This window comes from Enterococcus sp. XAF26B05_ASV22 (assembly GCF_056727285.1).
In genome coordinates this window covers 57,672-173,014 of sequence record NZ_CM161538.1, presented here as the reverse complement: position 1 = coordinate 173,014, position 115,343 = coordinate 57,672, and the positions used below count along the sequence as shown (strand labels likewise).

Genomic DNA, 115,343 nt, shown 5'->3' with positions numbered 1-115,343 from the left:
AGTCCGTAGCTTTTTTAAATACTCGACCTCGATTCGCAAACATTCATTCTCACGCTCTAATTCCTTTTCACGAGATAGTTTGCTTGTTTCTTGCTGTTTTTTTGTTGGTTTATTCATCCTTTTTTTGGGTCTCCCTTTTTGATTAGACAGAGCCGTTTGACCACCAGCGATGTATTTCTTTTGCCAACGAGAAATCATCGACCCATTAGGCAGCTTGAATTGTCTTGCTGCTTCACCGAAAGAAGCACCTGTCGTTTCTATAAAGTGTAATACATCTCGCTTAAATTCACTAGTATATTTTGTCAGTGAACGGTGTCTTTTGAGCCCTTCATTCCCAAATAATTGATAGGAGTGTTTCCAATTGTAAATTAAGGCATTTGATGGGAGTCCGTATTTTTTAGCCAAGGCTCGTCCTCCCAGAGGGCCTTCTAGGTACTCTTTCACTAGCTTTAATTTGAATTCTACCTCATAATAACTCATAAAAAATAACCTCCAAAAATTGTATTTTTCACGTACAACTTTTGGGGGTCACATCATTATGTTTCAGGCTCTTAGTAATCGAATAAACGGTGGTCGCAGAAGCAACTCCTTCGGAAATAAGCCGAAATTCACAAAAATTTGAAGAGCAATTTTCGTAAATTCCTTCTTATTTCTCGGAGTTAAATACTTCTGTCCCAACCTCTACATTATCGTCATCTTTCATTACAGTAGATTAACGTTTTTCAGCTGTTAATTCAATATCATAGTAATCTCTAGTATCTTCATAATTCCATGTAAATGATTTTACACGGTCATTAATTGGCATGATTTCATTACGGTACAATGTTGGAATAACTGGTGCTTGTTCAAACATATATTCTTGCCATGCATCATATGCTTCTTTACGTTTTGTATCGTCAAATGACGCTTTAGAGTCGATTGCTTTCAATAGTTTATCATTTTCTTCTGAAGCAAAACGAGAGTAGTTGAATGCTGCGTTACGCCCGTATAAGCCGGCTGGTGATGGTGCACTATTTACTCCCCAAGCCGCTTGGAAAACGTCGATTTCAGGATCATCATTTTTGATTTTATCGTAGAATGCTTGGAAATCGATTAAACGGCCCGTTGCTAATTTCACATCTAAACCAATTTCTTTCCATTGTTGTAGATAGTAATCTGCTAAAGGTTGAGCTGTTTCGCCACCTGCCATTGAGGCAAAGTTGATCGTTAATTTTTCCCCTTTAGGATTTTCTCTAAGTCCATCACCATCTGTATCTTTATAGCCAGCATCATCTAAAATTTTCTTCGCTTTATCCAGGTCATATTGATACCCTTTTATGTCTGTATCATGCAATGTTTTAAAAATAGGTGGAATCAAGGTTGTCGCACCAGTACGCAACCCATTATAGAATTTTTGCCCAATTGCGTCGTTATCCATTGCGTATCCCATTGCTTGACGTAATTTTACATCAGCCATTTTTGCATCTGGATTCATTACAACTTCGCCTTTGTCTTTATCATATGTTCCTAATTTAAAGCCAACATATGTGTATGCTAATTCTTCACGACCTAACATTTGATAGCCTTCTGAGTCTTTATATGTTGGATAATTGTCTGTTGGCATTGCGTAAACCATATCATATTTTTTCGCTTTTACCGCTTCAACGATTGACGCTGTTGGTACGTTTGTAAAGACGATTTTATCTAACTTAGGCTTCCCTTTATAATAATGTTCATTTGGTAAATATTCCACTGACTCTCCTGTTACGATTTTACTCATGTAATAAGGACCGAATGTTACAGGATTTTTGCGAACAGCATCACTTTTTTCTTGGTCTTTGATTGGAATATCTTTAAAGACGTGTTTTGGCATTGCACTCATGTATACACCGCCACTTAATTGAAGCATTCCCGGATTCATTTCTTTATATGTTACTTCGATTGTTTGATCGTCTACTTTTTTAATTCCAGAAATAGTATCTGCTTTGCCATCATGGTATTCATCCATCCCTACAACATTCGTAAAGTCGTCATCATAACGAATACCAGTATATTCTTTATTTCCAATTACTTCATATGGGTAAATCAAATCATCAGCAGTTACAGCTTCACCATCTGACCATTTAATATTGTCTTTCAATGTAATTGTAGCCTTCTTATTGTCAACATCTAAATCTAATTTAGCAGCTCCATCATCTGTGATGACGAAATCATCATCATATGAGAATAAGCCTTCATGGGAAGGACGCATATAATAATTGTCGTACGCATCTTGGTAATAGACTTCTGAAAATAAGCCTTTAAACTGAGTATCTGACGCAACTGCTACATCCAAAGTCCCGCCTTTGATTGCCTCTTTGTCATTTTTGACCGTCATTGTAAACTTACTGATATCCTCAGTTTCTACATTTTTGTTACCTGAATCTGATTTTTTACCTCCGCCACATGCAGCTAATGTCACTGTTGCCACTGCTGTCAATGTAATTAAACCCAAAAGTTTTTTGCTTTTCACACTACTTCCTCCTCTTCTTAACCTAAACGCTGTCTTGCATCTGCTGAACGCTTGAACGCTTGGCCAATATAATTTATACATAACATCATTACTAAAATCAGTACTGATGCAGGTACCCAGATCCATGTTTTATTCGCTAAAACATCACCATTGCTAGCATATCCGATCAATGTTCCCAAACTTGGTACATTGGTCGGCAATCCAAATCCTAAGAACGTCAGTGTTGTTTCAATCCCGATATTTGCCGCAAAATTGATGGTTAAGTTCGTGATGATCAATGAACTTAAATTAGGCATAATTTCTCGAAACATGATTTTAAAATCACTTGTCCCTAAAGTTTTTGAGGCACTCACATAGTCTCTGCGGACCTCAGATAACGTTTTACTTCTAAACAGTCGGGCTTTTGCAACCCAGTAAAAAGCACTCATAATTCCTACAAAAGACCAAACATTATAATTAGGAATGATTGTAACAAATACAATGATGATCATCATGATCGGCAAAATCATAATAAAATCAACGACACGCATCACTGCATTATCAAACATTCCACCATAATAACCTGAAACAATACCGATTCCTACCCCGATGATTGATGTCAATATCGTGATTGCAAAACCGATTACAACCGAATTACGAGCGCCAATAATCAATTGACCAAGTATATCACGTCCACCTTCGTCGGCTCCTAATATGAAGTTTCCACCAGGCTCGGCATATTTATCTAAAATACTTACTGTCATTACTTTGTCTTGATCAGTCAATAGAGCACCAATAAAAACAACCAACAAAATGGCTACTAACAGTACAAGTGAGAAAATTGCTAATTTGTCTTTTTTAAACTCTCTTGCGATCATTCGAAATCCCATCGGTGGGATCGTTTCTGGTACAGCAACTGCTGTATTTTCTTTATTTTTATCCATCTCGTCTCTTCCTCTCCTTAAAATTGATTTTCTATTGAACTCGAATCCGCGGATCTACAAGACTCATGACGATATCTGAAATCAGATTTCCGACGAGCGTTGCAACTCCTAAAATCAATACTAAGGCGGTGATCACTGCATAATCACGTTGTCCGATCGAGTCGATAAATAATTTCCCAATTCCTGGATAACCAAAGATTTTTTCGATAACCACAGAACCACTGATCAAAGCTGTGATTTCATAGCTAAGTTGAGAAACGATTGGTAAAGAAGCATTTCTGAAAATATGTCTTGTATAGACTTTATTTGTCGGTACCCCTTTAGAACGAGCTGTCCGAACATAATCTAATGATTGAGAGTCAATCACTTCATTCCGTAAATATTGAATCGTGATTGCTGTTCCTAAAAGTGCTTGAGATAATGCTGGTAAAATCAAATGATAGAAACGATCCCAAATATAGGCTCCAGTCCCTGGCTCAACACCACTGGAAACAGACCCTGTCGTTGGGAACCAATCTAAACGGTAACCAAAAATAAACAGCATAACAAGTGCAAAAATAAAGGGTGGTACTGCAAAACTGAAAAAGTTATAGACCACGACAAATTTGTCCAAAATCGAATTTTGATAACGACCTGATAAAACGCCTAATGGCAAAGCGATCGCATACATGATCACAACGGTTACTAAGGATAAAAGAATTGTATTCACTGCACGACTGCCAATCAATGTTGAAACTGGTAATTTAAAAATAAAACTCTCCCCAAAATCACCATGGAAAACATTGACGATCCAACGTACATATTGCGTTGTCCAAGGATCATTCAACCCTGCTGATTCACGCATTTTCTCAATAACTGCTGGATCCGTATTTGGATTGATCAGACCTGTAAAAGGATCTCCTGGCATCATTTTAGCTAACATGAAAATCAGTACACTTAAAATCAAGATTTGAGGAATCATAAAGAGTACACGTCGTAAAATCGTCTTCCACATTAGATTGCACCTCCATCTTTTAACGCTACTTGATGTGTATCACTGATTGTTCGTAAATCATACACACGGCCGTTTTGATCGTAATACTCTTTTTGATGTTTGATATATTCTTTTTCTACTTGACGACGCTGTGCTTTGTGCTCTTCACGATGTGCAACGTCAATTTTAGGGATTGCTGATAATAGCCGTTTCGTATAAATGTGCTGTGGATTTGTATAAATATCTTGACGAGTCCCAATCTCTACAAAGCGCCCTTTGTACATGATCGCAATATTATCACACATATGTTTTACAACACCTAAGTCATGTGAAATGAATAAATAACTCAAGCCATATTCTTCTTGGATATTTTTCATAAAATTCAATACTTGTGCTTGAACAGATAAATCCAATGCAGAAACCGGCTCATCTGCAATAATCAACTTAGGATTCGTCGCAACAGCTCTAGCTACGCCTAAACGTTGGCGTTGTCCACCTGAGAATTCATGTGGGTATTTATACAATGCATCTTCTGGCATCCCAACGATATCTAAAAGCCCTTTGACTTTTTTCTTTTCTTCTTGATCACTCAACCGTTCAAAATTGCGGATTGGTTCTGCTATGATATCCAACACTCTTTTCTTTGGGTTTAAACTAGACATTGAATCCTGAAAAATCATTTGAACATCTTTGTTATATTTCATCGCTTTACGATTATGAGCTTTCGTCACATCTTGATCTTGATATAAAATACTACCACTAGTCACTTTTTCTAACCCGATGATTGCTTTTCCTGTAGTAGATTTTCCAGAACCTGATTCACCAACTAAACCGTACGTTTTACCCTTTTCGATAATAAAGTCAACACCATCAACTGCCAACACATGATCGGTCACTCGATTAAAGAAACCACTGCGGATAGGATAATGAACTTTCAAGTCTTTGATTTGAATGATTTCTGCCATTATACTTCCTCCTGATCGTCTCTAAAATGGAAATGCTGATAACATGTACAGCGAACAAAGTGTCCTTCTGACACCTCATGCAATGTCGGTTCTGCTTCATGAGCGTCCTCTGGAATCCAAGGAATTCTCGGCGCAAAACGACATCCTTCTCTTGGTAACTTGCTTAATGATGGGACCACGCCTTCGATCACGTGCAACTGACTATCATCTGAATTTTCTTGCGGAATAGATTGTAATAATGAGCGTGTATAGGGATGTTTTGGATTATTAAACAATTCTTCAGCAGTTGCTACCTCAACAAATTGCCCTGCGTACATCACAGCTACCTTATCTGCCATTTCAGCTACGACACCTAAATCATGCGTGATCAAAATAATTCCGGAGCCAGTCTCCTCTTGCAAATCCTTCAGTAAATCTAAAATTTGCGCCTGGATCGTTACATCCAATGCTGTTGTCGGTTCATCTGCGATGATGATTGCCGGTTTACATGCAATAGCGATTGCAATGATTACACGTTGACGCATTCCACCAGATAATTCGTGCGGATACTGCTTGCCAACTCGTTCAGGATTAGGAATCCCCACCTGTGTCAACAATTCGATCACCCGTGCTTGTTTTTGCTCCGCATTCATATTCGTATGGTAGGTTAGGCTTTCTTTGATTTGATCTTCAATTTTCATTAGTGGATTCAGCGCTGACAAAGGATCTTGAAATATCATCCCAATATCGTTACCACGGATTTTATTATATAGTTGTTCGTTAAATGTAGTTAAATTTAAATCCTTGTATAGAATTTCTCCAGTTACACGAGTATTGTTTGCATCATGTAACCCAATTATTGTTGTAGCTAAAGTACTTTTCCCACAACCCGATTCACCAACGATTGCTAAAATTTCATTTTTTCCTAATTCAAATGACACATCATCAACAGCATCATAGTACTCATCTTTGATACGAAATCCTGTATGTAGATGCTGAACATCTAACAATTGATTGCTATCACTCACTTTAATACACTCCTCTATACTCAATTAAATAGCGTATTACAACAAGAAAACTTATTAAAAACACTTCTTTTTTTAATAATTACTTCTTTTCTACTCATTGTAATCGTTTTTAACAAACTCATATTCTCATTGTACTCATATTTAAGCAATTGTATATAAAAATTATAAAAATTGCAACATTTTGGTAATGTAAATTTTTTCTAAATAAGCAAAAAAAGTGTGGAACAAAAGTAAAAATCACTTTTGTTCCACACCCTAAATGTGAATAAACGGTGGGAGCAGAAGCAATCCCTTCGGAAATAAGCTGAAATTCACAAAAATTTGAAAAACAATTTTTGTGAATTCCTTCTTATTTCTCGGGATTAAGCGCTTCTATCCCAGCCTCTTTCTTCATTTCAACTTATAAGTTATTCATAATATAATCTACAGCGGCACCAACTGTTTCAATTTGCTCTGCGTCTTCATCAGAAATTTCTGTACCAAACTCATCTTCTAGCTCTAAAACAAATTCCATTACACTAATTGAATCTGCATTCAAGTCATCTTTAATGTTTAATTGATCTGTCACTTTCTCAGCTTCAATATCAAAGTGGTTTGAGATAATCTTCGCTACTTTTTCAAGTACTTCTTCACGAGTCAACTGTATTCACCTCCACTGCTTTTGAAAAGCGTTCCTCACGTTTGAGTTGAACGCTATGATACATTGTACTCACAAATGATCGATTTGTCCATCTTTTTTTGCAGAACTATTACAAAAGGGTTGCAAACAGGTTGCGAACAGTACTATTTTTTTGTTTCATAATAACTGACAAGCTGAGGGACAACCTCTGTCTTCAGCATTGTATGGATCTGACGAATCGTATAACGCACTGCTTCTGGCCCTGTCGAACCATGTGTTTTAATGACAGGTGCTTTTAAGCCAAAAAGAACGGCTCCACCATGTTTAGAGTAATCCATCTCATCTTTCATACCACGTAACACATTCTTTAAAAGCAACGCACCCATCTTTCCTTTGACTCCTTCTGCAAGGATCGATGATTTTAAAAGTCCCATCATGTTTAAGGCTGTTCCTTCAATTGATTTCAATACAGCATTTCCTGTAAAACCATCTGTCACAACAACATCTGCTGCCCCACTTAACAACTCACGCGCTTCCACATTACCGATAAAATGAATTCCCTCTTCTTCTGAAAGTAGTTCAAATGCTTTTTTAGTTAACTCACTGCCTTTGGTTTCTTCTGCGCCATTATTTAAAAGAGCCACACGAGGTTTTGAGATATTTCTAACTTTTTCAGCGTAAAAAGAACCTAGTACAGCATATTGAACAAGATGCTCTGGTTTATTATCAGCATTCGCTCCCAAATCTAACATATCAAACCCACCATCCGGTTGACCGATTACTGGTAAAGTCGACATCAAGCCCGGACGTTCAACATTTTTGATCCGTCCAACGATAAATAATCCAGCAGCTAATAACGCTCCTGTGTTACCCGCAGAAAAAATGGCATCCGCCTCTCCCTCTTTTACTGCTTGTGCAGCGAGTACCATTGAAGCATTTTTCTTACGACGAATGGCCTTGACTGGCTCATCATCACTGTTGATTTTTTCATCCGTATGAATAATCGTAATATTCGTTTCATCTGTTACATATTTTTTAATTTCATCTTCTTTTCCATAAAGCAAGAACTCAACCTCTGGAAAATCCTGTTTGGCTAACATTACGCCTTCAACAATAGCTTGCGGCGCATGATCGCCACCCATTGCATCAACTGCAATCTTCATAACATAGTCCCTCCTAGGTAAATTACAATAAATAGTATAACATATTGAAAAGCGGAACAAAGCGTTTAACTCTCATGAAAATTAGGAATCTGACTAAGAAACGCTTTTGGTTTCATAGACAGATTGTCTATTTTCCTTGAGAGTTGATTTGTGTAGCTGGATCAACGAAAAGCGGAATATGTCGTTTAGCTCTGGCAGAAAATAGGGAATTCTGTTTGTGATGTTCTTTATCACCAATAGCATTCATCTTTTTTCCGAAGAGCTGACTCATACAGCTAGATCAACGAGAATGCATTCATACTTGCCTTCAGTTCTTTGTAATGTCTTAATACGATTAGTCAAAAAACTGTTGCTCGTCATCATTTGGCTTAATCTTATCAGCAATACCACGATACTCTGGCAAGACCCACCATTGCTCTTTTGTCCAAATCGTACTCGCTTCTTGACGCGCAACCTCCAAAATATTGACGTCTGTCACAATATCGCCTACAGCAAATTGCGGCACACCTGATTGTCTAGCACCAAAGACTTCGCCTGGTCCTCGCAACTCTAAATCTTTTTCACTTAGTACAAACCCATTATTCGTTTCTGTCATAATTTTCATTCGCTCCACACCCATTTCGTTCTTTGGGTTAGCAACTAAAATACAATAAGAAGCTTCTGAACCTCGACCAACACGTCCACGAAGCTGGTGCAATTGCGCTAGTCCAAATCGATCAGCATCCATAATAAGCATAACTGTGGCGTTTGGAACATTGACTCCGACTTCGATCACTGTTGTAGAAACTAGCAACTGCAAGTTATTTTCTTTGAACTCTTGCATAATTTCTTCTTTTTCTTGGTTTTTCATTTTTCCATGAAGCAAACCAACTTGATATGTAGGATTAAAGAATGCCGACATATGTTCAAAAATCTCCGTAGCATTCTTTACATCTAGCGCTTCTGATTCTTCGATCAACGGGCAAATCACATAGGCTTGGTGCCCACGTGCCAATTCTTTTTCCATCCACTCTAAAACTGTATCTAGTTGAGGAGGTCTTATCCAGCGCGTCTCTATTGGAATCCGACCTGCTGGCATTTCATCAATGATCGAAACATCCATCTCACCAAAAGCCGTAATGGCCAATGTTCTTGGGATCGGTGTTGCGGTCATAAATAAAACATCTGGTTTTAACCCTTTTTCTCTTAAGATTCGGCGTTGATTCACACCAAATCGATGTTGTTCATCTGTAATGACTAAACCTAGTCGGCGGAAACGGACATCTTCTTGAATCAATGCGTGCGTTCCAATAATAATATCGATCTCACCTGTCGCAAGCTGTTCAAGAATCATTCGTCGCTCTTTAGTTTTAGTCGATCCAGTTAGTAGGGCTGTACGAACTTCTAAGGGATCGTACAATTGCTGAAGGCTTTCCATATGCTGTTGCGCCAAAATCTCTGTCGGCACCATTAAAGCACCCTGAAAGCCAGCTGTCATCGTCGCGTAAAGAGCAATTGCCGCAACAACCGTTTTCCCACTCCCTACATCGCCTTGTAATAAACGCTGCATATGATTCGGGCTCATTAAATCCCGACAAATTTCGTTTGTTACTTTCTTTTGAGCGTCCGTCAGTTCAAAAGGGAGTTTCTGCGTAAATGTCTTTAAGCGATCCACATCGTACTGAACACTCAACCCATTTTTTTCTGCTTTTTCTCTTCTCTTCAACCCTTGCATTTTCAATTGGAACAAGAAAAATTCTTCAAAAACAACACGCCGCTTCGCTTGATGGCTTTCTTCTGGATTATTTGGAAAATGCATTGCAAACATCGCTTCTTTTCTTGGCATTAAGCGATATTTCTCTACTAATGTTTCTGGCAAAAACTCTGGAATAAAATTCCCGTACTTTTCAAAGCCAGTGCGAATCAGCTGGATCAAACTACTTTGTCGAACTTTTTTGTTTACATGATAGATCGGAGCAAAATCTTCTCCGTCATTTTGAGCTGCTAAAATTTTCATGCCGTTTAATGATTTCCGTTTCGCATCCCATTTTCCATAAATTGCGATTTCTTCAGACATCACGATTTTGTCTTTTAAATACGGTTGATTAAAGAAGGACACGTTGATTACCGCATGGTCTTGCATCATCCGAAACATCATGCGACTTTTTTTATAGCCATAACGGCTCACGACTGGTTCAGATACAACTAAACCTTTTAGCGTGACTTTTTCTTGATCCTGAATTTCATTTAATTCCTTTTCTTGGATATCATCATATCGAAAAGGATAGTAGGACAATAACTCTTCTATTGTATAAATGCCTAATTCCTTTAAATTCTCAGCACGTTTTGGCCCAACGCCTGTCAAGACACTGATATTATCCGATAAATTCACCACTCTTCCTCCTCTCATTAAATAGATATGTGTATTACTTTTCATTTGTTTATTCTCTATAGAAAAAGAGGTTGGAACAGAAGTGTTTAACTCCGAGAAATAAGAAGGAATTTACGAAAATTGCTCTTCAAATTTTTGTGAATTCCGGCTTATTTCCGAAGGAGTTGCTTCTGCGCCCACCGTTTATTCGGGTACTAAGAGCCTGAAACATAACCTTTTTAGTTATGTCCCAGGCTCTTCAATAAGTCATTTATTATTCCGCTGAAAACAGGTATGGATAAACCGGTTGTCCGCCCTCATGAAGTTCTGTTTCTATCTCTTCATATTCAGCAGTCAACGCTTCTACAAATTTTTCAGCTTCTTTCATTGTACCACCTTCACCGACAATGATTGTTACGATTTCTGTGTCTTCATCGATCATGCGTTTCAATGTGTCCAATGATGCTTTAAACATATCTGGTTCAGATACTACGATTTTGCCGTCGATCATCCCTAGATAGTCATCTTTCTTAATTTCTACATTATCAATCGTTGTGTCACGTACAGCTGTTGTTACCTGCCCGCTAACAACACTTTCGATCATTTCTGTCATTGTTGCATTATTTTCTTCAAGTGTTTGTTGGTCATTGAATGCAAGCATCGCTGTCATTCCCTGAGAGATTGTTTTTGTTGGCACGACCGCTACTGGAATATCTGCTACTTCTGCCGCTTGATCAGCTGCCATGAATATGTTTTTGTTGTTAGGCAAGATAATCACTTGGTCAGCGTTTACTTCTTTAACAGCTTTCAAGATATCTTCAGTACTAGGATTCATTGTTTGACCGCCACTAATGATATAGCTTGCACCAAGACTACGGAATAAGTCTTGAACACCTTCTCCTGCTGCTATTGCAATCACTGCGTAAGGAACGCGTGCTTTTTGAACAACTGCCACTTGGGCGTCATGCTCAACTAACGTTTCATGCTGTAAACGCATGTTATCTACTTTGATTTTCACTAATGAACCGAATTTTTGACCATAATTCATCACTTCACCTGGATGTTCAGTATGCACATGAACCTTGATGATTTCATCGTCGTTTACGACAAGTAACGAATCACCCAATTCGTTTAAGTAGTTTCTAAATGTTTCATAATCGAAATCACTGTCCACAGTTGGACCTTCACCGATTTGAACCATGATTTCTGTACAGTAACCGAACTTGATGTCTTCAGTCGCAACATGTCCGCTAACGCCACGGTGATGTTCAGCATTGACCATCTCGTCCATTTCACCAGGACTTGGCTCATACACTTCTGTTGCTAAAAATTCACCTGACAATGCTTCTAAAAATCCTTCATAGATAAATAATAAGCCTTGGCCACCACTATCGACTACACCGACTTCTTTTAATACTGGTAAAAGATCAGGTGTTTTAGCCAACGCCCGTTTTGCACCTTTCACAACGGCCTGCATTACTTCGATACAGTCGTCGGTTTCTTTTGCTTTGCGTTCACCAGAACGGGCAGCTTCACGAGAAACAGTCAGAATTGTACCTTCTACAGGTTTCATCACTGCTTTATAAGCAGTCTCCACACCGTGCGTAAACGCTGCTGCTAAATCTTTTGCGTTCAACGTTTCAACATCCGGAATTTGTTTAGAAAAGCCACGGAATAATTGTGATAAGATAACACCAGAGTTCCCTCTAGCACCCATCAATAATCCTTTTGACAGAATTGTTGTTAGTTCTCCGACTTTTTCAGAGCGAGAATCGGCTACAGCCTTCGCTCCACTCGTCATAGATAAGTTCATATTTGTTCCTGTATCGCCATCTGGCACAGGGAAAACGTTCAATGAGTTGACATACTCTGCATTCACATGCAAACGACTCGCACCAGCCTGAACCATCTCTTGGAACTGACTTGCACTGATTTCTGTTACATTCACCTAAAAAATCCTCCTTTGAGATTCCTGTTGCATAGAAAAGCGAAACGAACCGCTTAGCCCTCGAACAAATTAGGAAAATGCAGGAAAGATGCTTTTTGTCTTTTCGGCATTTTATCTATTTGTTGAGAGGTCTGGTTCGTGGAGCTAGATCAATAAAAAGTGGAACAATCACGTCCAGCCAAACTTCAAAAAAGTAAATCGCTAAATCATTGCTAACAGCTGGCTACCTAGTCAGGCAACACACGAACACCTTGCACAAATACGTTGACTGAATTAGCAGTCACACCTAATAGTGTTTCAAGGTTGTATTTTACTTTTTCTTGTACATTACGAGATACTTCTGAAATTTTTGTTCCATAACTTACGATTGTATATACGTCGACCGCAACGCCATTTTCTTCTTGTCGCACGACCACGCCTTTAGAATAATTTTCTTTGCGCAAAATGCCATTTAAATTATCTTTGATTTGGTTTTTACTAGCCATACCGACGATTCCGTAGATATCTGTCGCAGCACCGCCAACTACAGTGGCAATAACCTCATTGGTAATCTCAATGGTGCCTGCTGGTGTTTTGATTTTTACAGCCATTGATGAAAGCCTCCTTAAAGAGCACAGTTGCCCTATTTTCTTCTATAATATTTTAACATAGCCGTACCTCAATGAAAAGGAACTTATCTAGATAATTATAGAGCGTCTCATCTAATTTGCCAATAATTGTATAATTTACATCGTTTCAGGGGAAATGTCAAACTGATTTGAAAACCCCCTTGCAAAAAAATGTTTTCTATGATAAATTAAGTTAGTATGAGCTGAAAATCATCGCTCCGAGATCAAAGCAAAGGAGGAAACTAAAAATGGCAAAAGTATGTTACTTTACTGGTCGTAAGACAAGCAGCGGCAATAACCGCTCACATGCAATGAACGCTACTAAACGTACTGTTAAACCTAACTTGCAAAAAGTTCGTGTATTAATAGACGGTAAACCTAAAAAAGTTTGGGTGTCAACTCGTGCTTTGAAATCTGGTAAAATCGAGCGTGTTTAATAGAACGTCATCAAAAAGCTGAACGGCATGCCGTTCAGCTTTTTTTATTTATCATCGCGACTTTGAATCACAGCAATCATTCCTGTATCAAATGAAAACCCAGCCGTTTCTCCTATAAATTCATTACTTGCGTAAGAAGTAGGAATCGCAACATTCACATGATCTAGTGTATATTTACTATCTGTTAACGTCAGGTTTTTGACCGGTGTTAAACAACAGTAAGCTAAATAATCCATCTTTGTTTCTTTTTTTATCACATATTCTCCTGGAAGATAATACGCGATACTATTTTGATGATCTTTTACTTTTATTTGATGGGCAAACGCTTGAAAACGTGGTTCAAATGGCAACCACAAGTTGGCTAAAAAGTGATCCAAACGACCACCTGTTGCGCCGATAATCATGATTTGTGCCTCTGGGAATTTTTTGATTGCAAGCGCCAAAGCTAGTTGTGTATCTGTATCATCTTTTTCTGCTTGTGCTTGAACTAGTTCTTTCGCTTGTTTTCGAACGCTCTGCTGTTCATCATTCGTTAAAGAGTCAAAATCTCCCACTGCCAAATCTAATGACCAGCCCTGTTCCAAAATGTATAAGCTGCCTCGATCGATTCCCACAAAATAATCAAAATCTACCGAGTCAAACTGCGGCCACTCCTTTGGCGAACCGCCTGCCACAAGAAGAATTTTCATTAATCCAACACAGCTCTCAGCGCATCGATCCGATCTTTAGGACTTTCTGAATCATAGATATATGAACCTGCTACAAACACATTTGCACCCGCTTCTTTACAACGTTTCGCAGTTTCTGGAACAATGCCACCGTCCACTTCAATATCATAAGTATAGCCTTTTGTTTCTTTCCACTCTTTTAACTGAGCGATTTTGTTCAAAGAACTTTCTATGAATGATTGTCCTCCAAATCCTGGGTTCACTGTCATAATCAAAACTTGATCAACTAAATCCAGTACATATTCGATCGCAGACAAAGGGGTCCCCGGATTGATCACAACACCCGACTTCACTCCTGATGCATTGATCATTTGGATAGCACGATGGATATGTGTCGTTGATTCTGCATGAACAGTAATAATATCTGCTCCAGCTTTCGCAAATGCTTCAATGTAATTTTCTGGCTGAACAATCATCAAGTGAACATCCAATGGTAACTTAGTCACTGGTCGAATCGCTGAAACCACGTTAGGTCCCAAAGTAATGTTAGGGACAAATTGACCATCCATCACGTCCACATGAATATAGTCTGCTCCTAATTTTTCTACTAGTTGAATATCTCTTTCTAAATTGGCAAAATCGGCACTTAAAATCGATGGTGCTAGTTTCATTAAAGCCACTCCTTTAATTTTTTTTAGGTCCGTTGTCCGCTATTTCTATGTCAGCTTTCGCTTCCTAGAATAGAGGCACTCCTTTAATTTTTTTAGGTCCGTTGTCCGCTATTTCTATGTCAGCTTTCGCTTCCTAGAATAGAGGCACTCCTTTAGTTTTATAGGTTCTTTCTTCGCTATTTTTTCTTATAAATTGGTCGGCGATCTTCTATTTCTAATAAAAATTGCAGATAATTATCATAACGTGTCTGAGCAATCGTTCCTGCTTCTACACGTTTTTTCACTTCACAAGCTGGTTCTTTTCGGTGCATACACTCCCGAAACTTGCATAACGATGAGGCTTCTACAAATTCGGGAAATTGTTTTGGTAACTCTGTTGTTTCCATTTCTAAAAAGTCAATGGAACTAAATCCTGGTGTATCTGCAACTAAGCCATCATATAGCGGTAAAAGTTCCACGTGTCGGGTCGTATGCTTTCCTCGACCTAATGATTCAGAAATTTCATCCGTCGCTAGTTGTAAGTCAGGAGAAATTTTATTTAATAAAGTGGATTTCCCTGCACCTGATTGCCCCATAAAAACAGTCAAGCGTTCAGGGAAAAACTGCTCCAAAGTCCGAACTGCTTCTTCATCATTGGCCTTTGTTGCAGCAATCACAGGATAACCGATTTCTTCATAAACTTTTTTGACCTCTGCTACACTCACTGATTCTGTTCCAGCTAGCAAATCGACTTTTGTTAAATAAATGATTGGGGCGATTTTTTTGTCTTCTAATGTGACTAAAAAGCGATCCATTAGATTGTACGAAAAATTAGGTTCGATCATGCTCATAACGATGACTCCTTGATCTACATTCGCCACAGGTGGGCGCACCAATTCGTTATGTCTTGGAAAAACTTCAAGCAAATAGCCATCGGTTGGGTTATCGCTCTCAAACATGACTTCGTCGCCAACCAACGGGGTGATTTTTCGATTGCGAAAATTCCCTCGGGCTCTCGTTTGAAATGTTGCACCATCTGCATAAATGTAGTAAAACCCACTTAATGCTTTTCTGATTTGACCTTTCAGAAATGCCACCTCCTCGTTTCTATTGGTTCCATTTTACCATAGGTTGAAGAAAAGCTAAACGCAGGGCTAGATAAATCGCTTTTTCACATAAAAAAAGTGATTAAGACGTTGTTTATCTTAATCACTTTATGGTACTTATTTAATTAGCCCCATCATTGGTTGGGTCATTTGTAGTTGAGAAATTGACAGTAACAGACGTCCCTTTTGCAACACTATCACCAACACTTGGTGAAATACTGGTTACTTTTCCTTTTGACGTATCCCCAGAGCCTTCTACATACTTCAAGCCAGCACCTTCAATTTGAGCCTTAGCCTCAGCTGAAGAAAGTCCTATTAAATTTGGAACACTCACATTACTTGGTCCTGTGCTAACTTTTAGCGTAATTTTACCATTTTTAAGATCAAATGTTGCACCTGCACCTGGATCTTGTGAAATAACAGTCCCTTTAGGCAAATCGCTAGCTTCGTCTACCCTTGAGATTTGGTTCTCTTTTATCCCTAAATTAATCAACGCATTTACTGCATTATCGTACGTATAATTTTCTGCATAACTACCTAAAACAACTGTACTTGATTCAGAACTAGACGTTGTTGTTTTATCTGGTCCAGAACTTACGGTTAAGGTAATTTTCCCCTTTTTAGGATTAAACGGATTCCCTGCAGCTGGATTTTGAGCCATCACTAAGTCTTTTGCTACTGTATCACTTGGTTTATCCACTCGAGTAATCTGATTTTCTTTGATTCCGTAACTCAACAACTCAGTCACCGCATTATTGTAGCTGTAGCCTAAACTTGCGTAATCAGCTAAATAGATATCTTCCGGTCCTTCACTAACAATTAATGTGATTTCATCTGTTTTCGGATCGACTTCTTCACCTTGTTCTGGTGTCTGACTGATGACTTTGTCTTCGTCTACTTTAGAATCTGTTTCCTTTGTAATTTTGATTTGACTCTCTTTGAAACCTAATTTACCTAATGCTTCGATAGCATCTTTATAGTCTTCTCCAACATAATCATCAAGCTTGATTTTCTTGTTCCCAGAGCTTATATAAAGTTCAATTTCACGATTTTTTTTCACTGTAGAATCTATAGCCGGGTCTGTTTTAACGACTTTTCCTTCAGCGATTGAGTCATCTGGAATTTCTTTCGTCGTCTCTTTAACTTTCAGTCCAGCATCTTCTAACATCTTACGTGCCTCAGACTCCGTCTTATCTTCTACATTAGGAATCTTGACTTCGCCACTACCTTGTCCAGCTAAAAAGACACCGCCACCGATAATCAAACCTAAAACTAATAAAATGATCAGAAAGATTAAAGGTTTCTTTGTCTTCTTTTTCACCTCTACTTGCGGGTCGGTTTCTTCTGGTTCATTTTGTTCTTCTGATGGTGTTTCCATCGAATTGAAGGAAGACGGCATCGCCATGTCATCAGTGATTGGCGTTAAAATTTTGGTCTCGCCCATCAAACCCGTTGGTTGCCACTTGGGCTCATTCCAACGGTTTGCAGCTAATACAGTATATAAATCACGCGACATTTCTTCGGCCGTTTTATAGCGGTCAGCTGGGTCTTTGGCTGTTGCATGTAAAACCACATTTTCCAATGATTGCGGAATATTAGGGTCAAACATTTTAACGGAAGGCATCTCTTCTTGAAAATGCTTCAACGCAATTGTAACAGCTGATTCACCATCAAATGGTACATTGCCTGTCAGCATTTCGTATAAAATAATCCCCACCGCATAAACATCAGACTGATTAGTCGCCATACTACCGCGAGCTTGTTCTGGAGATAAATAGTGAACAGATCCTAACATGGTATTGGTTTGCGTGATTGAGGTTTCCGTTAACGCAATGGCAATCCCAAAATCGGTGATTTTTACAACGCCGCTTTCATCCATCAAAATATTTTGTGGTTTTAAATCTCTATGAATGATTCTATGTTCGTGAGCGAGTGAAACAGCTGATAAAATTTGTTCCATGATATCAACGATTTTTGCATATGGAATGGGGTATTGGGTCTGGATAAACCGTTTTAGATCCATTCCTTTAACATACTCCATCACTAAGTACTGCAACCCATCTTCTTCACCTACATCATAAACACTAACGATATTGGGATGAACCAATTCAGTCGCAGCTAAGGCTTCTCTTTGAAACCGTCGAATAGCTGCTTGATCATTTTGGAAGTCAAAACGAAGGACTTTGACGGCTACGTCACGATCCAAAATCAAGTCATGCGCTAAAAAGACATTGGCCATTCCACCGCTACCGATATTGCCAATAATATGATATCGACCATTCAATTTTCTGCCGATCTCGATCATTGGTCTTCCTCCTTCTGTTCATCAAAATGGATCACGAGGACAGTTATATTATCTGCGCCCCCTGCTTCATTGGCTGTCGTAATCAATGTTTCAACTTTTTCATTTAATGGTTTTTCTGAAAGTAAAATAGTCAAAATATCTTCTTCTGACACCATATTTGTTAATCCGTCTGAGCATAGTAAAATATAGTCATCCGGCACCCAGAGATGATTCGCTACATCCACTTCTACCATTCTAGGCATCCCTAATGAACGTGTTAAAACATTTTTTCTTGGATGATTTGCAGCCATTTCACGTGTGATTTCTCCAGATTTAACTAACTCATTAACCAAGGAATGATCTTCTGTCAGTTGGCGTAATTGATTATTGCGAACCAAATAAGCTCGACTATCACCAATATTAGCCAATACAAATGACTGGTCCAACAACACTGCGCTAACAATAGTCGTCCCCATTCCTACATATTCAGGTCGAGATTGACCTTTTTCGTATATCATTGTATTTTCGTCTTGGATTTCTTTGATTAGCCATTGCGCTGCCTTTTCCGGTGTATCAATAAGACTTTCTTGCCAACGCTCCCCAAGATTATTGACCGCCATCTGGCTTGCAACATCCCCTGCCTGATGACCACCCATTCCATCCGCTAAGATAGCTAAAGAAACTCCTGTCTGGTTCTCAAATAGACCAGCATAATCCTGGTTGGTATTTCGTTTTCGTCCGACATCTGTTTGAAAATTGATTTCCACTATGCTTCACCTCGTTTAACAAACTTTCTGCATACAGCAGATAAAGAATCCATCCGTCCCTAATTGATGTGGGTATAATGTGAGCATTTGCTCCTGGATAGAAGGCTGAACTGCCTCGCTAACACTTACATCGATTCTTTTAAATTCTGGATGCTTCTCTAAAAATGCTGCAACTACTTCCTGATTCTCTTCTTCGGCAATCGTACATGTGCTATAGACCATTATACCGTATTGTTTCAATGTTTGGGCAACACTTTCTAGAATTTCTAATTGAATTTTAGGCAGTTGTTCGAAATCTTGTGCTGATTTATTGTATTTAATGTCTGGTTTACGACGCATCAACCCCAAACCTGAACAAGGTGCATCCACTAAGATTCGATCAAAGTATTCAGCAGGGAATTCTTCTCCTACTTTGCGTGCATCTAATTTTTCAGTATCCACAACATCCTTCACGTGTAGACGTTCTGCATTTTGTTTGATCAATTTGATTTTATGGTCATGAATATCCAAAGACTTCACACGGCCACCTTGTGAAGCATCAAGAAACGTTGCAATATGAGTTGTTTTCCCACCTGGTGCGGCGCAGGCATCTAAAACGACATGATTTTTTTCGATTTGCATTGCTGGCGCAACTAGCATAGAGCTCTCGTCTTGAATCGTCAGCTTACCCGCATCAAACAAATAATTTCCTGCAAGAAACCCTTTATCTGCAACCACACCATACGGTGAAACTTGACTGGCAGAGGCTTCAATGTGATCTTTTTGTACTTCTTCCAACGCATCAGAAATACTGATTTCACGAGTATCGACACGGCCACTGACATGACTTTTTTCAAAAAGTGATAAGCCTAATTTTCTCGTTTCATCCATGCCCATTTGTTTGATCAGCTTTTCCGTCAGCCATACTGGCATACTGATTTCAACTGACAAACGTTCGACTGGATCTTTGATAGTCTCTAAACTTGGAGCCCCTTCACGTTGAAAGGCACGAAGCACACCGTTAACAAATTTACCAATCCCAACATTTCCTCTATGTTTTCCAATTTCTACTGCTTCATTAATGATGGCATGATCAGGAATTTTATCTAAAAATACTAACTGATAAATCGACAAACTAAGTAAGTTTTTTACCCAGCTGTCTACTTTTTTAGGGTTGGTAATAAATGGTGTCAAATAATACTCAAGTAATAACTTACGACTGATCGTACCATAGACAAGCTCCGTGAATAAACGGCTGTCTTTTTCTCCTAAAGCAGATTTGTTGATCATTTCATTTAATAATAAATTTGAATAAGCACCACCGTTATCCACACGCTCAATCGTTCTTAGCGCTACATAGCGAACAGAACTCTTTACTCTTGCTGGTATTTTTTTCCCCATATTGATTAGCCCACCTTATCTGATTCTGCAACTGTTTTACCGACGCCATTTAAGAAATCTTGAATGAATAGCTTTCCTTTACCAGACGGCTGAATCGTATTGATAGAAAGAACCGTTCCTTCTCCGCAGGCAATCCATAATTCTTTTTTACTGCGCTTGATGATTGTGCCAGGTGCAGCCTCTGTTGTTTCTTCTAAAGGTGTGACTTCCCATAGCTTCCAGTTGATTTCGTTGTATATTGTAAACGCCGTTGGCCATGGGCGCATGCCACGGACTTGATTGTCGATTTGTTCTGCTGTTTTATTCCAATCAATACGCTCTTGTTCTCTTGTAATATTCGGAGAAAAGGTTACTTGACTCTCATCTTGCGGAATTGGCGTGATGTCATTTGCTAACAGTTTAGGTAAAGTCTCTAGCAGCAACTCTTTCCCAACGACACTTAGTCGATCAAACATCGTCCCTACATCATCTGCTTTAGTGATTGGGATTGCTTTTTGGGAAAGAATATCTCCCGCGTCCATTTTCTTCACCATTTCCATGATTGTGACACCTGTTTCTTTTTCTCCTTCAATGATCGAATAATGAACAGGGGCGCCTCCGCGGTATTTCGGTAATAGTGACGCATGAACATTGATAGCGCCAAATTTAGGTGCATTTAAAATCTTTTCTGGTAAAAATTGACCGAAAGCGGCTGTCACAATTAGATCTGGTGCAAGTTCGATGATTTTTTCCATTTCAGGTGAACCTGAGATTTTTTCTGGTTGTAATACAAGTAAGTTATGTTTTAGGGCCGCTTCTTTCACAGGTGTTGGTGTGATTACTTTTTTTCGTCCAACTGGGCGATCTGGCTGAGTGACAACGGCTTGGATGTCATAACCATTTTCGATCAGTCCTTCTAAAATCGGCACTGAAAATGCCGGCGTTCCCATAAAAATTAATTTAGTCATCTAAATGTTCCTCCATATATGCCTCTAACTCTTCCGGTTTGATTGGGTCAATGATTTTATCAATAAATAGTTCACCATTTAGATGATCGATTTCATGTTGAAACGCTCTGGCAAGATAGCCATACGCTGTTACTTCGATTTCGTCTCCTTCACGATCAAAATAGCGAACTGTTACTTCATCTGCTCGTTCGACTGTGCCATACGTTTCTGGGATGCTTAAACAACCTTCCACATCAATGTCACTGCCTTTGCGCTCAATGATTTCGGGATTGATCAATTCAAATAAACCTGTTTCTTCATCCACTTCTACAACTGCAAGCTGAAGATTTTTACCGATTTGAGGGGTCTGTGAGACCAATTCCATCGTGAGCAATCATCGTTTCGTACATGTCTTCTAAAAGAGTGATCGTTTCATCTGTGATCATCGTTACTGGTTTTGCTTTTTGTTTCAGACGTTCATTAGGGTGTATTACTATAGGATAGCGCATAAAGTTTCCTTTCTTTTATAAAGTTGAATCGCTCATATAAAATTCATCGGCTCAGCATCAATCGATAATTTCAACCCATGTGCTGTTGCTCTTTGAGTGTCGGTCAGTATTTTTTTCAAGATATTTTGTAAATTAGGTTCGTTTTTATATTTAATGATTACTTGATAAAAGTAACGATTATTGACCCGCATGATGGCGTTCGGTGTTGGCCCAAGTAAAATACTTTGATCAGATAATCCTTCTTTTAGCTCTTTGACGATTTCAAACATCTGCTTAGCCGCTTGATTTTCTTCTGGATGGCTCGCTGTGATTTGTACCGTAAAGAAAAATGGCGGGTAGTCTCCACGATGCCGGACGTACATTTCTTTTTGGTAAAAGTCTTCATAATCCTGTGCTTTGGCTAATTGGATCGCATAATGTTCTGGATTAAACGATTGAATGATGACTTCTCCAGGTTTTTCTGCTCTTCCTGCTCTTCCGCTGACCTGAGTTAATAACTGAAACGTTCGTTCACTTGAACGGAAATCTGGTAAATTAAGTGCCGTATCCGCATTTAAAACACCAACTAGCGTTACATTGGGAAAATCCAGCCCTTTCGCGATCATTTGTGTTCCTAGCAGAATATCTGCTTCATGATTACCGAAAGCTGTCAAAATTTTCTCATGAGCTCCCTTTCGCCTTGTTGTATCCACATCCATTCGCAAAACACGACTGTCAGGAAACAAAGCTTTTAGCTCTTCTTCCACCTTTTGTGTCCCAGTTCCATAATAACGGATTTTATCTCCGCTACAGTTCGGGCAATGATAAGGAATCCGTTCTTCATGGCCGCAATAATGGCATTTCATCGTTTTCGTATCCATATGAAGCGTCAATGAGATATCACAGTTTGGACAAGGTAAAACATACCCGCAATCTCGGCACATTACAAAAGAGGAATAACCTCTACGATTCAATAACAGAACACTTTGTTCCTTCTTAGCCAAACGATCTTGAATTTTTTCTTGAAGTGCTACCGAAAAAGAGGAGGTGTTTTTATTTTGAATTTCTTCACGCATGTCTACCACATCAATTGTTGGTAATGTTGCAGTTTGATTGGCTCTTTTCGATAATACTAGTCGTTCATACACCTTTTTTTGTGCCCGTGCTCTGGTCTCTAATGAAGGGGTCGCACTCCCTAAAACCACTGGACAATGATGGTAAGCCCCACGCCAGATTGCCAAATCCCGTGCATGATAACGCGGTGTTTCTTCCTGTTTGTAACTTGCTTCGTGCTCTTCATCGATAATTACAACACCAAGATTTTCTAAAGGAGCAAAAATAGCAGAACGGACGCCCACTACGACTTGTGCTTCACCCCGTTCGATTTTACGCCACTCATCGTATTTCTCCCCTTGTGACAAAGCGCTATGCATCACCGCTACTTGCTCTCCAAACCGGCTTTTAAAACGATGAACCATCTGCGGCGTCAACGAAATTTCCGGTACTAGCATCATGGCCGTTTTCCCTTGATTTAAAACTTCAGCGATTACTTGAAGGTATACTTCGGTTTTTCCACTACCAGTGATTCCTTCCAGTAAATATGTTTTGCTTATCCTTTGATTCATGGAGCTTAGAATTTTTTCTACCGCGTTTTGCTGCTCATTGTTTAAGGCTAGCGCTGTCGTTTTTTCAAAGGTATGATCCGCAAATGGATCACGATAGGCTTCCGCTTCCACGAACGTTAACCACTGTCTATTCGCCCCATCATTTAACACCGCGGTACTAAATCCTAGTTCTTTCATCTCTTTGACCGTGGTCATTTTTTCTAACCCTAATTGCTGCAAATAATTGATTAGCAGTTCTTTTTTTTGTGAACCTTTTCTAAGCTCCAGACGAGCCTCTTCCAATTGCTCAAAGTCTTTCAATGCTTGAATATAACGGATCATTTTCACTCGATTTCGGGTATTCACTTCGTAACGGATATCGACTTTTTGCTGTTTTCTCAGTTGCATTAATTGCGGTAAAATATTTCGAGTCAACGCATCTTCCCAAGCGATTTCGTTTAATCCATAAAACAATTCCTCTTGTAGTGCTTCCTCTAATTCATCTGTTAAATATATGTATTTGCTATAATCTGCACGCATTACGCTAGGCAACATAGTTTGTAGGCAAGTGATTTTAAACGCAAATGTTTTTTCTTTCATGTAATCTGCCAACTCCAACAATTCAGTATTGAGAACTGGTTTTAAATCTAAAACAGAAAGAATTTCCTTCCATTCAAACTTTTGAGCTGTTATCACTTCTTCAGAAACATCCTCTATCGCTAAAACAAAGCCTTGAAGATGCCGATTTCCATTCCCGAAAGGAACTTCCACCCGCATGCCGACTGTTAATTGTTCTTCTAAATTAAAAGGAATCAAATAAGTAAAGGGTTGGTCTGTCTGCATCGTTGGGACATCAACAATCACTTGCGCCGCTTTTCTCATAAACATTCCTCCATTCTGTATTTATTGAATTATGCCATTACTAGATGATCTGCTCAGCTTTTCTTTGCCTATTGTACTAAAGAATCAAGCATTTGTCTTGTTCCTCTGATTTCTGTTACCAAAAATTAAAGCAGATGTTCATTGTTTGGTTTCTAAACATATAAAAACTGAGATGAAACCTTAACATAGTTTCATCCCAGTTTTATATATGTTATAGACTTTTTTCTTCGCGAATACGATTTTCAAGTTCTTTTTGTTCTTGTTCGTGTCTCATTTTTTGTTCTTCTTTTGCCATACGCATTCTTTCGCGTTTTTCTTCTGGACGAGGATCATTGATCACTGTTGCAGCATCGATTTCTTCTAGTGCTTGGCCTACACTTTTTACAGATTCAAAACCTTCTAGTGTTGGTTGTGCACCTTCGTCTAATTCGTGAGCGCGTTTGCTTGCTAAGATAACAAGCGAATATTTTGATGGTACTTCTTTTAACAATGAGTCAATAGATGGTTTTAGCATCATAAGGCTACATCTCCTTCAACATTTTAATATAGTTACCAATTACTCGATCAACGCGAAAATGTTCACTCGCGATAATTTCTTTGATTCGTTTCACTGCCAATGGTACTTTATCATTCACAACAGCATAATCATATAATGCCATCATTTCGATTTCTTCGCGAGCCACACGCATTCTTTCTTCAATCACATCATGATCATCAGTACCCCGACCCACGATTCGTGATTTTAGTTCAGATAAATCCGGTGGTGTTAGAAAAATAAATACGCCGTCCGGCACTTTTTCTTTCACTTGCTCGGCTCCTTGGACTTCGATTTCTAAGAAGACATCTTTTCCTTCATCAAGCGTTTGGTTAACGTAAGAAAGCGGCGTTCCGTAGTAGTTCCCTACATATTGCGCATACTCTAACATTTCACCAGCTTCGATCATTGCTTCAAATTCTTCTTTTGTGCGGAAGTAGTAATCGACTCCTTCTACTTCGCCTTCCCGCATCTTACGGGTAGTCATAGAAATTGAGTACTGAAAATCATTCTCTTCACTATCAAAAATTGCTTTCCGTACTGTTCCTTTACCGACTCCGGAAGGACCTGATAGTACAATTAATAACCCACGCTCTGACATGATGACTTCCTTTCGTTAAAAGCTGAATGAAGCTGATTAGTTCTGACTGAAAAATAGGGAAAGTAGATCGTGCCGTTCTTTGGCACTAGCAACTTTCATCTTTTTTCCGAAGAATTGGCTCATAAAGCTAAATAATTTAAAAGCTGAATGAGTTCGTTCAGTCTCAACTGAAAAATAGGGAAACTGGACTAAGGCGCTTTCTGCCTCATTCAGGTTTTATCTTTTTTCCGAGAGACTAACTCATGAAGCTAGATAGTTTAAAAGCTGAACGACCCTAGTTCGTAAAGCTAGATAAATTAATAAAGTATTAGTTCTATAATGCACTTTTTTTCAGTAATTTTCAAGGCTTTACTGTAGAATATTTTCAAAAAATGAATATACTTTTCTATTTAGGTATCGAATAAAATCATTTTATATGGTGAAGTCTAATTTCCATTCTTGCATTCCATTCTATCCCCCTCATTTTATTTGATTTCCTAGCTGTCAAAATTGTTACCTCTGTTACAAAATTATTTGCAAAAAAAGTATATACTTTACCAATTTTTCAAGTAAAATAGAGTTAATATGTACTTTTATACTTTAACAACTGCATCACCCATAGAAATTAATGTATAAAAAACGAAGGGATTTAAATCTATGTTCATAAGAAACACACCTTTAAAAATAATTAGTTGTCTTCTGCTGGCTGCTTGTATTTCATTCGGGAGTTTTATTCAGACAAGTTATGCAGAAGAACATTTAATGGACTTTGCAGAAAAATCTGGTTTCCCCGTCAAAGAAGCCTATCGTCCCAAAGCCTCGATCGTAATTGATGCTGACTCTGGTCAAATTTTATGGGAGGAACAACCTGATTTATCGTGGAGTCCTGCAAGTATCGCTAAAGTCATGACGATGTATTTAGCCTTAGAAGCAATGGAACAAGGTAAATTCACTTTAGACACTACTGTTACTGCAACGGAAAAATATGTGAATATCTCTCAAATCTATGCCTTAAGCAACAATAAGATTGCTCTTGGCGTTGACTATCCTGTTCGTGACTTGTTTTCAATGGTAGCAGTCCCCTCCTCTAATGTTGCCACACTGATGCTGGCAAACCTAGTTACTGATAATGATGAAGCTGGTTTCATTCGCAAAATGAATGAAAAGGCAGCAGAATTAGGTATGACAAATACAACATATTTTAACTGTAGCGGCGCCCAAATCCGCGCCTTTGATGGATTATATGAAGCACCAGGTATCGATCCAGACGGCGATAATAAATCAACTGCTAGAGACTTGGCTATTTTGACTTATAATTTAATTAAAAAATACCCTAAGGTTTTACAGTTCACTAACAAGTCCGTTGTGACCACGATGGAAAATACACCCTATGCTGAGACGTTTGAAACTTACAATTACTCATTACCAGGTGCAAAATATGGCTTTGATGGAGTAGATGGATTAAAAACAGGATCAAGTCCAACTGGTGGCTTTAATTATATCGCTACAGCAAAAAAAGGCGATACTCGACTAATTGAAGTTGTTTTGGGCGTGGGTGATTGGTCTGATCAAGAGGGAGAATATGAACGGCATCTTGCTGGAAATGCAATTTTGGAGCATGCTTTCTCTACTTATGAGTACAAAAAGTTGCTTTCTAAAGGGGCAAATAAGATCAATGGAAAAAAACTTATTTTAGATCAAGATTTTTACGGATTTGCTAAAAAAGAGACTGAACCTAGTTTTACATTGACTGATGGGAAATTATCTTTAGCCAATGAATACGGTCAAGTATCTCCAAATATCCCTGCTAAAAGTGTTTCGTACAGAGAAGTTAGCGAAAAAGGATCCACAGACAAGCCCGTTAAGATAGAAAAAAAGAAGGCTGTCCAACTTTCATCTACAAAAAAAGAAGGTCATAACTATTTGGCCATCGGTATCCTAGCTGTTTTCGGTTTATTACTGCTAATTCTTTCAAGAGTATTTAAGAAACGAATCGCTGGTGTTAGACGAGGTAGCCGCAAAGCCTCGACTCCAATAACCCGTTTGCTATTTAGTTTAGGAATTTTGTCTATTCTTTCGGCAGTTGGCCTGTTTATCTTTTTCTAAAAACCAAGAGGTTGGGACAGAATGATGTGCGCCCTAAAAGTTGTACGTAGATTAACTTGTCATTCGACTGGTATGAATTCGGTATTGAACCGGACTCATACCAGTCAATTTTGCTTTTATCCGATGATGATTGTAATAATCAATATAATTTGTAACTGCTCGGTTTAATTCCTCAAAGCTAGAAAAACTACGACCATAATACATTTCTTGTTTCATTAGACCAAAGAAATTTTCCATCAATGCATTGTCCAAACAATTTCCTTTTCGTGCCATACTCTGGTATAACTTTGCTTGCTTCAATTGTCTAACATACTGTTGATTTTGGTAATGCCACCCTTGATCGGAATGGATTGTTGTTCGAAAGTTGGTTCTTTTTACTTTCTTTAATGGCTGTTTTTAAAGGAATCAATACACAATCCAACGTTGGTTTTTGCTGAAATTGATAGGCTATGATTTCTCCATTAAAACCATCAAGAAAAGGACTGAGATAGGCTTTTCTTTTTAGTTTAATTCCTTCGGAATTTCGTTCAGTATAGTGGAATTCTGAAATATCTGTAAAGATTTTTTGTTTTGGCATCGTGCTAAAAAAGCGACGATTCACCTTGTTCTTTGCCAAGGTTCCCACTAAACCTTTGTAAGATCGATACCTTCTTGAACGACGAGTAAAGCTTATACATACTAAGTTATATTTCTTCATAATTCGTCGGATTTTCTTATGATTGATTTGATAGCCCATATTCACTAAAGCCAGTTTGATTCGACGATAGCCATAATTGCGATCATTCTCTTCAAAAATTGTTTGAATCAATTTCTCTAGGTGAGTCATTTTTTCTTCGCTCATTATCTGTTTTTTCCAGTAATTGAAGGTAGAACGCGGTAGCTTAATCGCTTGTAATACGTGATCTTGACGATACTTTCCAATAAGTTCTATGGCTATTCTGGTTTGAACTCGTCTTTTCGCTTCGCCATAATAGTTTGTTGGAAAGTCCGTAGCTTTTTTAAATACTCGACCTCGATTCGCAAACATTCATTCTCACGCTCTAATTCCTTTTCACGAGATAGTTTGCTTGTTTCTTGCTGTTTTTTTGTTGGTTTATTCATCCTTTTTTTGGGTCTCCCTTTTTGATTAGACAGAGCCGTTTGACCACCAGCGATGTATTTCTTTTGCCAACGAGAAATCATCGACCCATTAGGCAGCTCTGAATTGTCTTGCTGCTTCACCGAAAGAAGCACCTGTCGTTTCTATAAAGTGTAATACATCTCGCTTAAATTCACTAGTATATTTTGTCAGTGAACGGTGTCTTTTGAGCCCTTCTTTCCCAAATAATTGATAGGAGTGTTTCCAATTGTAAATTAAGGCATTTGATGGGAGTCCGTATTTTTTAGCCAAGGCTCGTCCTCCCAGAGGGCCTTCTAGGTACTCTTTCACTAGCTTTAATTTGAATTCTACCTCATAATAACTCATAAAAAATAACCTCCAAAAATTGTATTTTTCACGTACAACTTTTGGGGGTCACATCATTATGTCCCAGGCTCATTAGATTATTACTTCTCTTAAAATCCCATATTCGATAAAGTATTCACAACGCCCATAATTTCATCATGGCGTTTGATTTTTTTATCCACAGGTCCATCCACTTCTTCAACGTCCACTCGGACTACGAAACGACGGTTTAATGTCACAAACGCCTCTTCATTCACACGAATGTTGAAAACATCATCTGTAAATGACATACAAGCATCTTCCCAAACATCAAACGGCTCTTTATCAGAAATGATTTCTCTTTTGACCACAGATTTCCCGCTTAATTCATGGAACGTTACATCGTAATACTTTGACATACTTATTCACCTCTTCGCTTTCTTCTCTCTAATTATAGCTTTAAAATCTAGAATCACAAACTATTTTCTATTATTCGACATTTTGAATCTGTTCACGAATTTTTTCGAGCATCGTTTTCATTTGAACTACGATGTTTTTGATCTCAATTGGACTGGATTTGGACCCGATCGTATTGACCTCTCGGTTCATCTCTTGAATCAGAAAATCTAATTCCCGCCCCACTGGTTCTGACTGCGTCAATAATTCTTGCAGCTTCTCAACATGAATCTCTAAACGATCTAATTCTTCATGGATATCTCCTTTTTCAAGTAAGATTGCTAACTCCGTCAACAAACGAGTTTCATCAACTTGGCTACCTAGCCAATCATTTAACTTTGCTTCAAATTTTTCGCGATAATCCTTTTCATAAATATCTACAAAACTTTTTAACTCCATCACCAACGCTATGAAATCTTGACAGTAAGTTGCTAGAACCTGTTGAATTTTTTGACCTTCCTGCAAACGACTCGCATCGATTCGCATAACCGCTGTTTTCACGCACTCTAGAACTAATAAACCAAATGTTTCGTCTGCTTCTTGTTTTTCTGTGACCTCAACATAGTCTGAATTATTAAGCAATTGATTGATATTTTGCGCAGCATCCAATTCAGCTTGGGGATAATTAGCTGTTAATTCTTGTTGAATCTCTCCCAACAATTGATGAATGAGATTCCAATGAACTAACACTTCTTTATTACTGCTACCAGTTTGTTTGATATTAATATAGGCCTCTATCCGACCGCGCTGTATTGTCTCTTTCATTAATTGGCGAATAGCCATCTCGTGAGGATTCACCTCTTTTGGCATCCGTAACTGAATATCTAAAAACCGTTGATTGACACTCTTGATTTCAACATCAATTTGATACGTGTCATTTAAAAATGTTTCTTTTCCAAAACCAGTCATACTTTTCATCGACAGGGTGTCCTCTCTACATTGATTTTATTGCTTTAGACAAGATCTCAAATTCTTCATTCGTCAGGGTGATTCCTTTGCCCATTTTTTCGTGATCAGCAGACCAATCTCTTAAATCAAATTTTGGTGGACGACCATTCCAACTAACTAAATTGAATTCTTTGCGCCAACCTTGCGTATTTTCTGATAATACGGCAATTTCTTCTACGATTTCATATGAAAATTCTTGTTTCATTCTTTATCCGCTCCTTGTAGTATAAATTCTTTCATTAAAATTTGTAGCGTTTGAGTTGGTAATTTATCTAATAAAAAAGCCAAACGCTGTGGTTTTTCCTTCTCATCTGCATTCAGTAAGTTATTCATTAATGATAACTGTTGTTTGTCAGAAAGTAAAAAGTAGTCTTCATAATATTTCTTTAGCCATTCTTGGAGAGAAATCATCCCGATCGTATCCACCAATTCAACCTTCATTTGTCCGCTTTGCTGAAGAGTTTCTACTAATTCTTGAAGCTTATATAGCTTAGAAGCAGAGATTTCCTGATTCTTTGCTAATAACTCAACCAAAACCAACCCAATATTTTCAGTATACACCCTGTCTTTATAAACTTTACGCAATTTTTTACAGATTTTATTTTTTTGTTCGGTAGAATTCCATAATTTTATTTGATACGTGTATTCAATGTAAGCAAAAAACTCACGTTGGAATGTCTCAACATTCTTCAGAGTTTCATCAAACGTATACCAGTGTCCTAAATAGTTGCGCCCGATAGCTTTCATTGTTTCTAAATAACCTAACTGGATGTTTTGGGTCGAACGAGCTCCGTCAAATAAAAGAACTGCTCCCATAGACCACGATGATTGGATATTCAGCACCGTTGCCGTTGTTGGGATTTTGATTGGCTTTGTGATTCCTGGGCCTTTGACATCGACTACGATGCATTCTGTCGCTCCTTTTTGTAGCGCAATATCAACTGGGATATTATTCCGATAACCGCCGTCTACATAATATTTCCCATCAATCTGAGTGGCTGCCATAGCTGGAAAAAAAGAAGCAGATGCCAATAACCAACTTTGCCAGCGCTCACTTTGACATGTATTGAAGTGAATATCTTTTTCTTGTAAATTTGGTAATTCAGTGGTTACCAAATAAAAATCTAACGTAACCTGTTGCATCTTTTCTTGCGAGAAAGTATCTTTGATCAAATTGCGTAATGGTAGTGTGGAGACACCCTTTGATTGGATAGCATTGATCGTAAATGAACCGATTTGACTGACCATTCCGCTTAGTGTATCAGCTGATGCCGTCGTCGTTGGAAAAGACAATATCTTTTGCGTCTCGATTTTTTCCCACATATTTTTAGCAGCTTCAAAATCGGCTTGTAAAATCAAAGCACCATTCAAGGCACCTACAGATGTGCCTGTTATGATATTCACTGAGATGCCCAATTCTTCCAATGCTTGCCAAACACCGATTTGATAAGCACCTCGAGCCCCTCCTCCACCTAATACTAGTGCCGTATTATAGCTTAACTCTTTTATACTTATTCGATCCTCATGAATCGCATATCCATATCTCAAGAAGACTTCTTGTAAATGAATCGTAAGTGATTGAGTAAAAATAAATGTGATAGTTGGTTGAAATGTTTGTTTAAAAAGGTGTTCAATCGTAAGGAAGATTGCTGACCAACTAAGCTTTACTGATTCTCTTATCAATAGGTTGGTGACGATGCCTTTTTCAACAGTCAAAAATATATATGGTTTTTTTCCTCTATAGATAACATACGCAATTTCCGAATTTTCCCGCGTTTTTTTACTAAATACTTGTCTAGCTAAAGTATGAGTACTATAAAAAGGCAATAGTAATCGGCTTTGAGAAATCTGTTCTGCTAGATCGTCCCATTGAGAAGCAACCATTTGTTCAATCTTCATTTCACATCCACCCCCCGTCTTTTTAAGTATACCAAAACTGCTCAAAAATTACTTTTTATTTAAAGTGTATGAAAAAGAAACAATTTTATTCGTTTTTCACGTAAAATAGAACTGTTACACTTTTGGTTTAGCATTGACTTTGCAAAAAAACGATAGTTTAATAGAAGATGGTGTTTTATTTTAGCACCCTATTTTTTTTATTTCCTAATTTAATCAACGAAACTCAGATTGCCGACCTTTTACGTTTACAATTAGCAACCGAAACTGAAACTTTCCGGCGTATCTATATAACAGAATAATTAATGACAAAGGATGTTTATATGAAGAAAAGAACTGTTTTACTGAAAATGTGCTTGCTAATATTGGTCGTAGGCTATTTTTCAGGCCTCTTTACAACTGCTAGTGCTTACGCTCAAGAAGATATTCTAACAATCACTCAAAATGCAGGGTATCAAACGAATGAATTATATAAACCAAAGGCCTCAATTGTAATCGAAGCAGAAACGGGACAGGTCCTTTGGGCAGATAATCCAGATTTAAAATGGAACCCCGCCAGTATTGCTAAGTTAATGTCTGTTTATCTTGTATTTGAAGCAATGGCAAAGGGACAATTTACGTTGGATACCACAGTGAAAGCGACAGACAACGACCAAGCGATTTCACAGATCTATGAATTAAGTAACAATTCAATCGTTTCTGGGGTCGATTACCCTGTTCGCGATTTATTGTATGCAACACTCGTACAATCATCAAATGTCGCAACGGTTATGCTAGCAAACCTTGTAACTGCCAATGATGAAGCTAAATTTATTCATATGATGAATGATAAAGCCAAAGAACTTGGTATGACAAATTCAACGTTTTACAATTGTAGCGGTGCTGAAACGGGCTCATTCAACGGTTACTACAAACCGGCAGGAATCGACCAAAATGCGGATAACGTTACTACAGCAAGAGATTTAGCTATTTTATCTTATCATTTACTGAAAAATTATCCAGATACGGTGACATACACCAGTCCAACTCAAATCACGATCATGGAAAATACACCTTATGCTGAAGTGTTAGAAAACCACAATTATTCACTACCCGGTCTTGCTTATGGTTATGACGGAGCAGACGGCTTAAAAACTGGTTCTAGTCCTACTGGCGGATTTAACTATGCAGCAACTGCCAAACGAGAAAATACACGTCTAATAGAAATTGTACTAGGTGTAGGAAATTGGGAAGATCAAGAAGGGGAATTACAGCGTCATGCTTTTGGTAATGCAATTTTTGACCGAGCTTTCGCGACGTATGAGTATAAACAATTGCTTTCTAAAGGAAATAATACGATAAATAACGAAGAAATAATTTTAGAGCAGGATTTTTACGGTCTTATTCAAAAAAATACCGAACCGGCTTTCACTTTATCCGCTAATAATTTAATGATGGACAATGGACTTGCAGAAGTATCCCCTACACTCCAAACGCCAAGTGTTTCATTCAAATATGCCAAAAAATTGAAAGCTCTACAAAACTCTGTCCTTACAAATACACGTAAGAAAAAAAATGCCTTATCGACTTTTTTCGTGAATGGTTTACTCATTATTTTAGGGCTCTTATTTACAGCCTTATCAAAATTATTTAAAAAAGGAACGAACCGTCCTAAAAAATTCAACCCTTTGTTTACTTTAGGTATCCTGTTTATTCTTACAGGGATTATTTTGAGTCTCTATACGGTCGTTATTGGTCCATGGATTTAACGAAAAAATGCAGCTCCTTCATCAGGTAGCTGCATTTTTTGATTTTACTAGAATTTTTAGTCGATTTTTACATTGATCCCTTAAAGACGCTTGCATTTTTCACAAAATAATCAACTCCAGAATAAATTGTGAATAATAGACAAACGTATAACATGATTTGATCTAATGGAAATCCAATTGCTGCGAATGGAATATTATTAATGAATAATAATATAATCGCAACCATTTGCGTTGCCGTTTTCACTTTACCTGGCCAAGCAGGCAGCCATTACTTCGCCACCTTCAACTAGTAGCAAACGCAATCCAGTAACAGCTAACTCACGACATACAATGATCGCCACTACCCAAGTTGGTGCTTTTTGTTGCCCCACCAATACGATAAACGCCGTCATCACAAGCATCTTATCTGCTAATGGATCGGCAAACTTACCAAAGTTGGTAACTAACCCTCGTGCACGCGCTATCTTTCCATCTAGCCAGTCGGTAATACTTGCTACTGCAAAAATGATTGCCCCCACTAATTGAGTGACTGCTAACGATGTCCCCGCAACAGTAATCGTCCCCCAATCCATTGGTATACTAACGATGGCAATAAAAATTGGAATCATAAATATTCTAATAACGGTTAATTTATTTGGTAAATTCAATGCTTGTTACCCCTCTCTTTTCTTCCTTATTTTACGTTATCTTCTAGCCAGTGTCACTAAAAAAGACATACTTTATTTTACTTAGCTCTATTTGGTCATAGTCCCAACAAATGAGCGAGAAAAACACTTACCACGGCTGATCGTCCATCGTAAATTTTTCTCGCTCATCTATTATGAACAAATAAAACTATTCTTTTTTTATTGTGGCTGTGATTGTTCTGTTTGTGCATAAGCTAACGTTAAGTTGATATTTCTCGGGCCAATCCCAGTGTTATTTGGGTTGAAATTCGCTTCTTGACCGTCTAATTTGAATTCCATATACTCAGAAGCACCTAAACTAATGACTACTTGCGCGGTCCCAGCTGGAATATCAACAGATTTTGGCTGGCCTGGTTGGATAGTCTCTTGATAATAGTACCCATTGTCATTGTTCGCTGCTGTAGCAATATAAACACCCACCCAACAAGGTCCAGTTACAGCACTAAACTCCAGTTTACCTGGATTTGCCACATTCACTGCACTCATGTTCACTGTTACACCAGATTCATTTTCAAACTTCACTTCCGTTGGTGCTTTCGGCTCCGAAGAAGAGCTAGAACTTGACGTCTCTGTGCTACTTGAGGCAGATGCTTGACTTGATTCAGAACTTGCTTCGGACGAAGATTCTCTGATTATTTCAGAGGCTGGCGGCTGAATGATAGGTGCCGCCTGACGATCTTGCCATGTAATGTAAAAGACAACGATTGCGATTGCTAATCCAATCAAAGAAAAAATAACCGCAGGTAAGCTACGCATAAAACGTTTAGTTTGACTATTTTCATCATACATTTGCGTCCGAGACTCATCCAATGTCTCATATTGGATTTCGGTCTCTACATCTTCTGGTTCATCTATTCCATCATAAATCTCAACTAATTCATTTCCATCTAATCCAACCGCACTTGCATACTGACGAATAAATGCACGTACGTAAAAAGTTCCTGGCATAGAATCAAAATCATTTTCTTCAATCGCTACTAAATAGCGTTTTTGTGTTTTAGTAATTTGCTGCAGTTCGTCTAACGACATATTTCGTTGCAGTCGTGCATCTCTTAATTTTTTTCCTATATTCACGCTGGCCACTCGTCCATCTTCTCCAGTCTTTCTAATTTATCAGTTTTTGCCTAAATCGATCAGGCGATTTTTAATTTGCAGCGTATTGATAAACAAGATAAATCACCTCTGAATAGTTCTTTATCTAACTGCTTTTTATAAGTTTAACGACTCTAATTGTCTTATGTAAAACATTTGAATAAAATAGTTGGAAGCGTCTATTCATCCAACTCTTCTAAGGATAACATAAAAAAATACTGATGAGGATAACATTTTTGAAAGTTTTTGACTAAATATTGGACTTTTTTTAGCGTACACATTCCAACTTTACTATCTGCTGACTTTTCTTATAAATGAGAAAATCAGCAGTCTAGAAAAATCAGATAATTACCACTCGATCCATTTCTACTAAATCCTCATTATTTTTTGGGATACATATAAAAACGACTCAATCCATCTTTGTTGATAAATACTTGGGCTACTCTCTTCACATCCGCTAATTGAACACTTTCAATCACTTCTGGCGTATCAAACAGTGTCGTCTCACCGTAAAGTGATTGTGAAAATTGGTTTGCGATGTACTCTAATGAATTTAACGATTGGAAATACTTACCAATCATTTTTTTCTTCAACAATGATAGATTTTCTTCTGTGACTTCAGGACTATTGTCAGCTGATAGCAGAATCTCTTCAATTCGTTGCGCTAATTGTTCAGGCTGATCACTATCTCCACCAAAATCTGCAAAGTGGAAACTACGGTCTAAGCTAAATTCATAGCCAAAACTATCATCTAGCAACCCTTCGTTATACATAGTCAAATAATTTTGTGACGTATTACCAAATAATAATTGGAAGAGCAAATTCGCTGTCGTTTTATATTTCAGCAATGCTTTGCCATCTGTTGGAACTTCATCTAACCCTTTTAAGCCAACGATAACTTTTGAACGACTGATAGCCATTGAAATAGAACTTTCTTTAATAATATCTGTCGCTGTTTCCTTGGGAAAATGACGTTTGATCCGTTCAGCTTCAGCGAATGTTTTCACCGACTGATTCTTGCGGATAAAGGCCATCATTTCTTCAGGATCCATTTTTCCAACAACAAATAATGTCATGTTGCTTGGGTGATAAAATGTATTGTAACAAGTATATAAATCTTCTGCTGTAATTTCATCAATGCTTTCCACGGTTCCTGCAATATCGATATGCAGAGGATGTTTTGGATAAAGATTGCCTAATGTCCCGAAAAATAAACGCCAGTTAGAATCATCCAGATACATTTGAATTTCTTGTCCGATGATCCCTTTTTCTTTATCGACTGTTTCTTTGGTAAAATATGGTTCTTGAACAAAATTTAATAATGTTTCTAAATTTTTCTCTACTTGATCTGTTGTTGAAAATAAGTAGCTTGTTTTCGTAAAACTTGTAAAAGCATTAGCCGAAGCACCTTGCCGACCAAATTGTTGGAACACATCTCCATCTTCTTTTTCAAACATCTTATGTTCTAGAAAATGAGCGATTCCATCTGGTACTTTTACAAAGTCTGATTCACCGATTGGAACAAATTCATTGTCGATCGAACCATAATTCGTTGTAAATAAGCCATAGGTTTTGTTGTATTCTTTTTTTGGTAATAAATAAACAGTTAAGCCATTTTCAAGGACTTCTGTATAGAGAACTTCGTTGATTTGAGGATATTCTTTTTTATTCATCGACTTTTTCTCCTTCCAAAAAGAAAACGGCTTGTAATTGTACTAATTTTGCAACACGTTGAACATCCGCTAATGTGACAGCTTCCATTCGACGAATCCACTCATCATCTTTTAAACGAAGGTGGGGAATCAAATCATTTAAGTACTCATTTTCTAACACCGCACCTGCGTTATCTAGCGAAAGTAAATATTGATTTTTTAACATCGCTTTTGTTTGTTCAATTTCAAGATCTGTCACTTTACCTTGACGTATATTTTCTAATTCTACTGAAATCAAACGCAGAACTTGGTTGCGATTTTTGCCATCGATTCCAGTCTGAACGCTTAAAAATCCTCGGAATGTATCAACACTACTAGACGCATAATAGGCTAAGTTTTCTTTTTCGCGGACATTCATAAATAATTTAGAATGTGGAAATCCACCAAATACACCGTTAAAAATTTGTAGCGCAAAATAGTTTTCGTCGCCGTAATAAACATCTGTATGATAACCTAAATTCAGTTTTGATTGCGCCAAAATTTCTTGTTCAGAACGTTCTTCGATTACATTTCTAGATGGTTGTGCATAAAAAATATCTGCACTGCCAGATGCGCGATCTTCAAATGGTAATGTACTAAATAGTGCTGTTACTTCGGCTACATCCACATCTCCGAGAACAAAAATATCCACTTGGTCTTCTCGGATCATTTGTTGATGATATGCCGCAATACTTTCAGCAGTCTCTTTTTCTAAATCAGCAATCGTCCCAAAACTTGGAATTCTTTGGTCTTCAGATTGACTGAAATATAAATTTTGTAATGCCAAAGAAGAATACACTTGTTTGTCTTCTGAAATACTTTCATAGTATGCTTTTAAATTTTCTTTTTCACGTTGGAAAGTCTCTGCTTCAAACTGGCCATCATTAATATTGGGGTAAAATAAAATTTCTTTTAAAAATTCTGCAGCATCTGCTAAGACATGACTATTGTCCAAATACTTATCATTAACTAAGTTCATTGAAAGGTTTAGCCAATGTAAATTCCCTTTTTTATTCACATTGATTCCAAAACTAGCGCCGTATAACTCTGCTAATTTTTCGCTTAATTTCACTTGATCGGGATAGTTCAAGCTGTTAGTTTCTAGCAAACTAGATAGAAGTGTCCGTTTCGTGATTGTTTCTTTATTCAAACGCGTATTAAAACGAACCAAAATACGCACAGTTTTATATTTTTCTGTTGGAACAACATGTAAGTTGACTCCTTGTGCTAATGTGATCGGCATCTTGTCAGCTCCTCTTTGTTTTTCATCATAATAAAGTCCAGTCTGAAATACAATCATCTGGCTGCTTTTAAATGTTTTTTTAAGATTTTCTATATCCATTTAATTATAGCACAGCTCAACTGTCTTTCCTTGATGTAAGAGTCTTTCATTTCAATTTTTTTCACTTTTTCTGTATACTGAATTTGAGAAAGGGAGGTTAAACTTATGATCAAAGAATTTAAAGAATTTATTATGCGTGGAAATGTCCTTGATTTAGCCGTTGGGGTTGTTATTGGTTCTGCTTTTACTGCCATTGTGACACAAATCGTTAATGGATTGATCACACCGCTCGTTAGCTTAGTTTTCGTGTTGACTACCGGAGAAAAAAGCGCAGATGATGCATTAGGTGCACTCGTTTTTAACGTTAAAGGTGTGGCTTTCAATATTGGTGATGTGATCAGTGCTCTTATTACATTTTTAATTACAGCCTTTGTTTTATTCCTAATCGTAAAAGCTGTCAACAAGATGAAAAAGAAACCACAACCTGAAGAAGAAGAAGAGGCTGCTGGTCCAACAACAGATGATTTATTAGAACAAATCCGTGATTTGTTAGCGGCACAAAATGCTGCAAAAACTACTGGCGTTTTGAAAGAGAATATGGAAGATATTAAAAAGTAACTCTTCACGATTAGATTCACTTAATTTTGTAACTGGACTTCCCAAAAAATGCAAGTACACTCGCATTTTTTGGGAAGTTTTTGTTTATATTGAAAAAAATAAGCACGCATTATTGTGCATGACCACTTTTTAGTTAGTTTTTCCTCATATGAATATGGGGAATATCATCTTCTAAATACACATCCGAAATTGCTTCAAATCCAAAAGCCCCATAAAAATCTGTCAAATGCGCTTGCGCACCGATAACAATTGGACGATTGGGGTACTTATCCTCCACTACTTTTAACGTTTCTGCTAAAAGTTTATTTCCTAATTTTTTCCCACGATACTTAGGATTCACTATTACTCTGCCAAACGTTACTATATCTCCTTTATCGATGATTCGGGTATAGCCAACAATATCAGCTCCTTCTTGTAACCAAGTATGCCAAGCTCCCTCATCAGCTTCATCGACTTCTTGATACGGACAGTGTTGTTCAACCACAAATACAGCGATTCTTAGTTTTACAATTTCTAAAAATTCTTTAGTCGTAAGTTCTGTAAATTCTTTTACATGATACTCCATTAATGTGGCCTCCTCAGTACATTGGATAGTATAAAAATGATCCGCTTAACGATCAAATGAATAATTGTACACCATTCCATAAATTTAATATTAATACTAAAAGAATAACAAATTGAAATACTTGTGTCACTCGTTCAGAACTAATTTTTCCACTGATTAATGCTCCTATAAAACCGCCTAAAACAGCAGCTGGAATCACGTATAATAATATAGAAAGATCAAATCGACCAAAACCAGTTGTTTGTGCAATCGTAACTAATTTTGCTGCCTGGGAAAAGAATATTGTAATAACCGAATAAACCGTTGCTTCTTTGATTGGAATTCCAAAACATACCATCAATATCGCCACATTGATCGGCCCGCCACCAATCCCAAGCAAAGTAGAAATAAATCCTAAGAATAAACCGACAACCACATACCAAATAGGATGAGACAAATCTAATGAACGCGCATTGCCCATTTTCGTATAAAAATAAGCAAAAAGAAGCGTTATGATTGTCAAAATAATTTGAATCAATTGAACATATTTTTCATCCGTAAATATTCGCAACAAGGATTCAAACACCGAATTCCCAGAAATACCACCTATTACAGAACCCAAAGACACTAATGCTGCAATGGGGATTTCCAATTTCAATCCATTTTTCATTTGTCTAAGTGTAGAGACGATTGACATAGTGAAAACTGCTACACTTGAATAAAATGAAATTGCTGCTAGTGGATGAAAGTGCAGTGTATCCAGCACAGGCTTAATAATAACGCCGCCGCCCATTCCTGAAATCGCACCAACTGTATTCGCTAAAATAATGACAACAAAATAAACGATCCCTATATACACTATTTTTCCTCCCCCAATTAAGAATTATTATTTCTTTACGCTTTTCTTCTTCTAGCAAAATCAACGAATTTGAATTTATCCAATCTATGTCTAGATTCTGTGTATTCAAAACAACGTGTATCTTCTAAACTGACTACACTTCGAACAACGACCACATGCGTATCTTCTTTAATATCCATTAATTTGTGATCCTCTTCTGTTACAGATTCCACTGTGATTTCTTTTTGAGCATAGCTAATAACTAGTCCTAAATCGTTCTCTAAATAATCATAGATAGAATCTGCCGCTCGAACTTCTGGCAACTCGTTGACGATTTCTTTTAGTAAATAATCGATATCGATAATCACTACTTCTCCGTCGATTTCCCTTTGTCTAACCAATCGCCAAACTGCAGCTTCTTTCTCCCAACCCGTCAAACGAGCCAAAGATTCAGTGACACTCTCTTCTTTGAGTTCCACAACTCTAGTAACACTATGTATTTGTTGCGCACTCTGTAGCTCTTTATAACTGATAACACCAGAAATCGGTAGATCGAATTTTCTTACATTTAAAACAATTGATCCTTTACCTTGCTGTTTTTGGATATACCCAGCATTGATCAACAAATTCAATGCTTTACGAATCGTTTCTCTTGAAACGGAATATTGTTCAACTAATTGATTTTCACTTGGTAACAATGTTCCAGGCTGATAATCTCCCTCTAAAATCCCTTTTTCAAGCTCTAAAAATATATCATGAAATTTATTCATGTCCACCCCTCCAACCTAGGATACTCACAGAAAATGATAGCACATTCTTCCTTAAAAAAATAGCATTCTCAGCAAGTAAGCTTTTAACTTGAAACAATTCTTTTAGATTATCCGACTTGTATTTACAAGAGATTCATACTATAATGAAAACGAAAACAACAACATGTCTATACAAGTTTAAATAAATCTTAGTTAGGAGTCCTTCATAATGAACTTTCTTTTCCTTACACTTACGCAAAACAGCTTACATATCCAAGAAAAAAAACAAGACAATCAACTCTCAGAGTATACAATTCCTTTTAGTGATTTTAAGTTCCCTAAAACAGCGGAAATATTAGCGACACAGATCAAAGAACAATTTCCGAGCGTTACAGGTGCTGTTTTCAATGACGTAGCGCCTGAATTTTATAGCCAACACACACAAATAGCAGCTTTGAATGTAGGGATAGAAAATATTATTAAACATTTTTCAGAATTACTGAATTTACCGATTCTTACCGTTTCTGAACTAGACACAGCCAAAGATTTAGCTGCAGCATTCAAGGAAAAATCAGAATACTTAACTTGGAATTTAGATTACTTCGGCTATACCCCTGGTAAAGAAGAGTATTCAGTTGAGTCATTATTGACGATTGGTAATGGGTTTATGGGCTTACGTGGCACAATTCCTGAAATGACCCTTTCAAAAGAACATTATCCTGCGACTTATATTGCAGGACTTTATAACGAGGAAAAATCAGAAGTTGCGGGGCAAATCGTTGAAAATGAAGACTTCGTCAATACACCCAACAATCAATTTATTCGCATAAAAGTAGACGGAACCGATGAATGGCTAACTCTTGAAAAAGCCTCGCTTCATTATTTGCACCGAAATTTAGACTTAAAAACGGGTTTATTCTCTTCTCATATGATTCTTGAAGATTCCCACCAACATCAAGTAAAAATAACAGCCCAAAAAATAGTCAACATGGCTAAAAAGAATAATTACAGCATTAAATATTCAATCAAACCACTAAACTTTTCTAAAAACATTACAGTCAAAACTACAACTGACGGTTCTGTCTACAATTTTAATGTTGAGCGCTATCGTAATCTAACCGCTAAGCATTTCCATATAACACAATTACTGGCAGAAAAAAACACCTCAATGATTGAAGTCCAAACGAATCAATCGAAAATAAATGTCCAACAAATGGCAACCATCACGGGTGATTTTTTTGATGCTGATGCAATCAAAAATTCTATCGGCGAAGAACGTATTGAACAAGAAATCACCTTCTATGCTGAGCAACATAAAACATATACTTTCGAAAAACAAGTCCAAGTCAAAGCTTCTATAGCAGAAGAAAATTGGCAAACTACCTTACTTCCAGCAGCTTCTTTTGACTCTGAATTCAATGAGAGCAAACAAGCATGGGAAACATTATGGAAAAAATCAGATGTTCAAATCACTGGCGACCTAATGTCTCAAAAATTATTGAGAATTCATACGTATCATTTATTAGTATCTGCTTCTCCATTTAATAATAATGATTTAGACGTTTCTGTAACTGCCCGTGGCTTACATGGTGAAGCCTATCGCGGTCATATTTTCTGGGACGAGATTTTTATCTTGCCATTTTACATTCTGCATTTCCCTGAAACAGCGAAACAACTGTTGATGTATCGCTACAATCGATTAGGAAAAGCGAAGGAAAATGCTTGCGAAAGCAACTACGCTGGTGCGATGTATCCTTGGCAATCAGGTCTTGATGGTAGCGAAGATACACAAAAACTGCACTTGAATCCATTGAACGGCGAATGGGGTGAAGACCATAGTATTCTTCAGCGTCATGTCTCATTAGCGATTGCGTACAATGTCTGGATGTACTGGAACAATTCAAGAGACGATCGATTCATCAAAGAATATGGGGCAGAAATGTTAGTAGAGATCGCCAATTTTTGGCGTAGTGCCACGACGTTTGATGACACGACTAATCGATATTATATCGATAAAGTCATGGGACCTGATGAATTTCATGAAGCATATCCCGATAGTCCCGAGAGCGGTTTAAAAAACAACGCTTACACCAATTTGATGGTGGTTTGGCTATTTGAAGAGTTAGAAACGATCCTTTCACTATTAGATACGCAAGAACAAGCAGAATTATTCAATAAAACTGGCGTAACATCAGAAAATCTGAAAGAAATGGAAGCTATTCGTAAACGTCTATCCATTGAAGTCAATGAAGATGGGATTATCGCCCAATATGAAGGCTATTTTGATTTAAAAGAAATCGATTGGGAAAAAGCAAAAGAGAAATACGGTAATATTTATCGAATGGATCGTATTTTAAAAGCAGAAGGTCAGTCACCTGATGACTATAAAGTGTCAAAACAAGCAGATACTTTAATGTTATTCTACAATTTAAATAAAGAAAAAATCGACGAAATTTTAGAGGAACTTGACTACGATTTACCTGCAGATTATCTTGAGAAAAATCTGTTGTACTATTTAAATCGCACATCACATGGTTCAACTTTATCACGAATCGTTCATGCACAATTAGCAGAACAAGTCGCCTTTCACGATTTATCTTGGAAACTGTATCAAGAAGCCTTGTACTCAGATTATCAAGATATTCAAGGTGGAACGACCGCTGAAGGCATCCATACAGGCGTGATGGCTGCAACAATTTATGTTACTTTGACGACTTATGCTGGAATCGATATCAAAAAGAACCGCCTGACGATTCAACCAAATCTACCGAAAAATTGGACTGAGATGGCCTTTAATATTGATCACAAAGGAATTCATTATAATCTGTTTATTACAAACAATACTGTCCACGTTTGTCCATCACAAGATACAACGGTAATTGTCCAAAATCAACCACATCAATTGAGGGCCGATAAAGTCACAATGATTAACTACTAATTATCAGATAGGAGAATACACATGAAAAAAGGCTTTGTTTTTGATTTAGATGGCGTGATTACCGATACAGCTAAATTCCATTATATTGCTTGGAAAAATTTAGCTGCAGAGTTAGGAATAACGATTAATGAAACCTTCAATGAGACATTAAAAGGTATCAGCCGCATGGATTCATTAGAGAAAATCTTAGCTTATGGCCACAAGGAAAATGATTTTACTACCGAAGAAAAGGAAGCTTTGGCCCAAAAGAAAAATGAAGAATATGTTAAACTATTAGCGGATCTTTCTGAAAAAGACTTATTACCTGGAGTCCACAACTTTTTAGTCCAAGCAAAAGAGCGTAACATTCCTTGCGCAATCGCTTCGGCTTCAAAAAATGCACCGATGATTTTAGAAAAATTGGGGGTTCTTGATTTCTTTGGGCATATCGTTGACCCAGAAACGCTGAAAAAAGGAAAACCTGACCCAGAAATCTTTGTAAAAGCAGCTGAAAGTATCAAGATCGAGTCGAAAGATGCAATAGGCTTCGAAGATGCTCAAGCAGGAATTGAAGGAATTAAAGCTGCAGGAATGTATGCTGTCGGAATTTCTGAGACAGAAAACTTAGCTGGAGCTGATTTGCAAGTAGCTTCTATGACTGAATTATCTGTTGAAAAGTTATTAACCGTTTAAAGGATTGAGAAAAAGAGTTGACCATTCATACTGGTTGGCTCTTTTTTCATTAACAAAACACTACTCTTAAAAATCTTTAATTATTACATTTACGTTTCTAAAAAAGTCTTTTGTGTTACAATAAGATTACAAAATGGATTGGGGTTATAAATGATGAAAAGAAAATTGTTTAGCGAACTATCACCACTAACTTACGAAATATCAGTTAAAAAAAATATTTTGCAGAGAAACATACAAGATTTTATTCAGCCAGAAAAGCTTGCCCAAACTAAATCAGATACGCTTTTGCCTGTATCCGTTTACAAGCATGCTTCTTTAATACACAGAAAATTAGGTAATACAGATCTCACCTTACAAGAAAATAAAGCTACTAATCTACGGTTAGCTGCACCTAAAGTATCAAACATTTTGATAAAACCTAATGAATCTTTTTCTTTTTGGCATTTAGTTGGTAAATGTTCCGTAAGTAAAGGGTATAAAAATGGGGTAACGATTTTTAACGATGCTGTTCGTCCTGGAATTGGTGGCGGTCTCTGCCAATTTACGAACTTGATTCATTGGATCATTCTTCATTCGCCGTTGGAAATCACTGAGCATCACCATCATGACGGCTTAGATCTTTTCCCAGACTATGGACGTAAAATCCCTTTTGGTACGGGAACATCGATTGTTTATAATTATTTGGATTATCGTTTTAAAAATAATACACAAAATACCTATCAATTGATCATCTCTGTAAGTGAAACACATCTTAATGGCGAACTTCGTTCAGATAATGAACAAAAAAACAGCTATCATATTCGTGCAGAAAATGAATACTTCTCAAGAGAAAACGGACAAGTATTCCGTAATGGACAAATTTTTAGAAAATGCATCGATAAAAGAACAGGTAATTTATTAGAAAAGACATTAATCAAAGAAAATCATGCCCGTGTGTTATATGACACAACTCATTTAGACATTAGAGAAACTTATTAAATACATGAACTATTTATAAAATTGACTAGGATAAAAGTGTCCTCCACTTCTATCCTAGTCAATTTTACTCGTTTAGCTTAGCTAATTTCTTCCATTTGCGTATCTTTGTGCGAAAATTTGTAAAGGGAGCCACTGTATTGATATGAACCCATTTATAGACAGGCCACATCGCTTTAGTTGTCGCCCAATTTCTTTGTCCTGATTCAAAGAGTTCCTCATCAGAGAGCGTTTGAAGCCATTGGCATAACTCCGTCATTGAATTGTTTAACCTCTCTCGTTGTTCAGCAATACTATATACACCATACTTTTCATAAAACGACTGATATAAATCGCCTAAATGATTCCATTTATATCCTGGCGCAGGAGTTTGAACTATTTTCCCTGCCTGCTCCTCACGTTCCCACTGAAGAATTAAATTCACCCAACCAAGCTGATAAGATAAGTTTTCAGAAGGTGTTTTATCTACTTGTTCAATTCGTTCATTTTTTAAGTCTTCGGGTACTTGGTCAAATTCCGCCTCGTACTTCTCGTACCTTGTCTTGATTTCATTGATCAATTCTTGTTTATTTTCATATGTTCTCATGGTATTACTCCTTTCCATTCATCATTTAACCTTAGTTTAAACCTTGTCATACTGTCAAAGTCAAGTATACTAATAACAATCGACTCTCCACTACCTAAGGAGCATAAAAATGTTTAAAATCAGCGAATTTTCGGAACTAACAAACATAAGTCCACGCATGTTGCGGTATTATGACAAATTAAATGTATTGAAACCAAAGACTATCCAAAAAGAGAACGGTTACCGTTATTACACTCCTGAACAGATCAATCAAGCCAATCAAATTCTTTCACTCAAAACTATTGGTATTCCACTAAAAGAAATCAAGTCGCTTTTAGAAAATGAAGACGACATGAGCGATTATTTAGCAAGACAGCGAACATTACTTGAAACCGAACTAGCAGAGAAAAAGCTACAATTAACCTACTTAGGCTTACTAGAAGAAAAAAGTGCAGGCAGCAAATAGCGAAATAATAAATTACCCTATCGAAGTACGAATGATGAAAGAGACCCTTGTTCTTCCTTATCGCCAAAAAGTCGAATCCTATTATCATGAGGAGCAGCTTTGGCAGACATTATTCGCTAAAATCAACCTACAGGATCGAGCAACCTTAGGCAACTCGATTGCGGTCTTCCAAAATGATCCATCGGATAGTATAGATATCGAAGTCATGATCGGTATTCCAAAGAAACTCAAATCCACTTATTCTAAGGCAACGTTATTCGCTCCTGGTTTAATTGCTTCTGTCGTCGTTAGCGGTACCTATGAACGCATGCCCAAAGTACATGAAGATATGAAAACATGGCTTCGTTTAAACGAGTATATTCTCTCTGGGAATGTGTTTAACATTTATCATTCTAGTCCTGCGACAGAGGAGCAGGAAGAATTATATATCACGGAAATTTGTTATCCGATAAAAAAAGCTAGCATATAATTTAAAGAGACCCGAACAAAACTAAATTCGTTTCGCTCAGGTCTCTATTTTTCATTATCTATTTTAACGACGTTTCGTTTCAAACAATGGACTAACAGGTTTGTTTTCGTGGATACGTTTGATCGCATCACCAATCAATTCACCCACACTGATCTCATCGATTTTATCAATTTTGCGATCATCAGATAGATAGATTGAATCTGTTACCACTAAACGTTTGATTGCAGAATCTTGAATACGCTGTAAAGCAGGTCCTGATAAAACGGGGTGTGTACATGAAGCATACACTTCTTTTGCACCAGCTTCTTGTAACGCATTAGCAGCTAATGAAATTGTCCCAGCTGTATCGATCATGTCATCGATCAAGACACATATTTTTCCTTCTACTTGTCCAATAATATTCATTACTTCAGCAACATTCGCTTTCGGACGGCGTTTGTCAATGATCGCAATCGGTGCTTTCAAATATTCCGCAAGTTTACGAGCACGTGTCACACCACCATGGTCAGGAGACACAACAACAACGTCATCGCCTTGAATGCCATGTTCCATAAAGTAATCTGCAATCAATGGAGCACCCATCAAATGATCTACTGGAATATCGAAGAATCCTTGGATTTGAACGGCATGTAAATCTAATGTCAACATTCTAGTTGCTCCTGCTTTTTCAAGCATATTTGCTACAAGTTTCGCTGTGATCGGTTCACGAGCACGCGCTTTACGATCTTGACGTGCGTAACCATAATAAGGCATTACAACGTTGATTGTTTTTGCACTAGCACGTTTTAAGGCATCGATCATGATCAACAATTCCATCAAATTATCATTAACTGGACTGCTTGTTGATTGGATGATATAAACGTGAGAACCACGAATACTTTCTTCAATATTTACTTGAATTTCACCATCACTGAATTGAGTGACAGAAGATTTTCCTAATTCTACACCGACAGCTGCAGCGATTTTTTCCGCTAATGGACGATTTGAATTAAGAGAAAAGATTTTCAATCTAGGATCAAAATAATGTTTTGACATGAGGACCTCCACTTTCTTTTACTGAACAATAGTTTCCTTATAAATAGTAGTCACTTTTTCAAAATAAATCAAGTGATTTTGAGGCATTCCTCTAAATTAATACGATTTTCTAATAAAAATCAGCTCGTCTTCATGGGAAAAAAATAAAAGCTGGCAAAATATGTGGATTTTGTCCTTTCCTTTTAAAAAAATGGGTGTATTTTCTAATGACAATACACAAGATATATATTACTATTTAAATAGATACAACAATGAAAGCGTATTATCATTTTTCAGCAAAGAAGGAGGAATTTTGTGAAAAAGTCTGTTTTGAAAAAAGTACAACTTGGGTTACAAGTATTGATGGTTTCAATTTTACTTGCAGGTACCACTGCAACTACTGCATTGGCGATCGAACAACAAGCGACAGAAACAACACAACCAGAAAATTCTACTGTTTCAAGCACAACTTCGGAAGAACAAGATACCACCACTCCAACTAATAAGATGGAAACACCACAGCGACTGACTATTTTAGGTACCTCAGATGTTCACGGTCAGCTATGGGATTGGTCATATGAAGATGACAAACAAACACCTGTGGGACTTTCTCAAGTTAGTTCCGTTGTACAAAATATTCGGTCAGAAAATCCTTATGGTACAATTCTGATTGATAACGGCGATATAAACCAAGGAACAATTTTAACAGATGATTTGTACAATAAAACACCATTGATCGATCAGCCAAATCCAATGATCAAAGCCATGAATTACATGAAATATGATGCCATGATTTTGGGAAACCATGAATTTAACTTTGGATTGGACTTGATCAAAAAGCTCGATACCGAAGCCGAATTTCCAATCCTATCTGCTAACACATATGTAAAAGAAACAGACAACCGATTTGTTGGCGGCACAACGAAAAAGGAAATAGATTTAGACAACGATGGTACTTTAGATTTAACTGTCGGGATCATTGGTCTAACCACACCTCAAATTCCATTGTGGGACGGCGCTAAAGTGGATAGTCTCTATTTCAATCCATTGAAAGAAGAGGCCGAAAAAGCGGTAGCTGAGTTGAAAGATCAAGCGGATATTATCATCGCTTCGATACATGCTGGCCGTCAAAATACTGATCTCTCTGCAAGTGCTGATCAAGTCATCAATAATGTAGCTGGTATCGATGCCTATATTTTGGGTCATGATCACCGCTCTTTCGCAGAGAAAATCCAAGGACCAAATGGACTTGTTCCAGTTGCTGGTCCTAAAGATACCGGAACAGAAATGATTAAAATCGACCTTGATGTCGAAAAAATTGATGCCAAATGGCACGTCAAAAACAGTGATGCTGCTATCGTAAATACTAAGACTGTTCCAGCAGACGAAGCCTTAAAAGCAGAAACAAAAGAATACCATGACAAAACAAGAGAATTTATCTCGGAAAAAATCGGAACAGCGACTGGTGATTTCTTACCCGTTGAGGAAGTAAATGGAATTCCTGAAGCTCAACTTCGTCCCACAGCGATGATTTCTCTAATCAACAATGTGCAACGACAAGCAACTGGGGCACAGCTTGCTGCCTCTGCACTCTTTAAAGCAGACAGTAAATTAAATGCAGGAGATATTTCGTATTCCACTATTTTTGATATTTATAAATACCCAAATACACTAATCAGTGTCCATATTACTGGAGAAAATCTGCTAAAGTATATGGAAAGTCAGGCAGATTATTATAATACACCAGGACCAGACGATTTAACGATCAGTTTTAATGAAAAAATCCGTGTGTATAACTACGATATTTTTTCAGGTGTTTCTTATAAGATCGATATTTCTAAACCAAGTGGACAACGCATCATCAACCCAACAATCGAAGGAAAACCCATTGATCCTACTACAAACTATACGATTGCTATGAATAATTATCGTTACGAAGGCTTACTAACACAAGGGCTTGTTACAGAGGAACCAATCAAATCCACCGATCCTGAAACACTGCGCGGATTGATTGCGGATTATATTCGCGACAAACAAATCCTTGATCCAGCAGAAGAAATCGAGCATAACTGGGAAGTGATTGGCTATCACTTTACTAACAACTGGCGGAAATTGGCCGTCCAATTAGTCAACGATGGTACGTTGCATACAACGCCTGCTGCTGACGGTCGAACACCTAATGTCAAGCCAATCACAAAACAAGATGTACTAAATGCAGGTTACCAGCCTGATTCAGAATCGATCACGATCATGCATACCAATGATGTTCATGGTCGGTTAGAAGGAAATGGAAAAGACGTCTTAGGAATGGCACGTCTGAAAACCTATAAAAACGCCATAAATCCTAATCTTTTGATTGATGCAGGGGATGCATTCCAAGGACTACCGATTTCTAATTTCTCTAAAGGCAAAGACATGGTCAAAGTGATGAATGAAGTTGGTTATGATGCAATGGCGGTGGGAAATCACGAATTTGATTTTAGCTTGGACACTGCTTTGGACTATAAAGATGAATTAAACTTCCCAATCCTATCTAATAATACATTTAAAGAGGGAGAGCTCGTTTTTGAACCCTTTACAGTCGTTGAAAAAGGTAGCGAAAAATATGCCATTATCGGCGTAACCACACCAGAAACGGCAACAAAAACCCATCCAAATAATGTAGCAAATGTGACGTTTGCAGATCCGATCACTGAAACAAAAAAAGCAATCAATGACATCAAAAATTCAGGAGAAGCAATCACCGCCTATGTCGTTACAGGTCATTTAGGAATTGACGAAACCACCCCACATGAATGGCGTGGCGATACTTTAGCTGAAACATTAAGCAAAGAATTTCCCGATTTGTCTATTACTGTTTTGGACGGACATTCACATACTGCTGTTGACGGCGGAAAAAAATTTGGTAACGTAATGTACACTCAAACTGGAAATTATCTAAACAACGTTGGCTTAGTTGACGTTGACTTGACAGATATTAGCAAAAAAATAGCTTTATTAACTCCAGCGCAAACGTTAGCAAATCTAGAAGAAGATCCTGCTGTCAAAGCGTTAGTCGATCAAGCCAGAGCAAACTTTGAAGCATGGGGATCAGAAGTTGTGATTGAAAATAACCCTTATCAATTTAACGGAGAACGCGATAATGTTCGGACTAGAGAAACAAATCTAGGAAATCTGATTGGCGATGCGATGTTGACTTATGGACAGCATGGTTTCAAAAATAAAACGGATTTCGCTGTCACAAATGGCGGTGGTATTCGGGCAACTATTGAACCAGGTAAAGTGACATTAGGAGACATTATTGCGGTCATGCCGTTTGGTAATAGTATCTCTCAAATCGACGTTACTGGAGCAGAAATCAAAGAAATGTTTGAGCTTTCTCTTCGTTCAATGGCGCAAAAAGATGCAGATGGTGACATTATTTTAGACGATTACAAGCAGCCAAAACTAGGTGCAAATGGCGGTTTTCTTCATGTTTCAAGTACGATTCGCGTCCATTACGACTCAACAAAAAAAGGCTCTCTACTGCCCGCAGATGAAGGCAACGGTACAGATAAAACTATTGTTGGTGAACGGGTTTTACAAGTTGAGATTCAAGACCGGACGACCGGAAAATTTGCACCGATTGATGAAAACGCAACTTATCATATGGCAACGAATGATTTCTTAGCTGCAGGCGGCGATGGCTACGATATGTTAGGTGGAAAACGTGAAGAAGGCCCTTCTTTAGATACCATCTTCATCGATCATCTAAAACAAGGAACTAACCTGCGTCTATACAATGCCGCAACAACTATCGATCTTGCACAATACAAAGAAGCCTTTCCAGGCGAACGGATCATTTCTATTTCAGAAGCTGAATTCAATAAGAAAAACAAACCAGAACCTGTACCAACTCCAGATCCAAAAGATCCAACGAAAACGAAACCAGACGAAGTAAAAGTAGCCAAACCTGCAGGAAAAACAGCGGACTATCCGAAAATGGGTGAAACAATTGTCGCTTATGGTAGTTTAGGTTCACTAATTATTGGTCTTTCTGGTTATGGTTTGTATGACTATAATCGAAAACGGAAAATCGGATAAAATAAGAAGAGCCTGGGACATAACTAAAAAGGTTATGTTTCAGGCTCTTGATGTGACCCCCAAAAGTTGTACGTGAAAAATACAATTTTTGGAGGTTATTTTTTATGAGTTATTATGAGGTAGAATTCAAATTAAAGCTAGTGAAAGAGTACCTAGAAGGCCCTCTGGGAGGACGAGCCTTGGCTAAAAAATACGGACTCCCATCAAATGCCTTAATTTACAATTGGAAACACTCCTATCAATTTTTTGGGAAAGAAGGGCTCAAAAGACACCGTTCACTGACAAAATATACTAGTGAATTTAAGCGAGATGTATTACACTTTATAGAAACGACAGGTGCTTCTTTCGGTGAAGCAGCAAGACAATTCAAGCTGCCTAATGGGTCGATGATTTCTCGTTGGCAAAAGAAATACATCGCTGGTGGTCAAACGGCTCTGTCTAATCAAAAAGGGAGACCCAAAAAAAGGATGAATAAACCAACAAAAAAACAGCAAGAAACAAGCAAACTATCTCGTGAAAAGGAATTAGAGCGTGAGAATGAATGTTTGCGAATCGAGGTCGAGTATTTAAAAAAGCTACGGACTTTCCAACAAACTATTATGGTGAAGCGAAAAGACGAGTTCAAACCAGAATAGCCATAGAACTTATTGGAAAGTATCGTCAAGATCACGTATTACAAGCGATTAAGCTACCGCGTTCTACCTTCAATTACTGGAAAAAACAGATAATGAGCGAAGAAAAAATGACTCACCTAGAGAAATTGATTCAAACAATTTTTGAAGAGAATGATCGCAATTATGGCTATCGTCGAATCAAACTGGCTTTAGTGAATATGGGCTATCAAATCAATCATAAGAAAATCCGACGAATTATGAAGAAATATAACTTAGTATGTATAAGCTTTACTCGTCGTTCAAGAAGGTATCGATCTTACAAAGGTTTAGTGGGAACCTTGGCAAAGAACAAGGTGAATCGTCGCTTTTTTAGCACGATGCCAAAACAAAAAATCTTTACAGATATTTCAGAATTCCACTATACTGAACGAAATTCCGAAGGAATTAAACTAAAAAGAAAAGCCTATCTCAGTCCTTTTCTTGATGGTTTTAATGGAGAAATCATAGCCTATCAATTTCAGCAAAAACCAACGTTGGATTGTGTATTGATTCCTTTAAAAACAGCCATTAAAGAAAGTAAAAAGACCAACTTTCGAACAACAATCCATTCCGATCAAGGGTGGCATTACCAAAATCAACAGTATGTTAGACAATTGAAGCAAGCAAAGTTATACCAGAGTATGGCACGAAAAGGAAATTGTTTGGACAATGCATTGATGGAAAATTTCTTTGGTCTAATGAAACAAGAAATGTATTATGGTCGTAGTTTTTCTAGCTTTGAGGAATTAAACCGAGCAGTTACAAATTATATTGATTATTACAATCATCATCGGATAAAAGCAAAATTGACTGGTATGAGTCCGGTTCAATACCGAATTCATACCAGTCGAATGACAAGTTAATCTACGTACAACTTTTAGGGCGCACATCATCTTAGTAACCGAACAAACGGTGGGCGCAGAAGCAACTCCTGTCCCAACCTCTTCTTATTTTTCCATTAATTCTCTTCTCAATAAAGTTCGTTTAAACGATCCCGAACTCTTTGTTGAAGCTCATTCAGATAACTCATCACATCTATGTTATTACGCTCAATATATCGCCAATAAATAGCACCCCAAAGAATGATATTTCCCAAGACTAAAAAAGAAATAATTTTTTTATTTCTTGCAGAAATATATGCTGACCGCCATTTAGGATCATTTCGTCGTTTTTTTAAGAATTCATAGGTATGGTATGCCATACATTTCACTCCTTTTCCATGATAAAAAATACATTATCACCCTAATGTCACACTTATATTTAATTATGACACAAAAAGAGAATGATAACTATAAAAATATGTATCATTTTTTATTTTATGTTGGAAACATCTTTCAAAAACAACACTCTACCGTATGACAAAAAAAGAAGGTGAACGCCAAAACATCAGCGTTCACCTTCTTTTTTATTCTTTATTTTTTTTATTCATATAAGGCATGTTTTTCCCATACCCTTCTTTATTCACTTGTCTTGCACGAGCAATCGCTAAGTCAAACTCTGCCACATCCTCTGTAATTGTTGAACCTGCTGCGATAACTGAATTCGCTGCAACAGTCACAGGTGCAATCAAGTTTGTTGCCGACCCGATAAACGCATGATCTCCAACCGTTGTCCGATGTTTGTCTTTTCCATCATAATTAACGAAAACTACACCGCAACCAACATTGATATCTTTCCCTAAATCCGCATCACCAACATAAGTTAGATGCCCCACTTTGGTATCTTCTGCCACGGTCGCATTCTTGATTTCTACAAAGTTACCGACATGGACACGCTCCCCGATTTCAGCTTTTGGACGGATATGCGCAAAAGGCCCTACATCCGCATCTTTGCGAATAATACTTTCTTCAACAACTGATTGTGTGATTTTTACGTTATCTTCGATCACACTATCAACGATCTCTGAATGTGCGCCGATCATACAATCTTCACCGATTACTGTCTTCCCTTTTAAATGAACACCAGCTTCAATCACAGTATCTGAACCGATTACAACGCCTTCGTCAATATAGGTTGAATCAGAATCAACAAATGATACACCATTTCTCATATGCATCGTATTCAAGCGGCGGTGCATGATTTTATTAGCCTCAGCTAAAGCCACACGATCATTGATTCCCATCGCTTCTTCAAAGTCCGCCATTTGATATGCTGCAACGGTCTTGCCTTCTTTTTTAAGAATCTCAATAATATCCGTTAAATAGTATTCCCCTTGTGCATTGTTCGTATTGATTTTAGACAACGCATTAAATAATGCTTCATTATCAAAACAAAACGTTCCAGTATTGATTTCCTGAACGCGAGCTTCTTGTTCAGACGCATCTTTTTGCTCGACGATTTTTTCTACAATGCCCACATGATCACGAATGATACGACCGTATCCAGTTGGATCTTCCGCATGAGCGGTCAAAATCGTCGCACTGGCGTTTTTCCCTTGGTGATAGTCAAACAGATTCGCCAATGTTTCAGCAGTTAATAGCGGTGTATCCCCTGTAATCACAAGAGTTGTACCTTGTTTTCCTGCTAAATGTGATTCTGCTTGTAACACGGCATGCCCTGTTCCTAATTGTTCTGCTTGTAAAGCATATTGGCTACGTTCGCCTAAGTGGCTTTTGATTGCCTCAGCACCATGACCTACAATCGTCACAACTTCACTTGGATTCGTTTTTTCTACTTGATCCATGATGTGTTCCACCATTGGTTTTCCAGCGACAGGATGTAACACTTTATAAAGTTTTGATTTCATGCGTGTTCCTTTACCAGCAGCCAGGATGATGACATATCTGTTTTCCAATTGCTTCACTCCTAAGATTTGTTTTATTTTCAATCGTTTCTGTTACTTTCAAAATAGCGCCATGTTTTAGTTTAGCCTACTCTTTATGGTTTTTCAACTGAACCAATTACTTTTTTGCTATACCAATTTATAATTTTGGGTGTTTGCGTTATAATGGATGAACATTATGCTAGTACCGTTAACTTATGGAACAGAGCGCAGATAAATCAACTCTTTCTGTCAAGATTAAACAAGCCCGCTTCGCTTTTGCTTTGAAACACAGTGAATGAAATCAACTGATGTTGAAAAGTACAAGACTTTCTTAGAAAGTGTTGATCATTTTATAGCTGGAATGATAGCGGGAAACAGAAAAAATTTATTCTCGCTGTAATCGATGGACAGCTAGTTGGTGTTTCCGGAACGATTTCTCCTACAACCCAAAAAGGCATCTGCCCGATTTGTCATGAAACGTCAAAAATTTCGATGTTTTTGTCTAAGGTGAAAGAATCAGGTGATGGCATGTATACGAAGCGTGGAAATTATATTTGCTATGACAGTGAAAAATATAATCATACTATCGAGCGTAGAGAAGAGTTGGAAGCGTTCGTTCAGAATGTGAAATTTATGAAATAATTCAAAAAAAGTATTACTTTCAGAGGTCTCCTATATATCTACAAAATTAGCATGTAAATCATTCTGGAAACTTATAGAATCCTTTTATCCACTAAAGAACTTCTCTGAACTACTTTTTTAAAGAGTATTCTATATGATCTATTCTAGATTGAACAATGAAAACAAGTAGCACTCCTAATACTATCAAATGGAGTGTGATACATGAAAAATGATTGTAAACTCACTTTGGTAACTAAATTACGTGAGGGTCAGAATGAAACAAAGTACATCAGTAAGTACTTTTTTTGCTTAGCCACATCATTGGATTCCCTTGTGGGGTTCTGTGATTTTGTTTGTTTTGGTACTATTTAGAAATGTCCCTGAATCAATAATTAGGGAACATTATAAAACCAAAAGAACCAAAATCAGATGTAGAAGCAAAAAAAAGACCAACAAGAAGTTTTCGAAGGCATCTTGTGGTCGTTCAAAGAAATAAGTATGTAATACAATACTTTTTTTGATACTAAATCAGGAATGCCAACTTGTTTTTTTGCAAGCCTAATTATTTATGTTATGTATCAAAATTAGTAGCAAAAGAAGTCTGACGCCAATCAGGCTTTTTTTGTTTTAAACTATCTACAACCTAATCTTACCAAATGTTTTTATTCATCTCAACTACTTTTATTTCAGTTTATCCCATAAAAAGAAGCGTTTTGACTGTTTTTTATTTGTATCCCTACTTTTTACACACTCATTTTTCTCCCAACATTTTCCAAAATAAACTAATCACCGCATAGTCGATAATCAAGGTAAAAAGAATTTTAAACAGTCCTTTCTAGCCACTCAAGTATTCGCCTATGAATAAACTTCAAACAACGCAAGTGAAATTTAAAAATTCCACCATTTTTATCAAATTTGTCCATTTTTCTAGACTGTTTTGACTATTTGAATTCTTTCCCACTATGCTATTGACTCTTCTAACGTCTTTAAGTTAAAATAAATTTACAACATAAAATAAAAAAAGGCGCCCTGTCAGAAGACGGTAATCTTCAAAACAGAGCCCTGTATTATCAGCACAAACTAATAATACAAGTTGCCTCGCCAATAATTTCTTATTGACTACCCTTATTGTACTAAAAGTAAGAAGAGATTTCCATTCTTTTTTCTTGCTCAATACTGTTAGTGAATGGTTATTTAACGAACGCTTCATGGTATTAGTAGCTGACTAATATCATTTTTTTGTGTTTAAAATCAGGTAATTAGAGCGAAAAACAAAATAAAAAGGCACTCTGTACAAGGGCGGTAACCCGAATACAGAGCCTCATATTATCAGCACAAACTAATAATATAAGTTGCCGAAGTCAATATTTTCATATCGACTCTTTCATTTTACTCAATTTTTGTAAGAAATACTAGTACTTTTTACAATTCTTGTTTCATTTGAAGCAGTTGGTAGTTATTTGTTGCACTTTTGTACGGTATTAGTTGGTGGCTAATACCGTCTTTTTTCGCTCTTTTTATAAACAGCAAGCACTTCTTTCTCCTTTTTGAATACGATATTTTCGTATTTACATTCTACCAATTAGTGCTTGCGAGCTGATGTTACTAGAATCGATCACTACCATACATTTCCCATTCAATCTAAAAAGGCAGCTAAGTCAATGCGCGTATAATGAACCGTCCTAAGAAAGTAATAACGAAATAAACGCTCTACTTGTTTTACCCGATTGAATGGTACAATGTAAGATTTGTTTCTCGTGCATCAGTATTCTTAACGATCCGCCTGGCGGAAGATGGGTCGTTAAGTAAAAAACGAGTAGGGATGCAGAACCTGCGAATTTCAACTAGCTACTTATCTCTTTACAACAAACCAATTCATTATCTACTATCACTTGATAAGTAGCTCGTTGTTTTTTCTCATTTTACACCAATCATTTGTCCGCTCATTTAAATGCAAATTCCCACCTTTTCAACAAAAACAGCCACCATTTCTGATAGCTGATCTTACCTCTATTTATCAAAATAATTTCCTGGCACAACATTAATTGTTTTCGTGCGCGTATCCACGTCTTCAACATAAAGTAACGAAGTATAATCTTCGATCGCACGTTGTCCTTTAAATTTAGACTCTGCAAACACGGTGATCCCAACAAGTTCCGCCTCAAATTCTTCAATCAGGCTCTTCATTCCGTTAACGGTTCCGCCGCCTTTCATGAAGTCATCCACGACTAAGACTCTTGAACCACGTTTTAGACTACGTTTTGATAATTCCATTTTTTCGATTCGTTCAGATGATCCAGAAACATAATTCACACTAACCGTCGAGCCTTCGGTAATTTTTGAGTCACGACGAACAATTACAAACGGCACGTTCAAGTAATAGGAGACAGCTTGTGCGATCGGCACCCCTTTTGTCGCCACGGTCATCACCGCATCGATTTTTTCACCTAAATATTTAGAAGCAATAATTCTCCCAACTTGGCGCAACAATTCCGGCTGTCCTAATAAATCAGAAAGATACACATATCCTCCTGGCAACAGACGATCTTGTTCTGATAAACGGTCACACAAAGCCATGACCAATTCTTTTGACTCTTCGTATGGCATTTCTGGGATAAAACGAACGCCACCGGCTGCTCCTGGAATCGTTTCAAGAATACCTGTCCCTCTTTGTTTGAATGTTTTTTTAATAATCGCTAAATCCTCACTAATCGATGATTTGGCTGATTTATAACGCTGTGCAAAATGGGTCAAAGAAACCAAAGTATGGGGATGATCCAACAAGTACTGTGTCATATCAATCAATCGTTCGCTTCTCCGAATTTTAGAATCTGTCACTTCTTCTCCTCTTTCCTTTAAGGGTTGTTATTCATTAGAATAATGATTATCCCTTATTTTTTTATAGGTTTGTTCTTCATTTTTTTAATAGGTAAAATAAATGATACGCCCTTACAATCTATCGTTCCCTATTATAGGGTGTTTTCCAAAAAAAATCGAGCATTTTTTAGCAAAAATAAAAAATAGTTCGCAATTTAAGAAACAAAAAAGAAGATAAGAGAAAAAACTTTCGTTTTTCCTCTTATCTTACGCTAGTTTTAAGCGAATTTATCGCTGACTCATCTTCTTATTTCTTTGCAAAGTCATCAATCCTTTACGGACAATGCTGACAAGAATAAACAATCCGATAAAAATCAATGTGATGCTGGCACTTGGCGGTGTTTCTAAATAATAAGACCCCGTCAATCCTGTTAGCATGCCAATCAATCCCATAATAACACTAATAATGATGACCGTATTAAACCCTTTACCGATTCGCATTCCGATGGCAGCTGGTAACACCATGATCGCTGATATCAATAATGCACCCGCAATGGGGATCATCACTGCAATTGCCACACCTGTAATGACGTTGAATAGCATCGACATCCAGTGAATCGGCAATCCGTCCACATGAGCCGTATCTTCATCAAAGGTCAAAACATACATTGGCCGTTTGAATAAGACAAACAAAATCACTAACACCACAAACAGAACTGCTAAAATAACGACCTGCTGCCACGTGATCGTCACGATCGAACCGAATAGATACGACTGGATACTGGCTGCTGAATTTCCTCCGCTCAGGTTCATCAGCACCAAAGCTAGCGCCAATCCACCTGACATTAAGATTGCAATCGAGATTTCTGAGTACGTACTATAAATCATTCGTAGGTATTCTAAAATAATTGCCGCAATAATCACGACAACCATTGTCATGATAGTTGGATTCCAGTTTAAGAAAAACCCTAAAGCAACTCCAGCTAGCGACACGTGTGAAAGAGTATCCGCCATTAAAGATTGTCTTCTAATCACAAGAAATACCCCTAACATTGGCGCAATGACCGAAATAAATGTTGCGGCTAAAAAAGCTTTTCTCATGAACTCATATGAAAACATCTCCATTGTGAGTCCTCCTTCCGAACTAAACGAATTTGGCGATCCGCATACGATTTGATATCTTCATGATCGTGGGTGATCATCAAAATCGCTTTGCCATGATCATGGGCATTATGCCGTAACAGGCGGTAAAATTCATTCCTAGACGTTTCATCCATTCCCGTTGTTGGCTCATCTAAAATAAATAAATCAGGGTCAGTCGCAAAAATACGCGCTAAACTGATACGTTGTTTCTGTCCACCAGAAAGTTCACCGATCCGTTTATGCCGCATGTCCCACATACCGACTGCTTTGAGTGCTTTTTCCACATGTTGATGATCTCTTTTGGTTAAAGGCTTGAACCAACGATTACGCGGAAAACGTCCTGATCGAACTAGTTCGATCACTGTACTTGGGAATCCTGCGTTAAAAGAAGCTACTTGTTGTGGAATATAGCCAATGCTGAGCTTCTCACCCGCACTGTTTTCTTTGGCAATCGTGATTGCACCTTTTGTTGGTTTCAATAAGCCCAATGTGCTTTTGATCAATGTTGATTTCGCTGCTCCATTCTCACCAGTGAGAATGACAAATTCGCCTGGATCGACATAATATGAAACATCTTCTAAAACTGGCTCATCATCATAATAAAATGTGAGGTCTTTGACTTCTAGGTAATGCATGTCTATTCTCCTTCTTTTGACTACTATACAATTGAAGGCCGAAATAATAGCTCAACACCATTATTCTGCCTCAATTTCTTACTTAATGCTTTTCTTCAACGCTTCAAGATTGGCTTTCATAACAGAAATATAATCTTCCCCTTTATCTTGTTCTTTTTGGGTAATACTTTCTAACGGATTAAGCACTGCCAATTCTACATTTGTTTCACGTGCTAATGTTTTAGCAACTTTTGATGAAGCAGATGTTTCAAAATAGATCACGGATACGTTGTGCTCTTCGATATATTTTTTCAACTCTGCCAAACGGCTTGGTGAAGGCTCTTGATCTGGTGAAATACCAGCAATCGATTCTTGCGTCAAACCGTATTGTTTCGCTAAGTAGCCAAATGCTGCATGCTGTGTTACGAACGTTTTATTTTTAGCATTCGCAAAGGCTTCTTTATATTCTGTATCTAAGCCTTTCAACTTTTCAATATAAGTTGCTGCATTTTTTTCAAAGGTCTCTTTTTTATCTGGGTATTTTTTCACTAACGCATCACGAATTGCTTCAACTTCTTTTTGTGCTAAAACGGGATCTAGCCAAACATGAGGATCTAATTCGTGATCGTGGTCATGTTCGTCATGGTCAGCTTCTTCGCCATCATGCTCATGAGCTGTACCTTCCATCAAATCGATCGACCCTGCCGCTTCAACAACCGCAACTTTTTTCTCATCGACATTTTCTAAAACGTCTTTGACCCACGTCTCTAATTCGTGACTATTATACACAAAGACATCTGCATCTGTGATCTTCGCTATGTCTTTAGCACTTGGTTCATAATCATGAGGTTCTGTTCCAGATGGAATCAATAATTGAACCTCTCCAGCATCCCCTACCACATTTTTAGCGAAATCATACATGGGGTAAAACGTTGTCACGACTTTTATTGTACCACTTTTCCCAGTTTTATCTTGCTCTTTCGTTTGTCCGCATGCTGTTAATGTAAACATCATGATTACTAGCAACATTCCGATACTATATTTCCAGCTATTTTTTCTCATCTCTTTATCCTCATTTCGATTTACCTTGATTAAATCGTAATATTTACGATTTGTTAGCAAGAACTAATTTACCAGAAGGAAATGAGAACGTCAAGTGAAAACAGATCAAAATAGTTTATTCCTATTACTATAACCAAAAAAAGGAGCTGAGACATGACTCTATGAGTCACACCTCACCCCTGCAATCTGGATATAAGATGATAGCAGAAGTAACTCCTGCTTATTTCTTGGCGTTACACACTTCTGTCACAACCTTTTATTTTAACGTCCGTACAATATAAACTTCTTCACAAAAGCCTTTTAAACCGTTATAAATACGCTGTGCTCTTGTTTTTTTCTCACACAAGGCAAAAACTGTTGGGCCGCTCCCACTCATCAGTGCCGCATCTGCTCCATATTTCATCATACGATCTTTGATTTGCTGGATCACTGGGTGACGATTGATTGTTACACCTTCTAAAGCATTACCACTTTTTTCTGCCATCAACTGATAGTTATTCGTCTCAATGGCTTGTTTCAGACCACGAATATCAGGATGTTCTACGTCATTGAAGGATAAACTCCCAAAAATCGAACCCGTAGAGACACTCATTCTTGGCTTTACTAAAACGACCCAACATTGTGGCATCGTTGGTAAAAACTCAATCTTTTCTCCACGACCAGTAACAAAAGCTGTCCCACCATGAACGCAATACGGAACATCTGAACCAATCTTACTGCCAAGTACAGCAAGTTCTTCTAGCGACAAGCCTAACTCCCACAATTGATTCATTCCTCTTAACGCAGCAGCACAATCACTACTGCCGCCAGCTAACCCAGCGGCTACGGGAATTTTTTTTTCTATATAAATTTTAACTCCTTGCGTAAGATTAAACGTGCTCTTCAGCAATTCTGCCTGCTTGATACACGTGATTTCTTCGATCTACTGGCAAAAAGGAGCTATCTGTTTCAATCACTATTTCATTTTTCGGCAATAACTCAAAGGTCAGCCGATCGGCTAAATCTACACTAGCCATGATCATCTCTAACTCGTGATAACCATCATTTCTTTTATAGAGAGCATCCAACCCCAGATTGATTTTTGCGGGCGCTTTTTCTATGATTTCCATTCTTTTTCACCTATCTAATCCCATTACCTGACCAACTTCACAATCTTTTAAATTCTAACATATGTTGTTAGAGAAGTATATATTTGTATAAAAATTGCTCTACTTATCCTTTACGTCTACTCTTTTATACATAATTAGTGAACTATCCCATAGACAAAAAAAGCAGAGCTAAAGCGTTTTCGCTTTGTCTCTGCTTTTAAAAATCAATAATTGTCTTAGACTGCTTCACTGACAAATTCAATCTCTACTGTGCGTGTTAGCACATCCGAATAACTATAAGAAACTCGTTCGAATGAGTTTTCATCTGGGTCTAAATCTACAACGAAGACAGATGGATACGTTTCTGTCAAAATACCTTTACGTTCAGTTTGGCGCTTTCTGCCGGTTTGAGCAACTAATGTGATTTGGCTGCCGATACGACATTCTAGATCTTTTTTAATTGACGCTAAAGTTGTTGGCATTGCATTCACCTCATTCGCCATTATATCACATATTAATAAAAATAACAAGTTTACCATAGCAGAAAATGAATTGCAACTAATTATAATTTATAAATGAATAATTATTTGATGTGAAAATTTTAAAAGTTCTAATTTAATCATAAACAATCGCTTTCAATTTCTTTTTTGCTCGATCATAGGCACTTCTGACAGTGATTTCACGGCTATCAGTGTCGTTTGCAATCTCTTTTAATTCCTTGCCATTCATATATTCTTCAAAGGTGATTCGTTCAAAAGGTGACAAAACGAGTGGCAGCTCTCTAGCTTTTCCCGAATAATCATCTGATCTAATGCATTGCTATCTTCCGTTCCTATGTAATCAAAAAAGGATTCTCCCTGATTTTCTATTTTTTGATCTAAAGAAATAGACTTTGCGTCAATCGTTCGTTTGAGTGCACATTGTTTTCTAACTAAGCTGCGGATATGGTTTTCAAAATTTGATTTGAAAAATGTTCCAATTGAAACACTATGCTCATCTTGATATTTTTCCAGTGAGCGGTGAAAAATAATCCGACCTTCCTGTAACCAGTCTTCTCGATCAAAATCCTTTAAAAAATATTTTTTTTGAAGTTTATACACAACTGGATGATACTTCCGATACAAACGATCAAATGCTAATGGTTCTCCTTTTAAGATATCTTCATACTTGTTCATCAACAACATTCTCCTTCCAAGCATTCTACCAAAATGCTTGGAAAAAGCGTAACATTTTCTTCTAAGAAAACAGATACAAAAGCACAGTTATTCTTTCTTTTTGGACAATTCGTCCATTTTTTCGGACAACTTTGACAATTGCTCTAGATTCCATGGAGAATTTCGTCGAAAATCTTGGAAATGGATATCCGTCGCATGAATAGCAATTGTACGTTCTGATTTTTGAACATTTTTATACAGTTCATTCGCTGATGCTCGCAATGCTCCCTTTGAAAAAACTAGCCATTGTTCTGCCAAATCGCTTGTTGCGACTGTTACTTGCGTCAACCGATCATTTTTTTCTCCGGCAATCCGTTCAATATAGCTATCAGCAGTCTCTTCTTCTTTGGTAAAGACCACAGTTAGATGATACTTCTTATATGTCTGCTGAATACCTGGAACCAACTGTGCATCAAAAACCACGATTACTTCTAACCCCTCGTATTTTGCATAGTTGGATAAACGCTGTAGTAAAACTTCTCTGGCATCTTCAAGTTTATTCTGATTTTTCAACTGAACCAACTCTGGCCAAGAACCAATCATATTATAACCATCAACGATCAATAACTGTTTTTTCATTTTGCTTTGTCACCTTCTTTTTAATGATGTGCCTCTATCGCCGCTAAACGAACCTTTACAGACTATTTCGCCCACGATAAACTTCATACATCAACAATCCCGCTGCAACACCGGCATTCAAACTTTGAACATGTCCACTCATTGGAATCGTCAATAATTCATCTACTTCTTTATGCAGACCTTGACTCATGCCACGACCTTCATTGCCAATGATCAACGCAATCGCCCCTTGGGTATTCCATTTGCGGTAATCAGTGCCTTTCATATCCGTCCCAAAAATCCAAAAACTATTTTCTTTTAATGTAGCAATACTTTGCGCTAAATTGGTTACACGAGCGACTGGGATATATTCAACAGCTCCAGTTGAAGCTTTGGTGACAACTGGTGTAATGCCAACTGCACGGTGTTTGGGGATAATAATCCCATCCACACCCGTTGCATCTGCCGTTCTCAAGATAGAGCCAAAATTATGCGGGTCTTCTAAACTATCTAAGATTAAAAAGAATGGCGTCTCCGTCTTTTCTTTCGTCTGATCGAGCAATTCTTCCAATGTTAAGTATTCATACGCTGTAATTGCTAATACGATTCCTTGATGAACACCGTGATTTGTCATTGTATCTAGTTTTTGTTTTGGTACCCATTTAACAGGTACAGCATTTTCTTTGGCTAATAATTTTAGGTGTTCAACTTTCTCGCTCTTACTATCTTCTTGAAGAAATAATTTATTGCCACGACCTTGTTGAATTGCTTCTACCGTCGCATGATTCCCAAAAACGAAGTTATCTTCGACCTCTTCTTGTGAGACTTCACGTTCTTTTCTTACCAATTCTTTTTTAAATGGTTGTTTTTTTGGTGGTTTGTTTCCCTTAAAAGGGCGCTTTTTATCATTTCTCATTTTTTTCACCTACTTTTTTTATACACCAATCAATCAATTCTTCCAAACGTTCCGTTTGTTTCGTCAAGTGCAGATACCCCATCAACGACTCAAATCCAGTGGCAATTCGATACGTTGTGATATCGGCATTTTTTGCAGACGTGTGACTTTTGGCGTTGCGGCCGCGTTTGTACATTAGTTCTTCATTTTCTGAAAGTAATTTTTCTTCCAGCATTTCTTGAATCAGAAAAGCTTGGGCTTTGGCTGAAACATAATGTGTTGCCATACGGTGTAGCGTATTTGGTTTGGTTTGTCCTTGTTCCACTAAGTAATCGCGGATATAAATCTCATAGATTGCATCCCCTACATAGGCCAATGCTAAACCATTTAATTGAGTATAATCTCTCATTCACTTCTTCTCCATCTAGTTCCTTGAGCTGTATCTTCCAAGGTTATTCCTTTGTCTTTTAATAAATCACGAATTTCATCACTGCGGGCAAAATCACGATTCGCGCGAGCTTGATTACGCTCTTCGATCAATTGGTCAACATCATCGTCTAGTAGTTCTTCTGATAAGAAAAAGATCCCAAAAATACTTAACCATTGTGTAAACTGTTCTAGCGCTTTTTCGATTACCACTGCGGATACAGCCTCTTGCTCACTGTATTGATTTAGCCATTTCGCCATTTCATACACCACAGTGATTCCGTTTGCTACGTTAAAATCATCATCCATTTCAGTTGTGAAACGTATTTCTAAATCTGCTAATTCTTGTAACTTTTGAGTATCTTCGTCATGTTCTGTTATTGCATCAGATTTTCTAAAGGATAGGTTCTCAAACGCATTCTTTAATTTTTGTAAATTAACGCCTGCTTCTTTCATCGTTGTTTCACTATAACGAATTGGGCGACGATATTGTGTAGTAGCCATAAAGAAACGCAACACTTGAGGATCAACTTCCTTCACTAGTTCATGAACCGTTACAAAGTTCCCTAGCGATTTGCTCATTTTTTCATCCTCTTCACCAATCGTTACAAACCCATTATGCATCCAGTAATTGGCGAATTTTTCCCCTGTTTTTGCTTCACTTTGGGCTATTTCATTTTCATGATGAGGGAACTCTAAATCTTGCCCACCACCATGAATATCAATTGTATCACCTAAGTGTTTTGTTGCCATAACAGAACACTCAATGTGCCAGCCAGGACGGCCAGCTCCCCACGGAGAATCCCAAGAAATTTCACCTTCTTTAGCACCTTTCCATAACGCAAAATCTAACGGATCTTCTTTCAGCTCTTTTTCTACGCCTGTCCGTTGACTAGCACCAACTTCTAATTCATCAATTGATTGATGGCTAAGGTTGCCATACCCTTCAAATTTTCTCGTCCGATAATAGACATCGCCTTTTGATTCGTATGCATAGCCTTTATCAATCAATGTTTGGATAAAGGTTAAAATGTCCGGCATATGATCCATTACTCTTGGATGTAGTGTTGCAGGTTTCACATTCAAGATATTCGTATCCTCTTCAAATGCATGGATAAATCGATCTGCCACTTCTGGGGCTGTGATGCCTAATTCTTTGGCTGCCCGAATAATTTTATCATCGACATCCGTAAAGTTTGAAACATAATTCACTTCGTATCCACGGTATTCTAAATAACGTCTAATCGTGTCAAAAGCCATCGAACTACGGGCATTGCCGATATGAATATAATTGTAGACAGTTGGTCCGCAGACATACATCCGGACTTTCCCTTCCTCTATTGGTTGAAATACTTCTTTTTCTCGCGTTAATGTATTATAAATTTGAATCATATGCTACCTCCAATTTTTCTCCTTTGATTCTGACGATTTTTGCAGGTATTCCTACAGCTGTTGCATCATCAGGAATATCTGTTAACACAACGGCAGATGCGCCGATTTTTGCTCGTTCACCTATTGTGACAGGTCCCAATATTTGAGCGTGTGCGTGGATCATCGCCCCTTTTTTTACAGTCGGATGGCGTTTTCCTGTGTCTTTACCTGTTCCGCCTAAGGTCACTCCATGAAACAACACGACATCTTCTTCTATTTCTGCTGTTTGACCAATCACAACACCCATCCCATGATCAATAAAAACGCCAGGTGCAATCGTCGCACCAGGATGGATTTCGATTCCTGTTATGAATCGCCAAAATTGTGCATGAATTTTTGCTAATAAAAACAACTGGTGTCGATACAGAAAATGGGAAAAACGATGCCAAAATAATGCATGTACACCCGGGTATGTAAGTAATGCTTCCGCTGTTGAACGAGCGGCCGGATCATTCTCTTTGACTGCTCTGACTGCTCTTTTTAACCAACCCATATTCGCTCTCCTTTCATTCAATTTTATACATAAAAACGTGGCAGGATCGTCCAGTTCTTTATTCCGTAAGGCTAACGAGCTAGATAATACAAATAAAGAAACGTCTTTCAAACGACATAACTCCGTTTAAAAGACGCTTCTGCGTGGTTCCACTTTTTTTTACAGGTCTCCCTGCCTCAAAACAGATAACGGTTGTTGGCCGTTTTCAGCTACATATCGCCGAAACTATTCAAAGATGCATTTCAAAAAGTGCTGACAACTGTTTTCACCATCCACAGTCTCTCTATAGACACGCGCTTTTTTACTTCTTCTTCTCTACATATTTCTATTATAAAACGTTATTTAAATGATCTAAGGCTTTTTCTTTTCCTAAAAGTTCAATCGTATCGCCTAATTCTGGACCATGTACTTGTCCTGAAACAGCTACACGGATTGGCATAAATAGATTTTTGCCTTTTACGCCAGTTTCTTTTTGAACTGCTTTGATCCCAGCTTTGATGCTTTGTACATCAACAACATCCATTGCTTCTAATTGTGCTTTGAACGCCGCTAAAACTGCTGGAACAGTTTCACCAGCTAAAACTTCTTTTGCCGCTTCATCTAAAACTGGATGCTCATTGAAGAACAATTCAGATACATTGACGATTTCAGCTGCATAACTCATTTGTGGTTGGTATAAGCTAACTACTTTTTTCAGCCATTCCAATTTTTCTCCGCTTGGTTGTGCTTCGATTTTGCCTTCTGCTACTAAATAAGGAAGACACATATCTGTTAAAACATCTAAATCTAATTGCTTCATATATTGGTTATTGACCCACTCAAGTTTCTTTCCATCAAAGGCAGCTGGTGACTTGCTTAAGCGTTCTGGATCAAAGATTTTGATCAATTCTTTTGGTGAGAAGATTTCTTCTTCTCCAACTGGGGACCAACCTAATAACGCTGTGAAATTAAACATTGCTTCTGGTAAATAGCCAAGTTCACGGTACTGTTCAATAAATTGTAAAATCGATTCATCCCGTTTGCTTAATTTTTTACCCGTTTCAGAATTGATGATTAACGTCATATGACCAAATTCGGGTGCTTTCCAGCCAAATGCTTCATAAATCATCAATTGTTTTGGTGTATTCGCAATATGATCGTCCCCACGTAAGACATGCGTGATTTTCATCATGTGATCGTCTACCGCTACCGCAAAATTATAGGTCGGCATGCCATCACGTTTTTGGATGACAAAATCGCCACCGATATTATCTGATTCAAAAACGATTTCGCCTTTAACCATATCTTCAAATGTATAAGACGTATTTCTTGGTACACGGAAACGTATCACTGACTCAAGACCTTGTGCTTCTTTTTCCGCTTGCTCAGTAGGAGTCAAATCCGCACACTTACCAGCGTAATGTGGCATTTCACCACGGGCACGTTGTGCTTCTCTTTCAGCTTCTAATTCTTCTTCAGTACAGTAACATTTATACGCACGATTGCTTACTAATAATTGATCGATCAAAGGTTGATAAATTTCGCTACGTTCTGATTGACGATAAGGACCATATTCACCTGGTTTTTCAGGAGATTCATCCCAATCCATTCCTAGCCATGATAGATTTTCTAATTGGCTTTTTTCCCCATCTTCGATATTTCTTTTTTGATCGGTATCTTCGATGCGGATGATAAATTCGCCATCGTTGTGGCGGGCAAATAAATAGTTAAATAAAGCTGTTCTTGCATTTCCGATATGCAAGTGTCCAGTTGGACTTGGTGCATAACGTACACGTACTTTTGTCATTGTGCATTCCTCTTTCTATTTTTCAAGTAAAGCGACCGCAATCGCTCCCAGACCTTCTTCTTGACCAATAAAACCCATTTTTTCCATCGTTGTTGCTTTTAAATTGAGTTGATTCGTTTCAATTTGACAGGCCTTAGCGATGTTTTCTTTCATTTGTTCTAAATAAGGTTTCATTTTTGGTTGTTCTGCTAAAATTGTACAATCAATGTTGCCAATAGTAAAGCCACCAGCCAAAATTTTTTGATTTACTTCATGTAATAATTTCAGTGAGTCCGCCTCTTTAAATGCCGGATCTGTATCAGGAAATAAATGTCCAATATCACCCAGACCTGCAGCGCCAAGCAAAGCGTCTGTAATTGCATGTAGCAACACATCTGCATCTGAGTGTCCTAATAAGCCTTTTTCAAAAGGTAGTTCTACACCACCAATAATCAACTTACGTCCTTCTACCAGTTGATGAACATCAAATCCTTGTCCAATTCGTATCATTTTTTCACCTAGCTTCTTTTTCGTTTGACGATTGCTTCGCCGATCAGCATATCTTCTGGTGTGGTCAATTTGATATTTTCGTAACTTCCCAATACCATCGAAACAGGTAAATTACTGTATTTTTCAATAAGAGATGCCTCGTCTGTTCCTAAATAACCTTCTTGCTGTGCACAAACATGCACGGCAAGTAAATCCTCTCCATAAAAGGCTTGAGGGGTTTGTATTTGCCATAATGTTTCACGTGGAACCGTCTCTTGTACGATTCCATCCGTCACTCGCTTGATTGTATCTTTGACAGGAACACCTAAAATAGCGGCTCTCGTTTCTTGTACTTTCTGATGCAATAATTTCAATTGTATCAGATTGACGAAGGGTCTTGCGCCGTCATGAACCATCACAATATTTTTCAAAGAAAATACTGCATTCAAGCCATTATACACGCTATATTGCCGCTCATGACCACCAGAGACGATTGTTATCGGGCATCTAATTTTCTTTGCTTCTTTCTTGATCATTTCACTTAATAAAACTTGTTCGTCTTCTTGTGCGACTAAAATAATATGTTTGCATGCAGGATCATTTAAGAAAGTATTTAGCGAATAAGAAATAACTGGTTTACCGATCAGATGCAATAAAATCTTATTTCGGCTAGCACCCATTCGCTTCCCTTGACCCGCCGCCAACAAAATGACTTCATAATCCAGAACTTCATTTCTATTTTTAGCTTTTCTCATTAGTTTTGCTGTCTTCTTTGCTATCATTGATACCTCGTCCAGAGTGAGCAGGCTTTGCAAAAATCATCCGGCCAGCTGCAGTCTGTAAAGCACTGGTAACAACTACTTGAATGTGTTCATTCATATAATGCTGACCATCTTCAACGACAACCATCGTACCATCATCCAAATACGCCACACCTTGTTGACGTTCTGTTCCAGCTTTTACAACCATTACATTCATTGTTTCGCCAGGAATCACAACTGGTTTTACCGCATTTGCTAAAGCATTGATGTTTAAAACAGGAACATTTTGAAATTCAGAAACTTTATTTAAGTTATAATCATTTGTTACGACCACGCCATCCAATAATTTTGCTAGTTTAATCAGTTTGCTATCGACTTCTGAAATATCTTCAAAATCACCTTCATACATTTCAACCGAAATACCATCTTCTTTTTGCAACGCATTTAAAATATCCAAGCCACGACGTCCACGAACACGTTTTAGACTATCACCAGAGTCCGCAATATATTGTAGTTCATACAGCACAAAATTAGGAATCAAAATAACTCCTTCTAAAAAGCCAGTTTTCGCAATATCGTAAATTCTACCGTCAATGATTACGCTTGTATCTAAAATTTTGTATTTATGGAAACGATCTTCTACCCTACGATCCAAGACTTCTCCTTGGCCTTCCGTTTGAAGTTTTTTCTGTTTCGGAGTAAAAATTTTACGCCATTCATCAATTCGAGTAGTCCCCATACGAAACCCAAGATAGCCAAAAATAATCATGACTAAAATCGGCAAGACGCTATTCACAAACGGGATATTCAAGTTATACATTGGAATTGAAATAATCACACCAATGATCAACCCAAGAATTGCGCCGACACTTCCGAATAATAGATACGTTAAACTCATTTCATTTAATGATGCTTCTACTTTTTTTACAACTGAAACAATATACTTTGCTAACCCTAACGATAATATAAAGAAAATAAGTGCACCAATCAAACTGTTAGTAAAGTTATTGTTCAACCATGTATTATCTGCCTGTTTCGCCATGTCCCAAGCTATTGGTAATAGTGAAATACCTAAGCTTGCTCCAGCGACGACCATCAGCAATGTGATGACACGTTTTTGCATAGATTCATCCTCCAATATAGTTATACTTATTTAAAGATTGAAAGAAAGAGGTCGTGACGATCCTCTTGTATCGATCTCTTTACTCTCAGTCTATTTGAATACTTTTCTTAGTGTTTCACCGATTGTCGCTACGCCGACAATCTCGATTCCTTCTGGTGGGGTCCAACCGCCTAAGTTATTTTTTGGTAAATAAATCTTCGTGAATCCTAGTTTTTGTGCTTCGCGTACTCGTTGTTCGATACTGTTCACTCGACGAATCTCACCAGTCAACCCAATTTCACCTATAAAACATTCGGTTGGTCTTGTGCCATTTTCTTTATAACTGGACGCAATACTCACCGCGACCGCTAAATCGATTGCAGGTTCGTTGATTTTTACTCCGCCAGCAGCTTTTAAATATGCATCTTGATTTTGTAATAACAATCCAGCGCGTTTCTCTAAAACTGCCATGATCAAGGAAACTCGGTTAAAATCCAATCCAGTTGTTGTCCGTTTTGCATTTCCAAACATCGTTGGAGTGACTAAAGCCTGAACCTCAACTAAAATGGGGCGTGTTCCTTCCATAGCAACCACTATCGCAGATCCCGTAGCATCCGCCAAGCGTTCTTCTAAAAATACTTGCGATGGATTCGCGACTTCTTCTAATCCATGCTCCCGCATTTCAAAAATGCCGATCTCATTAGTGGAACCAAAACGATTTTTGACTGCTCTCAATATTCTGAAAGTATGATGCTTATCTCCCTCAAAATATAAGACAGTATCTACCATATGTTCTAGCATACGCGGTCCTGCAATTGACCCTTCTTTCGTCACATGACCAACAATAAAAACAGCAATACCATTGGTTTTAGCGATTTTCAATAATTCAGCTGTTGTTTCTCGCACTTGACTGACACTTCCAGCCACACTCGTCACATCAGGTTGTGTCATTGTTTGAATGGAATCGATGATTACGTAATCAGGTTCTAATTTTTCAATTGCTCGAGAAATTTCATTCATATCTGTTTCAGCGTACAAATAAAATTCAGTATCGATCGAACTTAACCGCTCGGCACGCATTTTGATTTGCTCCGCACTCTCTTCTCCAGAAACGTAAAGCACTTTGCCACCGATTTCAGCAAGTTGTTGTGATACTTGTAACAGCAATGTTGATTTACCGATTCCAGGATCGCCGCCAATCAAAACAAGTGATCCAGGCACTACGCCGCCACCTAACACACGGTTCAACTCTACCAGTTTCGTTTTGACTCTCGGTTCTTTTTTTGGAACCACTTCAGCTAAGCGCTGAGGCTGTGTCTTTTTCCCAGTTAAACTGACTCTAGCACGACGATCGGTCGTATCTTGAATGATTTCTTCTGTCATTGTGTTCCACTGACCACAATTGGGACAGCGTCCTAAATATTTAGGGGAAATATACCCGCACGTTTGACACTCAAATTGAACTTTTGCTTTTTTTGCCATATGCTATCCCCTCATTTTTAATGTATTCTTTATTTTACCATAGTATAGGCTTCTTAGACTAAGACTTCCCACTGTAAAATACGCAGTTTCCAAGCGATTTGATCTTAATTTTTGCCTGAAGAGCCAAAACCACCTGTACGCTCGTTTTCGACATCATCAACATCTGCTAAAAGAAACGGTTTAAAAATCCCTTGGCCGATTCGTTCACCTTTTTCAATAACCATTTCTTCATAGCCGAAATTCAGAAATTGAAACATAATATGTCCTTCGTTGCCTTCGTTATTATAATAATCACGATCGATCACGCCTACGCCATTCGCTAACATTAAAAAACGTTTTAATGGGTTGGATGAGCGACTTACTAATTCTAAGTATTCATTTTCAGCCATGTATGCTTTGATCCCTGTTTTTACTAAGACGGGTTTTGGTGTTATGCCTTGTGCTTGTAATTGCCAAATGCTTGGGACAACTACTGTTTCTGCTGCTTCAAAGTCGTAACCTGCAGCGCCTTTTGTCGCACGCTCAGGGATAGCAATCCCTTGGTCTGCATAATCTGTAATAATTTCAAATCCTCGTTGTTTCATCAAAAATCTCCTCTACTTGTAAACTATTTCTATTTTAACATATTACACTGATTCCTAGCTGGCTTTTACAGTATCTTTACTAATCTCTTGTATTTTTTAATGTTTACACATCATTTAGACTCATTTCGTTCATGTTTTACTACCTCATAAAGAATAAATGAAAAAAATGACATCAGACCAATAATACTGATTATATGAATATGCTCCACCACTTGAAGTGCAATTGGATTATGAGTCCGATGCGCTGTGATTTGCAGAACTGTTTTTACTGGTAACTGTGCTTGTTTCGCTAGTAACCATAAGACACTCATCAATAATAATTGATGTGTCACACTGCCTTTCGTTTGAGTGCTGTACTTCGTAATGATTCGTTGATCTTGGGGTAAAACGGCTTCCTGATAGTACTGTTGATTCAAAAAACTACCTGTCGCACTGATGAAACAGCTGAGCAAAAAAATGCCAACTGGAAAAATCGGACGGAACAATAACAAAAATAGTGACAGGATAAAACCGCCCAGATGAATGATTTTAGGATCGACATTAGGGAACAGATGATATAAAAATTTAATAACAAAAGCAGCTCCGACGATACCCAAAACATAAGGAATATATAAATTAGCAGTCAGACGATCGATCCCTAAACGTAAAGAAACATAAAAGGTTCCAAAAAGCAGTAGAAAGTTCATACACATCCCATTAGCAAATGTCATTAAGTTCAACCACAAAGGGAGTTTCCATGTTTTTCTTTGACTGTTTAAATACCAGCCGGCTATTACAAATAAAATAGAAAAACCAATCAACCCTACATCCAAAAGTTTTGGATCAAACAACAATCGAGCAGAACGGATAAATAACAATAATACAAAGAAAAACAAAAATAAAAAGAACTCTTTGACCGATATCACTTGTTTATTGACCTCATTGAAATCAATCTCATAGTCAGGATAATGGGTAACTGTATGATACGCTGCAATATAAAGCAAAGCATACTCCCCTAAAACTAAAGGAATCCTCAATTCTTTCGGCAACGTCAATGATGCAATCACACCACCGAATAGCAGCAAGATAAAAAGATATTTTCTACCAGTCAACGCTGAATACCCTTGTTGCTTCTCGTGATAATTAACGGTGGTATTAGCAGCTGGCAACCATGATGCACTAAGTCCCAGTAAAACAGCTGAAAAAAGATAGGCAGGAAAATAAAACTGACCTAACACGCCAATTAAACACCCTGCACCTCCCAGCAGAATCGAAATAATCAATATATTAAAGCTTGTCAATGATAGCTTGAAGCTCTTTAACAAAAAAATTCCCGTCATCCGAAACGTATAGAACAAGACAAAAGGCAACACTCTTTCCAAAGTTGTGCCATCACTTAAACTCAAAAATAAAAAATAAGGAATAAAAATAATTGTATTAGATAATATAAAAGGCGCAACTTGTAAACAATTGCGGGCTAATTCTTTCAATTTAGACATTGTTTCTTCTCCTTTTAAAGCATATTGTTATGTAGGTAGTCTACCACGTTCATGAAAAAAGTGGAATCGATCTCCAAATTAAACCAAAGAAGAGTTAGGATCGATCAAAGACACTCGACAATACTGTACCAGTTAGTAATCCTTCTTTCTACGCTTTCGCTTCGTACGACTCTCCACTCTCCATAAGAGTTAAACCTGTTTATCGATTTATAAACAAGTTTGCTTTACGTCTATAAAAAATGAAAAACTCTGTGAAAAATACGAAACTAGCTTTTTAATCTTTTTTTAATGTAAGGTTTCTGTTATAATGGTTTTCACATTTACTATTTGACTAGTCGATGAATGAGCATATCAAAGGAGAGATAGATGTATGAAAACTGTTTACAATTTTTCAGCTGGACCCGCCGTTTTACCTAAAAGTGTTTTGGAAAAAGCACAATCCGAATTGGTGAATTACGAGAACAGCGGCATGTCCGTGATGGAGTTAAGTCATCGTTCCTCCCTTTTTGAATCGATCATCGAACGTGCAGAAACATTACTTAGAGAATTAATGACGATTCCCGATAATTATAAAGTGCTCTTCTTACAAGGGGGCGCAAGTATGCAATTTACGATGGTTCCGTTGAATTTAGCACAAAATAAAAAAGCGATTTACGTCAACACTGGCTCATGGGCGAAAAAAGCCATTAGTGAAGCGAAAAAAATTGATAATGTAGATGTTCAAGTCATTGCTTCAAGCGAAGATAAAAATTTCTCGTATATTCCTGACATTCATAAAGAAGACATTCCTCAAGATGCAGCTTATGTTCATATTACGACCAATAATACCATTGAAGGCACAACGATTTATGATTTACCAGATACAGGTGAAGTTCCAATTGTGGCTGACATGTCTTCAAATATTTTGTCGATCGATTATAATGTTGCTGACTTTGGATTGATTTATGCAGGTGCCCAAAAAAATATCGGTCCTGCTGGTTTGACCGTTGTGATCGTTCGTGATGATTTGATCGGTCAGGCAGATATTCTTAGTGCTATGTTAGATTATGATATCCATGCGAAAAATGGCTCAATGTACAATACACCGCCAACTTATGGTATCTATATGGCAAAACTTGTCTTTGAATGGATCAAAGAACAAGGCGGTGTCAGTCAAATGGAAAAACAAAATAAAGAAAAAGCCGCTATTTTATATGATGAGCTGGATTCATCTGCTCTATTTTCTTCACCTGTCAATCCCAAAGACCGTTCGATCAATAATATTCCTTTTATTACTGGAAATGATAAACTAGATAAAAAATTCAATCAAGAAGCACTAGCAGCAGGTTTTGAGAACTTAAAAGGACACCGTTCTGTAGGTGGTATGCGTGCAAGTTTGTACAATGCCTTTCCCAAAGATGGGGTTATGGCTTTAGTCGAGTTGATGAAACAATTTGAAGCAGAAAATGGAGGAAGAAAATAGATGTATGATATTAAAACATTCAATGCAATTGCACCCGTTGGTTTAGCACGTTTTAACGAAGAAAATTTTACGATCAATAAAACTGAATTGCCCGCCGGTATTATCTTACGTAGCGAAAAACTCCATGATTATGACTTCCCAGCTTCTGTTCTAGCCGTTGCTCGTGCTGGCGCTGGAACCAATAACGTACCAGTCAAACAATGTACCGAAGATGGTATCGTTGTATTTAACACGCCCGGAGCCAATGCTAACGCTGTAAAAGAGTTAGTGATTGCTTGCTTACTTCTCTCTGTGCGCCCGATTCTAAAAGGCTCTAATTGGGTTCAAACCTTGACCGGAACAGACACTGAAGAACAAGCTGAAGCACAGAAAAAACAGTTTGCCGGTACTGAACTAGAAGGCAAAAAACTTGGTGTGATCGGTCTCGGTGCAATCGGTGCAATGGTTGCCAACGATGCTTACCGTTTAGGCATGGAAGTCACCGGCTTCGATCCATTTGTTTCTGTTGACACCGCTTGGAGTATCTCACGTCGGGTCAAACGAGCGCAAAGTATGGAAGAAGTCCTAAAGACCTGTGATTTTATTACCGTACACGTTCCTTTATCTGAAAATACGCATCATCTGATTGGCAAAGAGCAACTAGCACAAATGAAAGAAAATGCAGTTTTACTCAACTTTGCCCGTGGTGAGCTAGTCGATACAGAATCTGTGATTGACGCTTTAGCTCAAGGTGAAATCAGCAATTTCGTTACAGACTTTGCCGATGAACGTCTCTTACACAACGAAAAAACCTTAGTTCTTCCCCATCTAGGAGCTTCTACAGAAGAAGCTGAAATCAATTGTGCGAAAATGGCCGCACGTACCTTAAAAAAATTCCTGGAAACTGGCAATATCAAACGTTCTGTCAATTTCCCTACGGTAGAAATGGCCTTTAATTCACCTTTCCGTTTTACAATTGTACACAGAAATGTTCCAAATATGTTAGGTCAAATCTCAACTGGCATTGCAAATTTAGAGATCAATATCGATACCATGATCAACCGTAGTCGTGACGATTATGCCTACACAATTGTTGATATTGCAGAAACTGACGAAGAAAAAATCAATGCTGCTGCCGAGAAAATTCAAGCAGCCGAAAACATCATCCGAGTACGGACAATCAAAAATAATGAGGCGGTGAGTTATTAATGGTTAAAATCCACCCTTTCAAAAGTATCCGTCCAGCAACTGAGTTTAGCGAAAAAATCGCGACCTTACCTTATGATGTTTTAAATTCTGCTGAAGCAAGAGAATTAGGCGCAAATAATCCATACTCCTACTTGCATATCGACAAAGCAGAAATCGATTTACCTGAAACACTTTCGTCTTATGATGATCAAGTCTACGAAAAAGCCGCACGTAATTTACAAGCATTTTTACAAAAAAAATGGCTGATCCAAGATGACCAACCGCTTTTGTACCTTTATGAATTAACAATGAACGGTCGCGCTCAAACAGGACTTGTGACTTGTACCTCGATCTCTGACTATACAGAAGGTAACATCAAAAAACATGAATTTACTCGTCCAGAAAAAGAAGTTGACCGTATTCGCCATATTGAAGCCTGTGATGCCAATACTAGCCCGATTTTTCTAACCTATCGCCAACACAAACAGATTCAAACGGTGACAGATGATTGGAAAACAACTCATGCTCCCGTTTACGATTTTGCAAGTTTCCATGACGTTACACATCGTGTTTGGCTTATAGACCAACCGGAAGTAATCGAACAACTAGTGACACGTTTCGCTCAAGACGTACCTGCTTTATATATTGCAGATGGACATCACCGGACAGAATCTGCAGTAAAAGTTGGACAAAAGAAAAAAGAAGCATATCCTGAAGCAACTGAGACAGCTGAATTCAACTACTTCTTATCTGTCATTTTTCCTAAAGAAGAGTTGGAAATTTTAGATTATAACCGTGTCTTGAAGGTCCCAATCGAAACAAATTTCTTTGAACAGTTGGAAAAGAATTTCGTAGTCTCAAAAACAGAGAGTGGAAAGCCTACTCAAGCAAAAACGTTTGGCATGTATTTAGATGGACAATGGTTTGCTTTGACTGCTAAAGAAGAGATTTTATCTGATGACCCGGTTGCTGGTCTGGACGTTTCTTTACTTCAACATCATGTATTCACAGATATTTTCGATATTCAAGATGTCCGTACAGATAAGCGTATTGATTTTGTGGGTGGTATTCGCGGAATGCAGGAATTAGAACAATTAGTCGATAGTGGGCAATGGTCGGTCGCTTTCGCTGTTTACCCAACAACGATGGATGATTTACTAAATGTTGCGGATGCTGGAAAAATTATGCCGCCAAAATCAACTTGGTTTGAACCTAAATTATTAAGTGGATTATTTGTTCATGATTTAGAGACAAACGACGTATAAAGCTGTAAAATAGAAGAATAAAATCGAAGCTTGGACAAAAGCAACATTTTTGTCCAAGCTTTCTTGCAAATAATCGAAAACGGCTATCTAGAATCAGCTAATAAGTGAGGTCAACCATGCGAAAACAATTAAAAGAAGCAAAACGAATCGTCATTAAAGTAGGGACAAGTACATTGATTTATCCCAATGGAAATATCAATTTAAGCACCATTGATCAATTGGCGTTCACCTTATCCGATTTACGTAACCAAGACAAAGAAATCATTTTAGTGTCATCAGGTGCGATCGGTGTCGGTCTAAATAAACTGAACATGGACAAACGTCCCCCAACCATTCCAGAACAACAAGCAGTGGCTGCCGTTGGGCAAGCAGAGTTGATGAATATTTACAATCAGCGCTTTTTGACTTACAGTCAGCAAATTGCTCAGCTACTATTGACTAGAGATGTAATTGAATATCCGGAAAGCCGCAAAAACGTAACCAATACCATCGAGCAACTCCTACAGATGGGGATTATTCCTGTCATCAATGAAAATGATACTGTCGCCATCGATGAATTGGATCATCTAACAAAATTCGGTGACAATGACCAATTATCTGCAATCGTCGCACAGCTGATTCAGGCAGATGCGCTGATCATGTTATCTGATATCGATGGCTTCTTTTCCGATAATCCGAATACAAATAAAGATGCCACTCTTTTTTCTGAAATCAATGAAATAAATGACGAGCTACTACTATTAGCAGGTGGGAAAGGGAGTCGCTTTGGAACTGGTGGTATGTATAGCAAATTAAAGGCCGCAGAGCGTGTATTAGCGCATAATGGTGCTATGATTTTAGCAAACGGACAACAACCAAAAATCATTTTTGATATTTTGGCTGGCGAAAATATCGGGACACTATTTATTTAACAAAAAAAGGAGGAGCGCTTCATGACTGATTTAACACAACTAGGCAAACAAGCCAAAGAAACAGCTTATCAACTAGGCTTGATGGATACAAAAATGAAAAATGATTTATTGTTACATATGGCCGATGAGATAGAAAATAACACCGCTAAAATCTTGACTGAAAATCAAAAAGATTTAGCCACAGCTACAGAAAACGGCATTACTGATACGATGCTGGATCGCTTACGTTTGACAGACGAACGAATCCAAGAAATGGCCGACGGGATTCGCCAAGTAGCAACCTTACCTGATCCAATTGGAGAGGTCGATAAAATGTGGAAAAATGAAGATGGCTTGATGATCGGTAAACAACGTGTACCATTAGGTGTGATTGGTATCATCTACGAATCACGTCCAAATGTGACGACAGATGCTGCAAGCTTATGTTTTAAAACGGGCAATGCCGTGATTTTACGCGGTGGTAAAGAAGCGTTTCATTCAAATCAAATCTTAGTTACCGTTTTACAACAAGCCTTAACACAAAAAGAAGTCTCTCCTTTTGCGATTCAATTTGTTGACGATACTTCTAGAGAAACAGCACAACAATTGATGAAATTAAATGATTATCTAGATGTTTTGATTCCGCGAGGCGGCGCTAATCTGATCAAAACAGTTTTAACTACTGCGACTGTTCCAGTAATCGAAACCGGCACTGGTAATTGTCATGTTTATATCGACAAGGACGCCCAATTGAAGATGGCAACTAATATCATCGTCAACGCAAAATGCCAACGCCCTTCTGTTTGTAATTCTGCTGAAACGTTGCTGATCCATCAAGAGGTCGCAGCGGATTTCCTCCCGGTTATCGAAAAAGCCTTAAATGAATATAACGTGGAATTACGAGCTGATGAACGAGCGCTAGCTATTTTTGAACAATCGATCCCAGCCACTGAAGAAGATTGGGAAACTGAGTTCAATGACTATATTTTAGCCGTTAAAGTTGTCGATTCTTTAGAAGAAGCAATCCATCATATCAATCGTTATAATACTAAACATTCTGAAAGCATTATTAGTGACAATTATTTTGCTACGCAACAATTTTTGCAGCAAGTAGACGCAGCAGCGGTTTATGCTAATGCTTCTACACGCTTTACAGATGGATTTGTTTTTGGTTTTGGAGCCGAAATTGGGATCAGCACACAGAAATTACATGCACGTGGTCCGATGGGCTTAGCAGAATTGACTTCTACGAAATATATTGTCTATGGTGATGGACAGTATCGGAAGTAAGCAGAGTAAAAATTCCTTAGAGACGATTGCCTATCTAAGGAATTTTTTCATATTCTTTACTCATTATGTCCCGATACATCCCTGGGATAGACTCCCAAGAAACAAAAGATATTCGTCTTACGTAAATCCCTTTATGTTGTACTAATGCGTAGTTTTTTCCCTCAGGTGCTTGACCACCAGAAAAAGTCAATTTACTTCCCTCACCAAAAGGATCGTCAAGGACCCAAATATCTTTATACGGATCTGGAAATTGTAACCCATCTTTACTCTCTTCATACTCTTTTCCGCCATTATAAGTAACTTTCGTAGGCAAAGTCGCATACCCTATTTTCATTTCCATAAATGGATTAAACCGATCTACCCATTGATTTTTATATTGATACACATTCAAAAAAATCACACCAACTAACGACACGATCCCGGTTGTAATCAATCCATATTTATACACTTTCTTTAACTTTAAATCTGTATCGATTCTTTTTACCATTTTTGAATCTCCTCTCAAAAACTCATCTAAAGTAATCCCAAACAATTCACTTAACGTTATCAACATGTGAACATCTGGATAAGTACGTCCAGTTTCCCAGCTAGAAATTGTTTTATCTGACACATTCAGCTTTTCCGCTAAATCTTTTTGTGTCCATTCATTTATACTTCGATATTTTTTTAACTGCGTTTTTAGTTCCACTATCCAAGCTCCTTTCTAACTCTAATTTATAATAAGAAGGATACATTAGGCTACCTTGTATTTGTAGAAAGAGTACAATCAAGGTGTCTATATTTTGTAGAATGCTAATAGAGCAACCTTTTTCCTATATTCATTATATCAAAGAGAGAGAACTTTTTACGGAGATACTTTACTCCTATTGCTTATTTTATTACATTTACTATCTTCTTCAGATATACATTTAGAATTCCTTTTGATACACTATCTATAACTATAACTGATGCAAGAGAACGTTATACACCATAAAAAAAGGAGGCTATTTCATGAAACGCGATGGTCACACCCACACAGAATTTTGTCCCCATGGAAAAGTGGAAGACACTGAACTTCTGATCCAACGGGCAATCAGTCTAGGATTTAAAGAATACAGCATCACAGAGCATGCCCCTTTACCTACTGGCATAGAAAAATTTGCCGCAGGTGACCCCAACATATGGACAACGGCTTCGATGGCTTCGAATGATGTGGATAACTATTTAAAACAGATGAATAACTTGCGGAAAAAATACGCTTCTGACATCATTATTCACATTGGCTTTGAATTGGATTATTTTTCCGAATTTGAAGGATGGACGCGAGATTTTTTAACTGAGTACGGACCACAAACGGACGATGGCATTTTATCCGTACATTTTCTTGAAGGTGATGGTGGATTACGTGGTATCGACTATTCTTTTGAAGAATACAAGACAGGCGTCGTTGATTATTTAGGTAGTTTTGAAAAGGCTCAAAAACGTTACTATCAAAAGGTTTTAGCTTCTTTAGAAGCGGATCTAGGTCACTTTAAACCTACGCGCTTAGGACATATTTCTTTATGCCAAAAATTCGAACGTTTCTTTGCTGAATCGATTCATTATTCTTCTGAAAATAAAGCACTTGTCCACATCCTTTTAGACCGTATACAGCAGGAAAAATACAGCTTAGATTTAAACACAGCTGGTTTTTATAAACAAGGTTATCAACAGAGTTATCCACAGGTGTGGATAACTAAAAAAGCAAGTGAATTAGAGATTCCACTGATTTATGGATCAGACACACATTCCTTAACGGATATTGGACGAGGATATGAAAAAATCAAGAGCTGGATTTGAAAAATGAGACTATCACAGAGTACTAAACTCTCGGATAGCTTTATTTTTTTGATTTTCTTTAATTTTTTCTTTCTAACAATCAATTTTCCGATGGATATGCTAAACTATAGATATTCTATTTATTACGTTGTGAGGTTGATTATGAAGAAAAAAATACAGTCCTTTATTAAAGAAAACTGGCCCTATATGACTGCCAGCTTTTTCATTCCTTTTTTTGTGATGGTCATTATTTATTTAAGTCTCGGCATTTATCCTGGAAGTAGCCGTAGCGTGATGGCCAGCGATTCCTTTTCACAATTTTCCAATTTCCACGCTAGTTTCAACAATGTACTCCATGGTAAACAAAGTATTTTTTATACTTGGAATGCATCACTAGGATTAAATTATCTCTCGCTGATATCCTATTATCTTGGCGGACTATTTACACCACTGGTGATTTTCTTTAAAAACCAAAATATTCCCGATGCACTGTATTTGATTACACTGTTAAAAATCGGTTCTGCTGGCCTGGCTTTTTGGGTATTTGCTAAAAATACCTATAAAATACCAAAATGGGGACACGTCATGCTCAGTGTGCCTTATGCGTTGATGTCATTTGCTACAGCACATTCAGAAATCATTATGTGGTTAGATGCCTTTACTTATTTACCCCTTGTTATTTTGGGTATTCACCGGCTGATGGACGAACGAAAACCGACACTGTTATTTGTAAGTTATCTGCTCTTATTTATTTCCAATTTTTACATGGGCTTTATGATTGGTGTCTTCTCGTTTCTGTATTTTATCGCCCGAATGTTAACGAACTGGAAGGTTTACAAAAAACGAATCTTGCCTTATGGAATTACCTCTCTTTTAGCAGGTGGAGCCTCTATGATTTTAGTATTACCAGCTGTTCTTGATTTACGAACAAATGGTGAGACCTTATCCCAAGTAACTCAGTTTAAAACAGAAGCAACAGCTTTTTGGGATATTGTCATGAAAAATATGATTGGCGTTTACGATACGACAAAATATGGGTCGATTCCTTTCATCTATGTGGGATTGCTTCCTTTGATTTTCTGTATTTTCTACTTTGTCACCAAAGAGGTTCCTAAGAAAAACAAGTTATTATTTGGTAGTCTGTTTATCATTTTGATTGCTAGTTTTTATATCACACCATTGAATTTATTTTGGCATGGTATGCATGCTCCGAATATGTTCTTGTTCCGCTACAGCTTCTTATTTTCTTTTTTAGTTGTTCTGTTGGCGGGCTACGGCTTTGAGAAATTCAAAAAAGACGATCTAGGTCTCTTAGTCGGCTCAACAATCATGCTGATTGCAATTTTTGCTCTAGCTGAGGGAACGAAAAGCGCGATAAGTTATGACTATATCCCAATTACAGCTTTCGTTTTAACTGTGTTATTTTTACTATTATACCTTGCTGGGATCGCTTTTTATCAGTTGAAGAAAATACCGATGCATTATCTGATTCTATTATTGCTCATACTGGTTTCCACAGAAGCGTTCGTCAATACAAATAGGATGTTGAAAGGAATTCTAGACGATTGGAATTATGCTTCCCGTAGTCTTTATTCTGAACCTTATCCTTCCATCAAAAAACTAGTAGATAAGACGAAAAAGGAAAATGATGAATTTTATCGTTTGGAAAATTTAAATCCGGTTTCTTCTAACGATAGCATCAATTACGGCTATAGCGGTGTCAGCTTATTTTCTTCTATCAGAAACCGTCATTCGTCTTCTTATTTAAATGATTTAGGATTTCGTTCTAGAGGAACTAGTTTAAATATTCGTTATCCAAATAATACCTTACTGATGGATTCTCTTGTTGGAATCAAATACAATATTTCGGAAAGTGATCCATTGAAATTTGGTTTTTCTCAAACAGATAAAGCGGGTAAATTTTCACTTTATGAAAACAGCAATGCTTTACCGTTAGGCTTTTTAGCAGATACGGATATCTATAAGGTCAAACAACCAACGAATGATAATTTAAGCAGCCAGACTGAATTATTCAATGCGCTCTCTGGACAAAAAGAAAACTACTTCAAGTTTTATCAACCAACAATTATTGATAAGAAAAATGTTAAGATTGAACAAAATGCAGGCTCCGTAACGTATAAAGAAGTCCAAAACAACATCGCAAAAGATATTACGTGGACAGTCAATGTCCCTGCAAATACGCAAGCCTATCTTAGCTTGTTCCCAACAGATTTTGGTCAATTAGAAAGCTCGACTGCCACAATGTCTGTAAATGGATCTAGTCAAAAATCTCAAATCAATATCACCGGTCAATATTATAATATTGGTTATTATGACAAACCAACTAGCGTTACCTTTACGGTTAGTTTTTATGGCACAACTGCCGTCAGCTTTATGGAGCCAAAAGTTGTTGGTTTAGATACTAAAGCCTTTGAACGTTCCCTTCAAGCGATTCAAGATAAAGGTGCTGATTTAACAGCGAAAGGGCGCAAGGCCGTTGGAACTGTGAACGCCGAGAAAGATCAAGTCCTTTTAACAACCATTCCTTATGACAAAGGCTGGAAAGCCTATGTAGATGGTAAAAAAGTGCCGATACAGCCGTTTAAAAAAGCCTTTGTTAGTATTCCAGTAACACAGGGCGAACATACGATAGAATTTGTTTATCTGCCAGAAGGTTTTGTTCCTGGTGTGATTCTGTTCATCGTCTGTATTGGTGGGTTTGTGGTGTATGTACGATTCACGAATAAGCCAAAACTGGCGCTAGTGAAACCCAATAAACGGAAACGTAAAAAACGGGAAATCAATATTTTGTGAAGGGCGCACATCAAAAGTAAAAATCACTTTTGTTTCCCACCCTAAATGCGATTAAACGGCGGGAGCAGGTTATAATTTTATAGTTTTGCTTACTTCTATAATTGGCAGCGGATGATTCTTATAAATCCCTAATAAGTGTTAAACCAACACTTATTAGGGATTTTTTTGTAATGCCGATCATAAATTTCTGCAAAAAATAAAAATAAATTTAGATGAAACCTTTTTGGTAAAATTAGAGTCTCATGGTTATAAAGGGGAAGGAGAAGTTTATGGAGAAGAGGGAACAAATACGTTTGGTTAAAAAGGCTAAAAATGGTGACGCACAATCGTTTATAAAACTTTGCGAAGCCTATCAAGTTGTGCTATACAACTCTGCTTATAAATTACTGTTAAACAATGAAGATGTTGCAGACTGTCTGCAAGAAACTGAAATACGCGCGTGGCAAAACATTCCTAACATCAAAAATGAAGCCGCATTTAATTCTTGGATTTTTAGAATTATGATCAATATCGCTAAGGATATCTTGAAAAAAAGAGTGGAACTCGTTGAATTCGAAGAAAGCTATATGGGTATAAATGAACGCAGCTATGAACGCTCTCACTTAGAAGAAGAATTTAATAACTTACCAGATAGATATAAAATTCCTATCGTTTTACATTATTATGCAGGTTTTAACATTAATGAGATTTCTGAACAACTAAATCTATCTAAAAATACTGTTAAAACAAGGCTAGCTCGAGGCAGGGTGAAATTAAAACTATTATTGGAGGGAGAAGAAAATGGCTAAAAAAAAGAATCATATTATCACAGAAGAGCAGGACATTCCAAGTGAAGTAATGGAAAAATTAGTTCAGAATCGAGAAAACATTTTAAATACCCCTATTAAGCAAGAAAAAAAGAAACTCAACCTTAAATACAAGAAACAAATAATCGTCACATTGGCAATAGCTGCATCACTTATTTTATTTGCCTTGATCAACCCACAAATAAATACAGCAATCAAAAATGCTTTCGGAATTAGCCAAGATTCAGGAGTTGCGATGGTAGAAAATAACGGAATAGAACATGAACTACATGTAACGAGCACACAAAATGGGCGCGAGATTACATTGACAAAATTTATCTCCACAAAGAAAAAATTTGCCTTTGATTATCAATTTAAGTTAGATGATGAAAAACTAAAAGACTTACTGAAAAAACAAAGTTCCCCTGATCGGGTATTCACCAAAAATACACCAAATGCTCAACATATTGACCTTGGTCTTTTTGTTAATGATCGTGATGAAGACCTATTCGGCGGTGTTACATCCCAATCTACTTTCCGTATAGAAGGAGATACTTTTTACGGTTCTGTTGTGGCAATGTTTAACAGAGAAAAAATTCCTGAGGACGCGAAATTGACACTTCATATTTATAAATTATTTTGGCAGGACGCTGAAGAACTTGATCAAGCATACATCGAGGCGTCTAAAACAAATAGCCCTTTTGGTGTGGATAACGCTTTAGAATATGAAGGCGATTGGCGTTTTGATATTGACTACAAGCCACTGACCCAAACGGCTGATACACAAATTCGCAACGTAAAGAATATCACGGATATCAAAGCAACTAGCGACCCTTTACAAACAACCATTCACTTTACTGTGCCTCTCAAAGACTTTCGTTCTCCAGAAAACTTTTTTACTCCGGAAATTACTTTGTATAAAGATGGTATAGAAGTTGAAGATCAACTATTTACTCAAATCTCTAATTTAGAAACTGGAGAAATCGAAATTTCGATTAACCTAAGTTCATTAGATACAACATCCGTATATAGAATACAAGTAAATGAAGTGAACCATCTTTCTGGTGAAACGGTTAGAGAAATTGGCTTTTTTGAACTGCAAAATCAATAATCAAATCCCTCTAAAATAAACGTTATTGGGACACAACTCTTTGAGTCATATCCCAATCACATGGAATCCGTACAAACGGTGGGATCAGGAGCAATCCTTTCGGAAATAAGCTGAAATTGCTGTAAAACACAACAAGGAACAAGTTGATGTTGCACAGTACCTACTTGGTCACAAAAATTTGAAGATCAATTGTCGTAAATTCCTTCTTATTTCTCGGGATTAAATACTCCTGTCCCAATCTCTTTATAAAGCACTTTATAACTTTTGACCATAGAAACATCCAATGCAATTACATAAGCCATGTTTTCATCTTCTTTCTTTTTTTGAAAGGTTCTTCACTGTTTCATTTCGTTCCTAATTTCCTTTACACGAGCTCGAAGCCCAACATACTTAAACCAGATTTTAAAATGACAGTGAAGGAGACCGTTTTTTGTAGGGACTCGAAGTCCAAGAGATTATGCTTTCACTCCTTACTATAAACCTAAAAATAGGCAAATAGAGGGTAAACCCATCCGTCGATAAGTTTACCCTCTAATCTTAGTATGTTTTGTATTGATTAATCACACTTCTTAATTGCGTTTAAAAACCAATCTCTAAACTGTTCCTCATCAACATCCACACAAACCCGGCAATTCGCTTCTTTACCCAAATATCCATCTAAATCAACTAAAGTAGCCCCTGCCGTCAACGTACCTTGGGTTTCAACTGCAACATAAGATTCTTTAACCTCAAACATTTCAGGCTCCAACAAATACGCAATTGCACAACCATCATACATCTTCAAACCAGTCTCTAAACTACCACCACGATATTTTCTAAATAAATGATCAATCATATCACCCGTTCGATTCATTTTCCGCATCTGCTCACGCTCTTTAGGTAAGACTAAGGCTTTTTCCCCAACATCCAATCCTACCATCGTTAGTGAAATATTACTTTCAAAAACGATTTTTGCCGCTTCTGGATCAACCGCAATATTGAATTCTGATAACACTCCAGCATTCCCTCTACCTAAAGCACCACCCATAATCACTAGCTCTTCGATTCTTTCCACACACTCTGGATAAAGTCTTAATAATAGTGCAATATTCGTCAATGGACCGATCGCAACAATCGTTGTCTTTTCTTTGGAATCCATTAGTACTTTGTGCATCTCAATCACCGCATGATTTTTTGTCAACAACTCATACTTAGATTCTGGAAAGTCATAGCCATCCATTCCTGTGATTCCGTGGATGTCACTAGCATTGATTGCTTCACGGAACAAAGGACGATCCGAACCGATTGCCACAGGAATTTCTTTATTCCAAAAAGCTAGCAGTTTCAGCAGATTTTTCGTTACTTTATCCGTACTCACGTTGCCAGCAACTGTTGTAAACAGTTTGATGTTCAACCTTTCATCAAATAACGCCGCTGCAATAGCAACAGCATCATCGATTCCTGGATCTGTATCGATGATGGTTTTTCTTGGTTTTTTCACTTTATTATTCCCTTCCTCTAAACTTTAGCAAAGTTAAAAAGCAATTCTCCCATGCTGATCAACTTACTAAAGCTCCCCCTTTTTTATATAAAAAAGTAGGAAACAGAAAAATGCCTGTCTCCCGCCCTTTTCTATTTTTAATAATCCAACTGCTTCAAACGCAATAAAAATGACTCTCGCGTTAAACGTTTGGTTGTATACAGACGCTCGATTTGCTTACGGATCTTTTTATCTTCTTTTGCAGTAGGATCAAAAACATCTAACAATGTACTGATTCCATATTCTACTAGAATACCGATTCCATCGCTACCAAGTGCAAAACCCAGCTGATCAACCTCATTTAATTGTCCCTTTTTGATCTCTGCAATATTTTGACTAAAATCACCTTCAACGATGATTTCATCTGTCTTCTTATCTAACTCGACCGCAAGTTCAGCTTTTGTCCTTACTGTTATTTGTTCAATAGCCATTACAAAAACCACCTTTTATTGATTATTATACGCTATTCCGCTCTTTTTGCTAGTGGAACTTAAGACTTAAAACAGTCAAAGATAAACCTATTTTCGCTTTACCTTTGACTGTTCTATTCTATTCCCCAATCATTACTTCTTCTACAAAAGAAACAACCTTCCCTTTTCCACGTTCAATCAATAATGCTAACTGGATAAAAGCAAACAACACATTACTTTGTTTAAAATACGCAAAATATCTTGATTCCCAGTTTGTTACATACTGCTCTTTTTCTTTTCTTGTATCTTGGAATCCATACACCTGATTGCCATATTTATAAAAAATATTAATAAAGCGCTCATTCAAAAACGAATAATTGGTTTCACCGACATTTGCTAACGGAGCCGTACCTAAATCAATAAAACGATACCCTCGATTTTGATACTCTGCAATAAAATGAGTTAATAAATAATCCGTAACATGTGTCGGTGCTGAATCGGAATAACGCAACAAATCATAGGATACTTCACTGTTTCGAACAACAGGTTTAGCCGTGATAAAGCCCACCACCTCATGACGTTCATCTCGTAAAATCCCGAGGTCACTTAACGCTAAATACTCTTTATCAAAATGACCACACACGAAATTTCGTTCGCGTGAATTTCCTAACCACTCTTCTGATACACGAGCTAATTCTTGAAAAAGCTCATGTGAAACAGGTTCATGATACATTGTAAAAGTATAGCCTAAGTTGGTTAAATGTTGAAGCTCCATACTATTCGTTGCGAAAGAAATCGGAGCGGATTCAGTACAAGAAAGATCAATCATTCCTTCTTCTCCAATTTTCATAAAGTTAAACCCTAAATCGTGTAAAACCATGGTATATCCTTCACTAACACGATAAAACGCCGCTTGATATCCCAGAAGATCAGCAGCATCCATAAACGCCAATGTAGCTTGCGCCCATTTTTCTTTCTCCCCGATTGGATCTGCCAAAACAAAACATTTATTTGCCTTGATCTGATAGGCAAACAGTACTTTATCTTCGTGATTTTCCTGATAATAATAATAGGAATAATGTTGTAAATACAGCAAATGACTACCTTGCGTTCCACCATACTTATTGATCAGCGCAGTTAAACGTTCTTCTTGATATGTTTCACCCAAGCGTTTAGAGGTATCTGCCAAATAGTGATACAGCGTAATCAGACCAAGCATCGAAATTCCTAACCCAATCAACCCAGAAAACCAAACATCATCCGATGGAAAGAGTAAAAACGTATTCGGAAGTGGGCCTATCTTATCCGGATGAGAGCTGTAATACCCAGCCACTGCATAAATAATAAACAAGAAACTAAACAAAACGCCATCAACGGCAAGCGCTCCCCAAGAATAAACAAATTTTTCTCGGTAAAATTCTTTTCTTGCTAAAAAAACGGCGGAAAGAATCACCAGATACACGAGGATCAGCTGCCATGAAGACGTTCTAGAAATCGTATTAGCAATACCAAAAATCAATAAACCAATCGTGGGCCAGTATGCTTTTTTCACTTTCATTGAAATTCCTCTAGCCAGTCCCAATAATAAAAATCCAATCAGCATATTAAATGTTTGATCTAAAAAGTCAAACGAAAATGGCGTTAAGAATTTAAATAACCGACTAACATTCGAGAGGTTCGTGATCGTTGAAAGTAAAACCATCATGATGCCAGCAAAATAAAGCGCTGCTACTAAAATAAAATGTGCCACTTTTTGCGAGAACATCCGTGGTAAATTATCAAGAAATCGGTTGATTTTGATTCCTGTTTGATGAATAAAGAGGATAATTCCAGTAATAAATGGCAATACGTAATAAAACAAACGATAATAAATCAGCCAAACGACTGCAGTTGATTGTCCCACACCTAATTGTGATAAACCTAAGATCATTAGCACATCAAAGGTCCCCATGCCACCTGGCACCATCGTCAACATCCCAATCAAAGTGGCAATCACAAACATCGGATACACCGATAGCAACGAAACATCGACATTCATCAAAGCCCCGATACTTAAAAAGACAAACATTGCGCCTAACCATTGACCAAGTGATGCGCCCAATAAAAGAAAAATACCTTTCGGGAAAAAATCCTTGAATAAAGTATATTTTTTTAGTTGAGTAAACAATAACAAAGCTGGGGTAATCAAACTTCCTGCAAGCAACCAAACCCAATACTCTCGAAACAGGCTGTCTGGTCGAATAAAAAATACATCAATAAATGCAATAAACGATAGAATTGATAGCCCAGAAATCATAAACAATGCTACTTTGGAAACCGTTGCTACCACTTTTTTGCGTGGTGCGTCCTTGCCATAAAAATTAGCGCGCAATGTTGCTCCAACTACACCGCCAAACCCCGCAAGATTATTGATTGTATTCGTGACCCAAGCCGAAACAAACCACTCCCAACGGTTCATTTTTGGCTTTCCTTGCTCTTCAAGGACAGTCACCACAACTAAATCATATAGAAGCATTGGTAAAACACCAAGTAATCCAGCTAAAACCATGCCGATAATTCGAAAACGGCTTTGTTGTCCCATCGTCTGGAAAACATCTTGCCACGTCATTCCCTGCACAATATGTGTCACTTGATTGGCTACAAAAATCAAAACGGAACCTAGAAATATCATCTTTAATAACAAACTGTGTTCTTTCATCCAAAGAAAGAGTTGATTTATTTTATTTTTCATCTGCTCACCACCTTTCTGCTTTTTAAAGAGTTTTCTTTTATATGTTATCTTATAACTAGTTATTTTTCCACTGTGATTATTTTTACAGACGCTAATGGATTACCAAATAATCAGTTTAAACTTGATTTTTCAGCCCATCGTATTCACTTGATAGCTGAAATTTCTTTTTATCCTTATACCGGATACGATCGTTTTTGGGAATACCTTTTTAAACAAAAATATCTCTCATTGGTATCAACTCTAATGCAGGCAAGTTGCCCCATCTGTGATCGTAATCTGGTTTTACAATAACTTCATATCCTTTAACCGCAGCTTTTTCAATAAAATAGAATTAACTCTTCGTTGGAATCAGTCTCAATAACAAATCTTGAATGTTCATCTTCTTTTAAAGTTACTCTTTTTGCGCCAAGTTCTAATGCTTCTTCTTCGCTTATTACTACTATTGGCAATTTGTCCAAACCGAATATCATAATAAGAGTTCACCCTTTCTAAATGTTTTGGGTAAACTTTCATTTAAGAGAATCTGACACAATAAGTTGTGTCAGATTTAGACCTTGTCTAAATTTTTTATTTCCTGTATTAAAAATATGGCATTTCCTGTTATGATTAGTGTATGGATTATCATTCTAAATATATAAAAAAGAAAGGAGAACTACTTTGAAGTGTTTACCATATTTTTTTGTAGTTGTTGTTTTATCTTTTATCTTAGTAGGTTGCAAAGGGTCTAAGGATAAAGAACAATCTATATTTGTTGGAACCTGGCAATCAGTAAGAGACACTGAGAAGCAAATTAGTATAATAGAAAACAATGATCGTTCATTTGAGCTAGTATTAGATAATTTTAATTTTCTTGAAAACGGTGATTTAATAACCTCAGAACAAACAAAAAAAGAGCTAATTTTGAAGTCTCTTGATAAAGGTTCCATTTACTCATTTCATATGATTGATAAAAATCAATTAGAGTTTTACTTTTCTGCTAATCCCAATGAAAACATTGTTGGTGAGTCTCCTCCATTAATTTTACGGTTCTTGGGACGTAAGTCCCAAGAACCGTAAAATAGAAGAATCCTTCTTATTTTCTAGCTTACTTAGTCTATACTTCCTTAAATTTACTGCCATTAACGCGAATCCAATTTCATTGTGTGTCTGCTGTTTCCCTCGAACAAAGAAACGTATCCTCTAATTCTTGGTACGGCCAGTTTGCGGGAAGGAACGGATTTTGTTTAAACTTTTTCTTCTGTTCTTTATGATACATGGCATAAGTGATGAGTGGTGTTCGCTCGTGATCCTCTAAAACCGCTTGATAGTTTTCTTCACCTCCATAGCCGGCATCTGCGACAATATAGTTTGGCAGTTCAAAGAAACGCTCCTTTAAAGTGGTCAAAAAGGGCGTAATGTTCGTGTATCTGTTGGATTTGAGAAAAGATCGTAGCCTAAAATGTATTGACTGTTCGTGGTAATTTGAAGATTATACCCTGCTTTCAACTGCCCATTTTTCATGTGATCGTCTTTCATGCGCATAAACGTGGCATCTAGATCCGTTCTAGAGTAACTGTTTCGTTGTCCTAAAATCTGTCTATGTTTTTGATAAGCGAGTTTTCGCTCTTTAAAGTCCTGGAAAAGTTTCCTTAATTTTTTAGGCACTTTTCGTTTAGAACGGATTGATTTGCGGACTCTCGCTCAATTTCAGGAATAATTTGATTTTTTAACAATTCATCATAAAGAAAAGTTGATTTTTCAGTAAGCTTTTTATCAAAGTTATCAATCGATTTTCTCCAAACAAAGGTGTATTTTTTGGCGTTGGCTTCAATCTTTGTGCCATCGATAAAAATGGCTTCTTCATCGATTAATTGTTCCTTGACTAATTGGCTACGGAACTGGACAAAGCACTCCCGAAGGAGTACATTCACTAAAGGATTCACTCGAAAACGATTGATGGTCCAATAACTAGGTTGATAACTTTGAGTGAGCCACATCATGCGAATACTGTCTTTCGTTAACGCTTCAATCTTACGACCAGAAAATACAGATTGCGTGTAAGCATACAAAATCATTTTCATCATCATTTTCGGATGATAAGAAGAAGTGCCCATTTGATGGTGAAAAGGAAGAAAACGTTCCTCCGGAATACTTTCAACTAATTGATCAATGGCAAACGCAATATCATTTTTTTCTAACTGGAAACTAAAATCTAGAGGAAGAACGACTTGATTTGTGGTATAATTTTTAAACATAAGAACACCTCGCTAGTTTATTTGTTTTGTCACTTTTATTTTAGCAAAGGTGTTCTTATTTTTGTACAAAAAAATAATGGCTCTACGTCAAATTGTGTTGGTGAACAAAAAACTGAATAGAAATCTAAGTCTGGTAAGGATAGAATATTCTTATCAGGCTTTTTTATTGTTGTGAAAAAGTAAGACCTTGAATAATATAAATACGTGAACGAAAATGATAAAAGTTTCGATAGCCATAGGCTACCCGTTTGATTACCTTAAGTTTATTGTTTAAGCCTTCAGTAATACCATTAGAATAAGGGAAGCGAAAAGAATTTTTAATGCCTTCTTTATATTTGATAAAGAAGAGTAATTTCTTTTTGAACCAGTGTGGTAGCTGATAATCTAGCTGTTGAAGATACTCAAAAAAGAGCGTATGTTCTCGATGAGAAAGAGCATATTTTAAGTATTGGACCGTATCATAGTTTGTTCGTAGGACATCATCATAGTGCAACAGTTCATCGACAATATCTTGTTGACTTAATGGTCGTTTAAATAAGGGCTGATAAGCTCGACAGTTTATATCTAATTTATCGGAATCTTTCAATAGTAGCTTCCAATAGCGTTTTAAACGACGGTATTGTTTTGGTTCAGAACTTTTCAAACGGTTCATCGTTTGAATTCGCAGTTGGTTCAACGTACGATTCATTTGTTGGACGATATGAAAGCGATCCGTCACTAATTGAGCATTCGGAAAGACCGTTCGAAGAAGTTGATGGTAACTAGCGTTCATGTCTGTTACGAGATACGCTACATGTAGCCGAGCTTCACGTGTAAAGCGCATGAAATGAGCGGTCAATTTGTGTAGTCGTCTATCTTCCAGCACTTCTAACAACTGATTCCGTTCTCCATCCACACAAATAAAGCTCATACTTCCTTGGCAAGATTTCATGGATTTAAATTCATCGATACATAGAATTTTAGGGAGGAAGTTCCAGTTTGTTCGATAATTTTTTGATAGTCTCTCCATCATTCTAAGGACTGTTATGTCTGAAACAAAGTGTTTTTGAGCAATCATTTTTCTTGAAACATTCTTTTTCAAGTCAAGCATAATTTGGTATTGAAGCTGTTTAGATAAGTGATGATGTTCTTCAATCAGCTCTGTATGAGCGTGGAAAGTAGCACCGCATTCATGACAAAGAAAACGTGTCCGTTTTAGTTCTAATAGAGTGAAGCGCTCATTAAATACAGGCAATTGAGCTGTTGTTGTATGACTGCCATTTTTGATGATTTGTCCATGATTGAGGCGCCCACATTTCTCGCAATGAGTAGGTGAATAGGTCAGCTTGGCTTTAATTACTTGAGCTTGCACTCCTTTTACTGGTCTTTGTTCCAACCAATTTTCTTCAAACCGGAGGTTTTTATCTGTAAGTCCGAGCAATAATCTGGTATTCTTATCCATAGGGAACAACCTTTCTGATGATTTGTGGTTTTTGTCGATTTCATTTTATCAGTTAGTTGTTCCTTTTTTGTATTTAAATGCTCAAAAAAGTGCTGGTAGAAAATCTTTTTTGATTTCCACCAACACAATATATTGTAGAGCCAAAATAATCCAGATGCCAATCAAGTTGACTGGTATCTGGATTTTTCGTTAGGACTTATGTCCCAAGCTCATTAAATTTATTTAAAAATATTTTTGATCTAAACTGAAAACGAGGATAATAAATAATTACTATTTTTTCTCTAAATACTCATTTTTTAGTGTCATAAACTCCTCATATGCTTCATCTATTTTTTCTTTACACACTTTTTCCCATAAAGAAATTAAGAAATCTCTTTTTTCATCTGAATGATCAATAGTTGAATCTATGTCCATTTCTCCTCCAAAGCCGATTGAATCCTCCACCCCATGAACAAATCCATTTCTTCCTGCATAAGCTATTTCATGTTCTACAATTGTACATCCTTTGCTAGAGTTAATGAGATCTTTAAGTCTTGCACCTTGTTCTAAATCTTGATTTAAATCTACATCATCTTCTAAAAAAAGTTCTATTAAAATATGCTCCATTTTCATTGTATAATTCGCCCCTATTTTTTATAATTATGTTTTGTTGTAACATCAGTAATTTTGATATTTCCATTGCTATCTCTTTCATACGTAATTCTACCTTGACCTCGTCCTTTACCTACTCCTTTTAGATCAATAGCTCTTTCACCGCTTCTATTATGACCTAAAGAATGGTCATTCAAACCAGATCCTTCAAGTTCACCTTTTTTTAATTTATCTAACGCATCATCTAATGCTTTTTTTTGTTCTGGAGAAAGTTTTTTAATTTTTCTTTGTACATTTTTGGGTATTTCAATATCTACTTCATCTACATTGGAATCGCTGAATGATACAGAGGGGGCATCATTTAGGAGAGTTAGGATTCCAGTAGATACTATTATCGTCCCTATCCCTTTTACTACGTTTTTTATGTTCGCAGCACCACCAACACCAGGTAACGCAATTGTCGGATCAACAATTCCTTTTTTTACGACCATTGCAGTATAACTGCTTTTCGGCAACATATCTCCATTCAATTCTAGAATTGAATAAAGTTCAGAATTATTTTTTGGATTGAGTATCTTTCCATTTTTTAGAATAATCCAATCTACTTTATTCCCATTTGTCACACGCCGTATTTCATACCCGTCTAGTTTGGCAATTGCGTCCTTAATACTCTTATTTTTTATGGCTTCTAATTGCTTTTCTCTGCTTTCCCAACGTTTATTAATAGATCTCGCCCAATTCATATCTAATTTACTGATGTTGAAAGTACCTGAAGAAGCATTCCATGCTTTGCATCCATTGACTTGAGCTAAACCACGAGAAAACTCTTGCTGACTTGCTTCATATTCAGCAAAAAAACTACTGGAACGAGCATTATAAGCGTGGAACTTTTCAAGTTTTTCTCTTTTTTTAGAAATAGAATCACAAGCGTTCATATATCGACGTTCTAAACTTGGTTGGAAGTTTTTCGAGACCTGCATCTGGTGTTCTAAATTTCTTTTAAGCTGTTCCAGTTGCTCAATCTGACTTTGGATTTGATCTTCGTCAGTATCGATACCCGAGACAGAGCTTTGGTATTCAGTGACTAAACGTTTGTGCGCTTGCTGCATTGCTTCACCTGTCATAAGCGCTGATCGACAAAGAGGTGTATAAACCACACTAAAATAGCTTTTAGCAGAATCATAGGCTTTACCAGATAAAGGAGCAGACAAGAAATGAGAAATACTGTCTTGTAGTTGTGCAACGGCTTGATTTGCTTCATTACTCATACGTGCAGCTTCTGCTGCCTGTCTTTGCATCTCTCCTACATAGAATTTTAAACCCATCCCTCAATCCTCCTCGTTTTTCAGTAAAGCTTTTCGCTGCAATTGGTAAGTCTCTTCTTCAGAATCAGCTAGTTCTTTTTTCATACGCTGCAATTGCTCTTCATTTTTTTCTAGTTGTTGTTGTGCTCTTTTTGATTGAAAAAAACTATCTTCCCCTTTATCCTGAAAAAATCTACGATCTTCTGGATCACTGGTTGCAATAAGTTCTGCATAAATCCGTTGTTCTTGTTGATTCAAATAGAAAAAATCTTCTCTTTGCTTCTCAACGGACTTCAGTTCTTGTTTGACCAAATCTTGTTCATTTTGAATCGCTGATAGTTGCGCTTTGTAATCTGATTCAATCATTTAAACCACCTACTCATAGGAGACGTATTTAGTTGAAATTTTTGTGCAGCCTGTTGATCAATTTCCGAAAAATCTTTAGCAACTGAATGGATTTTACTTCCTGCTGTTACTATACTTGTAGACAACTGCTTCAACCCTTGTCCATACGTAGTTGCTGATTCCATGGCGATAGCGTTCCCAGAAATGTTCGTTCTAGAAGCTGTATTAGTTAAACTAGTAACACTGTTCAGATTTACTAAATGAAGCAGATATGCCTCCTACTACTGAAAGACTACTTTTTACTCCCATATAAATTCCCCACCTTTTACTTAGTAGTAAAAGTATAACAAAATGAGAACTTATAAACAATTCTATCTATATCATAAAGGAGATTTTCAACACTGAAGCTTCCACCTCCGCACACGTAGAGAACATGTGGTTCTACTATGACATTAATTAAAAAAACTGAGCTCAGCTAAAACCTGCTGCTCTCAGTTTATCGTTTATTATTTCATTATTGTCTTTCATTTTGTCGTGCAAGATAGGTTTCCAAATATTCACTTAATAGTTTATATCCTTCCATCTTTTGTTCCACTTCTTTCGGGCAATAAATCCACTTACCCATAACTTTTCGTTTCTTAGATAATACCTCTATTTCTTCTAAAAAATCATTCAACTCATTGATCAGTCGTTGCGTGCTTAATTCATTGCCTAATAAAATATCTTTCTTCTCTCGTTCATATACAGAAGCCCAGAGATAGGGGAGTACTTCAACTTGTCGGATATTCGCATAAAAGTTATCCTTTGGCATCATCCCTTTATGTCCTGACCCACGTCCTTGTTGGAAAAAGGAATGGATAGCCCACTCTAATTTTTTCAAACGACGTAAAGAGGGACCATTTGGGTCTTGGGAATTCGCACTATCTTGATTATACCCTTCTTCTATTGACCAAGAACTTTTAACCCCAGTATGTTGTGGATGTTTTTCTGAAACACGATCAAGCATTTCTTCGATTGCTAACGTCACTGTCGGTCTCTCCTCGCCAACTTCTGCTACAGCTTTGGCGGGTCGATTTGCTTGTAGAAACGTCTCTTTGGTCGGGAAGCTTCTAGTTGCTTGTGCAGTAGCCGTTTGCTGGGATGTCTCTGCGCGTGTTGTTGGTGCAGGAGGTGGTCCTATCATTTTATTGCTTGTTCTTGTCACAGGGTCTTGCTGAGCTGTTTTGATTGGTTCCGTTTTTACTGTTGGTGTTGCTTTTGACGTTTGACGCATTTTTTGTTCTAACTCAGCGATTTTTTGATGTGCTTTGATTAATTGAACGTCTACTTTGCCAACGGTTTGCGTTAATTTCTTTATTTCTGTTGCATTTGATTTTAACTGTTCTTGGTCTTTTTGATGTTGTTCTGCTAGCCTTTTTGCTGAATCGCTTTTAGTCAGTTTTACTTTAGGCACTTTTTTCTTTTCATTTTTGACTATTGTAAGTTCTGTTTCAACAGCTTGTAACTTCATAGTCAATTGATCGATCACTTGGGTTAATTTAAGGGTTTCTGTGGTTGTTTTTTGTAATTGCCCATGATCTTTTTCAATTCTTGCTAGTGCTTCAGAATCTGGTTTCGCTTGTATAACGGTTGACTCTACAGCATTCAATTTCCCATTGATTTGCTGTAATTGGTGTGCGATAGTCGTAACTTCTTCATTGGTTGTCGCAACTTTCTCTGCAAGCTTTGCTTGTTCACTAATTGCTTTTTTAGCGGTAGAGAAGGTTAGTTTTGGTCCTTGTACTTGTTTATTTTTTTCGATTGTTTTCCTTAGTTCGGTGACTTGCTCATCCGAGTGAGTCAGTTTTTGTGTTAGCAAATCGATTCGCTGTACTGCTTCATCTAACCGACTTTCAACAGTTGGACCGGATTCTTCACTCGAATCAAATGTAATTTTGAATTTCGGTGGTGCTTTTGGCTTTGGCTGTTTTTCTAATTTATCCGTTATAAGCGTTTTAAAGGTTGCGAACTCTTCCGCTAATTGCCTTATTTTTTCGTCAGTCATTCTTAGCTGTTTAGCATTTTTTGATTCTAATGCTTCTTTAGCAGCAATTTTACTTTGTACTACTTTAACTACGGGCGGTGTTCTCTTCTCTTTAACAGTTTGAACTTTTTTGTAAAGATCATTTAAATTTTCACTAAATTGATTCATCATTTCGCTTAAAAGCAAGACTTCACTATTCGTTTCTTGTAATCCTTTTACCATTTCAAGCGGAACGTCTTCAGCAAAACTAGATAGATGTTCTAGAGGGCTTTCAGGAACTTCTAAACTGCTGATCCAAGTACGTAAGTCGCTGATCTGTAATTTGCTTAATGGATGAGCCAAAGCTAATAGCAATGTAATGTAAACAGCTTTTTGTGTAACGCGAACATATAGATTTTTTACTACACAGTCTTCAAATTCATGATTGAATTCATTTGGTAGGTCCGATAGAAGTACTTCAAATTGCTCTGGCTGTTCATAATCTTCTGATACTTCGAATTTTCTTATAAGATAGACAGAATATTGGCTCAGAACATCCTCTGAATACAGCTCTTCTCCTAATCGATTTGCTTCCATTTCTTTTCTTAAAAAAACTTTTTTGCTTCCTGTTGTACTCTTTGTAAGATTCACCTTTTCCATATGTACTAACGGCCCCTTTTTTTACTTGTACCTTACTTTTTTATTTAGAAACACCATTTTTATAATTATATGTTTATTACACTCTTTTTTACAATCATTTTTAATTTTAACCTAAAAACAACTAGATTTGTTTTCACAAAATACGATAATGTTGTAAAAAAATGAGAATAATCTAGGTTTCACTCTATTTTATATGATTTATTTAAAGTGATTATCTGTTTTAAAAAAAAGATAAGATAAAACTGAGAAATAGTCCTATCTTATCTTTGATAATGCACTCTTTATAAACCGATTTTATCCCTTCTATTGCTTATCTATTCATCAATATAAAATGTTGATGTTATTCTAAAAATCAAAATCGTCCTCACAATCGTAATAAAAGCATCTTTAAAAACATCTAGTCTTGATTTTGACATATTCTCATTACCTCATTTTACGTTCTTATAAAACAGATCCAATGATCATGCCCCGCCTAAAGATGGAGAGAAAATCAGCCTAAAGGTGGATTCAGTGGCTAAAGATTCTTGCTATACTTTATTCATAGAGAACGAGAGAAAAACTGGAGGTTTTTAGAATGGAACAACGCTCAATGCTACTGAATATATTAATGGTAATCGGATTTTTCTTTATAGGAAGTATTATTTTAAGTATCATACTAGGACTTTTAGGTGGCTTATTGTGGCTAGCAATCAAGATCTTGATTCCTGTGGCTATCGCTGTATGGTTAGTTCGTATGATTTCAGGTCCATCAAATTCCCGTAGATATTATTAAGAGATCACTAAAAAAGATGAGCCTGGGACATAACTAAAAAGGGTATGTTTCAGGCTATTAGTAACCGAATAAACGGTGGGCGCAGAAGCAACTCCTTCGGAAATAAGCTGAAATTCACAAAGATTTGAAGATCCATTTTCGTAAATTCCTTCTTATTTCTCGGAGTTAAATACTTCTGTCCCAACCTCACCTTTTTTAGTTTTTTTCTTTTCCCAATCTTGCCTAGCTATTTTCTTTTGCAGTGTACATTTTCTCTCGGTAGTGCACTAGTTGCTGTTTTTTTATTTCTTCAATAGCGTTTACAGCGTATGCAACGCCCATGTGATAATCCTTATGGACTTGTTTGGAAACAGTTAAAAGATTACTTTCATGATCACTTCCTCCTGCGGATACAAAGACTAAGTGATGAATCTCCACTTGATGATCACTAGCTGGAATTCTGACACCAAAACGATTGGTAACTGCTAAATCTTCTCCAGTGACTCTGCAATAAAAACGATCTCTACTAGCTATTCTATGTGGTAACGTTGACATTCCTCGTTTAAAAAAAGTCGCTTTGCCATAGTTTCGGCTACAGCGATCCGAACAAAATGATCTTCTGCGGCCTTCCAAAGCGTGATTACACCATTTACATAATCGGTTATCTTCCCTAAGATCAATCGTTTCAAAGCCCAATGTTTCGCCAAATGCTTTTTCGTATTCATAAAGACTTAGCCAACGTCGTTTATATGTATCTGTTTTTTCTTCCAAACGTAATTGGCTTCCGTTCGCTTTGTAAACATATTTATCTGGAATTTCTTCCACTAATTCTTGAATTTCCTGTTTTCTGTCCGTTGAAAAAGCTAAAAAGTCGTTCGTCGCTAATTCACCCACACCGAATTGCCCGACTTTTTTACATTTAAAACAAATATAGAATTGCGGTAGCTCGGCAGACTCTTCCGAAAAAAGTAATTCTACTTTTCTTGAACAGTTTGGACAATAAGCCTTTGGTAGTTTAAAGCGATGATAGTTCATACTGTCATTCCTTCGTATTTTTTTCTATTATAGCGTATTTTTACAATTAACCGAATATAAAAAATAGAGGACGATCCCTAAAGATCAGCCTCTACTTTTTTTTGATTCAATTCAGAATCGTTTATTCACCTAATTTATCCGTTTTTTTGACAATTTTTTTAATTTCATGAATGGCTTTCTTTTGTTCCAAGTAGCTCTTCACTTTATTTTCATCGCCATCGATTTTACCTAAAGTTGAATCTAATTTATCGATTTCAGTATTGATTTGGTAAACCAATGAATCTTGATCATCGATCCAGTTTTCAGCATTTTCTACTGCTTTATCAAGAGCTTTCTGCTCTTCTTTTTCGATCTTATTTTCTTTGCGGATAATTGATTTTATTTCATGTAACGCTTTTTCTTGTTCATAAAAATGTTTGATTTTGCTATCTGTATCTTCCATTTTTCCAAGAGTCACGTCTAACTTATCCATTTCTTTACCGATTTTTTCTACTAATTTTACTTCTTTTTCTGCATAATTTGTCATTATTTGTTCCTCCTCGTCTTATCTAAATGCGTAAACAATCTGCGTGATACCAAAAAGCATAAAATAAAATCCAACTAGAAAACTTAATGTTAATGCTGAAGATAAAGGATTCATTAATAACATGATTCCTAGAATAATCCCCAAAACATCAACGACTAAAGTAAACCAGAAATAGCCAGTACTGACTGATTTCGCTAAGTCTAAAGCGAAAAGTCCAAAAACAGAGTCTAGGATAAACCAAATCGCAAAAATAAAGGGTAATGCTGCAACACCGATATTTAAGTTAAATAGGAAATATACCCCGATAATAATATCGATGACCCCTAAAATAATTGGCGCATAGGCTTTGTATCCTGTTAGTTCCTTCATTCTATTTCGTACTAATATTTCAAAAATCCCTTTCACAATTGCGAATACTGCAAAAACCATCACAATTGCAATTAAGTTTCCTGCTGGGTCTTGGAAAGATAGTAACGCTGTTAAAACAAATAGAATCCCTAGAATCAAAGAACCCCAGTCAATACCCTTCCTGCTTGTTTCATTCATAATGTCTCGCTCCTTTTTAATTCTTTCTACAATTTTATGGTACTCCTAAAAAAAGGCTAGGTCAAAATAAAAGGTCTGAAAAATAACAAAAAAATCTGTTTCTGTAAATTTTCCTTAAATTAATTTCATATATTAAATGCAAGAAAAAAATTAGTTTATAATAGAGCGCTATATTGTTTTACAACATAGTGTATGACAATATACCATTCATACGGAGGGGCTTGTTTGGACACTACTCAGATGTTAAAAGGATTACTCGAAGGATGCATTTTAAAAATCATTCAAAAAAAAACAGTCTATGGCTATGAAATGATTACTTTATTGTCTGAATATGGTTTAAATATGGTCAGTGAAGGCAGCATCTATCCCGTCCTGCTCAAACTTCAAAAATTAGAATTGATCTCCGGTGAAATGCGCCCATCTTCAGAAGGACCAAAACGGAAATACTACTCTTTGACGCCAGCAGGCAAAGCCTACTTACAGCAATTTGAAAAACAATGGGTCATAATCTCCACAGGCGTAAACAATATTATCGAATAAGAAAATGAGGGCTGTAATGAATACAGAAGAATTAGTCGAACAAAATAATCAACTAAGAAAACAATTGAATCCAGAAAATAAAACATACTACGAAGAGATTTTAGTTTATATTCGCGTAAACATAAACAAGAAGGAAAAACAAACGGAAGAACTTCTCTTAGAAATGTTACAAGATATTCTCAATGCCCAAAAAAACGGTACTTCAGCACAAGTATTTTTTGGTAAAAATCCGAAAGAAATCAGCGATGCCATTTTAGCAGAATTACCAAATAATTCAAGCAAAGATTTAATAAAATTTGTCATGATGGTCTTTATTTTGCTACTTCAATTCAATCTATTTACGCTTCTTTTGGAACCTGTAATAGCCGTCAGTCTCTTTAAAACAGGTCTGCCGATTTTATTGTTAGCCTTAGCAATCATTTTTATACTTGCATCTGTAAAATACAGTCTCTTCTCAAAAAAAGTAAGTTATTCTTTTGCCTTGTCAGCCTTTATGTGTTGGTTAGCAACGTTCTTAGTACCAATAATCGATAATAAGATGAACGGGATAGGAAAAACAGTGATTCTTTCTCACCAATTATTTGCGTTGATTTTACTGCTTTTATCTGGCATTATTTTAGTCGGTTATTACTTAGAAAAAAGTAGCTCTTTAGAGACTATCCCTACTGTCATTCTTGCAGTTTTAGCATTCACTATTTTCATAGGTTTAGTCAATCCAGCTACATTATCTCTTGCTAGCAAAATGCTTTTTTCAACCCTATTATTGCTGATAATGTTTGTACTTCCTTCTATTCAATTTTATAGACAAGAAAAAAAGAATTAATTCTATTTATACTAAAAATACAGGGGTGTGATACAAAAGTAAAAATCACTTTTGTATCACACCCTAAATGCGAATAAACGGTAGGAGCAGAAGCAATCCCTTCTTATTTCTTTGGATTAAACCCTTCTGTCCCCGCCTCCTATATTCTTTATTTTTTTTTACCTAAGGTTTTAAATGCTCGTTTGATGACATCAAAGAATCCTAATGATTGTACCATATGATCTGGTGCAACATATTCTTGCATTTCTCTAAGTACTTTTTTAGGTTGCTTAGAAGAAAAGGTAAAGGTTCCATTTTTCTTTGTTTGAATCGCATAACGCGGAATCCATTTCCCTTTAAACATCACAGAAGCAATCACGTAATCAACTTCTTCCCACGGAATTTGAACAAATTTACGGCTATCACGAGAATTATAAAATTCAAAACCTTTGTCGCCGATCATAATTTTCCCATAATCCGTAAGACCCGTAAAGGCGGTGGCATCCGTTATGAAATCTACTTTCGTATTCAGTGATTGAACCATTTTAATTGCCCCATTTCCCTTGTAATCTATCCTTTTTATTATACGTGTTACCAAAGAATTAAGCTATGTAAAAGAACTTAGGACAAAACTAAGAAATCGTTTTGCCCTAAGAGTAGAATCGAAGTAAAATTCAGGTTAAATTATAGTAATCCAATAACGTGACCAAGCACACCGACTACGAATAAACCAAGAATGATAACGATTGGTGAAACTTTTTTCTTCAATAACCACATACAGAAGAATGTTAATAGTAAAGCTGCTAACCCAGGAATCAATTGATCTAAGTTATCCTGTAGAGTCGTTACTTTCATTGCTGAGAGTGCTTTACCTGAGCCAACTTCCTCAAATGCTTTTTGAAGTCCTGAACCATCGATTGGTAGTTTATCCCATTCTACATAAGCACCTTTATCCAATTTAACCGTAGAAACAATTGGAAGGAACTTGATGGATACCCATCGCTGTACCAGAGCTGCCAATACGAACATCCCTAAAATCGAAGCACCTTTCGTTATGTCTTGTAATAACCCACCTGAAAGATCTTCTGTGATTTTAGAACCCGCTTTATAGCCAAATTCTTGTGTATACCACATAAATGACCAACGGATTAAATTCCATGCTACGAAGAAAATAATTGGGCCTAAGATATTTCCGCTAATCGCTAATGAAGCACCAAGCGCGCCTAACATCGGACGAACAGTAAACCAAAACACTGGATCACCAACACCAGCCAAAGGTCCCATCATTCCAACTTTAACCCCTTGAATTGCTACATCATCAACGGGAGCGCCATTGGCACGTTCTTCTTCCAACGCTAATGTTACACCAAGAATTGGCGAAGCAATATATGGGTGAGTGTTAAAGAACTCTAAATGACGTTTTAATGCTGATGCACGATCTTCTTTTGTTTTATATAATTTTTTGATTGCTGGGATCATTGAAAATGCCCATCCACCATTTTGCATACGTTCATAGTTCCAAGAGCCCTGAATAAATGTAGAGCGCCATGCAACGGCTAAACGATCTTTTTTGGATAATTCAATTTTTTCTGCCATGTCTCTTCTCTCCTCCTTCAGTTTAATAGTCGTTTAAGATATCGCCAAGCGGATCACCAGTGTTGTTTCCGCCACCGCCACCATTTGAAGAACCGCCCATTTTAGAAAGGTTCAAATAGATCAATGCTAAGGCAACACCTAAAGCACCCAGTGCGATCAATGTTAATTGAGAAATTGCTGCTACAACGAAGCCAATGATAAAGAATGGCCATACTTCTTTGGTTGCCATCATGTTGATTACTAATGCGTACCCCACAGCTACGACCATACCACCACCGATTGCCATTCCTTCAGTCAACCATGCTGGCATTGATTCCAATGCAGATTGAACCGTTTCTGCTGGAATGAATAACAATGCTGCTGCTGGAATTGCAATGCGGATACCTTGCATACATACTGCTAAAATGTGCAACATTTCGATTTTTCTAACATCACCCTTTTCAGCTGCAGCATCCATCATGTGCACGATTGGTACAGCAAGTGTACGAACGATCATTGTTAAGAAAAGACCTGCTACTGCAAGTGGCACAGCAATCGCGATTGCTGATGGAACACCTTTAACACCTTGTCCGCCTAAAACTAAAATAATTGCTGATGCAACAGATGCTAATGCCGCATCCGGTGCTACTGCGGCTCCGATGTTCGCCCAACCAAGTGCGATCATTTGTAATGTTCCGCCAAGAACGATCCCAGCTTCCAAGTTACCAGTTACTAAACCGATCAAGGTACATGCCACTAACGGTTGATGAAATTGGAATTCATCAAGAATTCCTTCCATACCAGCTAGAAAGGCAACTAAAATTACTAAAATAATTGTTATAATAGACATGATAAGCCTCCTATTTTCATTTGAATTTTTGGATTATTTTGAGTGTGCTTGTGCTAACTCATGTTTCGCTTTTTTAAGGATTTCATCCATATTCGCGCTAGAATCATTTGGAACTTTACGGACGTCAAATTTAACACCTAACTCTTCTAATTTCTCAAAAGCTTCAACGTCTTCTTGTCCCATTGACAATACTTTACTTACAACTACTTTCCCGACAGAATGCGCCATAGAGCCAACGTTTACTTCTTTGATGTCTACGCCTGCCTCGACTACTTTGACTACATCTTCAGGATTTTCAAACAATAGTAATGCTTTGGTATTCCCAAAACGTGGATCTTTTGAAATTTCAATCATTTTACTAATTGGAATAACGTTCGCTTTTACGCCGGGAGGAGCCGCTTGTTCAATCAATTTTTTGCGAAGATCATCTTTAGAAACTGCATCCGATACAACGATGATTCGATTTGGTAAAACTGATTTTGTCCAAGCTGTCGCCACTTGACCATGCAATAAACGAGAATCGACACGTGCCAAAACGAATTTGATTTTACCGTCACCAACAACTGTTCCTTCTGGTAATGCTCCTTTTGGTTGTGCGTCTTCTACAACAGCTTTTGGTGCTTCAGCAGGTTCTAGCTCTTCTGGTTTGATTCTTACGCCTTCTTTAGCTGTTTCAAGAATATGTGTTGCGATTTCTTGAGCAGAATTCATTGAGAAACGAGAAGCATACGCTTCAATCAACATTGGTAAGTTCAATCCGCTAACAATCGCCCATTTGTCTTTATGCTCTTCAAACAAACTATTCGCTTGGTTAAACGGTGTCCCTCCCCATAAATCGACTAAGAACAATACTTCGTCTTCTTCATCAAACGCTGCAATTGCTGCTTTTAATTTGGCTTTTAAATCGTCTGGGCCTTCGCTAGGCATCAATACAACTGCTTGTACTTTTTCCTGTTCACCAAAAATCATGGAACCGGATTGTAAAATGCCTTGAGCAAACTCCCCATGGCTAGCAATAATAATTCCTACCATAATTTGATACCTCCTATATTTTTTTCAACTACTTATCACTAAATCAACAACAGATGAAAACACCGACTAAAAATAAAAAATAGAAAAAATGCGTTACTCGGTTTGTGTTTTCAATTACTTCTTGCGATCTGTCAGATGATTTTTGAACATTCCTATTCCTCAACGATCACTCCATATATTGATTTTGATCGATTGGATCACTCCTTCCAATTCTATGCATATGATACGACTAGTAACATCGAGTCAGTCGTGCCATTTATATAGAATCTGAAAAAAGACTCACACTAACTATTCTTTTTTCAGCAATTCCATCAAATCTATTTTGTTGTCTGCAACTACTTTCCGAATCTCCAACGTAATACCTTGATCATGTAAATACTGGAATGCGGCGATATCCTCTTTGTTAACCGCAACAGCATTGGTAATCATACGCTTGCCACTGGTAAAACTCATTCCGCCAATATTGACAGAGTTGAATACGACATGACCTTCTACCACACGTTTTACGTCTTCTGGATTTGTGAACAACAACATTACCTTTAAGCTATCAAAACGGTCATCTGAAAAAATATCGATCATCTTTTCAACAGTAATGACATTTACTTTTACACCAGGCGGTGCTGCTTGTACAAGCAATGCTTTTCTTAGTGTATCATGTGCAACTGCATCACTAATGACTATGATCCGGTTTACATTGGTACTTTTGGTCCAAACGGTCGCAACCTGTCCATGGATTAAACGATCGTCGATTCGCACTAAACGAATATCCATCATGTTTGTTGTTCTCCTTCTCAAGGTTACTCTAATCTGCAAATTCTTGATTCATTATTACTAAAATACTATGTCTAGTCATTTATTGCCAAAATAAAGACTAAAAGAATTCGCCAAATCATTACAAGTGGATTGCTTGAATAATAGACAAATTTTATCCACTGTCTTATTTAAAGCAATTTCCATGCCAAAAATAGTGTATTAGCAAAATAAAGAGAAAACTAAGGCTTTTTTTAAGAGAATACACAAAGAAGATACACTAAAACAGTGTATCTTCTTTGTGTATCGATTCTAGTGTATCATCTGTTTTTGAGCTTGATTCAACTGTGTATTTTTGATCAACTGAATAATATAATAAATTTCTTCCACTGGTAACTCAATTTTAAATAGTTGCTTTAGATAAACGGCTGCTTCCATTACGATTTCATAGCTAGGTTCGCTTGTGACCTGTGTTCGTTCTTCTTCGGTCAGCGTCAATGTATCATGCTGTAGCACTCTTTCTAACATACCGGCTAAATGCATGACTAAATTAACATAGAACGTATAATCCAATTGTAGATTCAGCTTAGTTCGGATGATGTCAACAAATCCCCATAACGGATCAATTACTTTTTTGGGATTGATAAAGGTAAAGCTTTCCTCCATGTACTCAACACAGATTTTTTTAGCCATTGGCTCATCCATTTCTTGTGTTTCTACATAAATATCACTATCCATCAATAGCTGATTGATCACAGACTCCGCTTCACCAGAGAAAAAGGTTTCCATCGGAATAAATGGTGCTGCAATTTTAGGATCTGTAATACCCGTTGTCGCAATAACACGATACTCTTCTTGAATGGCAACAAGTTGCTCTTTCATATCGACAATGGACAAGGGGAATACTTCTAATTCTAAAGCTAATTGGGATGGGACAGCAGCTTCGATCATTTCTTTCATCCGCTTAGCAGTTCCTTCCCCAGAAGCACAGATTGCGATGATTACTCTTTTTTTCCACGTTTCCAAAGAATCCATTTCTCTCTCTTGATGAATTTTGGCGTATCCTTGAAAGTTTTTCAGTGACTCATATAATGTCTCCAACTGTGTATCGATCAATGTCGTTTTTCTCGCTGTCTCTAAAACGATTGGTGTTGTGACCATATCAACTGTTCGAACTTCGATTCCTGTCTGCCGCGTGATTTCATCTGAAAACGTAGCTAAAGAACCCATATCTACCAAAAGAATCACACCACTGTCTTCATTGACTTCTTTGACTACATTCACGATTTGGTGCAAAGCTTCTTTCGGCTGCATTTCTAACGGCATATCGACCGCTCTTAAATTATCAACATTCAACAATTGGGATACCACTTGCACCATGCTTGTTGCTGTACTTTTTCCGTGGGCGGCAACGACAATACCAATCCGTCCTGCATCTTTATTTTCTCTTAGTGAAATGAGTAATACCGCCAGATAATAGGTTTCAAATTCAGGTATTTTCATTTGATAATTGATTTCAATAATACGTTTTATTTCTTGTGCTGTCTCAAATTCTACCGGATAATCCAACACCATATTTTTGATATTCTCATTTAATTTGTGTTGGCGCTCTTCACCATTTTGAATTCGTTTTAAGAATGAACTAATGTGCAAGCTCATGGCATAAATAAAATTTGATTGGAAATTATAGTTTAGTTTTTGTTTAGCAAAAGTATAGATTTCTTTGGTGACATCGATTATACGCTGATCGACGATTTCTGCTAACTTGTTTTCAGTATCAAATGTAAAACCATGATCTTTATAGAAAGATTTTAAATGTACATTGATATCTGTTGTAATAAAATTGTTGATCACTTCTTGTTCTAATCCATCAGCTTTTAATAAAGCTGCTTTATCACCAATAATTTCATATAAATTATAGGGTAATTCATATGAATCTGATTGTATCGTTACTAAAGGTTCATTGGGTGTAACGATCATTTGCGGTTCCAAATATTTTGATAGTTCCGCCAATGCTTCACGATTGCTCGCTAGCTGCATCATCCCTTCTTTGATGCTATCGGTCAATTCATCGATCGTGATTGTCAATTCATCTTGGTCGATATGATTTAAAAAGCCTCTAGCTGTCACTAACTGAACATTGGATTTCAATTGTCCTACATTGCCATAAGAAACACTACCGATCAAAGCTTTCACTACATCTTCTGATAACGAAATTTTTTTCTGAATACGTGAAGCTTCCATTGAGATCATCACTCTAAGAAGATCAATTTTTTCTTTTGCAGGGCGATCAATAAAATTAGGTAACTGAATGATGATCGGAATTCTGCGGACAAACGTATTTAGTAAAGAAGAGGTTGGGTTTTCAGTTGTTGCACAAATAATCCTCACATCTGCTTGACGATTTTTAACGGTTTCCCCCAATCTTGAATACGTTCCATGATCCATAAAATAAAAGACCATTTCTTGTCCTTCTGGTGGTAAACGGTGAACCTCATCAAGAAATAGAATGCTTCCATCTGCTTCATGAATGATTCCTTCTTTGGCTTTCGTTGCGCCTGTAAATGCGCCTTCTGCATAGCCAAAAAGATGCGACATCAATAATTCCGGATTGTGAGCATAATCAGCGCAATTAAAGACAACTAATTTTTTATCTGGAGCGATCACATGATTCATTAAGGCAAATTGGAACATGGCATGAGCGAAATAGGTTTTCCCAGATCCAGTTGGGCCAGTAATCAAACAGTTCAATCCTTTTGGTGGATACAGTATCGCTGCTTTCGCTTGTTCGACAGGCGTCCTCATGCTGCCAGCAGAGCCAATCATCCCTTTGAAAATGTCTTCTCCAGTAAATATTTTTGAAGGTTTATGTACGTGATGCTTACGTGCTGTAGTGTCCTCAACTAGACTATGTTCACGGTAGCTTTTTACAGGCTTTGTTAGTGGTTGATATTTAAAAATGACTTTGTCGACATACTTTACAGGACGACCCTCTGTTTTTTCTAATAACCCTTCCCGTACTAGTTGATTTAAGTCTTTGCTAGCATTTGTTCTTTGGATATCTAATGCATCTGAAACATCCCCTGTTGTCACACCACTACCTAAAGAGACATCACTAGGCGTTAAATTTTCCGTCTGCTCTTTTACATAAAGATAGATTCGTTCGATACGTTTCATCCTGACTCCTCCTTTTAAAATTAAAAGCTGTATTCGTGCGTTTCAACCTAGCCCATAGTTAGATAACATTAAATGCTAAAACAACAAACGATACACTAATTTATGTGTATCATACAGTGTATCGTTTTAAAAGTACACAGATAACCTTTTTATTAGAATGTTTCACATGAAACAACGATTTTATAAAAAGTTATCTCATTTTAATAAAATCCATAAGGTATTTCTGAAAAAGTCTGAAATTCCTTGAAAAATATGGGTTTCCTCGCTATAATGCAGAGAGGTTTAACTATTCTATATGAAGTGAGGAAAACAATTGATTACTGTAAATGATGTAAGTTTGCTATTTTCAGACCGCAAACTTTTTGATGATGTAAATATTAAATTCACGCCTGGTAACTGTTATGGCTTGATTGGTGCTAATGGTGCCGGTAAATCAACGTTTCTAAAGATTTTGTCTGGCGATATCCAACCAACAACTGGAAATGTTGCTTTAGGCCCTGATGAACGTTTGGCTATTTTGAAACAAAATCACTTTGACTTTGAAGAAAATACTGTTTTAGAAACGGTTATCATGGGTCACAAACGATTGTATGAAGTAATGAAAGAAAAAGACGCTGTCTACATGAAAGAAGATTTCACGGATGAAGATGGAATCAAAGCGGCTGAGCTTGAAGGGGAATTTGCAGAGTTAAACGGTTGGGAAGCTGAACCAGAAGCAGCAGTTTTACTCCAAGGATTAAACATTCCTGAAAGTTTACATGACCAAAAAATGAGTGAACTAACAGCTGGCCAAAAAGTTAAAGTGTTGCTTGCGCAATCCCTATTCGGTAAACCCGATGTTTTACTACTAGATGAGCCGACCAATGGATTAGACACTCGCTCAATCAATTGGTTAGAAGAATTCTTAATCAACTTTGAAAATACAGTTATCGTCGTTTCCCATGACCGTCACTTTTTAAATAAAGTATGTACGCACATGGCTGATCTTGATTTCGGAAAAATCAAACTATATGTTGGGAACTATGATTTTTGGTTGGAATCAAGCCAATTAGCGGCAAAATTACAATCCAATGCCAATGCGAAAAAAGAAGAGCAAATCAAAGAATTACAAGACTTTATCGCTCGTTTCAGTGCGAACGCATCGAAATCCAAACAAGCGACTTCTCGTAAAAAAATGTTGGACAAAATTACTTTGGATGATATCCAACCTTCTTCACGTCGTTATCCATTTGTTGGCTTTACACCAGATAGAGAAATCGGAAATGATCTACTACACGTAGAAAATGTTTCTGTAACAATTGATGGTAAGAAGATTCTGGACAATATCTCATTCTCTTTAAATAACGTTGATAAGGTAGCCTTCATTGCAGATAATGATATCGTTACAACCACTTTATTCAAAGTGATTATGGGTGAAATTACTCCTGATACTGGTAGCGTTCGTTGGGGGGTTACAACCACTCAAGCTTACTTACCGAAAGATAACAGCAAAGATTTCGACACTGATTTGACGATTTTAGATTGGTTACGCCAATTTGCAAGTAAAGAAGAAGATGACAATACGTTCTTACGTGGATTCTTAGGAAGAATGTTATTCTCTGGTGAAGACGTCCTGAAATCAGTAAACGTCCTTTCTGGGGGCGAAAAAGTGCGTGTGATGCTCTCTAAATTAATGTTGTCTAAATCAAACGTACTTGTTTTAGATGATCCTACAAATCACTTGGATTTAGAATCGATCACGGCTTTGAATGATGGCTTGATGGCCTTCACTGGTGCTATTTTATTTGCATCACATGACCACCAATTTATTCAAACATTAGCGAATCGTATTATCGCTGTTTCTGACAAAGGTGTAGTTGACCGTGCAGATACAACGTATGATGAATTC

105 protein-coding genes, 4 pseudogenes and 1 other annotated feature (3 of these 110 running past the window's edge) are annotated in these 115,343 nt (G+C 37.2%); of the genes and pseudogenes, 26 read left to right on the top strand and 83 right to left on the bottom strand.

Annotated features, from left to right (window positions below):
- Positions 1-43: the 5' end (the start) of an IS3 family transposase gene (locus AC1PU0_RS00830; RefSeq protein WP_479998485.1), read on the bottom strand. The gene continues 932 nt to the left of window position 1, outside the view; the window shows 43 of its 975 coding nt (coding positions 1-43); its start codon is at positions 41-43; its stop codon lies beyond the left edge, outside the window.
- Positions 1-480: the 5' portion of a transposase gene (locus AC1PU0_RS00825; RefSeq protein WP_479998620.1), read on the bottom strand. The gene continues 51 nt to the left of window position 1, outside the view; the window shows 480 of its 531 coding nt (coding positions 1-480); the start codon lies at positions 478-480; the stop codon falls past the left edge of the window. Before AC1PU0_RS00825 ends, AC1PU0_RS00830 begins: the two co-directional genes overlap by 94 nt.
- 232 nt (positions 481-712) lie before the next feature.
- A complete protein-coding gene (locus tag AC1PU0_RS00820; RefSeq protein WP_206848389.1) occupies positions 713-2,491 on the bottom strand; it encodes an ABC transporter substrate-binding protein in 1,779 nt (592 codons plus the stop codon).
- Between the two features lie 17 nt (positions 2,492-2,508).
- A complete protein-coding gene (locus AC1PU0_RS00815) occupies positions 2,509-3,414 on the bottom strand; it encodes an ABC transporter permease (protein WP_069653299.1) in 906 nt (301 codons plus the stop codon).
- A 31-nt stretch (positions 3,415-3,445) separates the two neighbouring features.
- On the bottom strand, positions 3,446-4,408 hold the full coding sequence (opp4B, locus tag AC1PU0_RS00810; protein WP_069653298.1) for an oligopeptide ABC transporter permease: 963 nt from the start codon (positions 4,406-4,408) through the stop codon (positions 3,446-3,448).
- Complete coding sequence (locus AC1PU0_RS00805; protein WP_111248942.1) at positions 4,408-5,352, bottom strand: ABC transporter ATP-binding protein; 945 nt, start codon at positions 5,350-5,352, stop codon at positions 4,408-4,410. Before AC1PU0_RS00805 ends, opp4B begins: the two co-directional genes overlap by 1 nt.
- Positions 5,352-6,359 carry an oligopeptide/dipeptide ABC transporter ATP-binding protein gene (locus tag AC1PU0_RS00800; RefSeq protein ID WP_206848388.1) on the bottom strand — a complete coding sequence of 336 codons (1,008 nt, stop codon included), beginning with the start codon at positions 6,357-6,359 and terminating at the stop codon, positions 5,352-5,354. The genes AC1PU0_RS00805 and AC1PU0_RS00800 overlap by 1 nt, the downstream gene beginning before the upstream one ends.
- Positions 6,360-6,759: 400 nt before the next feature.
- Positions 6,760-6,999 (bottom strand): acyl carrier protein, encoded by a 240-nt coding sequence (acpP, locus tag AC1PU0_RS00795; protein ID WP_010761893.1) that lies wholly within the window; start codon positions 6,997-6,999, stop codon positions 6,760-6,762.
- A 143-nt stretch (positions 7,000-7,142) separates the two neighbouring features.
- Positions 7,143-8,141: a phosphate acyltransferase PlsX gene (plsX, locus tag AC1PU0_RS00790; protein ID WP_206848387.1), complete on the bottom strand. Its 999-nt coding sequence runs from the start codon at positions 8,139-8,141 to the stop codon at positions 7,143-7,145.
- A 334-nt stretch (positions 8,142-8,475) separates the two neighbouring features.
- Positions 8,476-10,530 (bottom strand): ATP-dependent DNA helicase RecG, encoded by a 2,055-nt coding sequence (recG, locus tag AC1PU0_RS00785; protein ID WP_242596490.1) that lies wholly within the window; start codon positions 10,528-10,530, stop codon positions 8,476-8,478.
- A 235-nt stretch (positions 10,531-10,765) separates the two neighbouring features.
- Positions 10,766-12,439 carry a DAK2 domain-containing protein gene (locus AC1PU0_RS00780; protein WP_206848386.1) on the bottom strand — a complete coding sequence of 558 codons (1,674 nt, stop codon included), beginning with the start codon at positions 12,437-12,439 and terminating at the stop codon, positions 10,766-10,768.
- 227 nt (positions 12,440-12,666) lie between these two features.
- A complete protein-coding gene (locus AC1PU0_RS00775) occupies positions 12,667-13,029 on the bottom strand; it encodes an Asp23/Gls24 family envelope stress response protein (protein ID WP_010761897.1) in 363 nt (120 codons plus the stop codon).
- Positions 13,030-13,295: 266 nt separating this feature from the next.
- Here AC1PU0_RS00775 and rpmB point away from each other — a divergent pair, with 266 nt between their 5' ends.
- Positions 13,296-13,484 (top strand): 50S ribosomal protein L28, encoded by a 189-nt coding sequence (rpmB, locus tag AC1PU0_RS00770; RefSeq protein WP_010761898.1) that lies wholly within the window; start codon positions 13,296-13,298, stop codon positions 13,482-13,484.
- 44 nt (positions 13,485-13,528) lie between these two features.
- Here rpmB and AC1PU0_RS00765 read toward each other — a convergent pair whose 3' ends face one another.
- The 11 genes and pseudogenes from AC1PU0_RS00765 to gmk form a co-directional block, all read right to left on the bottom strand.
- A complete protein-coding gene (locus tag AC1PU0_RS00765) occupies positions 13,529-14,173 on the bottom strand; it encodes a thiamine diphosphokinase (protein ID WP_206848385.1) in 645 nt (214 codons plus the stop codon).
- Positions 14,173-14,823, bottom strand: coding sequence for a ribulose-phosphate 3-epimerase (gene rpe, locus AC1PU0_RS00760; protein WP_069653291.1), 651 nt, complete (start codon positions 14,821-14,823; stop codon positions 14,173-14,175). The genes AC1PU0_RS00765 and rpe overlap by 1 nt, the downstream gene beginning before the upstream one ends.
- 176 nt (positions 14,824-14,999) lie before the next feature.
- Complete coding sequence (gene rsgA / locus AC1PU0_RS00755; RefSeq protein ID WP_206848384.1) at positions 15,000-15,899, bottom strand: ribosome small subunit-dependent GTPase A; 900 nt, start codon at positions 15,897-15,899, stop codon at positions 15,000-15,002.
- A 130-nt stretch (positions 15,900-16,029) separates the two neighbouring features.
- Positions 16,030-18,213: a Stk1 family PASTA domain-containing Ser/Thr kinase gene (pknB, locus tag AC1PU0_RS00750; protein ID WP_206848381.1), complete on the bottom strand. Its 2,184-nt coding sequence runs from the start codon at positions 18,211-18,213 to the stop codon at positions 16,030-16,032.
- The gene (locus AC1PU0_RS00745) at positions 18,210-18,959 is read right to left on the bottom strand and encodes a Stp1/IreP family PP2C-type Ser/Thr phosphatase (protein ID WP_069653288.1); all 750 of its coding nucleotides are present in this window, start codon (positions 18,957-18,959) and stop codon (positions 18,210-18,212) included. Before AC1PU0_RS00745 ends, pknB begins: the two co-directional genes overlap by 4 nt.
- Positions 18,960-18,974: 15 nt before the next feature.
- On the bottom strand, positions 18,975-20,339 hold the full coding sequence (gene rsmB / locus AC1PU0_RS00740; protein WP_069653287.1) for a 16S rRNA (cytosine(967)-C(5))-methyltransferase RsmB: 1,365 nt from the start codon (positions 20,337-20,339) through the stop codon (positions 18,975-18,977).
- Between the two features lie 5 nt (positions 20,340-20,344).
- Complete coding sequence (gene fmt / locus AC1PU0_RS00735) at positions 20,345-21,286, bottom strand: methionyl-tRNA formyltransferase (protein WP_206848379.1); 942 nt, start codon at positions 21,284-21,286, stop codon at positions 20,345-20,347.
- A pseudogene (gene def / locus AC1PU0_RS00730) lies at positions 21,279-21,774 on the bottom strand (peptide deformylase). The gene fmt and the pseudogene def overlap by 8 nt, the downstream one beginning before the upstream one ends.
- 32 nt (positions 21,775-21,806) lie before the next feature.
- On the bottom strand, positions 21,807-24,239 hold the full coding sequence (priA, locus tag AC1PU0_RS00725) for a primosomal protein N' (RefSeq protein ID WP_206848377.1): 2,433 nt from the start codon (positions 24,237-24,239) through the stop codon (positions 21,807-21,809).
- Between the two features lie 211 nt (positions 24,240-24,450).
- Positions 24,451-24,756 carry a DNA-directed RNA polymerase subunit omega gene (gene rpoZ / locus AC1PU0_RS00720; protein ID WP_069653283.1) on the bottom strand — a complete coding sequence of 102 codons (306 nt, stop codon included), beginning with the start codon at positions 24,754-24,756 and terminating at the stop codon, positions 24,451-24,453.
- Positions 24,757-24,760: 4 nt separating this feature from the next.
- On the bottom strand, positions 24,761-25,375 hold the full coding sequence (gene gmk, locus AC1PU0_RS00715; RefSeq protein WP_069653282.1) for a guanylate kinase: 615 nt from the start codon (positions 25,373-25,375) through the stop codon (positions 24,761-24,763).
- 636 nt (positions 25,376-26,011) lie between these two features.
- Between gmk and AC1PU0_RS00710 the strand changes: the two genes are divergently transcribed.
- Positions 26,012-27,460, top strand: coding sequence for a DUF1958 domain-containing protein (locus AC1PU0_RS00710; protein WP_206848375.1), 1,449 nt, complete (start codon positions 26,012-26,014; stop codon positions 27,458-27,460).
- Positions 27,461-27,511: 51 nt separating this feature from the next.
- On the opposite strand, the gene AC1PU0_RS00705 is transcribed toward AC1PU0_RS00710, so the two are convergent.
- From AC1PU0_RS00705 to AC1PU0_RS00670, 8 genes are all read right to left on the bottom strand, one after another.
- Complete coding sequence (locus AC1PU0_RS00705) at positions 27,512-27,760, bottom strand: transposase (RefSeq protein WP_479998619.1); 249 nt, start codon at positions 27,758-27,760, stop codon at positions 27,512-27,514.
- Between the two features lie 4 nt (positions 27,761-27,764).
- Positions 27,765-28,487, bottom strand: a complete 723-nt coding sequence (locus AC1PU0_RS00700; RefSeq protein ID WP_479998618.1) for an IS3 family transposase — start codon at positions 28,485-28,487, stop codon at positions 27,765-27,767.
- Positions 28,394-28,681, bottom strand: coding sequence for a hypothetical protein (locus AC1PU0_RS00695; RefSeq protein ID WP_479998617.1), 288 nt, complete (start codon positions 28,679-28,681; stop codon positions 28,394-28,396). Before AC1PU0_RS00695 ends, AC1PU0_RS00700 begins: the two co-directional genes overlap by 94 nt.
- Positions 28,650-28,925 carry a transposase gene (locus AC1PU0_RS00690; RefSeq protein ID WP_479998616.1) on the bottom strand — a complete coding sequence of 92 codons (276 nt, stop codon included), beginning with the start codon at positions 28,923-28,925 and terminating at the stop codon, positions 28,650-28,652. Before AC1PU0_RS00690 ends, AC1PU0_RS00695 begins: the two co-directional genes overlap by 32 nt.
- Before the next feature lie 89 nt (positions 28,926-29,014).
- Entirely contained in the window at positions 29,015-29,302 is a 288-nt protein-coding gene (locus AC1PU0_RS00685) for a hypothetical protein (RefSeq protein ID WP_069653280.1), read from the bottom strand.
- Between the two features lie 70 nt (positions 29,303-29,372).
- Positions 29,373-30,257 (bottom strand): YicC/YloC family endoribonuclease, encoded by an 885-nt coding sequence (locus AC1PU0_RS00680; protein WP_206849613.1) that lies wholly within the window; start codon positions 30,255-30,257, stop codon positions 29,373-29,375.
- A 16-nt stretch (positions 30,258-30,273) separates the two neighbouring features.
- Positions 30,274-30,492: a YdbC family protein gene (locus tag AC1PU0_RS00675; protein WP_025870292.1), complete on the bottom strand. Its 219-nt coding sequence runs from the start codon at positions 30,490-30,492 to the stop codon at positions 30,274-30,276.
- On the bottom strand, positions 30,489-32,186 hold the full coding sequence (locus AC1PU0_RS00670; protein WP_206849615.1) for a patatin-like phospholipase family protein: 1,698 nt from the start codon (positions 32,184-32,186) through the stop codon (positions 30,489-30,491). The genes AC1PU0_RS00675 and AC1PU0_RS00670 overlap by 4 nt, the downstream gene beginning before the upstream one ends.
- A gap of 320 nt (positions 32,187-32,506) precedes the next feature.
- Here AC1PU0_RS00670 and AC1PU0_RS00665 point away from each other — a divergent pair, with 320 nt between their 5' ends.
- Entirely contained in the window at positions 32,507-33,931 is a 1,425-nt protein-coding gene (locus AC1PU0_RS00665) for a DUF1958 domain-containing protein (RefSeq protein WP_206849617.1), read from the top strand.
- A gap of 67 nt (positions 33,932-33,998) precedes the next feature.
- On the opposite strand, the pseudogene pgsA reads toward AC1PU0_RS00665, so the two are convergent.
- From pgsA to yfmF, 4 genes and pseudogenes are all read right to left on the bottom strand, one after another.
- Positions 33,999-34,578: pseudogene (pgsA, locus tag AC1PU0_RS00660) on the bottom strand (CDP-diacylglycerol--glycerol-3-phosphate 3-phosphatidyltransferase).
- Between the two features lie 198 nt (positions 34,579-34,776).
- Positions 34,777-35,691 (bottom strand): helix-turn-helix domain-containing protein, encoded by a 915-nt coding sequence (locus tag AC1PU0_RS00655; protein ID WP_340689580.1) that lies wholly within the window; start codon positions 35,689-35,691, stop codon positions 34,777-34,779.
- Between the two features lie 398 nt (positions 35,692-36,089).
- Complete coding sequence (gene yfmH / locus AC1PU0_RS00650; protein WP_206849619.1) at positions 36,090-37,382, bottom strand: EF-P 5-aminopentanol modification-associated protein YfmH; 1,293 nt, start codon at positions 37,380-37,382, stop codon at positions 36,090-36,092.
- Positions 37,375-38,643, bottom strand: coding sequence for an EF-P 5-aminopentanol modification-associated protein YfmF (gene yfmF / locus AC1PU0_RS00645; RefSeq protein WP_069653305.1), 1,269 nt, complete (start codon positions 38,641-38,643; stop codon positions 37,375-37,377). Before yfmF ends, yfmH begins: the two co-directional genes overlap by 8 nt.
- A gap of 204 nt (positions 38,644-38,847) precedes the next feature.
- Between yfmF and mscL the strand changes: the two genes are divergently transcribed.
- Positions 38,848-39,300 (top strand): large conductance mechanosensitive channel protein MscL, encoded by a 453-nt coding sequence (gene mscL, locus AC1PU0_RS00640; RefSeq protein ID WP_069653273.1) that lies wholly within the window; start codon positions 38,848-38,850, stop codon positions 39,298-39,300.
- Between the two features lie 133 nt (positions 39,301-39,433).
- Here mscL and AC1PU0_RS00635 read toward each other — a convergent pair whose 3' ends face one another.
- The 3 genes from AC1PU0_RS00635 to treR are packed head-to-tail and all read right to left on the bottom strand — an operon-like array spanning position 39,434 to position 41,452.
- Complete coding sequence (locus AC1PU0_RS00635; protein WP_069653272.1) at positions 39,434-39,865, bottom strand: GNAT family N-acetyltransferase; 432 nt, start codon at positions 39,863-39,865, stop codon at positions 39,434-39,436.
- A gap of 52 nt (positions 39,866-39,917) precedes the next feature.
- Complete coding sequence (locus AC1PU0_RS00630) at positions 39,918-40,703, bottom strand: TSUP family transporter (protein WP_206849620.1); 786 nt, start codon at positions 40,701-40,703, stop codon at positions 39,918-39,920.
- Positions 40,704-40,738: 35 nt separating this feature from the next.
- On the bottom strand, positions 40,739-41,452 hold the full coding sequence (gene treR, locus AC1PU0_RS00625) for a trehalose operon repressor (protein ID WP_069653270.1): 714 nt from the start codon (positions 41,450-41,452) through the stop codon (positions 40,739-40,741).
- Positions 41,453-41,660: 208 nt separating this feature from the next.
- On the opposite strand from treR, the gene AC1PU0_RS00620 reads away from it, so the two are divergent.
- The 3 genes from AC1PU0_RS00620 (at position 41,661) to AC1PU0_RS00610 (ending at position 46,019) form a co-directional block, all read left to right on the top strand.
- A complete protein-coding gene (locus AC1PU0_RS00620) occupies positions 41,661-44,369 on the top strand; it encodes a glycoside hydrolase family 65 protein (protein ID WP_206849621.1) in 2,709 nt (902 codons plus the stop codon).
- A gap of 21 nt (positions 44,370-44,390) precedes the next feature.
- Entirely contained in the window at positions 44,391-45,041 is a 651-nt protein-coding gene (gene pgmB / locus AC1PU0_RS00615; RefSeq protein WP_206849622.1) for a beta-phosphoglucomutase, read from the top strand.
- Between the two features lie 153 nt (positions 45,042-45,194).
- Positions 45,195-46,019, top strand: a complete 825-nt coding sequence (locus AC1PU0_RS00610; RefSeq protein WP_206849623.1) for a VanW family protein — start codon at positions 45,195-45,197, stop codon at positions 46,017-46,019.
- A 64-nt stretch (positions 46,020-46,083) separates the two neighbouring features.
- Here AC1PU0_RS00610 and AC1PU0_RS00605 read toward each other — a convergent pair whose 3' ends face one another.
- Entirely contained in the window at positions 46,084-46,602 is a 519-nt protein-coding gene (locus AC1PU0_RS00605) for a ClbS/DfsB family four-helix bundle protein (protein WP_206849624.1), read from the bottom strand.
- Between the two features lie 109 nt (positions 46,603-46,711).
- Here AC1PU0_RS00605 and AC1PU0_RS00600 point away from each other — a divergent pair, with 109 nt between their 5' ends.
- A complete protein-coding gene (locus tag AC1PU0_RS00600; protein ID WP_479998615.1) occupies positions 46,712-47,047 on the top strand; it encodes a MerR family transcriptional regulator in 336 nt (111 codons plus the stop codon).
- 34 nt (positions 47,048-47,081) lie between these two features.
- Positions 47,082-47,516 (top strand): GyrI-like domain-containing protein, encoded by a 435-nt coding sequence (locus AC1PU0_RS00595; RefSeq protein WP_479998614.1) that lies wholly within the window; start codon positions 47,082-47,084, stop codon positions 47,514-47,516.
- Positions 47,517-47,579: 63 nt separating this feature from the next.
- On the opposite strand, the gene AC1PU0_RS00590 is transcribed toward AC1PU0_RS00595, so the two are convergent.
- Positions 47,580-48,551, bottom strand: a complete 972-nt coding sequence (locus AC1PU0_RS00590; protein ID WP_069653264.1) for a ribose-phosphate diphosphokinase — start codon at positions 48,549-48,551, stop codon at positions 47,580-47,582.
- A gap of 294 nt (positions 48,552-48,845) precedes the next feature.
- Between AC1PU0_RS00590 and AC1PU0_RS00585 the strand changes: the two genes are divergently transcribed.
- The 3 genes from AC1PU0_RS00585 (at position 48,846) to AC1PU0_RS00575 (ending at position 54,129) form a co-directional block, all read left to right on the top strand.
- Entirely contained in the window at positions 48,846-52,613 is a 3,768-nt protein-coding gene (locus AC1PU0_RS00585; protein ID WP_422851648.1) for a 5'-nucleotidase C-terminal domain-containing protein, read from the top strand.
- Between the two features lie 104 nt (positions 52,614-52,717).
- Positions 52,718-53,248, top strand: a complete 531-nt coding sequence (locus AC1PU0_RS00580; protein ID WP_479998613.1) for a transposase — start codon at positions 52,718-52,720, stop codon at positions 53,246-53,248.
- On the top strand, positions 53,155-54,129 hold the full coding sequence (locus AC1PU0_RS00575) for an IS3 family transposase (protein WP_479998612.1): 975 nt from the start codon (positions 53,155-53,157) through the stop codon (positions 54,127-54,129). Before AC1PU0_RS00580 ends, AC1PU0_RS00575 begins: the two co-directional genes overlap by 94 nt.
- 107 nt (positions 54,130-54,236) lie before the next feature.
- Here the strand turns inward: AC1PU0_RS00575 and AC1PU0_RS00570 are convergent, their stop codons facing one another.
- The 21 genes and pseudogenes from AC1PU0_RS00570 to AC1PU0_RS00470 all read right to left on the bottom strand — a co-directional run bounded on the left by AC1PU0_RS00570 (position 54,237) and on the right by AC1PU0_RS00470 (position 76,053).
- Positions 54,237-54,467, bottom strand: a complete 231-nt coding sequence (locus AC1PU0_RS00570; RefSeq protein ID WP_479998611.1) for a hypothetical protein — start codon at positions 54,465-54,467, stop codon at positions 54,237-54,239.
- 204 nt (positions 54,468-54,671) lie between these two features.
- Entirely contained in the window at positions 54,672-56,060 is a 1,389-nt protein-coding gene (gene glmU / locus AC1PU0_RS00565) for a bifunctional UDP-N-acetylglucosamine diphosphorylase/glucosamine-1-phosphate N-acetyltransferase GlmU (RefSeq protein WP_206836698.1), read from the bottom strand.
- A 2,601-nt stretch (positions 56,061-58,661) separates the two neighbouring features.
- Positions 58,662-59,489, bottom strand: coding sequence for a pur operon repressor (gene purR / locus AC1PU0_RS00560; RefSeq protein WP_083241719.1), 828 nt, complete (start codon positions 59,487-59,489; stop codon positions 58,662-58,664).
- Between the two features lie 267 nt (positions 59,490-59,756).
- Positions 59,757-60,593, bottom strand: coding sequence for a metal ABC transporter permease (locus AC1PU0_RS00555; RefSeq protein ID WP_111248978.1), 837 nt, complete (start codon positions 60,591-60,593; stop codon positions 59,757-59,759).
- Complete coding sequence (locus AC1PU0_RS00550; protein WP_069653260.1) at positions 60,566-61,246, bottom strand: metal ABC transporter ATP-binding protein; 681 nt, start codon at positions 61,244-61,246, stop codon at positions 60,566-60,568. Before AC1PU0_RS00550 ends, AC1PU0_RS00555 begins: the two co-directional genes overlap by 28 nt.
- A 78-nt stretch (positions 61,247-61,324) precedes the next feature.
- Positions 61,325-62,287, bottom strand: a complete 963-nt coding sequence (locus AC1PU0_RS00545; protein WP_206849224.1) for a metal ABC transporter substrate-binding protein — start codon at positions 62,285-62,287, stop codon at positions 61,325-61,327.
- 256 nt (positions 62,288-62,543) lie between these two features.
- A pseudogene (gene ispE, locus AC1PU0_RS00540) lies at positions 62,544-63,396 on the bottom strand (4-(cytidine 5'-diphospho)-2-C-methyl-D-erythritol kinase).
- Positions 63,397-63,611: 215 nt separating this feature from the next.
- A complete protein-coding gene (locus tag AC1PU0_RS00535; protein WP_069635129.1) occupies positions 63,612-63,857 on the bottom strand; it encodes a Veg family protein in 246 nt (81 codons plus the stop codon).
- 243 nt (positions 63,858-64,100) lie between these two features.
- Complete coding sequence (locus AC1PU0_RS00530; RefSeq protein WP_479998610.1) at positions 64,101-64,550, bottom strand: sigma-70 family RNA polymerase sigma factor; 450 nt, start codon at positions 64,548-64,550, stop codon at positions 64,101-64,103.
- Positions 64,551-64,637: 87 nt separating this feature from the next.
- Positions 64,638-65,168, bottom strand: a complete 531-nt coding sequence (locus tag AC1PU0_RS00525) for an NYN domain-containing protein (protein WP_069653256.1) — start codon at positions 65,166-65,168, stop codon at positions 64,638-64,640.
- A 55-nt stretch (positions 65,169-65,223) separates the two neighbouring features.
- The gene (gene rlmB, locus AC1PU0_RS00520) at positions 65,224-66,063 is read right to left on the bottom strand and encodes a 23S rRNA (guanosine(2251)-2'-O)-methyltransferase RlmB (protein ID WP_206836679.1); all 840 of its coding nucleotides are present in this window, start codon (positions 66,061-66,063) and stop codon (positions 65,224-65,226) included.
- On the bottom strand, positions 66,053-66,451 hold the full coding sequence (locus tag AC1PU0_RS00515) for a Mini-ribonuclease 3 (protein ID WP_111248983.1): 399 nt from the start codon (positions 66,449-66,451) through the stop codon (positions 66,053-66,055). The genes rlmB and AC1PU0_RS00515 overlap by 11 nt, the downstream gene beginning before the upstream one ends.
- The gene (cysS, locus tag AC1PU0_RS00510) at positions 66,448-67,860 is read right to left on the bottom strand and encodes a cysteine--tRNA ligase (protein WP_206849227.1); all 1,413 of its coding nucleotides are present in this window, start codon (positions 67,858-67,860) and stop codon (positions 66,448-66,450) included. Before cysS ends, AC1PU0_RS00515 begins: the two co-directional genes overlap by 4 nt.
- Positions 67,844-68,392 carry a serine O-acetyltransferase EpsC gene (gene epsC, locus AC1PU0_RS00505; RefSeq protein ID WP_069653252.1) on the bottom strand — a complete coding sequence of 183 codons (549 nt, stop codon included), beginning with the start codon at positions 68,390-68,392 and terminating at the stop codon, positions 67,844-67,846. The genes cysS and epsC overlap by 17 nt, the downstream gene beginning before the upstream one ends.
- 126 nt (positions 68,393-68,518) lie before the next feature.
- Positions 68,519-68,719: a binding site (T-box leader), on the bottom strand.
- A 1-nt stretch (position 68,720) separates the two neighbouring features.
- Entirely contained in the window at positions 68,721-70,178 is a 1,458-nt protein-coding gene (gene gltX / locus AC1PU0_RS00500) for a glutamate--tRNA ligase (protein ID WP_479998609.1), read from the bottom strand.
- A gap of 15 nt (positions 70,179-70,193) precedes the next feature.
- A complete protein-coding gene (gene ispF, locus AC1PU0_RS00495) occupies positions 70,194-70,667 on the bottom strand; it encodes a 2-C-methyl-D-erythritol 2,4-cyclodiphosphate synthase (protein WP_069653250.1) in 474 nt (157 codons plus the stop codon).
- A gap of 8 nt (positions 70,668-70,675) precedes the next feature.
- Complete coding sequence (gene ispD, locus AC1PU0_RS00490; RefSeq protein WP_340689575.1) at positions 70,676-71,428, bottom strand: 2-C-methyl-D-erythritol 4-phosphate cytidylyltransferase; 753 nt, start codon at positions 71,426-71,428, stop codon at positions 70,676-70,678.
- Complete coding sequence (locus tag AC1PU0_RS00485) at positions 71,388-72,530, bottom strand: PIN/TRAM domain-containing protein (protein ID WP_206849230.1); 1,143 nt, start codon at positions 72,528-72,530, stop codon at positions 71,388-71,390. The genes ispD and AC1PU0_RS00485 overlap by 41 nt, the downstream gene beginning before the upstream one ends.
- Positions 72,531-72,620: 90 nt before the next feature.
- Entirely contained in the window at positions 72,621-73,991 is a 1,371-nt protein-coding gene (radA, locus tag AC1PU0_RS00480) for a DNA repair protein RadA (protein ID WP_069653248.1), read from the bottom strand.
- 104 nt (positions 73,992-74,095) lie between these two features.
- Positions 74,096-74,575, bottom strand: coding sequence for a dCTP deaminase/dUTPase family protein (locus tag AC1PU0_RS00475; RefSeq protein WP_069653247.1), 480 nt, complete (start codon positions 74,573-74,575; stop codon positions 74,096-74,098).
- 110 nt (positions 74,576-74,685) lie between these two features.
- The gene (locus AC1PU0_RS00470; RefSeq protein ID WP_111248987.1) at positions 74,686-76,053 is read right to left on the bottom strand and encodes a hypothetical protein; all 1,368 of its coding nucleotides are present in this window, start codon (positions 76,051-76,053) and stop codon (positions 74,686-74,688) included.
- A gap of 370 nt (positions 76,054-76,423) precedes the next feature.
- Here AC1PU0_RS00470 and serC point away from each other — a divergent pair, with 370 nt between their 5' ends.
- The 5 genes from serC (at position 76,424) to AC1PU0_RS00445 (ending at position 82,127) form a co-directional block, all read left to right on the top strand.
- On the top strand, positions 76,424-77,515 hold the full coding sequence (gene serC / locus AC1PU0_RS00465; protein WP_206849231.1) for a 3-phosphoserine/phosphohydroxythreonine transaminase: 1,092 nt from the start codon (positions 76,424-76,426) through the stop codon (positions 77,513-77,515).
- On the top strand, positions 77,516-78,703 hold the full coding sequence (locus AC1PU0_RS00460) for a phosphoglycerate dehydrogenase (RefSeq protein ID WP_206849232.1): 1,188 nt from the start codon (positions 77,516-77,518) through the stop codon (positions 78,701-78,703).
- Entirely contained in the window at positions 78,703-79,947 is a 1,245-nt protein-coding gene (locus AC1PU0_RS00455; RefSeq protein WP_206849233.1) for a DUF1015 domain-containing protein, read from the top strand. The genes AC1PU0_RS00460 and AC1PU0_RS00455 overlap by 1 nt, the downstream gene beginning before the upstream one ends.
- A 116-nt stretch (positions 79,948-80,063) precedes the next feature.
- Positions 80,064-80,858, top strand: a complete 795-nt coding sequence (proB, locus tag AC1PU0_RS00450; protein WP_206849234.1) for a glutamate 5-kinase — start codon at positions 80,064-80,066, stop codon at positions 80,856-80,858.
- 21 nt (positions 80,859-80,879) lie between these two features.
- Positions 80,880-82,127, top strand: a complete 1,248-nt coding sequence (locus tag AC1PU0_RS00445) for a glutamate-5-semialdehyde dehydrogenase (RefSeq protein WP_069653241.1) — start codon at positions 80,880-80,882, stop codon at positions 82,125-82,127.
- 34 nt (positions 82,128-82,161) lie between these two features.
- Here the strand turns inward: AC1PU0_RS00445 and AC1PU0_RS00440 are convergent, their stop codons facing one another.
- A complete protein-coding gene (locus tag AC1PU0_RS00440) occupies positions 82,162-82,815 on the bottom strand; it encodes a helix-turn-helix domain-containing protein (protein WP_206849235.1) in 654 nt (217 codons plus the stop codon).
- 302 nt (positions 82,816-83,117) lie between these two features.
- Between AC1PU0_RS00440 and hisJ the strand changes: the two genes are divergently transcribed.
- The 4 genes from hisJ to AC1PU0_RS00420 all read left to right on the top strand — a co-directional run bounded on the left by hisJ (position 83,118) and on the right by AC1PU0_RS00420 (position 88,634).
- Positions 83,118-83,945, top strand: coding sequence for a histidinol-phosphatase HisJ (hisJ, locus tag AC1PU0_RS00435; protein WP_206849236.1), 828 nt, complete (start codon positions 83,118-83,120; stop codon positions 83,943-83,945).
- Positions 83,946-84,086: 141 nt separating this feature from the next.
- Positions 84,087-86,738, top strand: a complete 2,652-nt coding sequence (locus AC1PU0_RS00430) for a YfhO family protein (protein WP_206849238.1) — start codon at positions 84,087-84,089, stop codon at positions 86,736-86,738.
- Positions 86,739-87,007: 269 nt separating this feature from the next.
- Positions 87,008-87,526, top strand: coding sequence for an RNA polymerase sigma factor (locus tag AC1PU0_RS00425; protein WP_069653237.1), 519 nt, complete (start codon positions 87,008-87,010; stop codon positions 87,524-87,526).
- The gene (locus AC1PU0_RS00420; RefSeq protein WP_206849240.1) at positions 87,519-88,634 is read left to right on the top strand and encodes a hypothetical protein; all 1,116 of its coding nucleotides are present in this window, start codon (positions 87,519-87,521) and stop codon (positions 88,632-88,634) included. Before AC1PU0_RS00425 ends, AC1PU0_RS00420 begins: the two co-directional genes overlap by 8 nt.
- Positions 88,635-89,190: 556 nt before the next feature.
- Here the strand turns inward: AC1PU0_RS00420 and rihC are convergent.
- The 4 genes from rihC to AC1PU0_RS00400 all read right to left on the bottom strand — a co-directional run bounded on the left by rihC (position 89,191) and on the right by AC1PU0_RS00400 (position 93,764).
- Positions 89,191-90,114, bottom strand: a complete 924-nt coding sequence (rihC, locus tag AC1PU0_RS00415) for a ribonucleoside hydrolase RihC (protein WP_069653235.1) — start codon at positions 90,112-90,114, stop codon at positions 89,191-89,193.
- Between the two features lie 137 nt (positions 90,115-90,251).
- Positions 90,252-90,584 carry a hypothetical protein gene (locus AC1PU0_RS00410; RefSeq protein ID WP_206849242.1) on the bottom strand — a complete coding sequence of 111 codons (333 nt, stop codon included), beginning with the start codon at positions 90,582-90,584 and terminating at the stop codon, positions 90,252-90,254.
- 118 nt (positions 90,585-90,702) lie between these two features.
- Positions 90,703-93,294 carry a bifunctional lysylphosphatidylglycerol flippase/synthetase MprF gene (gene mprF / locus AC1PU0_RS00405; RefSeq protein WP_206849244.1) on the bottom strand — a complete coding sequence of 864 codons (2,592 nt, stop codon included), beginning with the start codon at positions 93,292-93,294 and terminating at the stop codon, positions 90,703-90,705.
- 317 nt (positions 93,295-93,611) lie between these two features.
- The gene (locus AC1PU0_RS00400) at positions 93,612-93,764 is read right to left on the bottom strand and encodes a hypothetical protein (RefSeq protein ID WP_206849246.1); all 153 of its coding nucleotides are present in this window, start codon (positions 93,762-93,764) and stop codon (positions 93,612-93,614) included.
- Between the two features lie 187 nt (positions 93,765-93,951).
- On the opposite strand from AC1PU0_RS00400, the gene AC1PU0_RS00395 reads away from it, so the two are divergent.
- The gene (locus AC1PU0_RS00395; protein ID WP_206849247.1) at positions 93,952-94,350 is read left to right on the top strand and encodes a hypothetical protein; all 399 of its coding nucleotides are present in this window, start codon (positions 93,952-93,954) and stop codon (positions 94,348-94,350) included.
- A gap of 79 nt (positions 94,351-94,429) precedes the next feature.
- On the opposite strand, the gene AC1PU0_RS00390 is transcribed toward AC1PU0_RS00395, so the two are convergent.
- The 8 genes and pseudogenes from AC1PU0_RS00390 to AC1PU0_RS00355 form a co-directional block, all read right to left on the bottom strand.
- Positions 94,430-94,678 (bottom strand): hypothetical protein, encoded by a 249-nt coding sequence (locus AC1PU0_RS00390; RefSeq protein WP_206849250.1) that lies wholly within the window; start codon positions 94,676-94,678, stop codon positions 94,430-94,432.
- 50 nt (positions 94,679-94,728) lie between these two features.
- A pseudogene (locus AC1PU0_RS00385) lies at positions 94,729-95,528 on the bottom strand (transposase); the annotation flags it as partial.
- 163 nt (positions 95,529-95,691) lie between these two features.
- Positions 95,692-96,969 carry an ISL3 family transposase gene (locus AC1PU0_RS00380; protein ID WP_479998608.1) on the bottom strand — a complete coding sequence of 426 codons (1,278 nt, stop codon included), beginning with the start codon at positions 96,967-96,969 and terminating at the stop codon, positions 95,692-95,694.
- Between the two features lie 270 nt (positions 96,970-97,239).
- Positions 97,240-97,581: a hypothetical protein gene (locus AC1PU0_RS00375; RefSeq protein WP_206849767.1), complete on the bottom strand. Its 342-nt coding sequence runs from the start codon at positions 97,579-97,581 to the stop codon at positions 97,240-97,242.
- Between the two features lie 14 nt (positions 97,582-97,595).
- The gene (locus AC1PU0_RS00370; protein ID WP_206849766.1) at positions 97,596-98,885 is read right to left on the bottom strand and encodes a T7SS effector LXG polymorphic toxin; all 1,290 of its coding nucleotides are present in this window, start codon (positions 98,883-98,885) and stop codon (positions 97,596-97,598) included.
- A 3-nt stretch (positions 98,886-98,888) separates the two neighbouring features.
- The gene (locus AC1PU0_RS00365; RefSeq protein WP_206849765.1) at positions 98,889-99,230 is read right to left on the bottom strand and encodes a DUF3958 family protein; all 342 of its coding nucleotides are present in this window, start codon (positions 99,228-99,230) and stop codon (positions 98,889-98,891) included.
- Positions 99,227-99,460, bottom strand: a complete 234-nt coding sequence (locus AC1PU0_RS00360; RefSeq protein WP_277989342.1) for a TIGR04197 family type VII secretion effector — start codon at positions 99,458-99,460, stop codon at positions 99,227-99,229. The genes AC1PU0_RS00365 and AC1PU0_RS00360 overlap by 4 nt, the downstream gene beginning before the upstream one ends.
- A gap of 263 nt (positions 99,461-99,723) precedes the next feature.
- A complete protein-coding gene (locus AC1PU0_RS00355; RefSeq protein WP_206849764.1) occupies positions 99,724-101,871 on the bottom strand; it encodes a coiled-coil domain-containing protein in 2,148 nt (715 codons plus the stop codon).
- A gap of 574 nt (positions 101,872-102,445) precedes the next feature.
- Here AC1PU0_RS00355 and AC1PU0_RS00350 point away from each other — a divergent pair.
- On the top strand, positions 102,446-102,643 hold the full coding sequence (locus AC1PU0_RS00350; protein WP_111249004.1) for a hypothetical protein: 198 nt from the start codon (positions 102,446-102,448) through the stop codon (positions 102,641-102,643).
- A gap of 222 nt (positions 102,644-102,865) precedes the next feature.
- On the opposite strand, the gene AC1PU0_RS00345 is transcribed toward AC1PU0_RS00350, so the two are convergent.
- The 3 genes from AC1PU0_RS00345 to AC1PU0_RS00335 all read right to left on the bottom strand — a co-directional run bounded on the left by AC1PU0_RS00345 (position 102,866) and on the right by AC1PU0_RS00335 (position 104,729).
- The gene (locus AC1PU0_RS00345) at positions 102,866-103,657 is read right to left on the bottom strand and encodes an HNH endonuclease (RefSeq protein ID WP_206849763.1); all 792 of its coding nucleotides are present in this window, start codon (positions 103,655-103,657) and stop codon (positions 102,866-102,868) included.
- A 121-nt stretch (positions 103,658-103,778) separates the two neighbouring features.
- Positions 103,779-104,183 (bottom strand): hypothetical protein, encoded by a 405-nt coding sequence (locus AC1PU0_RS00340; RefSeq protein WP_069653219.1) that lies wholly within the window; start codon positions 104,181-104,183, stop codon positions 103,779-103,781.
- Positions 104,184-104,201: 18 nt separating this feature from the next.
- Positions 104,202-104,729, bottom strand: a complete 528-nt coding sequence (locus AC1PU0_RS00335; protein ID WP_069653218.1) for an HdeD family acid-resistance protein — start codon at positions 104,727-104,729, stop codon at positions 104,202-104,204.
- 225 nt (positions 104,730-104,954) lie between these two features.
- Between AC1PU0_RS00335 and AC1PU0_RS00330 the strand changes: the two genes are divergently transcribed.
- Both AC1PU0_RS00330 and AC1PU0_RS00325 read left to right on the top strand, forming a co-directional pair.
- Entirely contained in the window at positions 104,955-105,269 is a 315-nt protein-coding gene (locus AC1PU0_RS00330; protein ID WP_083241718.1) for a PadR family transcriptional regulator, read from the top strand.
- A 16-nt stretch (positions 105,270-105,285) separates the two neighbouring features.
- The gene (locus AC1PU0_RS00325; protein ID WP_206849762.1) at positions 105,286-106,092 is read left to right on the top strand and encodes a DUF1129 domain-containing protein; all 807 of its coding nucleotides are present in this window, start codon (positions 105,286-105,288) and stop codon (positions 106,090-106,092) included.
- A gap of 148 nt (positions 106,093-106,240) precedes the next feature.
- Here the strand turns inward: AC1PU0_RS00325 and AC1PU0_RS00320 are convergent, their stop codons facing one another.
- The 6 genes from AC1PU0_RS00320 to AC1PU0_RS00295 all read right to left on the bottom strand — a co-directional run bounded on the left by AC1PU0_RS00320 (position 106,241) and on the right by AC1PU0_RS00295 (position 113,455).
- Positions 106,241-106,615: a DUF956 family protein gene (locus tag AC1PU0_RS00320; RefSeq protein ID WP_069653216.1), complete on the bottom strand. Its 375-nt coding sequence runs from the start codon at positions 106,613-106,615 to the stop codon at positions 106,241-106,243.
- A 140-nt stretch (positions 106,616-106,755) separates the two neighbouring features.
- Positions 106,756-107,667, bottom strand: coding sequence for a PTS system mannose/fructose/sorbose family transporter subunit IID (locus AC1PU0_RS00315; protein ID WP_069653215.1), 912 nt, complete (start codon positions 107,665-107,667; stop codon positions 106,756-106,758).
- 22 nt (positions 107,668-107,689) lie between these two features.
- Positions 107,690-108,496, bottom strand: a complete 807-nt coding sequence (locus AC1PU0_RS00310; RefSeq protein ID WP_069653214.1) for a PTS mannose/fructose/sorbose transporter subunit IIC — start codon at positions 108,494-108,496, stop codon at positions 107,690-107,692.
- Positions 108,497-108,529: 33 nt separating this feature from the next.
- On the bottom strand, positions 108,530-109,528 hold the full coding sequence (locus AC1PU0_RS00305) for a mannose/fructose/sorbose PTS transporter subunit IIA (RefSeq protein WP_206849761.1): 999 nt from the start codon (positions 109,526-109,528) through the stop codon (positions 108,530-108,532).
- Between the two features lie 288 nt (positions 109,529-109,816).
- The gene (locus tag AC1PU0_RS00300) at positions 109,817-110,302 is read right to left on the bottom strand and encodes a mannose/fructose/sorbose PTS transporter subunit IIB (RefSeq protein ID WP_206849760.1); all 486 of its coding nucleotides are present in this window, start codon (positions 110,300-110,302) and stop codon (positions 109,817-109,819) included.
- Between the two features lie 288 nt (positions 110,303-110,590).
- Positions 110,591-113,455, bottom strand: a complete 2,865-nt coding sequence (locus AC1PU0_RS00295; protein ID WP_206849759.1) for a sigma-54-dependent transcriptional regulator — start codon at positions 113,453-113,455, stop codon at positions 110,591-110,593.
- 313 nt (positions 113,456-113,768) lie between these two features.
- On the opposite strand from AC1PU0_RS00295, the gene AC1PU0_RS00290 reads away from it, so the two are divergent.
- Positions 113,769-115,343, top strand: the 5' portion of a protein-coding gene (locus tag AC1PU0_RS00290; protein WP_069653490.1) for an ABC-F family ATP-binding cassette domain-containing protein. The gene runs 57 nt beyond the window's last position; the window shows 1,575 of its 1,632 coding nt (coding positions 1-1,575); its start codon is at positions 113,769-113,771; its stop codon lies off the right edge, out of view.

What these genes read in the sequence shown, in the direction of transcription:
- AC1PU0_RS00815 (WP_069653299.1), bottom strand. Translation starts at nt 3,414, where the DNA reads ATGGATAAAAATAAAGAAAATACAGCAGTTGCTGTACCAGAAACGATC.
- opp4B (WP_069653298.1), bottom strand. Translation starts at nt 4,408, where the DNA reads ATGTGGAAGACGATTTTACGACGTGTACTCTTTATGATTCCTCAAATC.
- AC1PU0_RS00805 (WP_111248942.1), bottom strand. Translation starts at nt 5,352, where the DNA reads ATGGCAGAAATCATTCAAATCAAAGACTTGAAAGTTCATTATCCTATC.
- plsX (WP_206848387.1), bottom strand. Translation starts at nt 8,141, where the DNA reads ATGAAGATTGCAGTTGATGCAATGGGTGGCGATCATGCGCCGCAAGCT.
- recG (WP_242596490.1), bottom strand. Translation starts at nt 10,530, where the DNA reads ATGAGAGGAGGAAGAGTGGTGAATTTATCGGATAATATCAGTGTCTTG.
- AC1PU0_RS00775 (WP_010761897.1), bottom strand. Translation starts at nt 13,029, where the DNA reads ATGGCTGTAAAAATCAAAACACCAGCAGGCACCATTGAGATTACCAAT.
- rpmB (WP_010761898.1), top strand. Translation starts at nt 13,296, where the DNA reads ATGGCAAAAGTATGTTACTTTACTGGTCGTAAGACAAGCAGCGGCAAT.
- AC1PU0_RS00765 (WP_206848385.1), bottom strand. Translation starts at nt 14,173, where the DNA reads ATGAAAATTCTTCTTGTGGCAGGCGGTTCGCCAAAGGAGTGGCCGCAG.
- rpe (WP_069653291.1), bottom strand. Translation starts at nt 14,823, where the DNA reads ATGAAACTAGCACCATCGATTTTAAGTGCCGATTTTGCCAATTTAGAA.
- pknB (WP_206848381.1), bottom strand. Translation starts at nt 18,213, where the DNA reads ATGATCGAGATCGGCAGAAAATTGAATGGTCGATATCATATTATTGGC.
- rsmB (WP_069653287.1), bottom strand. Translation starts at nt 20,339, where the DNA reads ATGGGGAAAAAAATACCAGCAAGAGTAAAGAGTTCTGTTCGCTATGTA.
- fmt (WP_206848379.1), bottom strand. Translation starts at nt 21,286, where the DNA reads ATGACTAAATTAATTTTTATGGGAACGCCGGCATTTTCAGTGCCGATT.
- priA (WP_206848377.1), bottom strand. Translation starts at nt 24,239, where the DNA reads ATGAGAAAAGCGGCGCAAGTGATTGTTGATGTCCCAACGATGCAGACA.
- rpoZ (WP_069653283.1), bottom strand. Translation starts at nt 24,756, where the DNA reads ATGATGCTAAAACCATCTATTGACTCATTGTTAAAAGAAGTACCATCA.
- gmk (WP_069653282.1), bottom strand. Translation starts at nt 25,375, where the DNA reads ATGTCAGAGCGTGGGTTATTAATTGTACTATCAGGTCCTTCCGGAGTC.
- AC1PU0_RS00710 (WP_206848375.1), top strand. Translation starts at nt 26,012, where the DNA reads ATGTTCATAAGAAACACACCTTTAAAAATAATTAGTTGTCTTCTGCTG.
- AC1PU0_RS00700 (WP_479998618.1), bottom strand. Translation starts at nt 28,487, where the DNA reads ATGTTTGCGAATCGAGGTCGAGTATTTAAAAAAGCTACGGACTTTCCA.
- AC1PU0_RS00690 (WP_479998616.1), bottom strand. Translation starts at nt 28,925, where the DNA reads ATGAGTTATTATGAGGTAGAATTCAAATTAAAGCTAGTGAAAGAGTAC.
- AC1PU0_RS00685 (WP_069653280.1), bottom strand. Translation starts at nt 29,302, where the DNA reads ATGTCAAAGTATTACGATGTAACGTTCCATGAATTAAGCGGGAAATCT.
- AC1PU0_RS00680 (WP_206849613.1), bottom strand. Translation starts at nt 30,257, where the DNA reads ATGAAAAGTATGACTGGTTTTGGAAAAGAAACATTTTTAAATGACACG.
- AC1PU0_RS00675 (WP_025870292.1), bottom strand. Translation starts at nt 30,492, where the DNA reads ATGAAACAAGAATTTTCATATGAAATCGTAGAAGAAATTGCCGTATTA.
- AC1PU0_RS00670 (WP_206849615.1), bottom strand. Translation starts at nt 32,186, where the DNA reads ATGAAGATTGAACAAATGGTTGCTTCTCAATGGGACGATCTAGCAGAA.
- AC1PU0_RS00665 (WP_206849617.1), top strand. Translation starts at nt 32,507, where the DNA reads ATGAAGAAAAGAACTGTTTTACTGAAAATGTGCTTGCTAATATTGGTC.
- yfmH (WP_206849619.1), bottom strand. Translation starts at nt 37,382, where the DNA reads ATGAATAAAAAAGAATATCCTCAAATCAACGAAGTTCTCTATACAGAA.
- yfmF (WP_069653305.1), bottom strand. Translation starts at nt 38,643, where the DNA reads ATGCCGATCACATTAGCACAAGGAGTCAACTTACATGTTGTTCCAACA.
- mscL (WP_069653273.1), top strand. Translation starts at nt 38,848, where the DNA reads ATGATCAAAGAATTTAAAGAATTTATTATGCGTGGAAATGTCCTTGAT.
- AC1PU0_RS00635 (WP_069653272.1), bottom strand. Translation starts at nt 39,865, where the DNA reads ATGGAGTATCATGTAAAAGAATTTACAGAACTTACGACTAAAGAATTT.
- treR (WP_069653270.1), bottom strand. Translation starts at nt 41,452, where the DNA reads ATGAATAAATTTCATGATATATTTTTAGAGCTTGAAAAAGGGATTTTA.
- AC1PU0_RS00620 (WP_206849621.1), top strand. Translation starts at nt 41,661, where the DNA reads ATGAACTTTCTTTTCCTTACACTTACGCAAAACAGCTTACATATCCAA.
- pgmB (WP_206849622.1), top strand. Translation starts at nt 44,391, where the DNA reads ATGAAAAAAGGCTTTGTTTTTGATTTAGATGGCGTGATTACCGATACA.
- AC1PU0_RS00610 (WP_206849623.1), top strand. Translation starts at nt 45,195, where the DNA reads ATGAAAAGAAAATTGTTTAGCGAACTATCACCACTAACTTACGAAATA.
- AC1PU0_RS00605 (WP_206849624.1), bottom strand. Translation starts at nt 46,602, where the DNA reads ATGAGAACATATGAAAATAAACAAGAATTGATCAATGAAATCAAGACA.
- AC1PU0_RS00600 (WP_479998615.1), top strand. Translation starts at nt 46,712, where the DNA reads ATGTTTAAAATCAGCGAATTTTCGGAACTAACAAACATAAGTCCACGC.
- AC1PU0_RS00595 (WP_479998614.1), top strand. Translation starts at nt 47,082, where the DNA reads ATGAAAGAGACCCTTGTTCTTCCTTATCGCCAAAAAGTCGAATCCTAT.
- AC1PU0_RS00590 (WP_069653264.1), bottom strand. Translation starts at nt 48,551, where the DNA reads ATGTCAAAACATTATTTTGATCCTAGATTGAAAATCTTTTCTCTTAAT.
- AC1PU0_RS00580 (WP_479998613.1), top strand. Translation starts at nt 52,718, where the DNA reads ATGAGTTATTATGAGGTAGAATTCAAATTAAAGCTAGTGAAAGAGTAC.
- AC1PU0_RS00575 (WP_479998612.1), top strand. Translation starts at nt 53,155, where the DNA reads ATGTTTGCGAATCGAGGTCGAGTATTTAAAAAAGCTACGGACTTTCCA.
- AC1PU0_RS00570 (WP_479998611.1), bottom strand. Translation starts at nt 54,467, where the DNA reads ATGGCATACCATACCTATGAATTCTTAAAAAAACGACGAAATGATCCT.
- AC1PU0_RS00555 (WP_111248978.1), bottom strand. Translation starts at nt 60,593, where the DNA reads ATGGAGATGTTTTCATATGAGTTCATGAGAAAAGCTTTTTTAGCCGCA.
- AC1PU0_RS00550 (WP_069653260.1), bottom strand. Translation starts at nt 61,246, where the DNA reads ATGCATTACCTAGAAGTCAAAGACCTCACATTTTATTATGATGATGAG.
- AC1PU0_RS00545 (WP_206849224.1), bottom strand. Translation starts at nt 62,287, where the DNA reads ATGAGAAAAAATAGCTGGAAATATAGTATCGGAATGTTGCTAGTAATC.
- AC1PU0_RS00535 (WP_069635129.1), bottom strand. Translation starts at nt 63,857, where the DNA reads ATGCCAACAACTTTAGCGTCAATTAAAAAAGATCTAGAATGTCGTATC.
- AC1PU0_RS00530 (WP_479998610.1), bottom strand. Translation starts at nt 64,550, where the DNA reads ATGAACAAGTATGAAGATATCTTAAAAGGAGAACCATTAGCATTTGAT.
- AC1PU0_RS00525 (WP_069653256.1), bottom strand. Translation starts at nt 65,168, where the DNA reads ATGAAAAAACAGTTATTGATCGTTGATGGTTATAATATGATTGGTTCT.
- rlmB (WP_206836679.1), bottom strand. Translation starts at nt 66,063, where the DNA reads ATGAGAAATGATAAAAAGCGCCCTTTTAAGGGAAACAAACCACCAAAA.
- AC1PU0_RS00515 (WP_111248983.1), bottom strand. Translation starts at nt 66,451, where the DNA reads ATGAGAGATTATACTCAATTAAATGGTTTAGCATTGGCCTATGTAGGG.
- cysS (WP_206849227.1), bottom strand. Translation starts at nt 67,860, where the DNA reads ATGATTCAAATTTATAATACATTAACGCGAGAAAAAGAAGTATTTCAA.
- epsC (WP_069653252.1), bottom strand. Translation starts at nt 68,392, where the DNA reads ATGGGTTGGTTAAAAAGAGCAGTCAGAGCAGTCAAAGAGAATGATCCG.
- gltX (WP_479998609.1), bottom strand. Translation starts at nt 70,178, where the DNA reads ATGACAAAAGTACGTGTACGTTATGCACCAAGTCCAACTGGACACTTG.
- ispF (WP_069653250.1), bottom strand. Translation starts at nt 70,667, where the DNA reads ATGATACGAATTGGACAAGGATTTGATGTTCATCAACTGGTAGAAGGA.
- ispD (WP_340689575.1), bottom strand. Translation starts at nt 71,428, where the DNA reads ATGATAGCAAAGAAGACAGCAAAACTAATGAGAAAAGCTAAAAATAGA.
- AC1PU0_RS00485 (WP_206849230.1), bottom strand. Translation starts at nt 72,530, where the DNA reads ATGCAAAAACGTGTCATCACATTGCTGATGGTCGTCGCTGGAGCAAGC.
- radA (WP_069653248.1), bottom strand. Translation starts at nt 73,991, where the DNA reads ATGGCAAAAAAAGCAAAAGTTCAATTTGAGTGTCAAACGTGCGGGTAT.
- AC1PU0_RS00475 (WP_069653247.1), bottom strand. Translation starts at nt 74,575, where the DNA reads ATGAAACAACGAGGATTTGAAATTATTACAGATTATGCAGACCAAGGG.
- AC1PU0_RS00470 (WP_111248987.1), bottom strand. Translation starts at nt 76,053, where the DNA reads ATGTCTAAATTGAAAGAATTAGCCCGCAATTGTTTACAAGTTGCGCCT.
- serC (WP_206849231.1), top strand. Translation starts at nt 76,424, where the DNA reads ATGAAAACTGTTTACAATTTTTCAGCTGGACCCGCCGTTTTACCTAAA.
- AC1PU0_RS00460 (WP_206849232.1), top strand. Translation starts at nt 77,516, where the DNA reads ATGTATGATATTAAAACATTCAATGCAATTGCACCCGTTGGTTTAGCA.
- AC1PU0_RS00455 (WP_206849233.1), top strand. Translation starts at nt 78,703, where the DNA reads ATGGTTAAAATCCACCCTTTCAAAAGTATCCGTCCAGCAACTGAGTTT.
- proB (WP_206849234.1), top strand. Translation starts at nt 80,064, where the DNA reads ATGCGAAAACAATTAAAAGAAGCAAAACGAATCGTCATTAAAGTAGGG.
- AC1PU0_RS00445 (WP_069653241.1), top strand. Translation starts at nt 80,880, where the DNA reads ATGACTGATTTAACACAACTAGGCAAACAAGCCAAAGAAACAGCTTAT.
- hisJ (WP_206849236.1), top strand. Translation starts at nt 83,118, where the DNA reads ATGAAACGCGATGGTCACACCCACACAGAATTTTGTCCCCATGGAAAA.
- AC1PU0_RS00430 (WP_206849238.1), top strand. Translation starts at nt 84,087, where the DNA reads ATGAAGAAAAAAATACAGTCCTTTATTAAAGAAAACTGGCCCTATATG.
- AC1PU0_RS00425 (WP_069653237.1), top strand. Translation starts at nt 87,008, where the DNA reads ATGGAGAAGAGGGAACAAATACGTTTGGTTAAAAAGGCTAAAAATGGT.
- AC1PU0_RS00420 (WP_206849240.1), top strand. Translation starts at nt 87,519, where the DNA reads ATGGCTAAAAAAAAGAATCATATTATCACAGAAGAGCAGGACATTCCA.
- AC1PU0_RS00410 (WP_206849242.1), bottom strand. Translation starts at nt 90,584, where the DNA reads ATGGCTATTGAACAAATAACAGTAAGGACAAAAGCTGAACTTGCGGTC.
- mprF (WP_206849244.1), bottom strand. Translation starts at nt 93,294, where the DNA reads ATGAAAAATAAAATAAATCAACTCTTTCTTTGGATGAAAGAACACAGT.
- AC1PU0_RS00400 (WP_206849246.1), bottom strand. Translation starts at nt 93,764, where the DNA reads ATGATATTCGGTTTGGACAAATTGCCAATAGTAGTAATAAGCGAAGAA.
- AC1PU0_RS00380 (WP_479998608.1), bottom strand. Translation starts at nt 96,969, where the DNA reads ATGGATAAGAATACCAGATTATTGCTCGGACTTACAGATAAAAACCTC.
- AC1PU0_RS00375 (WP_206849767.1), bottom strand. Translation starts at nt 97,581, where the DNA reads ATGAAAATGGAGCATATTTTAATAGAACTTTTTTTAGAAGATGATGTA.
- AC1PU0_RS00370 (WP_206849766.1), bottom strand. Translation starts at nt 98,885, where the DNA reads ATGGGTTTAAAATTCTATGTAGGAGAGATGCAAAGACAGGCAGCAGAA.
- AC1PU0_RS00365 (WP_206849765.1), bottom strand. Translation starts at nt 99,230, where the DNA reads ATGATTGAATCAGATTACAAAGCGCAACTATCAGCGATTCAAAATGAA.
- AC1PU0_RS00355 (WP_206849764.1), bottom strand. Translation starts at nt 101,871, where the DNA reads ATGGAAAAGGTGAATCTTACAAAGAGTACAACAGGAAGCAAAAAAGTT.
- AC1PU0_RS00350 (WP_111249004.1), top strand. Translation starts at nt 102,446, where the DNA reads ATGGAACAACGCTCAATGCTACTGAATATATTAATGGTAATCGGATTT.
- AC1PU0_RS00345 (WP_206849763.1), bottom strand. Translation starts at nt 103,657, where the DNA reads ATGAACTATCATCGCTTTAAACTACCAAAGGCTTATTGTCCAAACTGT.
- AC1PU0_RS00340 (WP_069653219.1), bottom strand. Translation starts at nt 104,183, where the DNA reads ATGACAAATTATGCAGAAAAAGAAGTAAAATTAGTAGAAAAAATCGGT.
- AC1PU0_RS00335 (WP_069653218.1), bottom strand. Translation starts at nt 104,729, where the DNA reads ATGAATGAAACAAGCAGGAAGGGTATTGACTGGGGTTCTTTGATTCTA.
- AC1PU0_RS00325 (WP_206849762.1), top strand. Translation starts at nt 105,286, where the DNA reads ATGAATACAGAAGAATTAGTCGAACAAAATAATCAACTAAGAAAACAA.
- AC1PU0_RS00320 (WP_069653216.1), bottom strand. Translation starts at nt 106,615, where the DNA reads ATGGTTCAATCACTGAATACGAAAGTAGATTTCATAACGGATGCCACC.
- AC1PU0_RS00315 (WP_069653215.1), bottom strand. Translation starts at nt 107,667, where the DNA reads ATGGCAGAAAAAATTGAATTATCCAAAAAAGATCGTTTAGCCGTTGCA.
- AC1PU0_RS00310 (WP_069653214.1), bottom strand. Translation starts at nt 108,496, where the DNA reads ATGTCTATTATAACAATTATTTTAGTAATTTTAGTTGCCTTTCTAGCT.
- AC1PU0_RS00305 (WP_206849761.1), bottom strand. Translation starts at nt 109,528, where the DNA reads ATGGTAGGAATTATTATTGCTAGCCATGGGGAGTTTGCTCAAGGCATT.
- AC1PU0_RS00300 (WP_206849760.1), bottom strand. Translation starts at nt 110,302, where the DNA reads ATGATGGATATTCGTTTAGTGCGAATCGACGATCGTTTAATCCATGGA.
- AC1PU0_RS00295 (WP_206849759.1), bottom strand. Translation starts at nt 113,455, where the DNA reads ATGAAACGTATCGAACGAATCTATCTTTATGTAAAAGAGCAGACGGAA.